82 protein-coding genes, 2 tRNA genes, 4 rRNA genes and 2 pseudogenes (1 of these 90 only partly in view) are annotated in these 115,343 nt (G+C 59.2%); 43 read left to right on the top strand and 47 right to left on the bottom strand.

Features of this window, described 5'->3' with window-relative positions:
• From N2A98_RS00725 to N2A98_RS00710, 4 genes are all read left to right on the top strand, one after another.
• Nucleotides 1-425, top strand: the 3' end of a protein-coding gene (locus N2A98_RS00725; RefSeq protein ID WP_275622882.1) for an outer membrane assembly lipoprotein YfiO. It extends 1,738 nt beyond the left edge of the window; the window shows 425 of its 2,163 coding nt (coding positions 1,739-2,163); its start codon lies beyond the left edge, outside the window; the stop codon is at nucleotides 423-425.
• Nucleotides 422-1,126: a DUF3142 domain-containing protein gene (locus N2A98_RS00720; RefSeq protein ID WP_047712284.1), complete on the top strand. Its 705-nt coding sequence runs from the start codon at nucleotides 422-424 to the stop codon at nucleotides 1,124-1,126. The genes N2A98_RS00725 and N2A98_RS00720 overlap by 4 nt, the downstream gene beginning before the upstream one ends.
• A gap of 207 nt (nucleotides 1,127-1,333) precedes the next feature.
• A complete protein-coding gene (locus N2A98_RS00715; RefSeq protein WP_044270372.1) occupies nucleotides 1,334-1,693 on the top strand; it encodes a helix-turn-helix transcriptional regulator in 360 nt (119 codons plus the stop codon).
• Complete coding sequence (locus N2A98_RS00710; protein ID WP_275622881.1) at nucleotides 1,671-2,891, top strand: type II toxin-antitoxin system HipA family toxin; 1,221 nt, start codon at nucleotides 1,671-1,673, stop codon at nucleotides 2,889-2,891. Before N2A98_RS00715 ends, N2A98_RS00710 begins: the two co-directional genes overlap by 23 nt.
• Nucleotides 2,892-2,953: 62 nt before the next feature.
• Here N2A98_RS00710 and N2A98_RS00705 read toward each other — a convergent pair whose 3' ends face one another.
• From N2A98_RS00705 to N2A98_RS00650, 12 genes are all read right to left on the bottom strand, one after another.
• Nucleotides 2,954-5,407 (bottom strand): TonB-dependent siderophore receptor, encoded by a 2,454-nt coding sequence (locus N2A98_RS00705; RefSeq protein ID WP_078802249.1) that lies wholly within the window; start codon nucleotides 5,405-5,407, stop codon nucleotides 2,954-2,956.
• A 92-nt stretch (nucleotides 5,408-5,499) separates the two neighbouring features.
• Complete coding sequence (locus N2A98_RS00700; RefSeq protein ID WP_275622880.1) at nucleotides 5,500-6,450, bottom strand: FecR domain-containing protein; 951 nt, start codon at nucleotides 6,448-6,450, stop codon at nucleotides 5,500-5,502.
• Nucleotides 6,447-6,956 carry a sigma-70 family RNA polymerase sigma factor gene (locus tag N2A98_RS00695; RefSeq protein ID WP_019819531.1) on the bottom strand — a complete coding sequence of 170 codons (510 nt, stop codon included), beginning with the start codon at nucleotides 6,954-6,956 and terminating at the stop codon, nucleotides 6,447-6,449. Before N2A98_RS00695 ends, N2A98_RS00700 begins: the two co-directional genes overlap by 4 nt.
• A gap of 74 nt (nucleotides 6,957-7,030) precedes the next feature.
• Nucleotides 7,031-8,476 carry an efflux transporter outer membrane subunit gene (locus N2A98_RS00690; RefSeq protein WP_047712280.1) on the bottom strand — a complete coding sequence of 482 codons (1,446 nt, stop codon included), beginning with the start codon at nucleotides 8,474-8,476 and terminating at the stop codon, nucleotides 7,031-7,033.
• Nucleotides 8,473-9,531: an HlyD family secretion protein gene (locus N2A98_RS00685; RefSeq protein WP_125969287.1), complete on the bottom strand. Its 1,059-nt coding sequence runs from the start codon at nucleotides 9,529-9,531 to the stop codon at nucleotides 8,473-8,475. The genes N2A98_RS00690 and N2A98_RS00685 overlap by 4 nt, the downstream gene beginning before the upstream one ends.
• A gap of 15 nt (nucleotides 9,532-9,546) precedes the next feature.
• The gene (locus N2A98_RS00680; protein WP_047712278.1) at nucleotides 9,547-11,082 is read right to left on the bottom strand and encodes an MFS transporter; all 1,536 of its coding nucleotides are present in this window, start codon (nucleotides 11,080-11,082) and stop codon (nucleotides 9,547-9,549) included.
• A 658-nt stretch (nucleotides 11,083-11,740) separates the two neighbouring features.
• On the bottom strand, nucleotides 11,741-12,661 hold the full coding sequence (locus N2A98_RS00675; protein ID WP_275622879.1) for a LysR family transcriptional regulator: 921 nt from the start codon (nucleotides 12,659-12,661) through the stop codon (nucleotides 11,741-11,743).
• Between the two features lie 81 nt (nucleotides 12,662-12,742).
• On the bottom strand, nucleotides 12,743-13,567 hold the full coding sequence (locus N2A98_RS00670; RefSeq protein WP_078467201.1) for a hypothetical protein: 825 nt from the start codon (nucleotides 13,565-13,567) through the stop codon (nucleotides 12,743-12,745).
• 77 nt (nucleotides 13,568-13,644) lie between these two features.
• Complete coding sequence (locus tag N2A98_RS00665; protein WP_078467202.1) at nucleotides 13,645-14,517, bottom strand: TauD/TfdA family dioxygenase; 873 nt, start codon at nucleotides 14,515-14,517, stop codon at nucleotides 13,645-13,647.
• A 215-nt stretch (nucleotides 14,518-14,732) separates the two neighbouring features.
• The gene (locus tag N2A98_RS00660; RefSeq protein WP_275622878.1) at nucleotides 14,733-16,097 is read right to left on the bottom strand and encodes an HlyD family type I secretion periplasmic adaptor subunit; all 1,365 of its coding nucleotides are present in this window, start codon (nucleotides 16,095-16,097) and stop codon (nucleotides 14,733-14,735) included.
• Complete coding sequence (locus N2A98_RS00655) at nucleotides 16,087-18,243, bottom strand: type I secretion system permease/ATPase (RefSeq protein ID WP_003187441.1); 2,157 nt, start codon at nucleotides 18,241-18,243, stop codon at nucleotides 16,087-16,089. The genes N2A98_RS00660 and N2A98_RS00655 overlap by 11 nt, the downstream gene beginning before the upstream one ends.
• A 40-nt stretch (nucleotides 18,244-18,283) precedes the next feature.
• Nucleotides 18,284-19,639, bottom strand: a complete 1,356-nt coding sequence (locus tag N2A98_RS00650; protein WP_032894249.1) for a TolC family outer membrane protein — start codon at nucleotides 19,637-19,639, stop codon at nucleotides 18,284-18,286.
• A 336-nt stretch (nucleotides 19,640-19,975) separates the two neighbouring features.
• On the opposite strand from N2A98_RS00650, the gene N2A98_RS00645 reads away from it, so the two are divergent.
• Both N2A98_RS00645 and N2A98_RS00640 read left to right on the top strand, forming a co-directional pair.
• Nucleotides 19,976-37,033 (top strand): retention module-containing protein, encoded by a 17,058-nt coding sequence (locus tag N2A98_RS00645; RefSeq protein ID WP_275622877.1) that lies wholly within the window; start codon nucleotides 19,976-19,978, stop codon nucleotides 37,031-37,033.
• 150 nt (nucleotides 37,034-37,183) lie between these two features.
• The gene (locus tag N2A98_RS00640; protein WP_032894252.1) at nucleotides 37,184-37,522 is read left to right on the top strand and encodes a hypothetical protein; all 339 of its coding nucleotides are present in this window, start codon (nucleotides 37,184-37,186) and stop codon (nucleotides 37,520-37,522) included.
• Nucleotides 37,523-37,540: 18 nt separating this feature from the next.
• Here the strand turns inward: N2A98_RS00640 and N2A98_RS00635 are convergent.
• The 3 genes and pseudogenes from N2A98_RS00635 to lapG all read right to left on the bottom strand — a co-directional run.
• Nucleotides 37,541-37,627: pseudogene (locus N2A98_RS00635) on the bottom strand (outer membrane lipoprotein carrier protein LolA); the annotation flags it as partial.
• 18 nt (nucleotides 37,628-37,645) lie between these two features.
• Complete coding sequence (gene lapD / locus N2A98_RS00630) at nucleotides 37,646-39,592, bottom strand: cyclic di-GMP receptor LapD (protein ID WP_044270349.1); 1,947 nt, start codon at nucleotides 39,590-39,592, stop codon at nucleotides 37,646-37,648.
• 14 nt (nucleotides 39,593-39,606) lie between these two features.
• Nucleotides 39,607-40,299, bottom strand: coding sequence for a cysteine protease LapG (gene lapG, locus N2A98_RS00625; protein WP_014716364.1), 693 nt, complete (start codon nucleotides 40,297-40,299; stop codon nucleotides 39,607-39,609).
• Between the two features lie 251 nt (nucleotides 40,300-40,550).
• On the opposite strand from lapG, the gene N2A98_RS00620 reads away from it, so the two are divergent.
• The 4 genes from N2A98_RS00620 to N2A98_RS00605 all read left to right on the top strand — a co-directional run bounded on the left by N2A98_RS00620 (nucleotide 40,551) and on the right by N2A98_RS00605 (nucleotide 46,716).
• Nucleotides 40,551-41,258: a GntR family transcriptional regulator gene (locus tag N2A98_RS00620; RefSeq protein WP_032894258.1), complete on the top strand. Its 708-nt coding sequence runs from the start codon at nucleotides 40,551-40,553 to the stop codon at nucleotides 41,256-41,258.
• 381 nt (nucleotides 41,259-41,639) lie between these two features.
• On the top strand, nucleotides 41,640-42,398 hold the full coding sequence (locus tag N2A98_RS00615) for a DUF3050 domain-containing protein (RefSeq protein WP_275622876.1): 759 nt from the start codon (nucleotides 41,640-41,642) through the stop codon (nucleotides 42,396-42,398).
• The gene (locus tag N2A98_RS00610) at nucleotides 42,395-43,342 is read left to right on the top strand and encodes a diiron oxygenase (protein ID WP_275622875.1); all 948 of its coding nucleotides are present in this window, start codon (nucleotides 42,395-42,397) and stop codon (nucleotides 43,340-43,342) included. The genes N2A98_RS00615 and N2A98_RS00610 overlap by 4 nt, the downstream gene beginning before the upstream one ends.
• Entirely contained in the window at nucleotides 43,339-46,716 is a 3,378-nt protein-coding gene (locus tag N2A98_RS00605; protein WP_275622874.1) for an amino acid adenylation domain-containing protein, read from the top strand. Before N2A98_RS00610 ends, N2A98_RS00605 begins: the two co-directional genes overlap by 4 nt.
• 63 nt (nucleotides 46,717-46,779) lie before the next feature.
• Here the strand turns inward: N2A98_RS00605 and N2A98_RS00600 are convergent, their stop codons facing one another.
• From N2A98_RS00600 to N2A98_RS00560, 9 genes are all read right to left on the bottom strand, one after another.
• Complete coding sequence (locus N2A98_RS00600; protein WP_078802241.1) at nucleotides 46,780-48,660, bottom strand: methyl-accepting chemotaxis protein; 1,881 nt, start codon at nucleotides 48,658-48,660, stop codon at nucleotides 46,780-46,782.
• A gap of 274 nt (nucleotides 48,661-48,934) precedes the next feature.
• Nucleotides 48,935-49,050, bottom strand: a 5S ribosomal RNA gene (rrf, locus tag N2A98_RS00595).
• A gap of 109 nt (nucleotides 49,051-49,159) precedes the next feature.
• Nucleotides 49,160-49,275, bottom strand: a 5S ribosomal RNA gene (gene rrf / locus N2A98_RS00590).
• A gap of 158 nt (nucleotides 49,276-49,433) precedes the next feature.
• Nucleotides 49,434-52,325: ribosomal RNA gene (locus N2A98_RS00585) — 23S ribosomal RNA — on the bottom strand.
• 247 nt (nucleotides 52,326-52,572) lie between these two features.
• Nucleotides 52,573-52,648 (bottom strand) — tRNA-Ala (locus N2A98_RS00580).
• Nucleotides 52,649-52,678: 30 nt separating this feature from the next.
• Nucleotides 52,679-52,755 (bottom strand) — tRNA-Ile (locus N2A98_RS00575).
• A gap of 81 nt (nucleotides 52,756-52,836) precedes the next feature.
• Nucleotides 52,837-54,373, bottom strand: a 16S ribosomal RNA gene (locus N2A98_RS00570).
• Together the 16S, 23S and 5S rRNA genes with 2 tRNA genes alongside form the textbook arrangement of a ribosomal RNA operon.
• A 567-nt stretch (nucleotides 54,374-54,940) precedes the next feature.
• A complete protein-coding gene (locus tag N2A98_RS00565) occupies nucleotides 54,941-56,161 on the bottom strand; it encodes a CaiB/BaiF CoA-transferase family protein (RefSeq protein WP_078804119.1) in 1,221 nt (406 codons plus the stop codon).
• 13 nt (nucleotides 56,162-56,174) lie between these two features.
• On the bottom strand, nucleotides 56,175-57,356 hold the full coding sequence (locus N2A98_RS00560) for an acyl-CoA dehydrogenase (protein ID WP_003187423.1): 1,182 nt from the start codon (nucleotides 57,354-57,356) through the stop codon (nucleotides 56,175-56,177).
• Nucleotides 57,357-57,513: 157 nt separating this feature from the next.
• Between N2A98_RS00560 and N2A98_RS00555 the strand changes: the two genes are divergently transcribed.
• The 19 genes from N2A98_RS00555 (at nucleotide 57,514) to lptE (ending at nucleotide 77,844) form a co-directional block, all read left to right on the top strand.
• The gene (locus N2A98_RS00555) at nucleotides 57,514-58,413 is read left to right on the top strand and encodes a LysR family transcriptional regulator (protein ID WP_003187421.1); all 900 of its coding nucleotides are present in this window, start codon (nucleotides 57,514-57,516) and stop codon (nucleotides 58,411-58,413) included.
• Nucleotides 58,414-58,865: 452 nt separating this feature from the next.
• Nucleotides 58,866-59,987, top strand: a complete 1,122-nt coding sequence (locus N2A98_RS00550; protein WP_044270327.1) for a Re/Si-specific NAD(P)(+) transhydrogenase subunit alpha — start codon at nucleotides 58,866-58,868, stop codon at nucleotides 59,985-59,987.
• 15 nt (nucleotides 59,988-60,002) lie between these two features.
• Entirely contained in the window at nucleotides 60,003-60,323 is a 321-nt protein-coding gene (locus N2A98_RS00545; RefSeq protein WP_003187417.1) for an NAD(P) transhydrogenase subunit alpha, read from the top strand.
• Entirely contained in the window at nucleotides 60,323-61,759 is a 1,437-nt protein-coding gene (locus N2A98_RS00540; protein ID WP_014716357.1) for an NAD(P)(+) transhydrogenase (Re/Si-specific) subunit beta, read from the top strand. The genes N2A98_RS00545 and N2A98_RS00540 overlap by 1 nt, the downstream gene beginning before the upstream one ends.
• 180 nt (nucleotides 61,760-61,939) lie before the next feature.
• Nucleotides 61,940-63,433, top strand: a complete 1,494-nt coding sequence (locus N2A98_RS00535; protein WP_003187414.1) for an acetyl-CoA hydrolase/transferase family protein — start codon at nucleotides 61,940-61,942, stop codon at nucleotides 63,431-63,433.
• Between the two features lie 318 nt (nucleotides 63,434-63,751).
• On the top strand, nucleotides 63,752-63,967 hold the full coding sequence (locus tag N2A98_RS00530; protein WP_003187413.1) for a DUF1127 domain-containing protein: 216 nt from the start codon (nucleotides 63,752-63,754) through the stop codon (nucleotides 63,965-63,967).
• A gap of 330 nt (nucleotides 63,968-64,297) precedes the next feature.
• Nucleotides 64,298-64,618 carry a DUF2388 domain-containing protein gene (locus N2A98_RS00525; protein WP_034136006.1) on the top strand — a complete coding sequence of 107 codons (321 nt, stop codon included), beginning with the start codon at nucleotides 64,298-64,300 and terminating at the stop codon, nucleotides 64,616-64,618.
• Between the two features lie 106 nt (nucleotides 64,619-64,724).
• On the top strand, nucleotides 64,725-65,033 hold the full coding sequence (locus tag N2A98_RS00520) for a DUF2388 domain-containing protein (protein WP_044270310.1): 309 nt from the start codon (nucleotides 64,725-64,727) through the stop codon (nucleotides 65,031-65,033).
• A 39-nt stretch (nucleotides 65,034-65,072) separates the two neighbouring features.
• Entirely contained in the window at nucleotides 65,073-65,393 is a 321-nt protein-coding gene (locus N2A98_RS00515) for a DUF2388 domain-containing protein (RefSeq protein WP_078804116.1), read from the top strand.
• Complete coding sequence (locus tag N2A98_RS00510) at nucleotides 65,390-67,351, top strand: DUF4105 domain-containing protein (protein WP_078466249.1); 1,962 nt, start codon at nucleotides 65,390-65,392, stop codon at nucleotides 67,349-67,351. Before N2A98_RS00515 ends, N2A98_RS00510 begins: the two co-directional genes overlap by 4 nt.
• 386 nt (nucleotides 67,352-67,737) lie before the next feature.
• Nucleotides 67,738-69,045 (top strand): CitMHS family transporter, encoded by a 1,308-nt coding sequence (locus N2A98_RS00505; protein WP_003187405.1) that lies wholly within the window; start codon nucleotides 67,738-67,740, stop codon nucleotides 69,043-69,045.
• Between the two features lie 67 nt (nucleotides 69,046-69,112).
• Nucleotides 69,113-69,880, top strand: a complete 768-nt coding sequence (locus tag N2A98_RS00500) for a TerC family protein (protein ID WP_003187403.1) — start codon at nucleotides 69,113-69,115, stop codon at nucleotides 69,878-69,880.
• 213 nt (nucleotides 69,881-70,093) lie between these two features.
• Nucleotides 70,094-71,752, top strand: coding sequence for a Na/Pi cotransporter family protein (locus N2A98_RS00495; RefSeq protein WP_003187402.1), 1,659 nt, complete (start codon nucleotides 70,094-70,096; stop codon nucleotides 71,750-71,752).
• A gap of 58 nt (nucleotides 71,753-71,810) precedes the next feature.
• Nucleotides 71,811-73,193, top strand: a complete 1,383-nt coding sequence (locus N2A98_RS00490; RefSeq protein WP_275622873.1) for a pitrilysin family protein — start codon at nucleotides 71,811-71,813, stop codon at nucleotides 73,191-73,193.
• 68 nt (nucleotides 73,194-73,261) lie between these two features.
• A complete protein-coding gene (locus N2A98_RS00485; protein WP_003187399.1) occupies nucleotides 73,262-74,293 on the top strand; it encodes a DUF5924 family protein in 1,032 nt (343 codons plus the stop codon).
• A gap of 54 nt (nucleotides 74,294-74,347) precedes the next feature.
• Nucleotides 74,348-75,496: an ABC transporter permease gene (locus tag N2A98_RS00480; protein WP_044270304.1), complete on the top strand. Its 1,149-nt coding sequence runs from the start codon at nucleotides 74,348-74,350 to the stop codon at nucleotides 75,494-75,496.
• Entirely contained in the window at nucleotides 75,493-76,296 is an 804-nt protein-coding gene (locus N2A98_RS00475) for an ATP-binding cassette domain-containing protein (protein ID WP_069558372.1), read from the top strand. The genes N2A98_RS00480 and N2A98_RS00475 overlap by 4 nt, the downstream gene beginning before the upstream one ends.
• 1 nt (nucleotide 76,297) lies before the next feature.
• Nucleotides 76,298-77,236, top strand: a complete 939-nt coding sequence (locus N2A98_RS00470; RefSeq protein WP_003187394.1) for an MlaD family protein — start codon at nucleotides 76,298-76,300, stop codon at nucleotides 77,234-77,236.
• Nucleotides 77,233-77,844 carry an LPS assembly lipoprotein LptE gene (gene lptE, locus N2A98_RS00465; protein ID WP_275622872.1) on the top strand — a complete coding sequence of 204 codons (612 nt, stop codon included), beginning with the start codon at nucleotides 77,233-77,235 and terminating at the stop codon, nucleotides 77,842-77,844. The genes N2A98_RS00470 and lptE overlap by 4 nt, the downstream gene beginning before the upstream one ends.
• A 92-nt stretch (nucleotides 77,845-77,936) precedes the next feature.
• On the opposite strand, the gene N2A98_RS00460 is transcribed toward lptE, so the two are convergent.
• The 5 genes from N2A98_RS00460 to N2A98_RS00440 form a co-directional block, all read right to left on the bottom strand.
• Complete coding sequence (locus N2A98_RS00460) at nucleotides 77,937-79,166, bottom strand: spore maturation protein (RefSeq protein ID WP_044270299.1); 1,230 nt, start codon at nucleotides 79,164-79,166, stop codon at nucleotides 77,937-77,939.
• A gap of 97 nt (nucleotides 79,167-79,263) precedes the next feature.
• Nucleotides 79,264-80,595 (bottom strand): glutamate/aspartate:proton symporter GltP, encoded by a 1,332-nt coding sequence (gltP, locus tag N2A98_RS00455; protein WP_003187390.1) that lies wholly within the window; start codon nucleotides 80,593-80,595, stop codon nucleotides 79,264-79,266.
• Between the two features lie 712 nt (nucleotides 80,596-81,307).
• Complete coding sequence (locus N2A98_RS00450) at nucleotides 81,308-81,775, bottom strand: inhibitor of vertebrate lysozyme family protein (RefSeq protein ID WP_032894297.1); 468 nt, start codon at nucleotides 81,773-81,775, stop codon at nucleotides 81,308-81,310.
• A gap of 2 nt (nucleotides 81,776-81,777) precedes the next feature.
• Entirely contained in the window at nucleotides 81,778-81,942 is a 165-nt protein-coding gene (locus N2A98_RS00445; protein ID WP_003187386.1) for a DUF1328 domain-containing protein, read from the bottom strand.
• 77 nt (nucleotides 81,943-82,019) lie between these two features.
• Complete coding sequence (locus N2A98_RS00440; RefSeq protein WP_275622871.1) at nucleotides 82,020-82,304, bottom strand: hypothetical protein; 285 nt, start codon at nucleotides 82,302-82,304, stop codon at nucleotides 82,020-82,022.
• Nucleotides 82,305-82,693: 389 nt separating this feature from the next.
• On the opposite strand from N2A98_RS00440, the gene algB reads away from it, so the two are divergent.
• Both algB and N2A98_RS00430 read left to right on the top strand, forming a co-directional pair.
• A complete protein-coding gene (gene algB, locus N2A98_RS00435) occupies nucleotides 82,694-84,040 on the top strand; it encodes a sigma-54-dependent response regulator transcription factor AlgB (protein ID WP_003187383.1) in 1,347 nt (448 codons plus the stop codon).
• A 10-nt stretch (nucleotides 84,041-84,050) separates the two neighbouring features.
• On the top strand, nucleotides 84,051-85,838 hold the full coding sequence (locus N2A98_RS00430) for an ATP-binding protein (RefSeq protein WP_044270296.1): 1,788 nt from the start codon (nucleotides 84,051-84,053) through the stop codon (nucleotides 85,836-85,838).
• 113 nt (nucleotides 85,839-85,951) lie between these two features.
• Here N2A98_RS00430 and N2A98_RS00425 read toward each other — a convergent pair whose 3' ends face one another.
• The 6 genes and pseudogenes from N2A98_RS00425 to N2A98_RS00400 form a co-directional block, all read right to left on the bottom strand.
• Complete coding sequence (locus tag N2A98_RS00425; protein WP_003187380.1) at nucleotides 85,952-86,728, bottom strand: N-acetylmuramoyl-L-alanine amidase; 777 nt, start codon at nucleotides 86,726-86,728, stop codon at nucleotides 85,952-85,954.
• Between the two features lie 89 nt (nucleotides 86,729-86,817).
• Complete coding sequence (locus tag N2A98_RS00420; protein WP_275622870.1) at nucleotides 86,818-88,866, bottom strand: diguanylate cyclase; 2,049 nt, start codon at nucleotides 88,864-88,866, stop codon at nucleotides 86,818-86,820.
• On the bottom strand, nucleotides 88,863-89,741 hold the full coding sequence (locus tag N2A98_RS00415) for an endonuclease/exonuclease/phosphatase family protein (protein WP_003187377.1): 879 nt from the start codon (nucleotides 89,739-89,741) through the stop codon (nucleotides 88,863-88,865). Before N2A98_RS00415 ends, N2A98_RS00420 begins: the two co-directional genes overlap by 4 nt.
• Before the next feature lie 10 nt (nucleotides 89,742-89,751).
• Entirely contained in the window at nucleotides 89,752-90,387 is a 636-nt protein-coding gene (dsbA, locus tag N2A98_RS00410) for a thiol:disulfide interchange protein DsbA (protein WP_032894305.1), read from the bottom strand.
• A gap of 167 nt (nucleotides 90,388-90,554) precedes the next feature.
• Entirely contained in the window at nucleotides 90,555-91,166 is a 612-nt protein-coding gene (locus tag N2A98_RS00405; RefSeq protein WP_032894308.1) for a c-type cytochrome, read from the bottom strand.
• A gap of 33 nt (nucleotides 91,167-91,199) precedes the next feature.
• A pseudogene (locus tag N2A98_RS00400) lies at nucleotides 91,200-91,407 on the bottom strand (cytochrome).
• Nucleotides 91,408-91,599: 192 nt separating this feature from the next.
• On the opposite strand from N2A98_RS00400, the gene yihA reads away from it, so the two are divergent.
• Nucleotides 91,600-92,241, top strand: a complete 642-nt coding sequence (yihA, locus tag N2A98_RS00395; protein WP_003187369.1) for a ribosome biogenesis GTP-binding protein YihA/YsxC — start codon at nucleotides 91,600-91,602, stop codon at nucleotides 92,239-92,241.
• 271 nt (nucleotides 92,242-92,512) lie between these two features.
• On the opposite strand, the gene polA is transcribed toward yihA, so the two are convergent.
• Nucleotides 92,513-95,308, bottom strand: coding sequence for a DNA polymerase I (gene polA, locus N2A98_RS00390; protein WP_275622869.1), 2,796 nt, complete (start codon nucleotides 95,306-95,308; stop codon nucleotides 92,513-92,515).
• A gap of 74 nt (nucleotides 95,309-95,382) precedes the next feature.
• On the opposite strand from polA, the gene N2A98_RS00385 reads away from it, so the two are divergent.
• The gene (locus tag N2A98_RS00385; RefSeq protein WP_003187366.1) at nucleotides 95,383-95,673 is read left to right on the top strand and encodes a DUF2782 domain-containing protein; all 291 of its coding nucleotides are present in this window, start codon (nucleotides 95,383-95,385) and stop codon (nucleotides 95,671-95,673) included.
• Between the two features lie 56 nt (nucleotides 95,674-95,729).
• Entirely contained in the window at nucleotides 95,730-96,683 is a 954-nt protein-coding gene (locus N2A98_RS00380) for a homoserine kinase (RefSeq protein WP_275622868.1), read from the top strand.
• Nucleotides 96,684-96,813: 130 nt separating this feature from the next.
• Here the strand turns inward: N2A98_RS00380 and N2A98_RS00375 are convergent, their stop codons facing one another.
• On the bottom strand, nucleotides 96,814-97,743 hold the full coding sequence (locus tag N2A98_RS00375; protein ID WP_275623634.1) for a zinc ABC transporter substrate-binding protein: 930 nt from the start codon (nucleotides 97,741-97,743) through the stop codon (nucleotides 96,814-96,816).
• A gap of 46 nt (nucleotides 97,744-97,789) precedes the next feature.
• Between N2A98_RS00375 and N2A98_RS00370 the strand changes: the two genes are divergently transcribed.
• Genes N2A98_RS00370 through N2A98_RS00355 form a run of 4 tightly spaced genes read left to right on the top strand, consistent with a single transcriptional unit; the run spans nucleotide 97,790 to nucleotide 100,592 of the window.
• Nucleotides 97,790-98,284 carry a Fur family transcriptional regulator gene (locus N2A98_RS00370; protein ID WP_169857065.1) on the top strand — a complete coding sequence of 165 codons (495 nt, stop codon included), beginning with the start codon at nucleotides 97,790-97,792 and terminating at the stop codon, nucleotides 98,282-98,284.
• Entirely contained in the window at nucleotides 98,284-99,054 is a 771-nt protein-coding gene (znuC, locus tag N2A98_RS00365) for a zinc ABC transporter ATP-binding protein ZnuC (RefSeq protein WP_003187361.1), read from the top strand. The genes N2A98_RS00370 and znuC overlap by 1 nt, the downstream gene beginning before the upstream one ends.
• On the top strand, nucleotides 99,047-99,835 hold the full coding sequence (gene znuB, locus N2A98_RS00360) for a zinc ABC transporter permease subunit ZnuB (protein ID WP_003187359.1): 789 nt from the start codon (nucleotides 99,047-99,049) through the stop codon (nucleotides 99,833-99,835). The genes znuC and znuB overlap by 8 nt, the downstream gene beginning before the upstream one ends.
• A gap of 37 nt (nucleotides 99,836-99,872) precedes the next feature.
• On the top strand, nucleotides 99,873-100,592 hold the full coding sequence (locus tag N2A98_RS00355) for a PA5502 family lipoprotein (protein WP_047712806.1): 720 nt from the start codon (nucleotides 99,873-99,875) through the stop codon (nucleotides 100,590-100,592).
• Between the two features lie 86 nt (nucleotides 100,593-100,678).
• On the opposite strand, the gene katE is transcribed toward N2A98_RS00355, so the two are convergent.
• Entirely contained in the window at nucleotides 100,679-102,820 is a 2,142-nt protein-coding gene (gene katE, locus N2A98_RS00350; protein WP_057710651.1) for a catalase HPII, read from the bottom strand.
• Nucleotides 102,821-103,085: 265 nt separating this feature from the next.
• On the opposite strand from katE, the gene N2A98_RS00345 reads away from it, so the two are divergent.
• From N2A98_RS00345 to N2A98_RS00335, 3 genes are read left to right on the top strand one after another with little or no spacing between them, the layout of a single operon-like run.
• The gene (locus N2A98_RS00345) at nucleotides 103,086-104,093 is read left to right on the top strand and encodes a methionine ABC transporter ATP-binding protein (protein WP_044270278.1); all 1,008 of its coding nucleotides are present in this window, start codon (nucleotides 103,086-103,088) and stop codon (nucleotides 104,091-104,093) included.
• Nucleotides 104,093-104,767, top strand: a complete 675-nt coding sequence (locus tag N2A98_RS00340; protein ID WP_003187354.1) for a methionine ABC transporter permease — start codon at nucleotides 104,093-104,095, stop codon at nucleotides 104,765-104,767. The genes N2A98_RS00345 and N2A98_RS00340 overlap by 1 nt, the downstream gene beginning before the upstream one ends.
• A gap of 51 nt (nucleotides 104,768-104,818) precedes the next feature.
• Complete coding sequence (locus N2A98_RS00335; RefSeq protein WP_047712804.1) at nucleotides 104,819-105,589, top strand: MetQ/NlpA family ABC transporter substrate-binding protein; 771 nt, start codon at nucleotides 104,819-104,821, stop codon at nucleotides 105,587-105,589.
• A gap of 132 nt (nucleotides 105,590-105,721) precedes the next feature.
• Here N2A98_RS00335 and N2A98_RS00330 read toward each other — a convergent pair whose 3' ends face one another.
• The 5 genes from N2A98_RS00330 to N2A98_RS00310 are packed head-to-tail and all read right to left on the bottom strand — an operon-like array spanning nucleotide 105,722 to nucleotide 109,645.
• Nucleotides 105,722-106,357 carry an SCO family protein gene (locus N2A98_RS00330; protein ID WP_275622867.1) on the bottom strand — a complete coding sequence of 212 codons (636 nt, stop codon included), beginning with the start codon at nucleotides 106,355-106,357 and terminating at the stop codon, nucleotides 105,722-105,724.
• Entirely contained in the window at nucleotides 106,354-107,253 is a 900-nt protein-coding gene (gene cyoE / locus N2A98_RS00325) for a heme o synthase (protein ID WP_044270274.1), read from the bottom strand. The genes N2A98_RS00330 and cyoE overlap by 4 nt, the downstream gene beginning before the upstream one ends.
• A complete protein-coding gene (locus tag N2A98_RS00320; RefSeq protein WP_044270271.1) occupies nucleotides 107,241-108,320 on the bottom strand; it encodes a COX15/CtaA family protein in 1,080 nt (359 codons plus the stop codon). The genes cyoE and N2A98_RS00320 overlap by 13 nt, the downstream gene beginning before the upstream one ends.
• A 10-nt stretch (nucleotides 108,321-108,330) precedes the next feature.
• On the bottom strand, nucleotides 108,331-108,915 hold the full coding sequence (locus N2A98_RS00315; protein WP_078466257.1) for a hypothetical protein: 585 nt from the start codon (nucleotides 108,913-108,915) through the stop codon (nucleotides 108,331-108,333).
• Nucleotides 108,881-109,645, bottom strand: a complete 765-nt coding sequence (locus tag N2A98_RS00310; protein ID WP_275622866.1) for an SURF1 family protein — start codon at nucleotides 109,643-109,645, stop codon at nucleotides 108,881-108,883. Before N2A98_RS00310 ends, N2A98_RS00315 begins: the two co-directional genes overlap by 35 nt.
• 32 nt (nucleotides 109,646-109,677) lie before the next feature.
• Between N2A98_RS00310 and N2A98_RS00305 the strand changes: the two genes are divergently transcribed.
• Nucleotides 109,678-109,881 (top strand): twin transmembrane helix small protein, encoded by a 204-nt coding sequence (locus N2A98_RS00305; RefSeq protein ID WP_003187345.1) that lies wholly within the window; start codon nucleotides 109,678-109,680, stop codon nucleotides 109,879-109,881.
• A gap of 6 nt (nucleotides 109,882-109,887) precedes the next feature.
• Here N2A98_RS00305 and N2A98_RS00300 read toward each other — a convergent pair whose 3' ends face one another.
• The 4 genes from N2A98_RS00300 to coxB all read right to left on the bottom strand — a co-directional run bounded on the left by N2A98_RS00300 (nucleotide 109,888) and on the right by coxB (nucleotide 114,279).
• Nucleotides 109,888-110,775 carry a cytochrome c oxidase subunit 3 gene (locus tag N2A98_RS00300; RefSeq protein ID WP_275622865.1) on the bottom strand — a complete coding sequence of 296 codons (888 nt, stop codon included), beginning with the start codon at nucleotides 110,773-110,775 and terminating at the stop codon, nucleotides 109,888-109,890.
• A gap of 35 nt (nucleotides 110,776-110,810) precedes the next feature.
• Entirely contained in the window at nucleotides 110,811-111,362 is a 552-nt protein-coding gene (locus tag N2A98_RS00295) for a cytochrome c oxidase assembly protein (protein WP_003187340.1), read from the bottom strand.
• 147 nt (nucleotides 111,363-111,509) lie between these two features.
• Nucleotides 111,510-113,093, bottom strand: coding sequence for a cytochrome c oxidase subunit I (gene ctaD, locus N2A98_RS00290; RefSeq protein ID WP_003187339.1), 1,584 nt, complete (start codon nucleotides 113,091-113,093; stop codon nucleotides 111,510-111,512).
• Nucleotides 113,094-113,151: 58 nt separating this feature from the next.
• Nucleotides 113,152-114,279: a cytochrome c oxidase subunit II gene (gene coxB / locus N2A98_RS00285; RefSeq protein WP_014716323.1), complete on the bottom strand. Its 1,128-nt coding sequence runs from the start codon at nucleotides 114,277-114,279 to the stop codon at nucleotides 113,152-113,154.
• A 369-nt stretch (nucleotides 114,280-114,648) separates the two neighbouring features.
• Here coxB and N2A98_RS00280 point away from each other — a divergent pair, with 369 nt between their 5' ends.
• Nucleotides 114,649-115,296, top strand: a complete 648-nt coding sequence (locus N2A98_RS00280; protein ID WP_044270258.1) for a hypothetical protein — start codon at nucleotides 114,649-114,651, stop codon at nucleotides 115,294-115,296.
• Nucleotides 115,297-115,343: the final 47 nt, after the last annotated feature.

Below are 115,343 nucleotides of genomic sequence, written 5' to 3'. Positions count from 1 at the left end.
GCGACAAGGCCGAATCCGGCTACGCCTGCCCAAGCATCGCGCAAACCGCCGCGACCTTGCAGGACGAGGCCAAAAACCCGCACGCCTTGAACTGCTTCGGCGAGTTCATCCTGCGCAATGGCCTGGACGGCATGCCCCTGGAACAACCCCGCGCCGCCGGCAGCCTGGGCAGCACCGCCTCGGACTTCAAGGGTGAAACCTTCTCGCGCCTGGACGGCTACAAACAGGTGATCGCCAACGCCAAGGCGCCGAAAACCGACAAGGCTTATGCGCTGTTCCGCGCCATCAATTGCTACGCGCCGGCCGGTTACAACAGCTGCGGCGGCGAAGACGTGGCGCCGGCGGTGCGCAAAGCCTGGTTCCGCCAACTCAAGAGCGGTTTTGCCGATACCCAGTGGGGCAAATCGCTGCAGTACTACTGGTGAAGCCGCTGTGGCTAGGCTTGCTGTTGCTGGCAAGCCCGGCCTTTGGCGCCGTTAACGCGGGCGACTACGACGCCTTCTGGCTGTGGAGCGGGGTCACGCCCCAGCCAGTGATCAAGCAGGCAAAAACCCTGTACATCCTGCAAGGCCAGATCAACGCCACCCGCCGTGCTCCCCAGCGCGGCGTACAACTGATCGCACAAGGCATGAGCGTGCCGCGCCTTACCCAAGGCCACGTCTGGGTGGTGTACCGCGCCCACACCCTGCGCTGGCCGGAACGGGTCTACACCCAGGTGCTGGGCCAGGTGCAACGCTGGCGAGACGCCGGCAACCCAGTGATCGGTATCCAGATCGACTTCGATGCTCGCACCCAATACCTGCACGAATATGCCGACTTCCTGCGCGACCTGCGCCAACGCCTGCCCGCCGACCTGCGCCTGAGCATCACCGGCCTGATGGACTGGAGCAGCAACGCCGACCCGGCCGCCATCGCCCAGCTCAAGGGCGTGGTGGATGAAGTGGTGGTGCAGACCTATCAAGGGCGTCACAGCATTCCCGATTACGCAGCATATTTGCCGCGGATGAATCGGCTGGGGGTGCCGTTCAAGATTGGTTTGATTCAGGGCGGAGAGTGGCAAGAGCCGGGGTATCTGCGGGGCAATGAGTGGTTTAGGGGGTATGTGGTGTTTTTGCAGAATCTTTGAAGTTTGCTAACACCTGTAGGAGCGAGCTTGCTCGCGAAAAACGTCAACGATATCGCGTGTTTCCTGATTGAACGCGGCGCCTGTGAGTTTTTCGCGAGCAAGCTCGCTCCTACAAAAAGCCATTAGGGATAAAGCCGGTTTTTTGAAGGTGGCCTTAGAAGTTTGGATGATATAAGTTACCTTTACCGCTTTAACGAGTGATATATCATGCAACAGACAGCCAAGCCCTACCCGCACAAAGGGTACATCTCAGAGAGAAGCGCTGAGCTGATGAGAGGTATCGGCAACGGTATCGAAATAGCCCGCATTCGTCGTCGGTTGAAAATCTCCACCCTATGCAGCCGGGCGGGCATTACACGGCAGACGTATCAGCGGCTGAGGAAGGGCGAGGCCGGCGTATCCCTCGGCGTGCTGATGAACGTGCTGAGCGCGATGGACTTGGAAGAAGGTATGGCGAGCATCGCGTCACCCGAGCTTGACCAGGTTGGGATTACCATGAGCCTCGCCCGTGAGCCTGAGCGAATTCGCACTGAAGGAGAACCCGATGTCCTGGAAGCCGATTGGTAATGCCTTTGTTTTTTCAGCTCACTTAGTCGGTGACCCGGTCCCTGTTGGCGAAGTGGCCATGCGTGGGAATGGATTCGTTTTTCGCTACGCCAACAGTTGGCTCGCACGGCCCGACGCATTTGCGATTGACCCGCTGAGTTTGCCACTGACCCCTAACCAGTATTCCTCGACACGCATGTTTGGTGTGCTCGACGATGCAACGCCCGACAATTGGGGCCGGCGTGTGCTGCTGGCGACCCACAAACAGCATCCACAAAACGAAGTTGAATGGCTGCTTGCCTCGCGGGGAGCAGGAGTGGGTTGCCTGCTGTTCAGTGCGTCAAGAAGTCAGCTGCCAACCCTGCACCAACCGCCGCGATTTGAAGACCTTGAGAAAATCATGGTGGGCCTTGATCGAGTGGAGAAGGGTGACGTCGACCTGCCTGCGGAAATCGCACGGTTATTCGAGTTTGGGAGTTCCATGGGCGGCGCCAGGCCGAAGGTCACCGTGACCCATGAAGGCAAGGAATGGATTGCTAAACTCGGCCGTAGCGACGATGTGTTCGACCAGCCACGGGCGGAATTGGCCAGCCTTCAAATGGCGGATGCTGCAGGTCTACCCGCAGCCGGGCACAAATTGGTAGAGGTGGCCGGCAAACCGGTGTTGATGGTCGAGCGTTTTGACCGACATGAAGGCGCTGGCCGCGAGCACTATGTCAGCTGCAACTCGTTGGTAAGCACTGAGAAGCCGAGAATGCGGGTTGATGCGGCTGACGGTGCCGTTTCATATTCCAGAATCGCCGACGTTTTGAAGAAGGTCAGCGATGATGCAACGTTGGATATGCGTGAGCTTTACAAGCGTATGGCTTTCAATGTGCTCATCGGCAATAGCGACGACCACCTGAAACAAACCGGGCTGCTGCTGACCAGCGCCTCGGGTTATTCCCTTGCGCCAGTATTTGACGTGTTGCCCCACCCTACCCAACTAGGCTTGCAGGCGCTCATCATCGGCAATGAAGGCCGGGTATCGTCTGTCAGTAATTTGCTGAGTACGCCTGAACGCTTTGGGTTGGGGGCGGATGAAGCAAGGTCCATCGTCACGGATATATATGCCGTTGTGCGAGAAGCCTCCGGCTTTTTCGAAGCGGCAGGCTGTAGCGGTGCCGAGGTACGCATGCTTTCCAATGTGTGTACACGATTTGCAGCGGACCTGGTGTAGGGCGGCAACAGAGCGCACCCTTGAAGGGTGCGCGCCGCAGCCAATATCACCTAAACGCTAAGTTACCAATCGTACGTCAGGCTCGACACCACCGTGCGTCCTTCCCCGTAGTAGCAATCCAAATCACTGGTGCACTGCGAGACGTAGGTCTTGTTGCTGAGGTTCTGCACGTTCATCGCCAGTTTCACGCCCTTGAGCTTGAGCGGCGAGGCGCCCAGGTCGTAGCTCAGGCTTGCATCGTAGACGCTGTAGGACGGCACATTAAAAGCGCCTTCGTAGTCGTCGCCCAGGCTTTGACGGGCATAACGCACGCCCAGGCCCGCGCCCAACCCTGCCAAGGGCGTGTCGCCGAGCACGGTGTAGTTGACCCACATCGAGGCGGTGAGTGGGGAGATGCCGGCCGGGTGGCGACCTTGGCGGCCATCGTTGTCCTTGGTGTATTTGACGTCATTGCGCGCAGCCGAGGCGACCACGTCCCAGGCATCGCTCAAGACGGCCTTGGCTTCCAGTTCAACACCTCGCGAGCGCAGGGCGCCGCTTTGGGTGCTGAAGGTGGTATCCACCGGGTTGGTGGTCAGCACGTTTTCCTGGTCCAGTTGGTACACAGAGGCCTGGATGAAGCTCTTCTGGCCCGGTGGCTGGAACTTCACGCCGACTTCGTACTGTTTGCCGGTGGACGGTTCGAAGGGTTTTCGGTTCGCATCGGTGCCGGCCAGCGGCAGGAAGGATTCCGAATAGCTGACGAAGGGCGACACGCCGTTATCGAACAGGTACACCAGGCCCGCACGGCCGGTGAACGCCTGGTCTTTGCTGGCAAAGCGGGTGTCCTGTATCGGCTCCTTGTTCACCACATTCGCCCAGTCGTAGCGGCCACCGAGTACCAGCACCCATTTATCCAGCTTGATCTGGTCCTGCAGATACAGGCCGGTCTGGGTAATGGTGCGGTCCCAGCGGTACGGTTGGCCGAAGTTCAAGGGCTGGCCGTACACCGGTTTGAACAGGTCGATGATCGGCGGGTTGCGGTCGTACAGGCCATGGAACTGCGAGTTGGAATGGTAGTAGTCCAGGCCAACGATGAAGGTGTGGGACAGTGCGCCCGTGTCGAATTCGGCCTGGGCGATGCTGTCCACGCCGAACACTTTGTTGGTCTGCGACCAGTCCACGCCGAAGCGCTGCAGGTAGCGCTGGTCCTGCACGCCGGTGTTGGGGTTGGCGACGAAGCGGTAGCCGTGCAATGGCGCGGTGTAGCGGTCGTCGACCTCGGCGTAACGGGCGTTTTGCTTGAGGGTCCAGATGTCGTTGAGGCGATGGGAAACTTCGTAGCCCAGCACGTATTGCTCGCGGTTGTACTGGTTGACGCCCGGCTCGCCGATAAACACATCGCGCTTGATCTTGCCGTTGGGGTTGTCCCACAGCGTGCCGGACGCCGGCAGGCCTTGGGCTTCGGGCACGCCTTTATCTTTCTGGTACTGGGCGAACAGGGTCAGGCTGGTGTCGTCGTTGGGGCGCCAGGTGAGGCTGGGGGCGATGAACTGGCGCTTGTTTTCGACGTAGTTGATTTCGTCTTGCGCGTCATTCGCCAGGCCGGTCAGGCGGTAGAGAAACTGCCCCTCCTCGTCCAGCGGGCCGCTCAGGTCGATGGCCGCGCTTTTGTGTTCGTAGGTGCCAGCTTCCAGTACCACTTGGTGTATCGGCGTTTCGCTGGGACGCTTGCTGACCATATTGACGATGCCGCCCGGCTGGTTCTGGCCGTAAAGCACGGACGCCGGGCCTTTGAGCACTTCGATGCGCTCCAGGGAATACGGTTCGATCTGCAACGCGCCCCCGGTGCTGCCACCGCCATAAGGCAGGTGCAGCCCGTCCAGGTACAGCGGCGTGGGCGAGAAGCCGCGTGACGTCGGCTCATCGAACAATTTGACTCGGTCGGCAAAGCCGCCGGCCGTCATGCCGGGGGTATAGAGCAGCGCCTGGGTGACACTCTGCGCTCCGCGCGCCTTGATCTCGGCGGCGGTGATCACGTTGATGGTCTGGGGGATTTCTACCAGCGCCGAGTCGGTCTTGCTGCCCGAGGCGCTGCGCTTGGCGACAATACCGTCCACCGGACCCCAGGCGCTTTCCTGCTCCTGCCGGCCACTGATCTGAGTCGCGCCCAACTGCAAGGCTGCGTCGCCGGAAAGGGCCTGCAACGACCAACCGCCCTGGGACTGCACCGCCGCCAAACCGCTGCCCGCCAGCAAGCGCTGCAACCCCGACCCTACGCCATAACGCCCTTTCAAGCCGGCGCTGCGCTTGCCGTCGGTGAGCGAAGCGTCAACCGACAGCAGGATGCCTGAGGCACTGGCGAAACGGTTCAACGCCTGGTCGAGGCTGCCCGCGGGAATGTCATAGCTGCGCAGCGCTTCGGTGCTTTCTTCGGCTTGAGCCATGCTCGGCAGTACAGGCGCCGTTGCCAGCAGGCCGGCAAACAGGCCACGACGCAGCGCGCGGGCCAAAGGTTGGATTGGGTGGTGCGACATGGCAGGACTCCCCGTGAGAACGCTTCTTGATTGGCTTTCAAGAGGTATCCCGAACGGGCCGCAGAAACCGACAAGCCCTGTACAAAGTATTTTCAGACCCGCGCCTTGATCGTTACCCAGTAACGGGTCACCGCCTGCACGTGCACGGGCAATGAACGCTCCAAGGCGGCGAGGATCGCGTCGGTGTCGTTCAGCGGGAACACGCCGGTCAACAGCAGGTTCGACACCGCCTGATCACAGCGCAACAGGCCCGGGCGGTAGCGACTCAGTTGCGCCACGAACTCACCCAACGGCTGGCGCTCGGCAACCAGACGGTGCTCGGTCCAACTGCTGGCATTGGCGCTCACCGTCGGCAACGCGGTGCTTTGGCGTGCGTTGAACCACAGGCTGTCCCCTGCCTGCATATGCACCGGCGTGCCCTGCAACGGCGTGACCCGCAGGCGACCTTCGTACAAATCCACACGGCTGCCGTCGGGCAATTCACGTACCGCAAAGCGCGTGCCCAACGCCTGTACATCACCGGCAGGCGTTTCTACGATCAACGGGCGCAAGGCGTCGTGGCCGCTGGTCAGCAAGACCTCGCCACGGATCAGCCGAATACGTCGTTCGGTAGCGCTGAAACGCAGGTCTACGGCGCTGTCACTGTTAAGGTCCAGTTGCGTGCCGTCGCTCAAGGTCATATGGCGAATTTCGCCCGTGGCGGTACGCAGCTCTGCAAAGGCCGCTTGCCAGGGCTCGCTGCGTTGCACCAGATAGCCGCTGCCACCGGCCACCAACAACAGGCCGAGCAGTTTGAGCGCGGCACGGCGTTGGGCGTCCGGGGTGTCGCGCAATACCGCGCGAGCGCTGTCGGCGGGTACGCCGCCCAGGGTGTGCTGCAGCTGCTGCAAGCGCTGCCAGGCGCGGCGGTGTTCCGGGTCAGCGGCCTGCCAGCGGGCAAACGCCTGGCGCTGCTCGCCCTTGAGCTCGCCGCCCCATTGCAGCATCAACCACTCGCTGGCTTGCTCGACAATCGCAGGGGCGATGGGCGCGTCGTGCTTCATTCTTCGTACACCACCTGGTAGCAGGCGACGATGGCCCGGGTCATGTACTTCTGCACGGAGCTGACGGTGACGCCCAGGCGTTCGGCGATTTGCGCATAGCTCAAGCCTTCGAACTGCGACAGCAAAAACGCACGGCGTACATTGTCGGGCATGCGGTCGAGCATGGCGTCGATCTGCATCAGGGTTTCGAGGATCAGCGCGCGGGTTTCCAGGGAAGGCGACTCGGGCTCGGGCAGGTGCGCGATGCTTTCCAGGTACGCACGCTCGATGCGCAGGCGGCGCCATTGGTCGATCACCAGGTTGCGGGCGATCTGCGCCAAGTAGCTGCGGCTTTCTTTGTCACCCGGGAAACGCCCGGCCACCAGCAGGCGCAGGAAGGTGTCCTGCGCCACATCGGCGGCCTGTTCGCGGTCGCCCAGGCGCTTGCGCAACCAGCCTTGCAGCCAGCCATGATGGTCGCGGTACAGGATGTGAAGCTGTTGCTGGCCGTCAGTCGCGATGCCCATGAAAAGCTCAGAAGTGTTATTGAGAGCAATTATCATTACATCTTATTTGGCGACTGACAAAAACTCTTTGTTGCTCAGCGCCCAGCGGTCTGCAACGGGTACACCGACTCCCACCCTCCTCCCAACGCTTTGTACAGCCCGACCATGGCCAATGACACGCCGGTGGAGCTCTCTACCCACTGCTCCTGGGTCGCCAGCAACGCGCTCTGCACGGTGAGTACGTTGACGAAATCCGCCACGCCTTCGACGTACTGGTGTTGGGCGGTGGTCAGCGCAATTTGGTTCTGGCGCACGGCTTCCGCGAGGCTGTCGCGGCGCAGTTGGCTGGCGTTGTAGCGGGTCAGTTGGTCGTCGATTTCATGCCAGGCACGCAGCACGATTTGCTGGTAGGCCAGGGCCGCTTCCTGTTGCTGGGCTTCACGTAAATCCAGCATGCCTTGCAGGCGTCCGCCGTTGAACAGCGGCAGGCTCAACTGTGGGCCGAAGGCAAAGGCGCGGGAACCCCAGGAGCCGAAATCCGAGAGTTGCATGGCTTGGGACCCCAGGCTGCCAGACAGGGTGATGCGCGGGTAGAAGTCACCCTTGGCCACGCCGATGCTGGCAGTGGCAGCGTGCAGGCGCGCTTCGGCCTGGCGGATGTCGGGGCGACGCTCAGCGAGTTCCGATGGCAGGCCGATCGCGACCTGGCGTTGGGTTTGCGGCACGGGTGCGTCTTTGGACAACTGCGCGTGCAAGGCCTGAGGCGGCTCGCCCATCAGCAGGCTCAGGGCGTTGATCAACTGGTCCTGGCGCTGCTGTAGATCCGGCAGGCGCGCTTCGATAGCCGCGACCTGGGCGGCGGCTTCGGCCACATCCAGGTCGGTGGCCACGCCGTCGGCCAACCGCAATTGCGAGAGCTTGAGGCTGTGGCGCGCTACGTCGAGGTTTTGCTCGGTGACAGCGCGGGTGTTTTGCACGCCGCGCAGTTGGATGTAGTCCTGGGCGGTCTCGGCCAGCACCGATAACAGCACGGCGCGACGGTCGTTTTCGGCGACTTCCAGCGTGGCGTCGGCGGCCTCGGTTTCACGCTTGACCCGGCCCCAGAAATCCAGCTCCCAAGAGGCCGAGAAGCCCATGTCCCATTGGTTGAAGGCCGAGCGGCCATTCTCGCCGGAAGGGTCGTTCAAGCCTTTGCCGCTGTTGCGCTTGCGCTGGTAGGCGCCGCCGGCATCGACGTTGGGGTAGCGCTCGGCCGTGGTCACCTGGCGGATGGCGCGGCTTTGTTGCAGGCGGCTGCTGGCCAGTTTCAGGTCGAGGTTATCGTTGAGGGCGCGGCGCGTAAGGGCCGAGAGCTGCTCATCGTGGAACACGTCCCACCAGCGTTCCTGCAAGGGGTCGCTGACGGCGCGGCTGGCGGCCTGGCGGCCCTGGGGTTCGCTCCACTGGCCGACGCGCGAGGCATCGGGCCGTTGGAAATCCGGGCCGACCGTGCAGGCGCTCAGGCTGATAAGGCTCAGGGTGAGCCAGGCGAGGTGTCTCATTGCTGGGCCACCTCACGCTGCTGCTCGACGGGCCGGGTATCGACGCTAGCTTCTACCGACATGCCCACGCGCAGGCGCTCGGTCAGTGGCTGGTTCGGCTCAAGCACGATCTTCACCGGAATACGCTGCACCACCTTGGTGAAGTTGCCGGTGGCGTTGTCGGGTTTGACCGAGGCGAAGGTCACACCCGTGGCTGGCGCAAGGCTTTCCAGATGGCCTTTGAGCAGTTCGCCGTCAAGGCTGTCGACGCTGACTTGCACCGCTTGCCCCGCGTGCATATGCGACAGTTGAGTCTCCTGGAAATTGGCCACCACATAGGCTTCAGAAAGCGGCACCACCGCAAGGATCTTGCTGCCCGGTGTCACGTAGGCGCCGACCCGTACCGCACGCTCACCGACCATGCCATCCACCGGTGCGACTATGCGCGTGTAAGACAGCTGATAACTGGCCATTTCCAGCGCGGCCTGGGCGCGTTTGAGCCCACCTTCGGCGGCATCACGTTGGGCGGTGAGGATCTCCACCTGCTTGCGTTCGGCGGCCAGCACGGCGGTGGATTTAGCCAGACGTGCAGTGGCCTGATCGATGCGTGTCTTGGCTTGCTGGGCGTTCTGCACGGTGCCCGCACCGACGCCGGCGAGGTGGTTGTAGCGGTTCAGTTCATGCTCGGCAAACGCCACTTCGGCGCGATCCGCTGCCACCGTAGCCTGGGCCTGGGCGATCACCGAGCTTTGGCGCTCCAGGGTCGCGCTGGCGTTTTTCAGCTGGGCCTGGGCGACCAGGGTGTCGGCATCGGCGGCCTGGGCGGCGGCGCGAAAATCGCGGTCGTCGATCAACGCCAGCAGTTGCCCGGCTTTGACACGCTGGTTGTCTTCTACCAGCACCTCCTTGATGAAGCCGGCAACGCGGGGAGCGACCAGGGTGAAATCAGCCGCGACGAAGGCGTCGTTGGTGGTCTGGTGCTTGCTGGCCAGTACGCCCGGCGCAACCAGGTAAACCAGCACGCCGACGGCAAATACAGCAATAACGGAGACGGCAATTTTGTCTTTGCGTTTCATGGAAAGTCCTTGTGGTCAGGCCGGAGCGCGAGGCGGATAGATCCGCGTGGGCATCCAGAAAATCAGCAGGATCAACGCCACCGCGACACCGGCCATGACGACGTAAAGATCCGAAGAGGTCAGCACCACGGTCTGCTCGTGCAAGCGGTGGGCGAGGCCCGGCGCGTCAGCGTCGGCAAGGGGCGAATTGCCCAGGCGGTCCACCAACATGGTTGAATGGAAATGCCCGCGCTGGGTGGTCAATGTATCCAGCACCGCAGTGGCGATCACAGCAGCCAGGCCCTTGACGGTGTTGAACCAGGCCGAGGCGAACGGCCCTTCGATGGGTTGAATACTGCCGGTGGACAGCATCAGCAGCGGCAACACGGCCATCGGCTGGCCGAAAATCTGCAGCAGGTACCAGCCATAAAAGTCGTCGCGAATCCACGCCGAGGTCAGGTGTGAACTGCCGAGGCAGCACAGCACCAACATACTCAGGCCAATGCCCAGCACCCAGCGGCAATCGACCCAGCGCAGGTTGCACAGCGCCGCCACCAGCGGCAGCGCGATCAACTGCGGCAACGCCATCAGCAGCATCACCGGTGCGGTCTGCAGCGGCCGGTAGCCCTGGACCTGGGCGAGGAAACTGGACGGGATGATGATCACCGAGGTCAGCACCATCAGCACGCCGGCCAGTACGATCAGGGCAAACGCCAGGTTGCGCAGGCCGAGCATCTGCAAGTTGAAGAAGGGCAGCGGCTGCGACCATTCGTTGAGCATGAACAGCACCAGCAACAGCGTGCCGCCACTCAGCAGGAAGGTAATCAGGCCCGACTCGAACCAGTCCAGGCGATTGCCTTGCAACAGGCCGATCACCAGCATGCAGATCGCCGGGAAGCCCAATAGCAACCCACGCCAGTTGAACTGCTTGAAACGTTCCAGGCGCAGCGGGTCTTGTGGCAAGCCGTAGGCCACGGCCGCCATGGCCAGCAGGCACGGCGCGACGATCTGCCAGAACGCCCACTGCCAGCCGACGTATTCGGTCCACAACGCCGCCAGCGGTGTGCCAAGGCTTGGACCGAAGGTGGCGGTGAGTGCGTAACCGGCCAACCCGTACAATTTGACGTTGGCTGGCAAGAAACGCAGCGCCACGGTCATCAACATCGGCGGCAGCGCGCCACCAGCCAAGCCTTGCACGGTGCGCAGCAGCAACAGGCTTTCGTAGTTGGGTGCGAACGGGCAGAGGATGCCCAGCACGGTGAACAAGCCGATGGCGCACAGGGTGAAACGACGCAGGGAAAACGTCACCGAGCACCACGGCGCGAAGGCCATGGCCGCCACGGAGGTGGCGGTGTAGGCGGCGACCAGCCAGGTGCCTTCGTCAAAGCCGATGTACAGCGCACCGCGGATATCGGCGAGGGCGACCTTGGTGACCATCTCGTTGAGACCCGAGACCAGTACCGCCAGCAATACGCCGAGCAGCCCGATGATGATGCGCGGGCCGAACACGGGTGGGCTCAGCGCCGTAGGTTTGGCTGCGGCCTGGACAGCGGGGGCAGCGAGGGACGTCATGAACAGGTAACTCGGAATGAGAAATACCCGAGCAGTTTAATCAGGCACTCTCATGACAAAAAGTTACTTGTTGGCAGGTTATAAGTGCGTCAGACGCAACTTTGAACATCAACACTGAACCCTGTGGGAGCTGGCTTGCCTGCGATAGCCATAAGTATTTACTCAACTTTCTGGACTGTAGCCGGTAGCAGCAGACGGTAACCACGATGCGAAGCGAGTCGCTCTTGATCTGCTTTTGATCTCAGGCGCCCCGTTAAACCACGCTGGCCGAACGCAGGCTTGAATTCGTGGGTAACCCGGCAGGACGCCGGGTTAGCCGCCCCGCGCCATGGATGGCGCGTGGCGGCGGCCCACGGATTCAAGCCTGTGTTCGGGCACACCGAGCCCAAGCGAGGTGCCGAGTGGTGGGGCAAGAGCGTTTTGCTTACTTTTGACTGGGCCGGCATTCCGGCTTTTCAAAAGTGAGCCGCCGTCAGGGCGGAACCCTAAGTGGCCGTTACCTAAATAAAGGATATGTACTCAAATCTCGGTCGGCGGTCAGGCCGCCTTCGCGAGCAAGCCCGCTCCCACATTGGGACTGAGGGGCATCAGGTAGATAGCCGCCGGTTGGCAGGCCGCCATCGCAGGCAAGCCAGCTCCCACATTGATTGCGTTCGCTTTATACCGGCTGGGCTTCTAGCCAGGTGGCATGACAGCTTTCGCGCATGGTTTCACGCAGCCATTTATGGGCCGGGTCTTTGTCGAAGCGTGGGTGCCAGGATTGCGCCAGGACCAGGGTTGGCAATGAAATCGGCAAGGCGAACGCGCGCAGTGGCAGGTTCAGACGTTTGGCGCTCAGGAGGGCTTCCTTGGGCACCGGCAGCAGCAGGTCGGAATCGGGCAGCATGAACATCGCACCGTGAAAGCCTGGGGCGATCATGGCCACACGGCGCTCCAGGCCTTGGGCATTCAACGCGGTATCGATGGGCCCACGGGCGATGCCGCGGCGCGAGATGCTGATGTGGGAGTAGCTGGCAAACCGCGCCGCCGTGATTTCTTCGTCGAACAGCGGGTGGTCTTGCCGTGCCAGGCCGACAAAGGTGGTGGAGAACAGGTTTTGCACCTTCACTTCCGGGCTGGCAGGCATGGTGTTGCTCACCCTCAAGTCCAAACGCCCTTCGCGCAGGGCTTCATCGTCGGTGTCGCCTTCGGGCACGAAGCGCAGCTCGCACAGCGGCGCCATGCGCTCCATGGTGTCGAACAGCCGCCCGCCATACACGCCGATGAAAAAGTCATTGGCGCGCACGCTGAAGCGGCGGCGCAAGGTGCTCAAATCGACTTGGTCCGCCGACCGGAACAGCAACGCAGCCTGCTCCACCACATTGCGCACCTGGCCTTGCAGCTCAAGCGCCTTGGGCGTCGGTACCAGGCCACGGCCGGCACGTACCAGGATCGGGTCACCGACCGCTTCGCGAATACGCGTGAGGGTACGGCTCATGGCGGCTGGGCTGAGGTTCATCCGCCGTGCGGCGCCCACCACACTGCCCTCATCGAGCAACGCGTCGAGGGCGACCAGCAGGTTCAAGTCCGGTAGTTGCATGCCAAGCACTCGTGGTCGATAGGGAGTGAACTGGGCGCAATCGTAGCAGCAATCAGACCGAACACGCAGGCACGTAAACGATTACTCGCGGGAATCGAAAGAGTACGGGGACGGCAAGGTGGCGGGTTTCGGGTTGTCGGGAAAACACTCGAGAATCGAAAAGTCTTCCGGCACCTCCGCACGTTTTAACACGTAAGCTTTCTTCTCCAACGAGAACTCCTGGAGCTTGGGAGCCAGCAGCACTCTACGCTGTTCAGGCCCCAGGAAAATTGCGCTGTACTGCCGGTCGTCGATACCTGCGCAACGAAACGTATCATTGAAGTCTGTCGTGTGAGCCGTACGGTACAAGATCTCGGCACGGCGCTCCGGCGACAAGTTGCTACTGATAAACAACGCACCAATACCGCAGGTAATCAGTGCAGTTATTGCTGGAACCACCACACCCCATTTTTCCTCGGCAGAGCTCGCGCTTTCGAAATAACTGCCCATACAGATCAGCACTAAAATACATGCAGTGATCAGCACGACACCGATACAAGGCCAAAACATCAGCTTGGCCATGTGAAGAGTTGTGCCAGCGATCATTGTCAAAGGAAAAGCGGATGCATCCACATGGAAAATTGCATTAACGTCGGCTACCGCCCGCAGCCGTCCTACGTAACCTAATGTGGCAAGCAAAAAGCCCCAGAAAATAACAGTGACTTTGAAGTCCTTGAAAAGCCGCTCGAGGACTTTTTCAATAAACGCCAGTACCACATAAAAACCTGTTGCCACCGAACAAGCCAGTAGTAAAAAAGCCGTGTCGGCTGACACGTAATTTTCCTTGATCAGCCCGGAAAAACCGAAAAGCATAAGTAGCGAAACGACGGAGATAATGGTCAACGTGTTCTTGTTTGATGCGTGCATAGCCCTGTTCCAACCACAAAGTTTTCTCGTTATCGCCATCGGCTGAAGTACTACAAGCTTTAGGGGCCGATGCCTGGCTAGAAAGGCGCATCCCCCTGAATTGTGGTACGGAACAATTTGCGCCGCAGGTGGCTTGGGCAACCGGCGGCCAGGTGGATCAGCGAGCGGTTGTCCCAGAACACCAGGTCGTGGGGCTGCCACTGATGACGGTAGATGTTTTCCGGCAGCACGCTGTGGGCATAGAGCTGGGCCAGCAGGTCACGGCTTTCGTCATCGGGCAGGCCGACGATACGGGTGGTGAAACCCTCGCTGACGAACAGCGCCTTGCGGCCGTTTTCCGGGTGGGTGCGCACAATGGGGTGCACCACTTCGACAACCTGGGCGAGCTGTTCCGGGGTAAGGGTTGGGCGCCAGTTGCCTTCGAATTTGGTTTCGCTGTAGCGCGCGGTGTAGGAGTGCGCGGCGCTGCGGCCTTCGACGGCATTGCGCAGGTGGCCGGGCAGTTGCTCCCAGGCTTTGTGCATGTCGGCGAACAGGGTGTCGCCGCCTTCAGAGGGCAATTCCTGGGCGTGCAGCATCGAGCCCAGGCTGGGCAGTTCTTTGTATGACAGGTCCGAATGCCAGAACTTGCCCGCATCCCCCAGGCCGATCGATTGGCCGTTCTCGATGATGTTGGAGACGATCAGGATTTCGGGGTGGTTGGCCAGCAGGAACTGTTTGAGCACATGGATCTGCAACACACCGAAACGGCGGCTGAAGGCGATCTGTTGTGCGGGGGTGATGCGTTGGTCGCGGAACACGATGACGTGGTGGTCCAGGTGCGCACGGTGGATGCGGGCGAAGTCCTGGTCGTTGACTGGGCGAGATAAGTCCAGGCCGATGATCTCGGCGCCGACACTGCCGGGGAAGGGGCGGATGTCGAAGGTTTGGGGGGCGGTGGTGGCAGACATTGGATTCATTCCCGGCGGACAGGGGAGTGAATTTATAGATATAAAGATGGAAGCTTAAATACCGTTAGCGCATATGGATATGGCGTTTGGTTTGAGCTGTAGGGCGATGCTGACGGCCTCATCGGGGGCAAGCCCCCTCCCACATTTTGATTTGTGAACACATTCAAATGTGGGAGCTGGCTTGCCTGCGATGAGGGCGGTACAGGCGCTGAAGATCAACGCTCGTGCAACGCCTCTGCCCGCGCCTTGATGATCGGTTTTAGCAGATAGCTGAGGATGCTTTTCTTGCCGGTGATGATATCCACCGAAGCGACCATGCCGGGGATGATCAGCAGCGGCTTTTCATCGGTGCCCAGATGGCTGCGGTCAGTGCGCAGGGTGATCATGTAGTAGGTGGTCTTCTTGTCTTCATCGGTGATGGTGTCGGCACCGATGCGTTCGAGCTTGGCTTTCAGCCCGCCGTAGATGGTGTAGTCATAGGCGGTGAACTTGACCACCGCTTCCTGCCCAGGGTGCAGGAAGGCGATGTCTTGCGGGCGGATCTTGGCTTCTACCAGCAAGGTGTCGTTCAGCGGCACGATTTCGACCATGTCGCTGCCAGGCTGGATCACACCGCCAACGGTGTTGACCAGCAACTGCTTGACGATCCCGCGCACTGGTGAGGTGACCAGGGTGCGGCTGACCCGGTCTTCCAACGCGCGCCCAGTGGACTCGGCCTTGTTCAGTTCAGTACGGGCTTCGTTGAGTTGGGTCAGGGCTTCGCTGCGGAACTTGCCGCGGGTTTCATCGATCTTGCGTTGCACTTCCTTGATCGCCGATTCCGCACGCGGGATCGCCAGGGTGGTGGCGTCCAACTGCCCACGGGTTTCCATTTCGGCGCGCTTGAGGCGCAGCACTTCTACCGGCGACACCGCGCCCTGGGCCACCAGCGGCTCGGACATGTTGATTTCCTGGCGTTGCAGGGACAACTGGCTGCGGTATTGGCCCTGCTTGGAGGTGAACTCGCGCAGTTCCTGTTGGCGCTGGACGAGTTGCTCCTGCAAGCCGCCGACTTCGTCTTTCAACTGCTGGCGGCGGCTTTCATACAAGGAGCGCTCGTTGGCGGCCTGGCTCGGCGCGGCCTTGAGCACGTCGTCGGGGATGTTCAGCGGGCGGTCATCCACCTGCGCGCTCAAACGCTCGACGCGCAGCTGCATGGCCAGGCGCAGGGCTTCGGTTTCGCCGGCGTTGGAGACAAACCGCGTGTCGTCGAGACGAATCAACGGCGCGCCGGCCTCTACGATCTGGCCTTCCTTGACGTACAGCTCGGCGACGATACCGCCTTCCAGGTTCTGGATTTTCTGCAATTTGGACGACGGAATCGCCTTGCCATCGCCACGGGTCACTTCGTCGATCTGGGAGAAACCGGCCCACACCACCAGGAATATAAAGAACGCGATAATCGCCCAGATGGTCAGGCGGATCACCCGCGGCGCATCTTCGATCAGCGCCTTGTTGACCTCGGGTAGCGGCTGGCCCTGCAGCGAATCGGAGCCTTTGAAGTAGTGGCCGACCGCACTCTTGATGGAGTTAAGCAACACTGATCTGCCCCTTCTTCAACGCTTCCATGACCACGGCTTTCGGGCCGTCCGCGAGAATCTGCCCACGGTCGACCACCAACAGGCGGTCCACCAGCGAGAGCAGTGAGGCTCGGTGCGTGACCAGCACCACGGTCTTGTTTTGCACCACGGCTTGCAGGCGTTGTTTCAAGCGTTCTTCACCGGTGTTGTCCATGGCGCTGGTGGGTTCGTCCAGCAACAGCATGGGCGGGTTGAGCAGCAGCGCACGGGCCAGGGCAACGTTCTGGCGCTGGCCGCCGGACAGGTTCTGCCCACGCTCGCCGACTTGCAGTTCGTAGCCTTGGGGATGCAGGCGGGCAAATTCGTGCACGCCAGCCAGTTCGGCAGCTTGCAGGACCATTTCATCCTCGACGTAGCGCGCACCGGATACCAGGTTGTCGCGCAGGGTGCCGGCCAGCAATTGAATGTCTTGGGCGACATAACCGATGTTGTGACGCAACTCGCTCACGTCGATCTGGCGCACGTCCACGCCGTCCACCAGCAAAGAGCCGGAGTCGGGCTGGTAAAGGCCGACGATCAGCTTGGCCAGGGAGCTTTTGCCTGAGCCGCTGCGGCCGATGATGCCGATTTTTTCCCCTGGCTTGATCACCAGGTTGATGTTTTTCAGCGCCGGGTTCTGCTGGTTCGGGTAAGTGAAGTTCAGGCCCCGGCACTCGATGGCGCCTTGCAGGGTGCGACGGCTCATGGGGCGCTCTTCGAAATTGCGCTCCTGGGGCAGCTCCATCATCTGGTCCACCGAGGTCATGGTGACCTTGGCTTGCTGGTAGCGCGTCAGCAGGCCCGACAACGAGGCCAGCGGGCTCAAGGCACGGCCACTGAGCATGTAGCAGGCAATCAGGCCGCCCATGCTGAGGTTGCCGTCGATGATCTGGTACACGCCGAACACGATCATGATTACGCCAGCCAGTTGCTGGATCAGCAGCGTCATGTTCATCGACAGGCCCGACAGCAACTTCACCCGCAGCTCAAGCCGGCTCAGGGTGCCGATGGTCTGTTCCCAGCCGTACTGACGCTCGCTCTCGGCGTTGTTGACCTTGACCGCATCGAGCCCGGCGAGGGTTTCGATCAGGCTCGACTGGCGCTCGGCGGCCAGCGCCATGGTGCGCTCCATGGTCGCGACCAGGGGCTTCTGCAAGGCGTAGCCAATGCCCAGGGCCAGCGGGAATGCCAACACCGGAATCCACACCAGGTGCCCGCCGAGGATGGCGATGACCAGGAAGATCAGCAGCGTAAACGGCAGGTCGATCAGGCTGGTGAGGGTCAAAGACGCGAGGAAGTCGCGCAGGCTTTGAAACTCGTGGATGTTCTGCGCGAAGCTGCCGACCCGCGCCGGGCGGTACTTCATGGACATGCCGACGATACGCTCGAACAACGTGGCCGAGATGATCAGGTCGGTTTTTTTACCGGCCAGGTCCAGGCACAGGCTGCGCAGGCTTTTGAGGATCAGGTCGAACAGGTAGGCACCGCAGATGCCCACGGCCAGCACCCACAGGGTGGCGGTGGCCTGGTTCGGCACGACGCGGTCGTACACGTTCATCACGAACAGCGGCGCGGCCATGGCGATGATGTTGATCAGGAAGCTGGCGGCGATGGCGTCGGTGTAGAGCCAGCGCGAACGCATGAGGGTGTCACGGAACCACGAGCGCGCCCGTGGAATCAGGCTGCCGTGGTTGACGTCGAATTTGTGTTGCGGCTGTGCAAAGAAGACTTTGCCGATGTAGTCGTCGGCCAATGCTTCGCGCTTGATCAGCACTTCACCGCCGTCGCTTTCACTGAGCAGGATCCGCGCTTGATCTTCGCCCTGCCAGCCGACCAGCACGGTACTGCGACCGTCCTTGAGCAACAGCAGCGCCGGCAATGCAATGGTCGGGATCTGATCCAGCTTGCGTTGCAGCAGCCGGCCTTGCAGCCCGGCCCGCGCAGCGGCACGCGACAGCAACTCGGCACTCAAACGTTGCGAAGGCAGCGGCAGGCCGGTGGTGAGCATGGCCGCACTGGCCGGTTTCTGATGCAGGGCGCAGAGCGCCAACAACCCGTCGAGTAACGGGTCATCGTGCAGTGCGCGTGGATCATGACTGAGATGAACTCGACTGACTTCAGGTTCCACGCGGCGCACTCTCGACTAACAGATGGGGCTATTGGGTGGCTCAATTCATCCCAGGCAGTTGGACTTTAGGTTTCACGTCGTTCTGCACGACGGAGGCCATTGGTGCAACCACTCCCTGGCTCTTGAGCAATTCGCCCATGGTCGCCTTGATTCGGTACTGAGTAAATAACTGAATGTTCTTGATTTCTTCCAGGCGGCGGGAAGCAGTGAACAATTCATTCTCGCTGTCGAGCAAATCCAACAGAGTACGTTGACCAAGGCTGAACTGTTGCTGGTAGGACGTGCGTACGCGGGTGCTGTGATCCACGTACTGCTGGGCGACCGGCAATTGCGCGTTAGCGTTGTTCAGGGCGTTCCAAGCCAAGCCTAGCTCTTCATTGAGTTGGCGCAAGGCGTTGTTGCGGATGTCGAGCGCCTGGTTGGCCTGGTAGGACTTCGATTGCAGGTCGGCCTTGTTGCTGCCACCGGCGAACAGGTTGAAGCGCATGCGCACCATGGCTTCCCAGCCATTGCTGTGGTTGGGATCACCGGAGACGTTGTTGTCGGCGTTGGTGCCCAGTTCAGCGTCAAAGCGCGGATAGAACGTGGATTTGGCAGCGTCGTACTGCTTCTCGGCGGCAGAGATATCCGACTCGGCCGAACGCAGCACCGGGCTGTTGTCGAGCATCTGACGGCGCGCTTCGTTCAGGTCGGCTGGCAGCATGGCCATGAACGGGGCCGGACGCTCGAGTTCGTCGGGCATCTGGCCGACGGCGCTGAGGTAGTTGACCTGCGCGTCGGCCAGGTTGGTCTGCTCGGTGATCAAGTTGTTGCGGGCCTGAGCCAGGCGCGCTTCGGCCTGGTCCTGGTCGGCACCGTTGCCGACGCCACGCTGGGTGCGCAACTTGATCTGATCGTAGATGCGCTCGTGGTTGCGCAGGTTGTCTTCGGCCAGGCGCACGAACTCACGGCGGGTCAATACTTCCAGGTAAACCTGGGCAACGGTCAGCGCAGTGCGCTCGGAAGTCCCCAGCAAGGAGTAAGCGCGGGAATTAACGTTGGCTTGTTGACGCCCGACTTCGCTGGAGGTAGCAAAACCGTCAAAAATCATTTGCTGCAGGCGCAGGCTGGATTCGCCGCGGTTAAGCGTGTCCCAGTGATTGCCGCCAGGGTTGTTGGCGCGGGTGGTGGCGTTGTCGGTTCCTTGGCGGCCGTAACCGGCGTTCAAGTCGACACGCGGCAGGTAGCCACCTTGTGCGGCGCGCAATTGGTAATCGGCGGCGATGCGGCTGTTAACACCCGCCTGAATTTCCGGGTGTACGTCCAATGCCTGTTGCATGGCTTGGGGCAGTGTCTGGGCTTGTACGAAACTGGCGGCGAGAGCGAACGGTATTGCCTTGAACAGGTGCAGACGCATTTAAAATTTCCCCAAGACTTCTTGTCTTAAATCACAGCGATTGGCACCGCTGCGTCGGATAATGGCTACCGTAATGACCGTACGTCGGAAAGTTCAAAAAGCGGAACTGCTTCACACATGTAGGACGGTTCGCCGCATAAATATCAATGTGACATTACTAGGGCGATTGTTTAGGATGGCGACCATAAGGTCAATAGTTTGGCACAAACTAGATAGCTAAAAAATCCAGCCAAATATTTGACGTCAATGCATTTATAGACTACGCCCCCAGATTGGCAGCGCTAATAGCGCGCTGCGAAATGGATTTGTCGAAACGGATCGCCGGAGAAAATTTTAATGAGCAGTGTTGTTGCCACCGTCAAAAGCATTGTTGGTCAAGTTTTCGTAATTTCTCCGGAAGGTGCTCGCCGCGTCCTCATTGAAGGTGATCGCTTGTTCGCGGGCGACCAGATCGACACCGGTATGTCGGGCGCCGTGAGCCTGGAGCTGGCCGACGGTCGCATCTTGGACCTGGGCCGTGACACCCAGTGGAGCGCCGATATGCCGGACTCCACCACCGACCTGGCGGCGGCCAGCGAGCAAGCCGCGCCATCGGTGGCCGAGTTGCAACAAGCCATCGCCGCCGGCGCTGACCCGACCACCGACCTGGAAGCCACCGCAGCTGGCGCAAACGCTGCCGGTAACGGTGCCGCCGGGGGTGGCCACAGCTTTGTGGTGCTGGATGCGACCGCCGGCCGTGTAGACCCGACCATCGGCTTCCCCACCGCCCCTATCGGCCAAGGCACTTCAGCACTCAACGCCCTGAGCGGAGCACCAGGCTCGGCGGACTCGGGCAACCAAGTGCTGCAGCCTTCGACCTTGACCCTGAGCGCGACGCCAACCATCACCGAAGCGGGCGGCGTGCTGACCTACACCGCCACCGTGACCCGGCCTTCCACCAGCGATCTGACCGTCACCTTGTCCAATGGCGCGGTGATCACCATCCCGTCCGGCCAACTGACCGGTACGGTCAACGTTCCCCTGGCCCCTAACGACACCCCCTACAACGACCCGAGCCAGATCAGCGTGGGCGTTACCGGCACCAGCGGCGGCGGCAACCTGGTATTGACCATCGACCCTAACCCGGCCGTGACGCAGATCACCGACACCATCGACACCACCACGGTCACCCTGACCGCTGGTTCGACCGTGACCGAAGGCGGCCAGATCACCTATACCGCCACCCTGACCAACCCAGCGCAGACACCGGTGAACATCACCTTGAGCAATGGCTCGGTGATCACCATCAAGGCCGGTGAGTCGACGGGTACCGTTGTCGTTGATACGCCAGCTAACGACGTCTACAACAATGGGTCGACGGTCAGCACCACCATCACCGGCGCAACGGGCGGCAACTTCGAGAACCTGGTACCGAATACCACGCCTGCGGTCACCACCATTACCGATTCGATCGACACCACCACGGTGACTCTGACCGCTGGTTCGACCGTCACCGAAGGTGGCCAGATCACCTACACCGCCACCTTGACCAACCCGGCGCAGACCCCGGTTAACGTCACCTTGAGCAACGGCTCGGTGATCACCATCAAGGCCGGTGAGTCGACAGGCAGCGTTGTGGTTGATACACCGGCTAACGATGTCTACAACAATGGCTCTACCGTCAGCACCACCATCACTGGTGCAACGGGTGGTAACTTCGAGAACCTGGTACCGAATACCACGCCTGCGGTTACTACCATTACCGATTCGATCGACACCACCACGGTCACCCTGACCGCTGGTTCGACCGTGACCGAAGGCGGCCAGATCACCTACACCGCCACGCTGACCAACCCGGCGCAGACCCCGGTGAACGTCACCTTGAGCAATGGCTCGGTGATCACCATCAAGGCCGGCGAATCGACAGGCAGTGTTGTCGTTGATACGCCGGCTAACGACGTCTACAACAACGGTTCGACGGTCAGCACCACCATCACTGGTGCAACGGGCGGTAACTTCGAGAACCTGGTGCCGAATACCACGCCTGCGGTCACCACCATTACCGATTCGATCGACACCACCACGGTCACTCTGACCGCTGGTTCGACCGTGACCGAAGGCGGTCAGATCACCTACACCGCCACCTTGACCAACCCGGCGCAGACCCCGGTGAACGTCACCTTGAGCAATGGCTCGGTGATCACCATCAAGGCCGGTGAGTCGACAGGCAGTGTTGTAGTTGATACGCCGGCTAATGACGTCTACGTCAACGGCAGCACCGTCAGTACGACGATTGCGAGCGCGACTGGCGGCAATTTCGAGAGCTTGGTGCCGAGCACCACGCCAGCGATTACCACCATTACCGATTCGATCGACACCACCACTGTGACGCTGACAGCGCCAACCGAGGCGAACGAAGGTGGGCAGGTTACGTATACCGCCACGCTTTCCAACAAAGCGGGCACTGATGTCACGCTGAAGTTGGATAACGGTTCCTCGATCACCATCAAGGCTGGCGAGACCGTTGGCACCGTAACTGTCCCTGCGCCTACCGATGACGTATTCATCGATAAGAGCACGCAGACCGTCCAGATCACTGAGACCTCTGGCGGCAACTTCGAGAAATTGGAAGTTGCAGGCAATGGCGCAACCACCACGATCAACGACACCCTCGACAAGGTTGATGTGGTGTTGACGGCGACCACTACCGTTGGTGAAGGCGGCAATATCGTCTACACCGCCAGCCTTGTGGATAAGAACGGCGCGCCGGTGACTAACATCACCAACCCGTTGACCGTGACTTTGGATAACGGTCAGACCATTACTATCGGTGTTAACCAATCTAGCGGCACCGTTACTACCGTGGCGCCAGACGATATTTATAAAGGCGATCAGACCGTCACTGCTGCTATCAAGGGTGTGACCGGTGGCGAGCATTTCGAGAACTTGGTTCCTGGTACTACCCCGGTTAATACCACCGTTACGGATACACCAGGCACTGACAACACCACTACGGTGACGCTGACCGCTCCGACCGAAGCGAGCGAAGGTGGTCAGATCACCTACACCGCGACCTTGAGCAACAAGGCCGGTACTGACGTCACCTTGAAGCTGGATAACGGCTCTTCGATCACTATCAAAGCTGGCGAAACCGTTGGCACCGTAACCGTGCCGGCGCCTACCGATGACGTGTTCATCGACAAGAGCACCCAGACCGTCCAGATCACCGAAACCATCGGCGGCAACTTCGAAAAACTGGAAGTTGCAGGTAATGGCGCAACCACGACGATCAACGACACCATCGACAAAGTCGATGTGGTTCTGACGGCCACCAACACTGTTGGCGAAGGCGGCAATATCGTTTACACCGCCAGCCTTGTGGATAAAAACGGCGCACCGGTGACCAACATCACCAACCCGTTGACCGTCACCTTGGATAACGGCCAGACCATCACCATTGGCGTAAACCAGACTAACGGTAGCGTTTCGGTTCTTGCTCCTGATGATGTCTATAAAGGCGATCAGACCGTCACTACTGCTATCAAAGGCGTGACCGGCGGCGAGCACTTTGAGAATCTGGTCCCAGGTACCGATAACGTCACCACAACTGTGACTGATACACCGAGTACCGATAACACCACTACCGTGACGCTGACGGCTCCAACCGAAGCGAGCGAAGGTGGTCAGATCACCTACACCGCGACCTTGAGCAACAAGGCCGGTACTGACGTCACCTTGAAGCTGGATAACGGCTCTTCGATCACTATCAAAGCTGGCGAAACCGTTGGCACCGTAACCGTGCCTGCGTCTACCGATGACGTGTTCATCGATAAGAGCACCCAGACTGTCCAAATCACCGAAACTATCGGCGGCAACTTCGAAAAACTCGAAGTTGCCGGCAGCGGCGCGACCACTACGATCAACGACACCATCGACAAGGTTGATGTAGTTCTGACCGCCACTACCACCGTTGGCGAAGGCGGCAATATCGTCTACACCGCCAGCCTTGTGGATAAAAACGGTGCGCCGGTGACTAACATCACCAATCCGTTGACCGTGACTTTGGATAACGGCAAGACCATCACCATCGGTGTGAATCAGTCGAGCGGCTCTATCACCACCATCGCGCCGGATGATGTGTACAAAGGCGATCAAACTGTCACCACCGCTATCAAAGGCGTGACCGGCGGCGAGCACTTTGAGAATCTGGTCCCAGGTACCGATAACGTCACCACAACTGTGACTGATACACCGGGTACCGATAACACCACTACTGTGACGCTGACGGCTCCAACCGAAGCGAGCGAAGGTGGTCAGATCACCTACACCGCGACCTTGAGCAACAAGGCCGGTACCGACGTCACCTTGAAGCTGGATAACGGCTCTTCGATCACTATCAAAGCTGGCGAGACCGTTGGCACTGTGACCGTGCCTGCGCCTACCGATGACGTGTTCATAGATAAGAGCACTCAGACCGTCAAGATCACCGACGCTTCGGGCGGTAACTTCGAAAAACTGGAAGTTGCAGGCAGCGGCGCAACGACTACGATCAACGACACCATCGACAAGGTGGATGTAGTTTTAACTGCTACCACCACCGTTGGTGAAGGCGGCAACATCGTCTACACCGCCAGCCTTGTGGATAAAAACGGTGCGCCGGTGACTAACATCACCAACCCGTTGACCGTCACCTTGGATAACGGCCAGACCATCACCATTGGCGTAAACCAGACTAGCGGTAGCGTTTCGGTTCTTGCTCCTGATGATGTGTACAAGGGCGACCAGACCGTCACCACCGCCATCAAAGGTGTCACAGGTGGCGAGCACTTCGAAAATCTGGTCCCTGGCACTACAGCGGTGAACACCACCGTTACCGATACATCGAGCACCGATAACACCACCACCGTTACGCTGACAGCGCCGACCGAGGCGAACGAAGGTGGGCAGATTACGTACACCGCCACGCTTTCCAACAAAGCGGGCACTGACGTAACACTGAAACTCGACAACGGTTCAAGCATCACCATCAAGGCCGGCGACACTGTTGGCACTGTGACCGTGCCCGCCCCTACCGATGACGTGTTCATCGATAAGAGCACTCAGACCGTCAAGATCACCGACGCTTCCGGCGGCAACTTCGAAAAACTCGAAGTGGCAGGCAACGGCGCAACCACCACCATCAACGACACGATCGACAAAGTTGATGTGGTCCTGACGGCCACCACCACCGTTGGTGAAGGCGGCAACATCGTCTACACCGCCAGCCTTGTGGATAAAAACGGTGCGCCGGTGACTAACATCACCAACCCGTTGACCGTCACCTTGGATAACGGCCAGACCATCACCATTGGCGTAAACCAGACTAGCGGTAGCGTTTCGGTTCTTGCTCCTGATGATGTCTATAAAGGCGATCAAACCGTCACCACCGCTATCAAGGGTGTTACCGGCGGCGAGCACTTCGAAAATCTGGTTCCAGGTACTACCCCGGTTAACACCACCGTTACCGATACACCGAGCACCGATAACACCACCACCGTTACGCTGACAGCGCCGACGGAGGCGAATGAGGGTGGCCAGATCACCTATACCGCGACCTTGAGCAATAAGGCCGGTACCGACGTCACGCTGAAGTTGGATAACGGCTCTTCGATCACCATCAAGGCTGGCGACACGGTTGGCACCGTAACCGTGCCCGCTCCTAGCGATGACGTGTTCATCGATAAGAGCACTCAGACCGTCAAGATCACCGACGCTTCCGGCGGCAACTTCGAAAAACTCGAAGTGGCAGGCTCCGGCGCAACGACCACGATCAACGACACCATCGACAAGGTGGATGTAGTTCTAACTGCTACCACCACCGTTGGCGAAGGCGGCAACATCGTCTACACCGCTAGCCTTGTGGATAAAAACGGTGCGCCGGTGACTAACATCACCAACCCGTTGACCGTCACCTTGGATAACGGCCAGACCATCACCATCGGCGTAAACCAGACTAGCGGTAGCGTTTCGGTTCTTGCTCCTGATGATGTGTACAAGGGCGACCAGACCGTCACCACCGCCATCAAAGGTGTCACAGGTGGCGAGCACTTCGAAAATCTGGTCCCTGGCACTACAGCGGTGAACACCACCGTTACCGATACACCGAGCACCGATAACACCACCACCGTTACGCTGACAGCGCCGACCGAGGCGAACGAAGGTGGGCAGATTACGTACACCGCCACGCTTTCCAACAAAGCGGGCACTGACGTAACACTGAAACTCGACAACGGTTCAAGCATCACCATCAAGGCCGGCGACACTGTTGGTACTGTGACCGTGCCTGCGCCTACCGATGACGTGTTTATCGATAAGAGCACGCAGACCGTTCAGATCACCGAGACCACTGGTGGCAACTTCGAAAAACTGGAAGTCGCAGGTAATGGCGCAACCACCACGATCAACGACACCATCGACAAGGTGGATGTAGTTCTAACTGCTACCACTACCGTCGGCGAAGGCGGCAATATCGTTTACACCGCCAGCCTTGTGGATAAAAACGGCGCGCCGGTGACCAACATCACCAATCCGCTGACCGTCACCTTGGATAACGGCCAGACCATCACCATTGGCGTAAACCAGTCGAGCGGTTCTATCACCACCATCGCGCCAGACGATGTCTACAAAGGCGACCAGACCGTCACTACCGCCATCAAAGGCGTGACCGGCGGCGAGCACTTTGAAAATCTGGTTCCAGGTACTACCTCGGTTAATACCACCGTTACGGATACACCAGGCACTGACAACACCACTACGGTGACGCTGACCGCTCCGGCCGAGGCAAACGAAGGTGGGCAGATCACGTACACCGCCACGCTTTCCAACAAAGCGGGCACTGACGTAACGCTGAAACTCGACAACGGTTCAAGCATCACCATCAAGGCTGGCGACACCGTTGGCACTGTGACCGTGCCTGCGCCTACCGATGACGTGTTTATCGATAAGAGCACGCAGACCGTTCAGATCACCGAGACCACTGGTGGCAACTTCGAAAAACTGGAAGTCGCAGGTAATGGCGCAACCACCACGATCAACGACACCATCGACAAGGTGGATGTAGTTCTAACTGCTACCACCACCGTTGGCGAAGGCGGCAATATCGTCTACACCGCCAGCCTTGTGGATAAAAACGGCGCACCGGTGACCAACATCACCAACCCGCTGACCGTGACATTGGATAACGGCCAGACCATCACTATTGGCGTAAACCAGTCGAGCGGTTCTATCACCACCATCGCGCCAGACGATGTCTACAAAGGCGACCAGACCGTCACTACCGCCATCAAAGGCGTGACCGGCGGCGAGCACTTTGAAAATCTGGTTCCAGGTACTACCCCGGTTAATACCACCGTTACGGATACACCAGGCACTGACAACACCACTACGGTGACGCTGACCGCTCCGGCCGAGGCAAACGAAGGTGGGCAGATCACGTACACCGCCACGCTTTCCAACAAAGCGGGCACTGACGTAACGCTGAAACTCGACAACGGTTCTTCGATCACCATCAAGGCTGGCGACACTGTTGGCACTGTGACTGTGCCCGCTCCAAGCGATGACGTGTTCATCGATAAGAGTACCCAGACCGTCAAGATTACTGACGCTTCCGGCGGCAACTTCGAAAAACTCGAAGTCGCAGGTAACGGCGCAACGACCACGATCAACGACACCATCGACAAGGTGGATGTAGTTCTAACTGCTACCACTACCGTCGGCGAAGGCGGCAACATCGTCTACACCGCCAGCCTTGTGGATAAGAACGGCGCACCGGTGACTAACATCACCAATCCGCTGACCGTCACCCTCGATAACGGCCAGACCATCACCATTGGCGTAAACCAATCGAGCGGTACCGTTTCGGTTCTTGCTCCTGATGATGTTTACAAAGGCGACCAGACCGTCACTACTGCTATCAAAGGCGTAACCGGCGGCGAGCATTTCGAGAACCTGGTGCCGGGCACTACCGCGGTGAACACCACCGTTACGGACACACCGGGTACCGATAACACCACCACCGTGACGCTGACAGCGCCAAGTGTCGTTAACGAAGGCGGCCAGATCACGTACACCGCGACCTTGAGCAATAAGGCCGGCACCGACGTCACGCTGAAACTCGACAATGGTTCAAGCATCACCATCAAGGCTGGAGACACTGTTGGCACCGTGACCGTGCCTGCGCCTACCGATGACGTGTTCATCGATAAGAGCACTCAGACCGTCAAGATCACCGACGCTTCGGGCGGCAACTTCGAAAAATTGGAAGTTGCAGGCAACGGCGCAACGACCACGATCAATGACACCATCGACAAGGTAGATGTGGTCCTGACCGCTACTACCACCGTCGGCGAAGGCGGCAATATCGTCTACACCGCCAGCCTTGTGGATAAAAACGGCGCAGCGGTGACTAACATCACCAATCCGTTGACCGTCACCTTGGATAATGGCCAGACCATCACCATTGGCGTAAACCAATCGAGCGATAGCGTTTCGGTTCTTGCTCCTGATGACGTGTACAAGGGCGACCAAACCGTCACCACCGCTATCAAGGGTGTGACCGGTGGCGAGCACTTTGAAAATCTAGTTCCGGGTACTACCGCGGTGAACACCACCGTTACGGACACCCCGGGTACCGACAACACCACGACTGTCACCTTGACTGCGCCAAGTGCCGTTAACGAAGGCAGCCAGATCACCTACACCGCGACCTTGAGCAACAAGGCCGGTACTGACGTCACCTTGAAGCTGGATAACGGCTCGTCGATCACCATCAAAGCTGGCGAGACCGTCGGCACTGTGACCGTGCCTGCGCCTACCGATGACGTGTTCATCGATAAGAGCACTCAGACCGTCAAGATCACCGACGCTTCGGGCGGCAACTTCGAAAAATTGGAAGTTGCAGGCAACGGCGCAACGACCACGATCAATGACACCATCGACAAGGTAGATGTGGTCCTGACCGCTACTACCACCGTCGGCGAAGGCGGCAATATCGTCTACACCGCCAGCCTTGTGGATAAAAACGGCGCAGCGGTGACTAACATCACCAATCCGTTGACCGTCACCTTGGATAATGGCCAGACCATCACCATTGGCGTAAACCAATCGAGCGGTAGCGTTTCGGTTCTTGCTCCTGATGACGTGTACAAGGGCGACCAAACCGTCACCACCGCTATCAAGGGTGTGACCGGTGGCGAGCACTTTGAAAATCTAGTTCCGGGTACTACCGCGGTGAACACCACCGTTACGGACACCCCGGGTACCGACAACACCACGACTGTCACCTTGACTGCGCCAAGTGCCGTTAACGAAGGCAGCCAGATCACCTACACCGCGACCTTGAGCAACAAGGCCGGTACTGACGTCACCTTGAAGCTGGATAACGGCTCGTCGATCACTATCAAAGCTGGCGAGACCGTCGGTACTGTGACCGTGCCTGCGCCTACCGATGACGTGTTCATCGATAAGAGCACTCAGACCGTCAAGATCACCGACGCTTCGGGCGGCAACTTCGAAAAACTGGAAGTTGCAGGCAGCGGCGCGACCACTACGATCAACGACACCATCGACAAAGTTGATGTGGTCCTGACCGCCACTACCACCGTCGGCGAAGGCGGTAACATCGTTTACACCGCCAGCCTTGTGGATAAGAACGGCGCACCGGTGACCAACATCACCAATCCGCTGACCGTGACATTGGATAACGGCCAGACCATCACTATTGGCGTAAACCAGTCGAGCGGTTCTATCACCACCATCGCGCCAGACGATGTCTACAAAGGCGACCAGACCGTCACTACCGCCATCAAAGGCGTGACCGGCGGCGAGCACTTTGAAAATCTGGTTCCAGGTACTACCCCGGTTAATACCACCGTTACGGATACACCAGGCACTGACAACACCACTACGGTGACGCTGACCGCTCCGGCCGAGGCAAACGAAGGTGGGCAGATCACGTACACCGCCACGCTTTCCAACAAAGCGGGCACTGACGTAACGCTGAAACTCGACAACGGTTCTTCGATCACCATCAAGGCTGGCGACACTGTTGGCACTGTGACTGTGCCCGCTCCAAGCGATGACGTGTTCATCGATAAGAGTACCCAGACCGTCAAGATTACTGACGCTTCCGGCGGCAACTTCGAAAAACTCGAAGTCGCAGGTAACGGCGCAACGACCACGATCAACGACACCATCGACAAGGTGGATGTAGTTCTAACTGCTACCACTACCGTCGGCGAAGGCGGCAACATCGTCTACACCGCCAGCCTTGTGGATAAGAACGGCGCACCGGTGACTAACATCACCAATCCGCTCACCGTGACTCTGGATAACGGCAAGACCATCACCATCGGCGTAAACCAATCGAGCGGTAGCGTTTCGGTTCTTGCTCCGGATGATGTCTATAAGGGCGATCAAACCGTTACCACCGCCATCAAAGGCGTGACCGGCGGCGAGCATTTCGAGAACCTGGTGCCTGGCACTACGGCAGTGAACACCACTGTCACCGATACTCCCGGTACCGACAACACCACCACTGTGACGCTGACAGCGCCAAGTGCCGTTAACGAAGGTGGCCAGATCACCTACACCGCGACCTTGAGCAACAAGGCCGGTACTGACGTCACCTTGAAGCTGGATAACGGCTCTTCGATCACTATCAAAGCTGGCGAGACCGTCGGCACTGTGACCGTGCCTGCGCCTACCGATGACGTGTTCATCGATAAGAGCACTCAGACGGTCAAGATCACCGAAACCACTGGCGGCAACTTCGAAAAACTGGAAGTGGCAGGCAACGGCGCAACGACCACGATCAACGACACCATCGACAAAGTCGATGTGGTCCTGACCGCGACCACCACCGTTGGCGAAGGCGGCAACATCGTCTACACCGCCAGCCTTGTGGATAAAAACGGCGCGCCGGTGACTAACATCACCAATCCGCTCACCGTGACTCTGGATAACGGCAAGACCATCACCATCGGCGTAAACCAATCGAGCGGTAGCGTTTCGGTTCTTGCTCCGGATGATGTCTATAAAGGCGATCAAACCGTCACCACCGCAATCAAAGGCGTAACCGGCGGCGAGCATTTCGAGAATCTGGTCCCTGGCACTACCGCGGTGAACACGACCGTTACGGACACACCGGGTACCGATAACACCACCACCGTTACGCTGACAGCGCCAAGTGCCGTTAACGAAGGTGGTCAGATCACCTACACCGCGACCTTGAGCAACAAGGCCGGTACTGACGTCACCTTGAAGCTGGATAACGGCTCTTCGATCACTATCAAAGCTGGCGAGACCGTCGGCACTGTGACCGTGCCTGCGCCTACCGATGACGTGTTCATCGATAAGAGCACTCAGACGGTCAAGATCACCGAAACCACTGGCGGCAACTTCGAAAAACTCGAAGTGGCAGGAAACGGCGCAACCACCACGATCAACGACACCATCGACAAAGTCGATGTGGTCCTGACCGCCACTACCACCGTCGGCGAAGGCGGCAACATCGTCTACACCGCCAGCCTTGTGGATAAGAACGGCGCACCGGTGACCAACATCACCAATCCGCTGACCGTGACTTTGGATAACGGCCAGACCATCACTATTGGCGTAAACCAGTCGAGCGGTTCTATCACCACCATCGCGCCAGACGATGTCTACAAAGGCGACCAGACCGTCACTACCGCCATCAAAGGCGTGACCGGCGGCGAGCACTTTGAAAATCTGGTTCCAGGTACTACCCCGGTTAACACCACCGTTACGGACACACCGGGCACCGATAACACCACCACGGTTACGCTGACTGCGCCAAGTGCCGTTAACGAAGGCGGCCAGATCACCTACACCGCGACCTTGAGCAACAAGGCCGGTACTGACGTCACCTTGAAGCTGGATAACGGCTCGTCGATCACTATCAAAGCTGGCGAGACCGTCGGTACTGTGACCGTGCCTGCGCCTACCGATGACGTGTTCATCGATAAGAGCACTCAGACCGTCAAGATCACCGACGCTTCGGGCGGCAACTTCGAAAAACTGGAAGTTGCAGGCAGCGGCGCGACCACTACGATCAACGACACTATCGACAAAGTCGATGTGGTCCTGACCGCCACTACCACCGTCGGCGAAGGCGGCAACATCGTCTACACCGCCAGCCTTGTGGATAAGAACGGCGCACCGGTGACCAACATCACCAATCCGCTGACCGTGACCCTGGATAACGGCAAGACCATCACCATCGGTGTGAATCAGTCGAGCGGTTCCATCACCACCGTAGCGCCAAACGACGTCTACAAAGGCGACCAAACCGTCACCACCGCTATCAAAGGCGTGACCGGCGGCGAGCACTTTGAAAATCTAGTGCCGGGTACTACGGCGGTGAATACCACCGTCACGGACACACCAGGTACCGACAACACCACTACTGTGACGCTGACAGCGCCTAACGCTGTTAACGAAGGTGGGCAGATTACGTACACCGCAACGCTTTCCAATAAAGCGGGCACTGATGTCACGCTGAAGTTAGATAACGGTTCGTCGATCACCATCAAGGCCGGCGAAACCGTCGGCACCGTGACTGTCCCTGCGCCTACCGATGACGTGTTTATCGATAAGAGCACCCAGACCGTCAAGATCACCGAAACCACTGGCGGCAACTTCGAAAAACTCGAAGTGGCAGGAAACGGCGCAACCACCACGATCAACGACACCATCGACAAAGTCGATGTGGTCCTGACCGCCACTACCACCGTCGGCGAAGGCGGCAATATCGTCTACACCGCCAGCCTTGTGGATAAGAACGGCGCACCGGTGACCAACATCACCAATCCGCTGACCGTGACCCTGGATAACGGCAAGACCATCACCATCGGTGTGAATCAGTCGAGCGGTTCCATCACCACCGTAGCGCCAAACGACGTCTACAAAGGCGACCAAACCGTCACCACCGCCATCAAAGGCGTGACCGGCGGCGAGCACTTCGAGAACCTGGTGCCGGGCACGACGGCGGTGAACACCACCGTCACCGACACACCAGGCTCCACCGACCTGACCACCGTCACCCTGACCGCCCCGACCGCGGTCAACGAAGGCGGCCAGATCACCTACACCGCCACCTTGAGCAACAAGGCCGGTAGCGACATGCTGGTCCAGCTCGACAACGGTTCGAGCATCACCATCAAGCAAGGTGAGACCGTGGGCACGGTGACCGTCCCGGCGCCTACCGATGACGTGTTCATCGACAAGAGCACCCAGACCGTCAAGATCACCGGCACCACCGGCGGCAATTTCGAGGGTGTGACCATCACTCCTGCAGGCGCCACGACCACCGTCAACGACACCATCGATGACGTGACCGTGGTGCTCAAGGCCACTGGCTCGGTCAGCGAGGGCGGGCAGATCGTCTACACCGCGTCCCTGGTCGACAAAAACGGCGCGGCCGTGAACAACGTGGGCTCCGACCTGGTGGTAAGGCTGGATAACGGCTCGACCATCACCATTGGCAGCGGCAAGTCCACCAGCTTCACGACGGCTACCGCACCGAACGATGCCTATGTCGGCGCCAATGATGTCAGCGCCAAGATCACCGGCGTGGTCAGCGGTGGCGACAAGTACGAGCATCTGATTGTTGATGGCAGCCCCGCGGTCACCAAGGTCACGGATGTAGTGACTGATACAAAAATCAGCATTACGGGCGACGGTTCGGTCACTGAAGGTGGCACCGCCCACTACACCCTGACCTTGACCAACCCGCCGCAAACGGATGTGACCGTGACGCTCAAATACAGCGGCACAGCCACTGACGGTTCGGACTTCACTGGCGTGTATACCGTGAAGATCCCGGCAGGCTCCAGCAGTGTGCCGTTTGATATCCGCACGCTCGACGACAAGATTACCGAGCCTACGGAACAGATCGTCATCACCATCGACAAGGTCACCGGAGGCAACTTCGAGAACCTGGTGATCGACAAAGGCACTGTCACCACCAACATCCTCGACAACGATGCTCCGCCGGTGATCGACCTGGATGCCAACAACTCCAGCGGCGCCACGGGTGCTGATTACAAGACGACGTTTACCGAGGGTACCGCCGGGCCGGGCGTGTCGATCGCCGACACGGATATCAAGATCACTGACCCAGACAGCACACTGCTGACGGGCGCGACGGTCACGCTGACCAACGCACAGGCCGGTGATGCCCTCAATCTGGGCAATAGCGTGAATGGCATCAGCGTCAGCACCAACAACCAGACGGGCACTATTACCCTGACGTTGTCCGGCAGCGCGACGCTGGCTGACTACATGCAGCGCATCCAGAACATCACGTTCACCAACAACAGCCACGACCCAAGCACCACGCCGCGCACCATCACCGTGACGGTGACCGATGGCGGCAACTACTCCAACGTGGCCACCACCACCGTCAACGTGGTGGCGGTCAACGATGCGCCAGTGGCCACTGGCGGTGCCGTGACCGGTACGGAAGACACCGCCCTGGCCCTGACCTGGGCCAACTTCGGCGTGAGCGATGTGGACTCGCCGCAAGCCAGCCTCGGGGTAAAAATCACCGAGCTGCCGGTGGCCGGCAAGCTGCAATACCTGGCGGCGGACGGCAGCACCTGGACCAACGTGACCAGCGGCCAGACCTTTACCAAGGCCCAGATCGACGGCGGCCAACTGCGCTTTACGCCGAATGCCAACGAGTCCGGCGCCGACGGTTATGGCGGCACTGGCGTGGGTAACAAGCAGGCGGATTACGCGCAGTTCAAGTTCCAGCCAACCGATGGCAAGGACCTGGGTACCAGCGCCACGGTGAAAGTCGATATCACGCCAGTGGCCGATGCACCGACCCTCAGCGTGGCCGACAACAACGTTGCCTCGACCGGGCTGGTCAAACAGGGCTGGAACAGCATCGCCGGCCTTGGAAACAACGGCAACGGCGCTGCGCCAGACGTGCTGAAAAAAGCCATCGATAACGCCGGCACGCCGAACAACACCTCGGTGGTGACCAACGTCGAGTCTGTCGACAACGTCGCCGCCGGCTCTGGCTCAAAAATCTCCGGCCTGATCTACATGGAAGCGGGCAAGAGCTACACCTTCAGCGGCATCGCCGATGACAGCGTGGTGGTCAACGTTGGCGGTAAAGACGTTGCCAGCGGTTTGTGGGGCACCAACAGCGGCAAGTTCAGCGGCTCGTTCACGCCAACGACCACCGGTTACTACAGCCTTGAGATCTACCAAGCCAACCAGGCGGGCCCAGGCAGCTTCGACGTCAACCTGTCGATCAACGGCGGGGCGGTGCAGAACCTGAGCACCAGCACCGTGCCCTTGTACACCGGCCTTACCGACCTGACCAACGCCGGCGTCACCGTATCCGACCTGCATGGCAGCAACGGTGACGGTTACTACGTGGGCTACAAGCTCAACGAAGGCCAGGAGAACGGGACGGTCAAACTGTCCAAGGTCACCACCGCGCTGACCGACACCGACGGCTCCGAAACCCTGAGCGTAAAGATCAGCGGCATTCCGGCAGGCTCGGTGCTTACCGACGCATCGGGGCACACCTTTACCGCGGGTAAAACCGTGGGCGAAGTGAATGTCACCGGCTGGGACCTGAACACCCTGACCATCAAGCCGCCGACCTACTACAGCGGCCAGTTCAACCTGACGGTCACCTCGACTTCCACCGAGAGCATCGGCGGTTCAGCGACCACCACCGCGCAATTGCCCGTCACGGTGCATCCAGCGACCTACAATTCGGTCACCGGCACCTCGGGCAGCGACACCATCAATGGCAGCGATGGCAACGACATTGTCGTGGCCGACGTCGCCGGCTTGAACGTGGTGCAGGGCAAGAACTACAACATCGCGTTCATGATCGATACATCGGGCAGTATGGGTGCGGACTCGATAGCAGCGGCAAAAACCTCGCTGACCACCACGTTCAACTCGCTGAAAAACAGTATCGGCGCCAGCACTTCTGGCACTGTGAATATCTTCCTGGCGGATTTCAGCGACCAGGTCAATCGCACGGTGACAGTCAACCTGAAAGACCCAGGTGCATTGGACTCGCTGCAGAAAGTCCTGGATTCCATGGTGTCTACCGGCGGGACCAACTACGAAGACGAGTTCAAGGCCGCGGCCAACTTCTTCAAGAGTGCCCAGGCGACTGGCAACACTGGCGCTATCAATACAACGTACTTCATCACCGATGGTCAGCCGACGTTTTACCAAGCGTCCGAGCAGACCAACCCATACTTGTACGGCAACGTCAGGCTCGATGATGTCGTCACCATGAACAACTACACCATAGGTACCGCCACCCGGATCAACATCGATTCGAATAACTACCTTGATATCAACTCTGCCGGCAAGGTAACCCTCTGGTCTTACGGCTGGGGGTACAACAAGGGAATCATCCACGCCCAAGGGGATGGCACCTATGAAATATCGGTGCAAGGCGGCCTCGGCTACGATACCGACTACTCCACCACCCTCAACTCCAACAGCGCGTTCGCACTGCTTAAAGGTCTGTCCACAGGTGGCGTAGAAGCCATCGGCCTCAACAGTGGGGTCAGCCTGAATCAGTTGGCACCGTACGACAGCGATGGCAAGCCACAGGCCAACATCGATCCGAAGGACCTGGCCAACGCGATCCTCGGCCACACCGAGGCGACGTTGCCGGGCGCAGACACCGTCATCGGGGGCGATGGCAACGACATCCTGTTCGGCGACCTGGTGAGCTTCAGCGGGATCAATGGCGAGGGTTACAACGCGCTGCAGGCCTTTGTCGCACAGAAGACCGGCGTGGCTGTCTCGGCAGTGACTGCCTCTAACGTTCACCAGTACGTCACCGAGCACTATGTGGACTTCGACGTCTCCGGCGCCAAAGATGCCGGCGACACACTGTTGGGCGGCGCTGGCGATGACATCTTGTTCGGCCAAGGCGGCAACGACACGCTCGATGGCGGCAAAGGCAATGACATCCTACTGGGTGGCACGGGTAACGACACGTTGATTGGCGGCCAGGGCAACGACATCCTGATCGGTGGCTCGGGTGCCGACACCTTTGTGTGGAAGTCTGGCGACATCGGCAACGATGTGATCAAGGACTTCAAAGCCTCGGAAGGCGACCGCATTGATCTGCGCGATTTGTTGAAAGGTGAAACCGACAGCACCATCGACAACTACCTCAAGATCACCACGGTAGACGGCGTGTCGACCCTGCAAGTGAGCAGTGAAGGCAAGCTCAACGCCGCCGGTGGCTTGGCCAATGCCGATGTGACGATCAAGCTGGAAGGCAACGACTGGTCCCACACCAGCATCAACTCGCTGATCAGTGGTGCCGACCCGACCATCAAGATCGACCACACTTAAGACACGATTAATCGGCCGCCCTTCCAGGCGGCCGATTTTTTGGCCTGCGAGTCGCTGGCCCTGGCGGACGGTGCATCGCATACTCACGCCCATACACACAGCGTTGACCTATGCTGTTGAACGCCTGTGGCGCATTTTCGAGGGGTTGTTATGTTTTACGTGCAACGTGATGCACAGGGCGCGCTGGTTCGCGTAGAGGCTATCGCCTTTGCCGACTCCACCGAAACCCTGCCGGCCGATCACCATGAGATCCAGGCCTGGTACGCCAACGAAGTGGTGGAAACCAGCCTGGCCCAGCTCAAGCAGAGCGACTTGGAGATGATCCGGGTGCTGGACGACTTGATCCAGGTACTGACCCGCAAAGGGGTGATCAGCGTGACCGACCTGCCGCCGGCAGCCCAGGCCAAGTTGATGGACCGTAACCAGGCGCGGGAGGCGTTGGGTGGGTTGAGCCAGTTGATCGATGATGACGAGAAGGGATTGATTTAATCCAACCGCTCCTACCGCTGTAGGAGCGAGCTTGCTCGCGAAAAAACTGAAATCGCCACGGGGGGTCAGGCTTTGCGCGTTATCGTTGACGATCTTCGCGAGCAAGCTCGCTCCTACAGGTAATTATTTCCAGGGTGCGGGTTCGCCAAACAGTTGGCCCTGCACACCGAAAATTCCCATCTCCCGAATCACCTTCAGTTCGCCCTCGGTCTCTACACGCTCGGCAATCAGCGGCAGGTCGATGCTATGGGCCGCTCGCTGAATGGCCTCGATAAACAGGCGCTTGTCACTTTCCTGGTCGATGGCGCGAATGTAGCTGCCGTCGATCTTCAGGTACGCCAGGCCCAGGCGCGCCAGGTTACCGATCATGCTGAACCGCCCACCGAAACGTTGCAGGCTGAGGGAGAAACCCAGCTCGCGCAGGCGCTGGGTCATCTGTTCCAGCACGTGCTGCTCAGGCAGTTGCTCTTCACCGATCTCCAGGGTGAGGCGCGGGCCCAGGTTGCTGTGCTGGCGTAGCAGGTCATAGATGCGGTTCAGAGCCTGGGGGTCCTGCAGGGTCGCGGCCGAGAGGTTCAGCGCAAGGTTCTCGGTGTGGCTGCTCATCTGCTTGAGCACCTGCTCCAGCATCAGGCGGTCCAGGCGGGCCGACCAACCGAAGCGCTCAAGCCACGGCAGGAAGCGCCCGGCCGGTATGGTGTGACCATCCTCGTCCTGCAAGCGCGACAGCACTTTGTAGTGCAAGACCAACTGCGGGTCCTGGCTGGCCACCACCGGCTGGAAATACAGCTGGAAGCGCTGCTGGGTCAGGGCCTGGTCCAACAAGGTGTGCCAGGCATGGTGATCGTCTCCCACGCTGGCGGCGGCGCTGCGGTCCAGGCACACCCAACTGGTGTCGCCCTGCGCTTGGGCCTGGGCCAGGGCCTGGTCGGCCAGGGTCAACAGGGCTTGGGGCGCGTCGCCATGGCTAAACGGCGCCAGGCCAATGTAGGCGACCGGCGTAACGTCGCTGGCACCGGTCGCTTGCAGGCTGAGCAAAGTGCTTTCGAGGTTTTGCGCCAGTTGCACCGCTTCTTCACGCATCAACCCTGGCGCCAGCACGGCGAACTCACCGCCACGAATACGGGTGACCAGGTTATGGGTTTCCGGGTACGGCGCGCACTGGCGCAGCAGTTGTTCGCCAACCGCTTGCAGCAACTGGTCGGTACGCTGGCCGCCCAGGCGCTGGTTGAGGCCAGCCAGGTCCTTGACGCGCAGCAACAGCAGGTAGCCAGAGTTGGTCTCTTCCGGGTTACTGACGCGGGCGTTGAGCTGCATCTCGAAATAACGACGGTTGGCGAGGCCGGTGAGGTTGTCCTGGTAGGATTCGGTGCGCAGTTTTTCGCTACGCTCAGCCTGCTCCTGGAAAAGCGCCTTGAGCTTTTCCACCATCTGGTTCATGGCCTGTACCACGCGACGCAGTTCTGGCGTGCGGGGCAAGTCAGGCAGGCTGAGGAACTCGCGGCGGGCAATGGCGTGGGATTGCTTGACCATATAGTCCAACGGCTTCAATTGCCGGCGCAGCAGCAGCCCACCGAGCACCACGCTGACCGCGCCGCACAGCAGCAACCACCCCAGGCTGCCCAGGGCGCTTTGCCAGAGCTTGGCCAGGGCGAACATCGGATGGCTGACCACTTCTACCCGTGCGGCCTGTTCCCAGCCACGGCTGACCAGCGCATCACCGCCGGCCGGCTCCAGGCCGATCAACTTGACGAACCAGTTGGGCACGCCGTTGTTGTCGGGAATACCGCTGCGCTCGACGATGGTTTTGTCGGTGGCCAGGTCCACGACGCGGATGCTGGCGTAGTAACCGCTGTCGAAGATCGAGCTGACCAGCAGCTCCACCATGGCAGGGTCGTCGATATTCGGGGTCAGCGACAACGCCAACGCCGTCGCGGCATCCTGGGCGTGGGAGCGCAGTTGGTTGACGTACTGGGTGCGCGAGCTTTCCAGGCTGACCATGAAGCTGCCGCTGAAGGCGACCACCAGGAACAGACAGATTGCGATCAATAGCTGTTTGAACAGAGACATCCGATCAGTTACTCCTAGTTGGCAGGCTCGGCTGGAAAGCCTTCCGCACGCATTTTTCTCAACACATCCTGCCAGCGCGACAGGCGTTTGGTATCACCGACTTTCTTGTTGCCCTTGGCGCCGGGCAAGTACAGCCCCTCGGCGTTGAATGAGTACACCGGGACCAGATCGGTGCGACGGGTGGCCGGCAGGATCTCATCCATCAGGCTGTCGAGCACCAGTGGTACCGCGTCGGGGGTCGAGTAATAGGTCAGGACCATGTGCGCTCGATTCTGCCGCAGGGCCTTGACGTACGTAATGCGCAGTTTGTCGCTGGACACCCCCAGATGACGCAAACTGAAATACTTTGCGATGGCGTAGTCTTCGCAGTCACCGGCACCTTTCCAGAGTGCTTCGACGGGTGTCTCCCAATAATCGACAACGTGCCAGAGATCGATGTCTTCCACGTAGGTCATTTGCTTGTTGAAGAACAAATTGACGACCTTGAGCTGGTCCTGCTCGCTGACCTGTTTTTCGCTCGCCAATAGCCGCTGCCAGGCGTCGATACGCTGCTGGCCTTGGCCCAACGGCCCGTAGACGGCGGTGGCCTTGCGGCTGATCTGCGAGAAATCCCAATCGGCACGCAGCCCGCCAAGCATCAGGCCAGCCAGTAAAATTGCTGATAAAAGCCAGCAAAGCAGTCGATAGGGAATAAAACTTACCGCCAAAGTGTTCAGTCCATGAAAGAGACGGAATTTCAAGGAATGGTGAAGCCTGGCCCTACAAAAAACAATGGCACAGTGCAATCATTCGCGGGAGCCGCGTTTTTATAACCGCCCCTTGTGAGAGACACAAAGTATGCTGTGTAAGCCCTTACAAACGGAAACTCTGGCTGTTTGACAAGCGCCTGGCCCATCTTTAGTGTTCTTTGGATCCAATTAGCCAAACTATTATTCAAGAAAAGGAGGATAGCGCAACCGTGACGCAGAAGCCGAACCCATTAAGCAGCATCAAAATCAGCGGACCTATTCCCGCCCATCTTGCGCGCTCGGTTATTGAAGAAACCTTGCGTAATGCCATCCTCGATGGGCGATTGCCCTGTGGCACCGCCATGCGCCAGCAAGAACTGGCCAGCCTGTTCGGCGTGAGCCGCATGCCCGTGCGCGAAGCCTTGCGCCAGCTGGAGGCGCAATCCTTGCTGCATGTGGTGACTCACAAGGGTGCCGTCGTTGCCCCCTTGATCGAGGACAATTCGGCTGAGACCTATGCCTTGCGCATGCTGCTGGAGTCCGAAGCCCTGCGCCTGTCGATTCCGTTGCTCACCGACGCGGACCTTGCTCAAGCCGAGGCCTGTATCAATGCACTGGAAAGCGAAAAAGACTACACCGAGATTGGTCGGCTCAATCGCCTGTTCCACATGGTGTTGTATGGCAAGGCGCCCAACCAGCGGCTACTCACTCTGGTCGAGCACGGGTTGAACGAGGAGGAGCGCTTCCTGCGCTTCAACCTTGAAGCGATGGGGCTGGGCGAGACTTCCCAGGAGGATCACCGCGAACTGCTGAGCCTGGTGGCACAGAAGAGGGTCGAGGAGAGCATCCTGACGCTGCGTAACCACTTGATGCGAGGCATGGAGGTAATCGCGACCTACCTCAGGGGCCTTGAGAGCGCCGACAAAAAAGCCGTGTAGTCGGTTTTTTCGCCTGAGCCCTTAATACTTATGTGACCGAGCAACTTCCCTATCAGGATTGTTGCTCCGTCAGAAATATTAAAAAAATCAACTAAAGGACAATTAACGCCGACTTAGTGCACGGAAAAATCTCACCTACATCCGGGCAACTTACCGTACATATAAATACCCGCAAAGTCCTTTAATACATTTGTATACCGGTTCAAACATTCAATCAGCTTACTATCTTCGCCTAGCAAGCTCCGCTTTCCCAAACCGCTGCGACCGCCTACTTAAAAGGCAGCGGCGTGCACGTGATCGTGGCCAAGTTACTCTTACATCCACAACTATAATATTCCAACACTGCTTTTACAGCACTCGCAACAACTATAGGCGTCAACCATGCATCAATATTTACTTGAGCTAAAAAAACAAAAACTTTTCGGCCACCCATTATTTATAGAAATAAACACCCTTGGCAAGTTACAACACTTTATGCAATACCATGTATTTGCCGTGTGGGACTTCATGAGCCTGACCAAACGCCTGCAACAGGACCTGACCTGCACGCAACTGCCCTGGCTCCCCTGCGCTGACCCGCGCGCTGCCCGCCTGATCAATGAAATCGTGCTGGCTGAAGAGTCGGACGAACACCCGACGCGAGGCTATTGCAGCCACTTCGAGTTGTACCTGGACGCCATGACGGAAGTGGGCGCCAGCACTGTCGCAATCAGCCGCTTTATCGAGCTGCAAAGCCAGGGAGTGGAGGTAAGCGTAGCCTTGCAAATGATCGGTGCGCCCCCAGGCGTGGCCCGCTTCGTCGACAGCACCTTGCAAATCGCCTTGAGCGCTCCGACCCACTGTGTGGCGGCGGCGTTCCTGCATGGCCGCGAGAGTGTAATTCCGTCTATGTTCCAGAGGCTTTTGCATAGCCATGCTTTCATAGGTCGGCAGGCCCCAACGTTATGTCACTACCTCAGCCGCCATATCGAAATGGACAGCGATGATCACGGGCCTGCGGCGCATCAGTTGCTACAGCGCCTGATCGAAGCAGACCCCAGCCGTCAGCGAGAGGCCGATAACACCGCCCTGGGCGCCCTGGAGAGTCGTATTACCCTCTGGGACGACGTACTGGCCTCGATGCAAGAGGTACGCCCGTGAACGCCGCCCACTACCAATCCTTTGCCGATGACTGGGAGCGTCGCGCAACCATCCGCACACGCCCCCGGCGGATGTTGGAAGACGACGACAAACTCATCTTCCCCCTGTGCCGCCAGCCTCTGGTGCTGAGTGCAACCTTTCTCAAGCACTGCCCACAATGGCGCGACTTCGTACTGGTGCAAAGCTTCTATAAATTCATCAATGACGTGGTGATTTTCGAAACCGAGATCGTCGACAAAACCGCGCGCAGCATCGCTAAAAATCGCTTCTCCCTGCCCTTTCCCCTCGCCTGCCGCTACGACGCGATGACGGTCGTTGTCGACGAGGATTACCACGCGCTGGTCGCGCTGGATTTCCTGCAGCAAGCCGTGGAGATGACCGGAATCCAACCGCTTGATCTACCCGGGCAAATTGAATTGGGCCGCGCGCTGCCGGCAGCCCAGGCGCAGGTACCGGTATATTTGCACGATGCCGTTGAGCTGATCGGCGTCGCCATCGCCGAGAACACCGTCACCCATGACGTCGCAGCGTTTTCCAAAGACGGCAGCGTCAAATCCTCTATCCGCGGCCTGATGGCCGATCATCTGTTTGATGAAGGGCGGCATGCGCGGTTCTGGACACAGTTGGTGCGTCTCTACTGGCAATCGGCAAGCTCGCAAGCTCGCGACCACATTGCTCAAGCCCTGCCCGTGTTCCTGACGCACTACCTGACCAACGACCTACAGAAAGACTTCGATCTGCAACTGATCGAACACTTGGTTATCAGTGCCGACGCTCGCCTGGCACTGCGCGATGAAATCCAGGCGCTGGACTTTCCCATCACCCATCAACATCCGCTGGTGGCCAATATCATGGGCTTTCTGCACCACAGCGGTGTACTGCAAACCCCTAGCGTGGCACGAGCCCTGAGCGACTACCTGCCCGTATCGAGGAGGTTGGCATGAGGCGCTTGCAGATCGAGTGGCGGGGCACCAGTAAAGCTCTGGAGGCGCTCAAGCAGGAGCTGGAGCAATATGGGCATGTGGCAGTAACGGAGTCTGTCGACCTGGTGATTGAAGACGGGAGTCAGCCGCTGTCGCCCTCGCCCACCAGTGCGCCTTGGCTAAGCTTGCGCGTGGGTATCGGCCCGCTCTGCGAACACGGGCTGCCCTTACTGCAGTTGCGCTGCTATGACCGCGAGCGACGCCTGCTAAATGTGCAAGACGTTGCCCAGGAGCCCAGCGGTAATGGGCAGCGGTTGCGCCAGCAGGCAACGGATGCATTGGTGGAGTGCGCTGCTTTGTTGGTCTGCGGTTTCTCAAGAGATCCCGCTTATTTCTCGGCAACGGCCACTGCTAATGCCTGGCCTGAACAGGGTCTGCAAGAGCTGGATGCCTTGGCTTTCAAGCACCGGTTCAACCGCACGGCAGACCCTGCCTTACTGCACGCGGCCCGGACGCCCATGATCGAACGGCTGCAGGCCAGCCTTCATACCTTCGCGCATCGAACCGCGCTGAACATCGCCGGTCATGCGCTGACTTATCGGCAGCTCGAGCAACAAGCCATGGCAATCCAACAACGCCTGCTTCCCCTGCTGGAGAGTGCCGAGTCACCCCGAGTAGTCGGCGTATGCTTGGAGAAATCCGCCGAGCTGTACGCCAGCATTCTTGCGGTACTGGGTTGCGGCGCCGTGTATTTGCCGCTGGTCCCGGACCACCCGAAGCAACGCCAGCACTGCATGCTGACCAGCCTCAAGGCGTGCGTGCTGCTGGAGAACGGCCAGCACCCGCTGCGAGAGCGTTTCGTTTCACTTGATGTGAGCCAGGTCGCCGCGCATAGAGCCGACATGACGCAACCGCTGATGCGCCATCGTCCCGGTGCCGACGAGCCCTGCGTGGCACTGTTCACCTCGGGTACGACGGGCCAGCCTAAGGGGGTACTGCTGAGCCAATATAACCTGGCGCATTTCACGGCCTGGCTCGTCAGGCGCGTGGCGTTGGATCAACACAGCCGCGTCCTGCAGTTTTCGTCGCTGGGCTTTGATTCGTCACTGATCGATATTTTCCCGGCCTTGATCGCCGGCGCCGAGTTGATTGTCCCCAGTGCAGACCAACGTCACGACCCTCAGCAACTGGTAGAGCTGATTCGCCAGCAACGCGTCACGCATGGGTTCGTGCCACCGGCGCTGCTCAGTATCCTGCCGCTGGATCAGCCGTTAGGCATGTCTCATCTGCTGACCGGAGGTGATTTCTGCGAGCCCTGCGTGATCGAACAACTGGCCGGTCAATGCCAACTGCATAACCTCTATGGGCCGACCGAGGCCACTGTGTTGGCAACCCATCGCGTGTTCCAAAAAGGTGACAGCCATCGCAATATCGGCCTCCCCATTGCCAACAGCCAGGTGCTGATTCTCGACGAGAACCTGCAGCCCGTGGATGAACAGGTGATGGGCGACTTGTACATTGTCGGCCCAGGCGTAAGCCTGGGTTATTCCAATGCACTGTCTCCGGTCGACAATCCGTTTGTGGCGCTGACACTGCCAAATGGGCATGTGCTACAGGCTTATCGTAGCGGCGACTTGGCGAAATGGACGCAAGAGGGCATCGAACTGGGTGGCCGCCGAGATGAACAAGTCAAGATTCGCGGTTTTCGAGTTCAGCCCCAGGATATTGAGCAGTGCTTGCGCGACAGTCGCTTGTTTCGCCAAGTGGCAGTGGTGATCGATGCGGCACACAGAGTCATCGGGTTTGCCGCCCGGCCAGAACCTGGCGCTACGCTGGCAAGCCTGAAGGAACACGCTCGGCAATGGTTGCCCGTGCACATGCAGCCAAGCGCCTGGAGCGAGCTGGCAGGCATGCCCCGTTCGGATAACGGCAAGATCGATCGCAAAGCCTTACTGGCCATGCCAATACCCACACCCGTCGAGGTGAGCCGCTGCCGCGTACAAGACCCTTTGCAGGCACAACTGGCTGACCTGTGGGGTGAACTGTTGGGATTACCCGCTGGCGACCTCTCGATCGATGAAAGTTTTTTCAACCTCGGTGGCCACTCCATCCTGTTGTCGACCCTGTTGCTACGCCTGCGCGAGCAGTTTGGCCGAAGCTTCTGCCTGAGCCCCTTTTTTGAGACACCGACCATTCGCACATTGGCCGCACTCATGGATGGCGGCACGCTGCCGGATACCCAGTCCAACCAGATTGAGCAAGACGCGACGCGAGCACTGGCGGTCGAAGTGCTGCCCGAGGCCCTTGCGGGAGATTCGCGCAAAGCCATCGTCACTGGCGCGAACAGCTTTGTCGGGGTGCATATCGTCCAGGCACTGCTGACTGGCGGAGCGCAGGACGTGGCGTGCCTGGTGCGTGAGTTGCCCGGCCATTCGGCGGCGGCAAGGTTCGCCCAGGCATTGCGTGAATACCGCTTGGAACATCTGGACCTGAGCCGAGTGCAGGTATACGCCGCTGATATTCGTAAACCCCGCCTGGGCTTGGCCGACGATGTGTACGAGCACCTCGCCCGTCATTACGGCGTGGTGGTGCATAACGCCGCGCAGGTCAATCATGTGATGGATTACGCCTCACTCGCCAAGGACAACGTCGAGCCTCTGCTGGAGTGCCTGCGTCTTTGCGAGACCCACTGCAAGAAGGTCCTCAATTTCATCTCGACGCTGTCAGCCTGCAGCAGCGTGGACGTCGATGGCTACGTACTTGAAGCGCCAGCCCAGCGCACACTGCCGCTCTACGTGAAAAACGGCTACAACCTCTCCAAGTGGGTCGCCGAGCGGCTATTAGGACGAGCAGTCGAGCAAGGGGCCTGGGTTAATATTCATCGCCCGGGGAATATCAGTTTCAACAGCCAGAACGGTGTTTGTCAGCCACAGAAAAACCGCTTGCTGTTGATGCTCAAGGGGTCTCTGCAATTGGGGTTGGTGCCGCGACTGGAGGCCAATTTCGATCTGATGCCGGTGGACTTCCTGGCGCGTTTCATCGCCTTCCACAGCGCTCATTTTGACCCTGGGCGAAACGTGTTCAACTTGCACAATCCGCAGCCCTTGAATTGGGATCAGTACCTCGATGCCTTCAGCGAGGCTGGGCACGTTTTTGACCGAGTCAGCGTTGAACACTGGCAACGGGCGTTGCGCAACGTAAGTCGCGATAACGCACTGTTCGGGGTGCTGGGCTTTTACCTGGACGGACTGGGCGAAGACATCGGTGATACATCGATGATCCGTTACGACAATGCCCGGTGGGGCTTGGAAAAAATGGGGATGTGCTATCCACCCAAGAGCCAGGCGCTGTTACGCAAAGGCTGCGACTACCTGAGCGCTATCAACTTCCTCTGAATAGCACCGTGGACGCAGGGCAAAACAGTCGGAGCGAGAGGCCTCGCTCCGATGCAGTCAGGATCAGATCTTGAAGCTATCGACCAATTGCTTCAGTCGGCTGGCCTGCTGGGACAGCGCATCGCAGTCCTTGAGCGTCTCGTTGAGATTGGCCACACCCTGCTGGTTCAAGAGGTTGATCTGGTTGATATCGACGTTGAGGGTTTCAACCACTGCGGTCTGCTCTTCAGTCGCGGCCGCGACGGATTGGTTCATGCCATCAATCTCAACGATACGTTGCGTCACGCTGACCAGGCGCTCACCTGCCTGGTTGGCGACTTCGACACTTTCTTCGCTGGAAGCCTGGCTGGCGTTCATGGTGGTCACAGCTTCCCGCGAGCCCACTTGCAGCGAAGTGATCATCTTATGGATTTCTTCTGCCGACTCCTGGGTACGGTGCGCCAAATTACGCACTTCATCCGCCACCACGGCAAAACCACGCCCGGCCTCGCCAGCACGGGCCGCTTCGATCGCAGCGTTGAGGGCGAGCAAGTTGGTTTGTTGGGAAATACCTTTGATCACATCCAGGATGTGCCCGATGTTGTCGGTGCTGGCATTAAGGGTCTCGATCTGAGTGCAGGACAGGCTGATCTTCTGCGACAACTCAGACATCGCCTGGATGGTTTGCTCCACCACTTTACGACCATCGTCAGCTTGTTCGCTGGCACCACTGGCGTGCTGGGACGCATCCGCGGCGTTACGCGCGATTTCCTGGGTGGCAGCGCCCAGTTCGTTGATGGCTGCGGCCACGCTGTTGGTACGCGCGCTCTGTTCGTCAGAACCGATAATCGACGCATTGGATGAAGCCATCACACGCTGGGACAAATCGTGCACCTGGCGCGTTGCCGAAGACACTTCGGAAATCGACGCGTGAATTCGCTCGACGAACTGGTTGAATGCGCTGCCGACCTCGCCGAACTCGTCTTTGCTGGTCACGTCCAGACGTCGGGTCAAATCACCTTCGCCTTGGGCAATGTCCTGCATGGCCACGCCCATGGTGGTCAGCGGGCGCAACAGCACTTGAATCAACAGGCTCAGGAGCACCGCAATGGCAACAACGGCAATCAACATTGCAATCAAGGCCGAAGTACGGAATTTGCCCAGCGGGGCGTAGGCTTTTTCTTTGTCGATCGACAGGCCAATGTACCAGTCAGCGCCAGGCAAGCCGCTGATAGGCGTGAAAGAGAGGATGCGATCCTGTCCTTTGAGTACGACGTCCTGGTTGAGCTTCTCAATGCGTACGTTGGTGCCAGGGTAGATGTCCTTGAGGTTCTTCATCACCTGGTCCTGGTCCGGACTGACGATGACCTGACCATCACCGCTGACCAGGAACGCATGGCCGATACCACCGAAGTCTACCGAGTTGATGATCTTCACCAGTGTCTGCAGGCTCAGGTCACCACCGACAACACCCAACAACTCGCCGTTCTTTTTCACCGGCATGGCAATTGTCACGATCTGACCGCCCACAGCCGCCATATAAGGCGGAGTAAGCATGGTTTTGTCCGCCACTACTGCTTGCTTGTACCAAGGGCGCTGACGAGGGTCGTAGTCGTCAGGCATCTTCGCGTCAGGGCGCTGGGTGAATACCCCGTTGGCTTGTCCCACATAGGTGAACTGGAAGTTGCTGGTAAACGCTGGTTGATCGACCAAACCAGGAAGATCGGCGGCGCGGCCCTGGTGGGCAACGTTCTGCGCCAGATTCTCGAGAACCAAGATGCGACCACTGAGCCAGTTCTGCACACTGCTGGCAGTGAGCTCGCCGGATTGCTGGATGGACGAAGTGAGGTTTTGCCTGATGGTGCTGCGCTGCAGGTAGTCGTTGTAGAGCGTGAATAACGCGAAGGCTAAAACCACGACGCCTGACGCGGCCAACAGAATTTTATGACTGAACTTGAGATTCATTTCATCGACTTCTTTTGCCAAAGGGGGGTGAGCGTGCCGAGTGGAACATTCCATGTAACGGGATAGGCGGACTCTGCGGTCGCTCTATTTCGGTGCACGCATGGCTCGTCAGGCTTTCGGCCAAACTTCGACAAATCTTAGGAATTTGTGAGAAGCATCTTCTTTTAGCGTAGGAAACCGACAGGCGGTAGGGGTAAGGCAGATTGGCTATGATGGGCTGCCCTAAACGACAAAACCCCTGTCTGCGTTAGCAGACAGGGGTTTCGGAATTCAATCTTGACGATGACCTACTCTCACATGGGGAAACCCCACACTACCATCGGCGATGCATCGTTTCACTGCTGAGTTCGGGATGGGATCAGGTGGTTCCAATGCTCTATGGTCGTCAAGAAATTCTGTGTACCAGACCGTTGTGTTGACAACGTGCCGGTGAAATTCATGAGCTTTTACATAAACAAAACCCCTGTCTGCGTTAGCAGACAGGGGTTTTGGAATTTAATCTTGACGATGACCTACTCTCACATGGGGAAACCCCACACTACCATCGGCGATGCATCGTTTCACTGCTGAGTTCGGGATGGGATCAGGTGGTTCCAATGCTCTATGGTCGTCAAGAAATTCGGGTACTGAGTCGCGACCAGCTGGTCTCGCTTCAGCAAATTGGGTATGTGACAGCTTTCGGTGCTTTGTGAGCGTCGAACTTTCGGTTCATCTTCGTCTTCACACACCGCAATCTGATGCTCGTTAGAGTAGTCAAATTGCTTGGGTGTTATATGGTCAAGCCTCACGGGCAATTAGTATTGGTTAGCTCAACGCCTCACAGCGCTTACACACCCAACCTATCAACGTCGTAGTCTTCGACGGCCCTTCAGGGAACTCAAGGTTCCAGTGAGATCTCATCTTGAGGCTAGTTTCCCGCTTAGATGCTTTCAGCGGTTATCTATTCCGAACATAGCTACCCGGCAATGCCACTGGCGTGACAACCGGAACACCAGAGGTTCGTCCACTCCGGTCCTCTCGTACTAGGAGCAGCCCCTCTCAAATCTCAAACGTCCACGGCAGATAGGGACCGAACTGTCTCACGACGTTCTAAACCCAGCTCGCGTACCACTTTAAATGGCGAACAGCCATACCCTTGGGACCGGCTTCAGCCCCAGGATGTGATGAGCCGACATCGAGGTGCCAAACACCGCCGTCGATATGAACTCTTGGGCGGTATCAGCCTGTTATCCCCGGAGTACCTTTTATCCGTTGAGCGATGGCCCTTCCATACAGAACCACCGGATCACTAAGACCTACTTTCGTACCTGCTCGACGTGTCTGTCTCGCAGTCAAGCGCGCTTTTGCCTTTATACTCTACGACCGATTTCCGACCGGTCTGAGCGCACCTTCGTACTCCTCCGTTACTCTTTAGGAGGAGACCGCCCCAGTCAAACTACCCACCATACACTGTCCTCGATCCGGATAACGGACCTGAGTTAGAACCTCAAAGTTGCCAGGGTGGTATTTCAAGGATGGCTCCACGCAGACTGGCGTCCACGCTTCAAAGCCTCCCACCTATCCTACACAAGCAAATTCAAAGTCCAGTGCAAAGCTATAGTAAAGGTTCACGGGGTCTTTCCGTCTAGCCGCGGATACACTGCATCTTCACAGCGATTTCAATTTCACTGAGTCTCGGGTGGAGACAGCGCCGCCATCGTTACGCCATTCGTGCAGGTCGGAACTTACCCGACAAGGAATTTCGCTACCTTAGGACCGTTATAGTTACGGCCGCCGTTTACCGGGGCTTCGATCAAGAGCTTCGCGTTAGCTAACCCCATCAATTAACCTTCCGGCACCGGGCAGGCGTCACACCCTATACGTCCACTTTCGTGTTTGCAGAGTGCTGTGTTTTTAATAAACAGTCGCAGCGGCCTGGTATCTTCGACCGGCATGAGCTTACGGAGCAAGTCCTTCACCCTCACCGGCGCACCTTCTCCCGAAGTTACGGTGCCATTTTGCCTAGTTCCTTCACCCGAGTTCTCTCAAGCGCCTTGGTATTCTCTACCCAACCACCTGTGTCGGTTTGGGGTACGGTTCCTGGTTACCTGAAGCTTAGAAGCTTTTCTTGGAAGCATGGCATCAACCACTTCGTTATCTAAAAGATAACTCGTCATCAGCTCTCGGCCTTAGAATCCCGGATTTACCTAAGATTCCAGCCTACCACCTTAAACTTGGACAACCAACGCCAAGCTGGCCTAGCCTTCTCCGTCCCTCCATCGCAATAACCAGAAGTACAGGAATATTAACCTGTTTTCCATCGACTACGCTTTTCAGCCTCGCCTTAGGGACCGACTAACCCTGCGTCGATTAACGTTGCGCAGGAAACCTTGGTCTTTCGGCGTGGGTGTTTTTCACACCCATTATCGTTACTCATGTCAGCATTCGCACTTCTGATACCTCCAGCAAGCTTCTCAACTCACCTTCACAGGCTTACAGAACGCTCCTCTACCGCATCACTTACGTGATACCCGTAGCTTCGGTGTATGGTTTGAGCCCCGTTACATCTTCCGCGCAGGCCGACTCGACTAGTGAGCTATTACGCTTTCTTTAAAGGGTGGCTGCTTCTAAGCCAACCTCCTAGCTGTCTAAGCCTTCCCACATCGTTTCCCACTTAACCATAACTTTGGGACCTTAGCTGACGGTCTGGGTTGTTTCCCTTTTCACGACGGACGTTAGCACCCGCCGTGTGTCTCCCATGCTCGGCACTTGTAGGTATTCGGAGTTTGCATCGGTTTGGTAAGTCGGGATGACCCCCTAGCCGAAACAGTGCTCTACCCCCTACAGTGATACATGAGGCGCTACCTAAATAGCTTTCGAGGAGAACCAGCTATCTCCGAGCTTGATTAGCCTTTCACTCCGATCCACAGGTCATCCGCTAACTTTTCAACGGTAGTCGGTTCGGTCCTCCAGTTAGTGTTACCCAACCTTCAACCTGCCCATGGATAGATCGCCCGGTTTCGGGTCTATTCCCAGCGACTAGACGCCCTATTAAGACTCGCTTTCGCTACGCCTCCCCTATTCGGTTAAGCTCGCCACTGAAAATAAGTCGCTGACCCATTATACAAAAGGTACGCAGTCACCCAACAAAGTGGGCTCCCACTGCTTGTACGCATACGGTTTCAGGATCTATTTCACTCCCCTCTCCGGGGTTCTTTTCGCCTTTCCCTCACGGTACTAGTTCACTATCGGTCAGTCAGTAGTATTTAGCCTTGGAGGATGGTCCCCCCATATTCAGACAAAGTTTCTCGTGCTCCGTCCTACTCGATTTCATGACTAAGAGATTTTCGCGTACAGGGCTATCACCCACTATGGCCGCACTTTCCAGAGCGTTCCGCTAATCTCAAAGCCACTTAAGGGCTAGTCCCCGTTCGCTCGCCACTACTAAGGGAATCTCGGTTGATTTCTTTTCCTCAGGGTACTTAGATGTTTCAGTTCCCCTGGTTCGCCTCTTGCACCTATGTATTCAGTACAAGATAACCATCTTATGATGGCTGGGTTCCCCCATTCAGACATCTCCGGATCAAAGTCTGTTTGCCGACTCCCCGAAGCTTTTCGCAGGCTACCACGTCTTTCATCGCCTCTGACTGCCAAGGCATCCACCGTATGCGCTTCTTCACTTGACCATATAACCCCAAGCAATCTGGTTATACTGTGAAGACGACATTCGCCGAAAATTCGAATTTCTCAGTTAAGAGAACTCACAAATTTTACCTTAGCCTGATCCGTTACCAGTGAAAGTAACGTTCAGTCTATCTTTCTATCACATACCCAAATTTTTAAAGAACGAACTAGTCAAAGACTAGAAATCAACATTCACCATCACCACGATGGAATGCTCATTTCTAAGCTTTATACAAACAGAAGCAGTAGTGGTGGAGCCAAACGGGATCGAACCGTTGACCTCCTGCGTGCAAGGCAGGCGCTCTCCCAGCTGAGCTATGGCCCCGTATTTCTACAGGCGTTTCCCACACAAAATTGGTGGGTCTGGGCAGATTCGAACTGCCGACCTCACCCTTATCAGGGGTGCGCTCTAACCAACTGAGCTACAGACCCAATTTCGGGCTGCTTCTTTCGTCTTCTTCAATGAATCAAGCAATTCGTGTGGGAACTTATGGAGCAGCTGATGTCGTCGATTAAGGAGGTGATCCAGCCGCAGGTTCCCCTACGGCTACCTTGTTACGACTTCACCCCAGTCATGAATCACACCGTGGTAACCGTCCTCCCGAAGGTTAGACTAGCTACTTCTGGTGCAACCCACTCCCATGGTGTGACGGGCGGTGTGTACAAGGCCCGGGAACGTATTCACCGCGACATTCTGATTCGCGATTACTAGCGATTCCGACTTCACGCAGTCGAGTTGCAGACTGCGATCCGGACTACGATCGGTTTTATGGGATTAGCTCCACCTCGCGGCTTGGCAACCCTCTGTACCGACCATTGTAGCACGTGTGTAGCCCAGGCCGTAAGGGCCATGATGACTTGACGTCATCCCCACCTTCCTCCGGTTTGTCACCGGCAGTCTCCTTAGAGTGCCCACCATGACGTGCTGGTAACTAAGGACAAGGGTTGCGCTCGTTACGGGACTTAACCCAACATCTCACGACACGAGCTGACGACAGCCATGCAGCACCTGTCTCAATGTTCCCGAAGGCACCAATCTATCTCTAGAAAGTTCATTGGATGTCAAGGCCTGGTAAGGTTCTTCGCGTTGCTTCGAATTAAACCACATGCTCCACCGCTTGTGCGGGCCCCCGTCAATTCATTTGAGTTTTAACCTTGCGGCCGTACTCCCCAGGCGGTCAACTTAATGCGTTAGCTGCGCCACTAAAAGCTCAAGGCTTCCAACGGCTAGTTGACATCGTTTACGGCGTGGACTACCAGGGTATCTAATCCTGTTTGCTCCCCACGCTTTCGCACCTCAGTGTCAGTATTAGTCCAGGTGGTCGCCTTCGCCACTGGTGTTCCTTCCTATATCTACGCATTTCACCGCTACACAGGAAATTCCACCACCCTCTACCATACTCTAGTCAGTCAGTTTTGAATGCAGTTCCCAGGTTGAGCCCGGGGATTTCACATCCAACTTAACAAACCACCTACGCGCGCTTTACGCCCAGTAATTCCGATTAACGCTTGCACCCTCTGTATTACCGCGGCTGCTGGCACAGAGTTAGCCGGTGCTTATTCTGTCGGTAACGTCAAAATTGCAGAGTATTAATCTACAACCCTTCCTCCCAACTTAAAGTGCTTTACAATCCGAAGACCTTCTTCACACACGCGGCATGGCTGGATCAGGCTTTCGCCCATTGTCCAATATTCCCCACTGCTGCCTCCCGTAGGAGTCTGGACCGTGTCTCAGTTCCAGTGTGACTGATCATCCTCTCAGACCAGTTACGGATCGTCGCCTTGGTGAGCCATTACCTCACCAACTAGCTAATCCGACCTAGGCTCATCTGATAGCGCAAGGCCCGAAGGTCCCCTGCTTTCTCCCGTAGGACGTATGCGGTATTAGCGTCCGTTTCCGAACGTTATCCCCCACTACCAGGCAGATTCCTAGGCATTACTCACCCGTCCGCCGCTCTCAAGAGAAGCAAGCTTCTCTCTACCGCTCGACTTGCATGTGTTAGGCCTGCCGCCAGCGTTCAATCTGAGCCATGATCAAACTCTTCAGTTCAAACATCTTTGGGTTTTTAAGAAACCCTAAACTTGGCTCAGCAATCGTTGGTTACATCTTTGATTTCTCGCGGAGTAACTTGTGATGCTGATAATCTTGTTGACTATCAGTCTGACTCCACAAGCACCCACACGAATTGCTTGATTCAGTTGTTAAAGAGCGGTTGGTTAAGATCTTTCGTCTCAACCGAGGCGCGCATTCTACAGCAGCCTCATTTGCTGTCAAGTGGTTATTTTCAGAAGTTTTCGAAGATTTCTTCAACAACTTCAACCACTTGCGCTTGCGATCTCTCGTAAGCGGGAGGCGAATTCTACAGCGTTACACGCTGCTGTCAACACCTCTTTTTCAACTTCCTTTTGGCTTCGATGAGCTGAAGCAACTTGCTGCCGAGAACTGCGTAACTCATTGTTTACCAAGGAGTTTTCCGTTTCGACTGCGCCGGAAGTGGGGCGAATTATAGACAGATATAATTCGCCGTCAACTCTTAATTTTGCTTTCCTATCAATAAGTTAGCTTCGGTTAAAAAACAACCAGCTCACCAGTGCGCTTCTATATAGAAGGGAACGCTCAAATAACACCCGCCTCCTTCAATGCGGCCACATGAGCAGCTCCCAGCCCCAGAACCCCCTGCAGCACCTCAAGCGTATGCTCCCCCAATAGAGGAGGCGCACTCCGGTACTCAACAGGCGTCTTGGATAAGCGTATCGGGCTCGCAACCTGGGGCACCGTCCCCGCCAATGCGTGAGGCAGCTCAATCGCCAAACCACGCGCCTGGACCTGCGGATCGGAAAACACCTGCGCCAGATCATTGATCGGCCCACATGGCACGCCCACTTGCTCCAGCTGCGACACCCACTCAGCGGTCGTCTTGAAGACCGTCGCTTGACGGATCAAAGGAATCAGCTCCGCGCGATTAGCCACCCGCGCGCGATTGGTGGCGAAACGCACGTCATCCGCCCATTGTGGCTGCCCGGCGACTTCGGCGAACTTACGGAACTGCCCGTCATTGCCTACGGTGAGGATGAAATCTCCATCGGCAGTGGGGAAATCCTGATAGGGCACAATATTAGGGTGAGCATTTCCCAAGCGCTTGGGCGGCACCCCAGTTGTCAGGTAATTCATTGCCTGATTCGCCAGGCAAGCCACCTGCACATCCAGCAACGCCATGTCGATATGTTGCCCACCACCATCGTGATCGCGATGAGCTAGCGCAGCCAGGATCGCCACGGTCGAATAAAGCCCGGTCAAGATATCAGTCAAGGCGACCCCAACCTTTACCGGCCCGGCACCTTCATCCCCTTCAGGCCGCCCCGTCAGGCTCATGAGCCCACCCAGACCCTGGATCATGAAATCGTAGCCGGCGCGCATCGCATAGGGGCCCGTCTGACCAAACCCCGTGATGGAACAGTAAATCAGCTCCGGGTTGACCTCTTTGAGGGATTCATAGTCCAGCCCATACGCCGCAAGACCACCCACCTTGAAGTTTTCGATCAGGATGTCCGACTTGGCAGCCAGGTCGCGCACCAGTTTCTGGCCTTCCGGTCGCGTAAAGTCGATGGTCACCGACTCTTTATTACGGTTGGCCGACAGGTAATACGCCGCCTCACTGGTGTTCTCACCATCCGCATCCTTCAGGAAGGGAGGCCCCCAAGCACGCGTGTCATCGCCACTGCCCGGCCTTTCGACCTTGATCACCTCAGCCCCAAGGTCTGCAAGAATCTGCCCGGACCAAGGGCCCGCGAGTACTCGCGACAAATCCAGCACTCGCAGATGCGAAAGCGCGCCCATGCCCATGCTCCTATTAATAGAACGCTTGAAGACCGGTTTGCGCGCGCCCCAGGATCAAGGCATGCACGTCATGGGTCCCTTCATAAGTGTTGACCACTTCCAGGTTGACCAAGTGGCGCGCCACTCCGAATTCGTCGGAGATACCGTTGCCGCCCAGCATGTCCCGGGCCATGCGCGCGATATCCAATGACTTGCCACACGAGTTACGCTTCATGATCGATGTGATCTCAACCGCCGCCGTCCCCTCATCCTTCATCCGCCCCAGGCGCAGGCAACCTTGCAGGGCCAAGGTAATCTCGGTCTGCATGTCGGCCAGCTTCTTCTGGATCAGTTGAGTGGCAGCCAACGGGCGACCAAACTGCTGGCGATCAAGTGTGTACTGGCGCGCGGTATGCCAGCAGAACTCAGCAGCCCCCAGCGCGCCCCAGGAAATCCCGTACCGCGCCGAGTTAAGGCAGGTAAAAGGGCCTTTCAAGCCACGGACATCCGGGAAGATATTTTCTTCCGGCACAAATACGTTATCCATGACGATTTCACCGGTGATGGAGGCCCGCAACCCCACCTTGCCGTGGATAGCGGGAGCGCTCAGGCCTTTCCAGCCTTTTTCCAGGACGAAGCCACGGATATCACCTGCATCGTCTTTGCCCCACACCACAAACACATCCGCAATCGGACTGTTGGTGATCCACATTTTGGCGCCGGTCAGGCTGTAGCCGCCATCCACTTTGCGTGCCCGGGTAATCATCGCACCCGGGTCGGAACCATGGTTGGGCTCGGTCAGCCCGAAGCAACCGATCCATTCACCAGAGGCCAGTTTGGGCAAGTACTTCTGTTTTTGCGCCTCGGTACCAAACTCATTGATCGGCACCATGACCAGGGAAGACTGCACACTCATCATCGAGCGATAGCCGGAGTCGACACGCTCGACCTCACGCGCAATCAAACCGTAGCTGACGTAGTTCAAACCACTGCCACCGTACTGCTCAGGGATCATCGCCCCCAGCAAACCGGTCTCGCCCATCTCACGAAAAATAGCGGGGTCTGTCTTTTCATGACGGAAGGCTTCGAGCACACGAGGAGCCAGCTTGTCCTGAGCAAATTGCTCGGCGCTGTCACGCACCATGCGTTCTTCTTCGGTGAGCTGTTGATCCAGCAGCAGTGGATCGATCCAGTTGAAGCTTGCCTTGCCAGCCATGAATAAGTCCTCGCGGAAAAAATCAGAAGTCGTGGAACCAGACTAGGCGCGGTCAGCGCAGAGGGCAAACGAGGTTTTTGCATAGGCTTGTGCTAATTTCTCACTTCGTAACACTAAAAAAGCCCAGAAATGCGCTTTATCTGTGAGGTCAACGTACATGCGCAGAAAAATCCCCAGTACCACCGCACTCATCAGCTTTGAGGCAGCAGCCCGCCACGAGAGCTTCACCAAGGCAGCATTGGAGCTTTCCATCACCCAAGGCGCGATTTGCCGACAGATCGCCAGCCTGGAGGAGTTTTTGAGTGTCGAGCTGTTTCGCCGCTCACGCCGTGGAGTGAAGCTGACGGAGGCGGGGCTGTCTTATAGCCGCAGGGTTGCAACGCAACTGGACGCCGTAGAGCGCGACACCTTGTCGGTGATGGGCCAGCAGGGCGCCAACGTAATCGAACTGGCGGTGGTACCTACCTTCGGCACGCAGTGGCTGATCCCGCGCCTGAAGGATTTTCAACATCAGCACCCGGAAGTCACCGTAAACCTGACAAACCGCACGCGTCCCTTCCTGTTCGCCGACACCGAGTTCGATGCCGCCATCTACTTCGGGGACGCCGACTGGTCGGGGACACAATCGCACAGGTTAATGGGCGAAAACCCGGTACCGGTATGCAGCCCACGCTTACTCGGCGACCGCACGCATTTCACCCCTCAACAGATCGCCGAGCTGCCCCTGCTGCAGCAGACCACACGCCCCTATGCCTGGCGCCAATGGTTCAACGCCCAACAACTGAACATCCCTCGCGACATGACAGGCCCTCGATACGAGCTATTCTCGATGCTGTCTCAAGCGGCCATGCATGACATGGGCATCGCGCTGATTCCTCCCTTCCTCATACAGCGGGAGCTGAAGGAGCAACAACTGGTAATCGCCAGCACCGAAGCACTGACCAGCGAAAAGGCTTATTACCTGATGATCCCTGACAAAAAGGTCGAATCCGCTTCTCTGCATGCATTCAGGGACTGGCTGCTCGACCAGTCAAGACGCTACAACCCATGTAAATGAAGGACACAACGCAATTGCTGACTTTGTAGTCAAATAAATTCAGAACCTACAGATGTACGTATATGTCGCATTTAAACAGACTGTACTTGTCAGCCAAAAATAAGGCTAAAAGCCATGTATCTCATGGCTCTTAGCGACTCTTACCGGCCAATGCACGACTATTCACACTGGCAATGGAAAAACGGACCGAAAACGCCTGAACACCTTTAAAGGCCTGTATTTAAAGAGGTTATTTCAGCTTGTTGCGACAATCAGTCACAGGGTGACTTGTAGTTAATTTTTCGTCACCCGTCATAATCCCTTGATGGCCGTAAAGTTCGCCTGCAAAATGCCGCGCCCCGCTGTCATTTCAGCGGGATCGTGCTGATCGGCCGCCCCAGCTGCGCCACTCGCGGTGCACTGGCCTTTTTACAAAAAGATCAAAAGCAAAAAGATCATGCAGGAGATTTGACGTGCACATTGGTGTTCCTCTCGAAACCCAGACCGGTGAAACGCGGGTGGCTGCCACCCCGGAAACCATCAAGAAGCTGATCGGCCAGGGCCATAAGGTCACTGTACAAAGCGGCGCAGGCATCAATGCCAGCATCGTCGACAGTGCCTATGAAACGGCAGGCGCCACCATTGGCAGTGCCAACGACGCGTTTGGCGCCGAGCTGATCCTTAAAGTGGTTGCCCCCAGCGACAGCGAACTGGCGCTGATCAAAAGTGGCACCGTGTTGGTGGGCATGCTCAACCCGTTCAGCAACGAAACCATCGCCAAGCTCGCCGAGCGCGGCATCACCGCTTTCGCCCTGGAAGCCGCGCCGCGCACTTCACGCGCTCAAAGCCTTGATGTGCTGTCTTCGCAAGCCAACATCGCCGGTTACAAGGCCGTGTTGCTGGCCGCTCATCACTACCCGCGCTTCATGCCAATGCTGATGACCGCTGCCGGCACTGTAAAAGCCGCGCGCGTACTGATCCTCGGCGCCGGTGTGGCAGGCCTGCAAGCCATCGCCACGGCCAAGCGCCTGGGCGCGGTGATCGAAGCGTCCGACGTACGCCCGGCGGTGAAAGAGCAGATCGAGTCCCTGGGCGCCAAATTTGTCGACGTCCCCTACGAAACCGATGAAGAGCGTGAATGCGCCGTCGGTGTCGGCGGCTACGCGCGCCCGATGCCCAGCAGTTGGATGCAGCGCCAGGCCCTGGCCGTGCACGAACGCGCCAAACAGGCCGATATCGTCATCACCACCGCTCTGATCCCGGGCCGCAAGGCGCCGACCCTGCTCAGCGCCGAGACCGTGGCGCAGATGAAACCCGGCTCGGTGGTCATCGACCTCGCCGCTGCCCAGGGTGGCAACTGCCCGTTGACCGTGGCCGACCAGGTCGTGGTGGAAAACGGCGTGATCATCTGCGGCCCGACCAACCTGGCGGGCGCTGTCGCCGCCGACGCATCGGCCTTGTATGCGCGCAACCTGCTGGACTTCCTGAAGCTGGTCTTCACCAAGGAAGGGCAGTTTGAAATCAACCTCGAAGACGACATCGTCGCCGCGTGCCTGATGTGCCGCGACGGCCAAGTCATCCGCAAAAACGCCTAAGCAGGGATTCAGACGATGGAAGAGCTTATCTCCCCCGGTATCTACAACCTGATCATCTTTGTGCTGGCGATTTATGTCGGTTATCACGTGGTCTGGAACGTAACACCCGCATTGCACACGCCGCTGATGGCCGTGACCAACGCCATTTCCGCGATTGTTATCGTCGGCGCCATGCTCGCCGCCGCTCTCACCGTGACGCCACTGGGCAAGACCATGGGCACGCTGGCCGTGGCCCTGGCGGCGGTAAATGTCTTCGGTGGCTTCCTGGTCACCCGCAGGATGCTTGAGATGTTCAAGAAGAAAGCCCCGAAAGTAAAAGAAGAGGCGCCCAAGTAATGAGCATGAATCTCGTGACGACGCTCTATCTGATCGCGTCGATTTGTTTCATCCAGGCCCTCAAAGGCCTCTCGCACCCGACCACTTCGCGGCGCGGCAACTTGTTCGGCATGCTCGGTATGGCGCTGGCGGTACTCACCACCGTCGGCCTCATCTATAAGCTGGGGGCTGAGCTGGCGACTGCGGGTATTGGCTACGTCATCGTTGGCCTACTGGTCGGCGGCACCGCCGGCTCGATCATGGCCAAGCGCGTCGAAATGACCAAGATGCCAGAGCTGGTCGCCTTCATGCACAGCATGATTGGCCTGGCAGCGGTGTTCATCGCCATTGCCGCCGTGGTCGAACCGCAGTCCCTGGGCATCGTCAAGCACTTGGGCGATTCGATACCGGCCGGTAACCGTCTGGAACTGTTCCTCGGTGCTGCCATCGGTGCTATCACCTTCTCCGGCTCGGTGATCGCGTTCGGCAAGCTGTCGGGCAAGTACAAGTTCCGCCTGTTCCAGGGCGCACCGGTACAGTTCGGCGGGCAACACAAACTGAACCTGGTGCTCGGTCTCGCAACCCTGGGCCTGGGCCTGGCGTTCATGTTCACCGGCAATCTCAGCGCATTTGCACTGATGCTGGCCCTGGCCTTCGTGCTGGGTGTGCTGATCATCATCCCGATTGGCGGCGCCGACATGCCCGTGGTGGTGTCGATGCTCAACAGCTACTCCGGCTGGGCAGCGGCGGGCATTGGCTTCTCGCTGAACAACTCGATGCTGATCATCGCCGGCTCCCTGGTGGGCTCCAGCGGCGCGATCCTGTCGTACATCATGTGCAAGGCGATGAATCGCTCCTTCTTTAATGTGTTGTTGGGCGGCTTCGGCAATGCGCCGGATGCTGGCGCTGCGGCGGGCTCCAAAGAAGCACGCCCGGTGAAGTCCGGCTCCGCTGATGACGCCACCTTCCTGCTGACCAACGCCGACACCGTGATTATCGTCCCAGGCTATGGCCTTGCAGTGGCGCGGGCACAACACGCGCTCAAGGAACTGACCGAGAAACTGACCCACCACGGCGTCACCGTGAAGTACGCGATCCATCCAGTGGCGGGTCGCATGCCTGGGCACATGAACGTATTGCTGGCCGAGGCCGAAGTGCCTTACGACCAGGTGTTTGAGATGGAAGACATCAACTCCGAGTTCGGCCAGGCCGACGTGGTGCTGGTGTTGGGCGCCAACGACGTGGTCAACCCGGCCGCCAAGAACGACCCGAACTCACCGATTGCCGGCATGCCGATCCTCGAGGCGTTCAAGGCCAAGACCATCATCGTCAACAAGCGCTCGATGGCCAGCGGCTATGCGGGCCTGGACAACGAGTTGTTCTATCTGGACAAGACCATGATGGTTTTCGGTGATGCCAAAAAGGTCATCGAAGACATGGTCAAGGCCGTCGAATAACACTGCGCCAGCGCAATACCCGAAACCCTGGCCTCCCGTAGGCTGGGGTTTTTTATTAGCGGATGAAACCCGACCAAAGGCTCTAAATCGCGACCTGGCATTCGACCATGGTAGCGGGCCGAAACTTTTTGAAATCACTACACTGCCCACCTTGCTTTCCGTAGCCAGAGATAACAATTCATGTACCGTGATCGTATCCGCTTGCCTTCGTTGTTGAACAAGGTCATGAGCGCGGCAGACGCCGCTGCACTGATCGAGGACGGCATGACCGTCGGCATGAGCGGCTTCACCCGTGCCGGTGAAGCCAAGGCCGTCCCCCACGCTCTGGCCGAACGCGCCAAGACTTCGCCGCTCAAAATTACGCTGATGACCGGCGCCAGCCTGGGCAATGACCTGGACAAGCAGTTGACCGAAGCCGGCGTACTGTCACGACGCATGCCCTTTCAAGTCGACAGCACCCTGCGCAAGGCTATCAATGCCGGCGAGGTGATGTTTATCGACCAGCACCTGTCGGAAACGGTCGAGCAACTGCGCAACAATCAGCTCAAATTGCCAGACATCGCCGTGATCGAAGCCGTCGCGATCACTGAGCAGGGCCATATCGTGCCCACTACCTCCGTAGGCAACTCGGCCAGCTTCGCGATCTTTGCCAAACAGGTGATCGTCGAGATCAACCTGGCGCACAACCCGAACCTGGAGGGGTTGCACGACATCTACATCCCGACCTACCGGCCAACGCGCACGCCGATTCCGCTGGTGAAAGTCGACGACCGTATTGGCAGCACCGCGATTCCGATCCCGCCCGAGAAAATCGTCGCCATCGTCATCACCAACCAGGCGGACTCCGCCTCCACGGTGACGCCGCCTGACAGCGATACCCAAGGCATCGCCAACCACCTGATCAACTTCCTCAAGCAAGAAGTCGATGCGGGGCGCATGACCAACAAGCTCGGGCCGCTGCAAGCCGGCATCGGCAATATTGCCAACGCGGTGATGTGCGGGTTGATCGAGTCGCCGTTCGAAGACCTGACCATGTACTCGGAAGTGTTGCAGGATTCGACATTCGACCTGATCGACGCTGGCAAGCTGAGCTTTGCCTCCGGCAGTTCGATTACCTTGTCGGAGCGGCGTAATGCCGATGTGTTCGGCAACCTGGAGCACTACAAGGACAAATTGGTGCTGCGCCCGCAGGAAATTTCCAACCACCCTGAAGTGGTACGGCGCCTGGGCATTATCGGTATCAATACCGCGCTGGAGTTCGATATCTACGGCAACGTCAACTCCACCCACGTCTGCGGCACGCGGATGATGAACGGCATCGGCGGCTCCGGGGATTTCGCCCGCAATGCGCACCTGGCGATCTTCGTCACCAAGTCCATTGCCAAGGGCGGCGCAATTTCCAGCGTGGTACCGATGGTCAGCCATGTGGACCACACCGAGCATGACGTAGACATTCTCGTCACCGAAGTAGGCCTTGCCGACCTGCGGGGCCTGGCGCCACGGGAGCGCGCTCGGGTCATCATCGATAACTGCGTGCACCCAGCCTACCGCGATGCCCTCAACACTTACTTCGATGCCGCCTGCGCCATCGGTGGGCATACCCCGCACATCCTGCGCGAAGCGCTGAGTTGGCACATCAACCTGGAAGAAACCGGGCATATGCTCAAGGCTTGATGAATACAGATCCGAGCTGATGCAAATACAGTTTCATCAGCTCGGTGAACTCACCCGCACTTATGGAAAAAACTGTACTGCTGTACTGGTCATTTCCTACCGAAATATCCCACACCTCAACTCAAAAACGCCGGTTTCGCACCTTTTAAGTGCGCACAGGTACAGTTGCCCCAATTTCGTACCGTACAGCCTCGTTAAACAGTTAACTGGCCTCTCACAATACAGGTGAACTGTATCTAGAGAGTCTTGTCTTGGAAGAGGATCATTGGCATCAGTTAAACCACTACCTAATCCCGCCACAAGCGGAAGGATGTCATCATGGAACGTACACTCAGTTCCGAACTGTTCTTCGAAGAAAAAGCTGTAAACACCCAGGCTTCCCTGCCTTTGCGCGTTCTCGCCAACCTGATGTTGTGGCAGCGCCGCATCTCCAGCCGCCACCAGTTGGCTCGCCTGGATTCGCGTCTGCTGGCTGACGCCGGTATCAGCGAAGCTCAACGTTACGAAGAGCTGAGCAAGCCGTTCTGGCGCTAAGTAGCGCCCGCTGGCCCTGACCTGACGGGTCCACTGCCAGCACCCTGATTTGTCAAAGCAAAGCCCGCCCCGGGTAACCGGAGGCGGGCTTTGTTGTATCTGCGATAGCGCATTGGATTGGCTCGACTCAAGCACACAGATACAGTTCTAAATTAATAAAATATGACAGGTACAGTTTAATTACAGGCTTCCGAATAGCCGGGCACACGCCTAATATCGGTTCACCACGTGGCGAACCCTGTAGAGCGTGCGTCTGATGCTCGACAGTCCCAGTCCGTTTCATTGTGGCCGTTTCGCGCCACCTTATTATTCGTCTACAGGAGTTACCCCATGTCCCGTCTTCGCCTGCTGTGCACTGCCGCTGTGCTGACCCTGGCTGCCAATGCCAACGCGAGCAGCCTGATCATGACGACCGACTCGATCGTCGGCGCTCTGAAGGCAACCTCCGATGCCACGTCTGATGCCACCTCATCCCTGCGCGACAACAAGGTCGTACAAGCGGCCCGTGACGACGCCGCCAGCTTTGTCGCCAGCGAAGGCGCCATCCGTGGCGTGAAACTGGAAAGCGCCCTGGCCCAGATCCGCCAACAAGCGCCACAGCTCAATACCGCAACCGATGCACAGCTGGCACAGGCCATCCTGGCTATCTGACCCACGGCAACCTGACGGGAGCGCCCGCCGCTCCCGTCTGGCTCGACGCTGGCTCTCGCCCGGCCGTTGCGCTAGCCTTGGCGCTCGCTTTCAGTTGTCGAGTCCCATGGCTTTTTCATACCGTTTATTGATTGTTCCTGTACTGTTTTGCGCCTGCTGGTCAACCATGGCTTCAGCGTTGGATGTGTCCACCCAGAGCACGGTTGTCAGCGTGTATGCCACCAGCAAAGTTACCTCTGCGCCGTTCGACAATAAGTTGGTCCTGGCCGCTCGGGATGATGCTGCCGCGTTCATTGCCACTGACGGCCAATGGCGGGGCGCACGCCTGGAGTCCGCGCTGGACTATCTGCGCCGCACCCAGCCAAAACTTCATGCAAGCGACCTTGAACTGGCGCAAGCAATTCTCGTCCAATAATCATCGTTGTATTTCTATCTTTGTCATTGGAGTCACCCCATGCGTAGCCCGCTGATCGTCGCCGCCCTCGGCCTGCTGTTTTTGGCCGACGTCACCCAGGCGCAAACCTTGAAGGCCACCAGCAACATCGTCGTGCGGGCTTCGGCACGCACCATTGATTTCACCTCGGACACCACCACCTCCATCCGCGACTCCAAAATCGTGCGCGAAGCCCACGATGACGCCGCCAGTTTCGTCGCCACCAATGGCGAGATCCGTGGCGCCCAGCTGGAAGCCGCGTTCGATACCCTTCGCACCCGCGTGCCAGAAGCCCGTGATGCCAGCGACCAGACCCTCGCAGAAGCTATCCTCGCTCTGTGAGGCGCCTCAAAACCTGGCTCCTGGCCGGGGCCGTGCTGCTGTGCGCAAGTACGGCCCAGGCCGGCCTGCAACTGCGGCTCAAGACCGAAGGCTTGAGCCCGGCCGAAGAGCAGGCCAGCCAGGCATTGCTCGATGAAGCGCTACGTTCATTGCCGCCGCGCTTTGTCGAGCAGCTGGATCGACGTATCGATGTCGGCTGGACCGACAAGATGCCTGAAAACGCCTACGGCCAGGCATCCCTGGTGTCCGAACTGGACCTCAACCAGAACCTGCTCGCCAGCCTGACTGACGGCAGCGCCGCCACCCAGAAAACCAATCGCCCCCACGGTACTGTGCGCCGGGAAATGCTCGCCACCGTGCTGCATGAACTGACCCACATCTATGACCGTGCGCGCCTTTGGCCCAAGGACGAGCGCATGCTGATCCAGCGCTGCAGCCGTCAGAACAACATCACCGGCTTGATAGGCTTGCCCGACCAGTGCCGTGGCCAGAACGACCGCCGCTTTACCCTCAGTGACGACCCGCGCCTGCTGGACCTTGCCGGCTGGCCACAATATGTGGGTCGGCGCGGCGAGCGTGAACAGCACAACCATCAGGTGGTACGCAGCCCGGACATCTACGAAACCACCAGCCCGCTGGAGTTCGTCGCGGTCAACATGGAGTACTTCCTCCTGGACCCCAGCTACGCCTGTCGCCGCCCAGCGCTGTTCCGTTATTACAAGGATCACTTCGGCTGGGCTCCACCCGAACAAGACACCTGCGCCAGCACCTATCCCTTCCTGAACGCAGGCAACGATTTCGCCAAGACACCCCTGGGCCAGATCGATCCGGAACGCGTGTATGAAATCGACTACCTGCTGGCCGAAGCCAACCAGAACCTGGTAAGCCGTTGGGGCCATAGCATGTTGCGCCTGGTGATTTGCGCCCCGGGCCGCCCACGTGGCCCGGATTGTCGGCTGGATCTGGACCGGCACCTGGTCTTGTCTTACCGCGCCTTCGTCGGTGACGTTCAGCTGTCGAGCTGGGATGGCCTGGTGGGCAAATACCCGTCGCGGCTCTTCGTCCTGCCGCTGGCCCAAGTCATTGATGAATACACCAAGACCGAACTGCGCGGCTTGGCGTCGGTGCCGCTGAAGCTCAGCCGCCAGGAAATCAACGACACCGTCGAACATGCGGCTCAGATGCACTGGAGCTATGACGGCAACTACTTCTTTATCTCCAACAACTGTGCGGTCGAAAGCCTGAAACTGTTGCGCAGTGGCAGCGCCAACCCGCAATTGACCGGCCTGGACAACATTACCCCCAACGGCTTGCTGGAAGTGCTCAGCGCCCGCGGCCTGGCCGACACCAGCGTATTGAACGACAAGCGCGAAGCCCTGCGCCTGGGGTATCACTTCGATTCGTTCCGCGAGCGCTACCAGGCCATGTTCGACGTGTTGCGCAAGCAACTGCCGATCAAGCAGACCCAGGTCGAAGACTGGTTGTCCCTGGATGCGCAAGCGCGTCGCCAATGGTTCAGCCAGGCCGACCTACGTACCAGCGCCGCATTGTTGCTGCTGGAACAGGCCAGCTATCGCAAGCAATTGATGCTCGCCCAGGACGAAGTCAAACAACGCTACCTCAATGCCCGCGAACTGAAAAACGGCGGCATGGAGAAAGCCAACAATACGCTGCAGCAAATTCTCGCCAACAGCGGCTTCCTCAGCCGCCCAGCCGAGTTGCTGGACAGTGGGGGTTATGGCCTGCCGCAACCTTCGGAAGCCAAGCGCCTGGAATCAGAAAGCGCCGAACGCCAGAAGCAGTTGCAGTCATTGACCGGCGAGTTGGATAAGGAGGTGAGGGCGCTGCTCGATCCGTCTCGCGCCGCCGAGATTGCCGCCTGTGAGGCCAACCTCAAACAGGTGGGTGAGCATTTGCGAGCCTTGCACAAAGCCGCCGGCGGCCTGGAACTACCCTGATATTCTGGCAGCGACGACTGGCTTGCCCTTGTAGGAGCGAGCTTGCTCGCGAAAAACTCACAGGCGCCGCGTTTATTCAGAACGCGCGCGTTATCGTTGACGTTTTTCGCGAGCAAGCTCGCTCCTACAAGAACAAGAACCTGAAGATTGGTGCCTGCCCTTCATCAGCTGTTTTCTCAGCGAAAGCTGGCTGAAAGCTTCCCCGTCTAGGATCGCCTCCACTGCCGGCAACAGACCGGCTGTTAACAACAACAATGGTGATTCCCGATGTCCGCTCGTACCCGCCTGTTCGCTCCAACTCCACCCGTACGCCTCGTGCCTTTCGTTCTGCGCTGACCGCCACTCGGTCCGCCATTCCCTAGCCGCGCTACGCCTGGAGTATTCCTATGCTGACTTTCCTTGGCTTTGCCATGGTCATCACGTTCATGTTCCTGATCATGACCAAGCGCCTGTCTGCGCTGATCGCCTTGATCATCGTGCCGATCCTGTTCGCGCTGTTCGGCGGTTTCGCACCGAAGATCGGCCCGATGATGCTCGAAGGCATCACCAAGCTTGCGCCGACCGGCGTGATGCTGATGTTCGCCATCCTCTATTTTGCCTTGATGATCGACTCCGGCCTGTTCGACCCGGCCGTGCGCAAGATCCTCAAGATGGTCAAGGGCGACCCGCTCAAGGTGTCGGTCGGCACCGCCGTGCTGGCCTTGGTGGTATCCCTGGATGGTGACGGTGCCACCACCTACATGATCTGCGTCGCGGCCATGCTGCCGCTGTACCAGCGCATCGGCATGAGCCCACGGATCATGGCCGGCCTGATCATTCTCGCCGGTGGCGTGATGAACATGACCCCCTGGGGCGGCCCGACCGCGCGCGCCGCCAGTGCGCTGCATGTAGACCCGTCGGACATCTTCGTACCGATGATCCCGGCCATGGCCGCCGGTGTCGTGGCGATCCTGGTGATTGCCTACATGTACGGCAAGCGCGAACGTGCGCGCCTGGGTGAACTGCACCTGCAGGGCGACGAGATCGACCACAGCGAAATCAGCGTGTCGCAATTCCCCGACGCTCGCCGCCCAAAACTGATCTGGTTCAACGGCGCCCTGACCCTGGCGTTGATGTGCACCTTGATTGCCGGCCTGTTGCCGCTGCCGGTGCTGTTCATGGTGGCGTTCAGTATCGCCATGATCGTCAACTACCCGTGCCTGCAGCAGCAGAAGGACCGCGTCGCGGCTCACGCCGGTAGCGTATTGGCGGTGGTGGGTTTGATCTTCGCCGCCGGTATCTTCACGGGCATCCTGTCGGGCACCGGCATGGTCGACGCCATGTCCAAGAGCCTGCTGGCAGTCATCCCCGAAGCCATGGGCCCTTACCTGGCGGTGATCACCGCGCTGGTGAGCATGCCGTTCACCTTCTTCATGTCCAACGATGCGTTCTACTACGGCGTACTGCCGGTACTGGCCGAAGCCGCCAGCCATTACGGCATCACCGCTGTGGAAATGGCGCGGGCGTCGATCGTCGGGCAACCCGTGCATTTGCTCAGCCCACTGGTACCCTCGACGTACTTGCTGGTTGCCCTGGCGGGCATCGAATTCGGCGATCACCAGCGCTTCACGCTCAAGTGGGCAGTGCTGGTGTGCCTGTGCATAATGTTCGCCGCATTGCTGATGGGGATTTTTCCGCTGTTCAGCACTCTATAATCGTACCGACTCACTCACCGCGCGGCGCTACAGCTTGCGCGGTTAACACTTGCTCAAAGGAATACACATGGAATGGCTGACCAATCCGGAAATCTGGATTGCCTTCTTCACCCTGACGGCCCTTGAGATCGTCCTGGGCATCGATAACATCATCATGATTTCGATCCTGGTCAGCCGCATGCCCAAGCATATGCAGGCACGCACTCGGATCTTCGGCCTGGCGTTGGCCATGGTCACGCGCATCCTGTTGCTGCTGTCGATCACCTGGGTCATGCAACTGACCGCCGACCTGTTCGTGGTGTTTGGCCAGGGCATATCCGGTCGCGACCTGATCCTGTTCTTCGGTGGCCTGTTCCTGCTGTGGAAAAGCTCCCAGGAGATGTACCACGCCCTGGAAGGTGAAGATGAAACCCAGGACGAGCCCAAAGGCGCCGGTGGCAAGTTCATCTACACCATTATCCAGATCGCCATCATCGACATCGTGTTCTCCCTGGACTCGGTGATTACCGCCGTCGGCATGGTTTCCCACGTGCCGGTGATGGTTGCCGCCATCGTCGTTGCGGTATTGGTGATGATGCTGGCTGCCGGCACTATCAGCGAATTCATCGACAAGCACCCGTCGCTGAAAATGCTCGCGCTGTCGTTCCTGCTGGTCGTGGGTACCGTGCTGATCGCTGAATCCTTCGACGTGCACGTGCCAAAAGGCTACGTCTACTTCGCCATGGCGTTCTCGCTGGCGGTGGAAGCGGTGAACATCAAGATGCGTACCGCCATCGCGAAAAAGAAGAAACAGCAGGACCCAGTGAAACTGCGCAAGGATATTCCGGGTCAGTAAATTTGACCCGCTGTGAAGAAGGGGGCTTTCGAGCCCCTTTTTTTCATCCGCAAAAAAATTGATTTCATGACAGTTTTGTTTCAATCCCAAGTTTAGCTATGCGATGCTGGCGCAGAGCCCATTCGCCAACTACAGCTTAGGTACAAGACGTAGAGCGGCACGCGGTAACTTTCCTTCGCTCCTTTTGGAGCGCACCCACACGGGGGGCCGAGCATGCTGACCTTGCTCAATCTGCTTTCCGCCGTGACCCTGCTTATCTGGGGCACGCATATCGTCCGAACCGGCATCCTGCGGGTCTACGGTTCCAACTTGCGCCAAGTCATCGGGCAGAACATGTCCAAGCGCTGGCTGGCATTTGTCGCCGGTATCCTGGTGACGGCCATGGTGCAAAGCAGTAACGCCACCGCGATGCTGGTGACTTCGTTCGTCGGCCAAGGGCTGATGAGCCTCACGCCGGCCTTGGCCACCATGCTTGGCGCCGACGTCGGTACGGCTTTGATGGCGCGGGTGCTGACGTTCGATTTGTCCTGGCTGTCGCCGCTGCTGATCTTCCTCGGGGTGATTTTCTTCCTGTCGCGCAAACAGACGCGGGCAGGGCAGTTGGGCCGGGTCGGGATCGGCCTGGGCCTGATCATCCTCGCGCTGCAATTGATCGTCGAAGCCGCCGGGCCCATTACCCATGCCCAGGGCGTCAAAGTCATCTTCGCTTCGCTGACCGGCGATATCTTGCTGGACGCCCTGGTCGGCGCGCTGTTCGCGATGATTTCCTACTCCAGCCTTGCCGCAGTATTGCTCACGGCCACCCTGGCCGGTGCCGGCGTGATCGGTTTGCACGTGGCCATCGGCCTGGTGATCGGCGCCAACATCGGCAGCGGCGTACTGGCTTTTCTCAGCACCAGCATGCAAAACACTGCCGGTCGCCAAGTGGCCCTGGGCAGCCTGTTGTACAAATTGATCGGTCTGTTGCTGATCATTCCGGTGCTTGACCCGCTCGTGGGCTGGATGGACGGCCTGGACTACAGCGTTCAGGGCATGGTCATCACCTTCCACCTGCTCTACAACGTCAGCCGTTGCCTGATCCTGTTGCCCACCATCGGGCCCATGGCACGCCTGTGCGAATGGCTGCTGCCGGAACGCCCCGAAACCAATGGCAAAGCCAAGCCACGCCATCTGGACCTGGCCTCATTGAATACCCCAAGCCTGGCCCTGGCGAACGCTGCCCGCGAAACCCTGCGCCTGGGTGACTTGATCGACAATATGCTTACCTCGATGCAGGAAGTGCTGCGCGGCAACCAAACCGCCGTTACCCAAGAAATGCGCAGCCTGAGCGATGACGTCGAAGCGCTCTACAGCGCGATCAAACTCTACCTGGCGCAAATGCCTCGGGAAGACCTGAGTGAACAAGACAACCGCCGCTGGGCCGAGATCATCGAGCTGTCGATCAACTTGAAATTGGCGGGTGACCTGATCGAACGCATGCTGCGCAAGGTCCAGCAACAGAAGACCTCGCAGCGCCGGCAATTTTCCGAAGTGGGCCTGGAAGAACTCAGCGGCCTGCACAGCCAGTTGATCGCCAACCTGCGCCTGGGCCTGTCGGTGTTTCTCAGCGGCGACCCGGAAAGCGCCCGCCAATTACTGCGAGAAAAGCGCCGCTTCCGCGCCCAGGAACGCCGCCTGGCCCACGCCCATGTCAGCCGCTTGCAGCGCAAGATCGTGCAGAGCCTGGAAACCAGTTCCCTGCATCTGGAGCTGATTGCCGACATGAAACGCTTGAACTCGTTGTTTTGCAGCAGTGCTTATGTAGTGTTGGAAACGTCCGACACCGGCGCGCTCTCTGCCGAAAGTATTGCCGACATCACCCATTCGCCCTGAACGTACGCCCGCGAGCGAAGTCAGTTAACAATGGACCTCATTCGCCAGGAAGCTTGTTATGCGTCGCCTGTTACTCGCCTGCCTGCTCTTGGGCTCGGCCCACACCTTTGCCTTTGACCGCCTGCAAGTCGAGGGCTACACCTTGCCCAACGGCCTGCAACTGCTGCTCAAACCGGGCACCGAGCGTGGGCACGTGGCTATTCGCCTGGTGGTTGGGGTGGGCCTGGACGACTTCGGTTGCGACGAAAAAGAACTGCCGCACTTGTTCGAGCACTTGCTGTTCAGCGGTATCGACGGCGGCGGCGAAGGCGACCTCGAAGACCGTATGCAAGCCCTCGGCGGCGAGTGGAACGCCTACACCAGCAACGCCGACACCACCTTCGTGATCGAGGCGCCCGCGCAGAACCAACGCAAGGTGCTGGACCTGCTGCTGGCAATCCTCACGCGCACGCAACTGACCGACGCCCATATCAATGCCGCCAAGCAAGTGGTGGAGCGCGAAGACGGCGGCCATTACTCACACTTGCAACGCCTGCTGGATCGCCAGGACCTCGGTCACAGCGCCAGCAACCAATTGGCCGTGGAGTTGGGCCTCAAGTGCGCCGAACGCGCCGAGGTCAACCACCTCACCCGCGACCAGTTAGAGAAGCTGCGCAACGAATGGTACGCGCCGAACAACATGACCCTGATCGTCGTCGGCGATCTCGACAAACTGCTGCCTGCCTACCTGGAACGCACCTATGGGCAACTCGAACCCGTGGAGCCGAGCGAACATCGCCCCCTCCCCGAAATCCAGCATACCGCCGCCAGCCATCGCGACCTGATCCGCGGCTGGGTGGGCGATGGCGCCAAGCTGCACTGGCTGTTCCCCGAGCCTGTGCTGGACGACCAGCATGATGAAACCTACAACCTGCTCAAGGATTACCTCGACTGGGCACTGTACCGGCAACTGCGCCTCAAGCACGGTTTGTCCTACGGCCCCTGGGTAGAACGCGAAGTGCTCGGCGGCGTTGGATTCCTCAGCCTGAATGCCGACCTTGAGCGGGAAAACCTCCCTGAAGCCGAGCAGGTCTTGCAAGACCTCAAGGCCCAACTGCTCAAGGACGGCCTCGACCCAACAGTATTCACGCGCCTGCAACAGGCCGCCATTGCCCGCCAAGCCTGGGCGGTGCAGGGCAACAGTGCTCTGGCCGACTATTACTGGAGTGCGGCCGGCGACTACTCCAATGGGCGTTTCAGCGACCCGGTCAAACGCATCAAGGCCGTAAGCCTGGCGCAAACCAACCAGGCCATGCGCGAAGCGTTCCAGCAGCCGGGCTACTGGCGCATCGAAAAACCGCTGTTGAGTTATGACGCGTTGACCTGGATCGGTGCGGGCGTGCTGGGCCTGATAATCCTTGGTTTGATCGGCTTGAGGCTTTATCGCAAACCTGTTGAGTAATGACGCACAGAATATCGGGCTAAGGCGTTATTCTGTCTGAGATTTTTCCCACAACCAGTGAACCGCCCATGCCGAACTTGCCGCCCCTCATCCAGCGCGTTATAGAACTGATCAAGCGCTACCCAGGGGTGATTGCACTCGGCGGTTTTATCTCGGGGGTCGGCAGCTTCATTCTGGTAGACCGCCAGCAGGGCATGGCCAGTTGGATCGCGGTGATCATGCTGGTGAGCTGGTTGTGGCTGATGCTGGAGAACAGTTTTACGCAGTTGTTCACCAAGGTCTTCAATCGCGAGATCCCTGAACCGCTGCTGCGCTACGCCACCCAGATGATCCACCAGGAAAGTCTGTTTTTCGTCCTGCCCTTCTTTTTCGTCACCACCGCCTGGAACAGCGGCCAATCCCTGTTCACTGGCCTGCTGGGCGCGGCGGCGCTGGTATCGATTATCGACCCGCTGTATTACAAATGGCTGGCGCCCAAACGCTCGCTGTTCCTGGCCCTGCACACCCTGACCCTGTTCGCCGCGCTGCTGACCGCGCTGCCGATCATCATGCACCTGACCACCGCCCAGAGTTACAAACTGGCGTTGGGTGTAGCCATGGTCTTGTCGATTCCAAGCCTGGCCGTCAGCCTGCCGCTGCGCAGCCTCAAGGGCTGGGCGATGCTGCTGGGGGTAACGGCCGCCATCGGCTGCGCCGGCTGGTTCCTGCGCAGCTGGGTACCGCCCGCGACCCTGTGGATGACCGAAGTCGCCATCAGCACCCAACTGCAAGACCGCACGCCGGGCGACGACCTCAAGCAAGTCACCGCCGCCCAACTGCGCAGCGGTGGGCTGTATGCGTACACCGCCATCAACGCACCACGCGGGCTGGATGAGCGGATCTACCATGTGTGGAAATTCAACGGCCAGGAAGTCGACCGCATTGCCCTGGACATCCATGGTGGGCGCAAGGAAGGCTATCGTGCCTGGACCCATAAGCAGAATTTCCCGGGTGACGCCGTGGGGCGCTGGCAGGTGCAGGTGCTCACCGAAGACGGGCAAGTCATCGGCGTTCTGCGCTTCAAGGTGATAGACACAGCACAAGCGGACAACCCAAAGTAAGCCGGATCGTGCTATTACGTAGCAATTGTGGATAGCCAAACAAGCTCGGAGCTTATGACCACTCGCACGACGGCCGGCGCGGCCCATCTTGATACGTCCAGCACCCCGCCTTCGCTACGGATTACCGGCGACTGGACGCTGGCCCACTACGCCCACCTGAAGAAGCTGTCGGCCACGCTCGACGGCCAATACGACGCCGGTGCCCGCATTGACCTCAACGGCCTCGGTGCGCTGGATACCGCCGGCGCCTCGTTGCTGGTGGAGTTGCTGGGCCCTGCGCGTATCGAACACTCTGCCGAACAGACCGATTGCACCCTGGCAGCCGCCGACCGGGCACTGCTCAAGACCGTCTACCGCTCCCTGAATGACTTTTGCGTACCGCTCAAAGAGCCGGAAGAGGCCGCCGGCATTCAAGTCTTGGCCCGCATCGGCCGCGCAGTAGACACGGTCTGGCAAGACGCAATGAAGCTGTTGGGCTTTATCGGCCTGATCCTCGAAACCTTCGCCCGCGGCATTTGGCGGCCCAAGCGCTGGCGCCTGACGCCCATGGTCGCCCACATCGAACAGACAGGCCTGGATGCGGCGCCTATTGTCGCGCTGCTGACCTTTCTGGTGGGCGCCGTCGTGGCCTTCCTCGGCGCCACCGTGCTCAAGAGCTTCGGCGCGACGATCTTTACCGTCGACCTGGTGGCTTTCTCCTTCCTGCGCGAATTCGGCGTGTTGCTCACCGCAATCCTCATCGCCGGGCGCACCGCCAGTGCATTCACCGCGCAAATCGGTTCAATGAAGGCCAACGAAGAAATCGACGCCATCCGCACCCTGGGCCTGGACCCTATGGAACTGTTGGTATTGCCCCGCGTGCTGGCGCTGCTGGTGGCGTTGCCGATGCTGACCTTCCTGGCGATGCTCTCGGGAATCGTCGGCGGTGGTGTGGTGTGTGCCGTGGCTCTGGATATTTCGCCGGCGATGTTTCTTTCGCTGCTGCAATCGGACATTGGCGTGCAGCACTTTCTGGTGGGCATGGTGAAGGCGCCGATCTTTGCCTTTTTGATCGCGGCCATTGGCTGCCTGGAAGGTTTCAAAGTCAGCGGCAGTGCCGAATCAGTCGGCGCGCATACCACGTCGAGCGTGGTGCAATCGATCTTTGTGGTGATCGTGCTGGATGCGGTCGCGGCGATGTTTTTCATGGAGATGGGCTGGTGAGTCGTCTACGCCGTGCGCCCACTGAGGCGGTGATTGAAGTGCGTGGCCTGTGCAATCGCTTTGGCAGCCAAAGCGTGCACGAGAACCTCGACCTGGACTTGTACAAAGGCGAGATCCTGGCGGTGGTGGGTGGCTCTGGCAGCGGTAAATCCGTGTTGTTGCGCAGCATCGTTGGCCTGCGTCGCCCCAGTGAAGGCGAAGTTCGGGTGTTCGGCAAAAACCTGCCGAGCCTGCCTGAACATGAACGCTCACTGGTAGAGCGCCGCTTTGGCGTGCTGTTCCAGAAGGGCGCGCTGTTTTCCTCGCTGACGGTGACCGAAAACGTGGCCCTGCCCTTGATCGAGCACGCCGGCCTCAGCCGCGCCGATGCCGAGCACTTGGCGGCGGTCAAGCTGGCCCTGGCGGGGTTGCCGCTGTCGGCGGCCGACAAATACCCGGCCTCGTTATCCGGCGGCATGATCAAGCGCGCGGCCCTGGCCCGCGCACTGGCCCTGGACCCGGACATCCTGTTCTTGGACGAACCCACCGCCGGCCTCGACCCGATTGGCGCGGCGCAATTCGACCAACTGATCCTCACCCTGCGCGATGCGTTGGGCTTGAGTGTGTTTTTGGTCACCCACGACCTCGACACGCTGTACACCATCACCGACCGTGTGGCGGTGCTGGCGCAGAAGAAAGTGCTGGTGGCCGACGCCATCGATGTCGTGTCGGAAACGGACGACGCCTGGATTCACGAATATTTCCACGGCCCCCGGGGCCGCGCGGCATTGGATGCCGCTCAATCGCTCAACGAGGTATGACATGGAAACCCGAGCCCATCATGTGATGATCGGACTGTTCAGCGTAATTGTGGTGGTCGGCGCGATGCTGTTCGGCCTGTGGCTGGCCAAGTCCAGCGTGGATACCGCCTTCCAGGATTACGAAGTGATCTTCAACGAGGCGGTCAGCGGCCTGTCCCAGGGCAGTGCGGTGCAGTACAGCGGCATCAAGGTGGGCGACGTGATCAGCCTGCGCCTGGACCCCAAAGACCCGCGCCGCGTCCTGGCTCGCATCCGCCTGGCCGGGCAAACGCCGATCAAGGAAGACACCCAGGCCAAACTGGCCCTGACCGGCATCACCGGCACCTCGATCATCCAGCTCAGTGGCGGCACCCCGCAGAGCCCGGAGCTCAAGGGCAAGGACGGCAACCTGCCGGAAATCATCGCATCGCCATCGCCCATCGCGCGCCTGCTCAATAACAGCAACGACCTGATGACCAGCGTCAACCTGCTGCTGCACAACGCCAACCACCTGTTCTCGCGGGAAAACGTCGAACGCCTGAGCAACACCCTGGACAACCTGCAACAAACTACCGGCGCCATTGCCGAGCAACGCGGCGACATCAAGGTGGTGATGCAGCAATTGATGCAGGTGAGCAAACAGGCGGGCGCGGCGCTGGAGCAAACCACTGTGCTGATGCGAAGCGCCAATGGCTTGCTCAGCGAACAAGGCAAGCAAGCCTTCGGCAGCGCCGAGCAGGCGATGAAATCCCTGGAGCAAAGCACCGCCACCATCAATACCTTGCTGACCAATAACCAGGACTCGGTAAACAGCGGCATGCAGGGCCTTAACGAACTGGCGCCAGCCGTGCGCGAGTTGCGTGAAACCCTCGGCTCGCTGCGCGCCATCTCTCGCCGCCTGGAAGCCAACCCCAGTGGTTACCTGCTGGGCAGCGATAAGAACAAGGAGTTCACGCCATGAAGCGTGCTTACCACATGATCGTCCCTATGGCCCTGGCACTGGTCAGCGCCTGCTCGATCCTGCCCAAGCCGGACCCTTCGGACGTGTACCGGCTGGCGTCCGCCCAACCGGCCAGCCAAGGCACGCCGGTGAGTTGGTCGCTGCGCGTGACCAAGCCACAGACCAGCGAGTTTCTAGACAGCCCGCGCATCGCCGTGGTGCCAGATGGCAACTTGATCAGCAACTACGCGAACTCGCGCTGGAGCGACCCGGCGCCGGTGCTGCTGCGTAATCGCCTGCTGGATGGCTTTCAGCGCGATGGGCGCGTGACATTACTGAGTACCGACGAGACCAACCTGCAAGCCGACTATGAGCTGGGCGGGCAGTTGCAGGCGTTTCAGAGCGAGTATCGGGGCAAGGCGGTGGAGGTGGTGATTCGTCTCGACGCGCGATTGGTGCGTGGACGTGATCAAAGAATTATCGCCAGCCGTCGGTTTGATGTGAGGCAGCCGGTGAGTGACACCAAGGTGCCAGCGGTGGTGGCTGCTTTTGGCCAGGCCGGGGATCAGTTGAATAAGCAGGTGGTGGATTGGGTAGTGAGTCAGGGCAATACAGCACTGAAACCTTGAGGACCTCATCGCAGGCAAGCCAGCTCCCACAGTTTGATTTGTGAACACAGTCAAATGTGGGAGCTGGCTTGCCTGCGATAGCGATTGTGGCCTTAACCAAAAAACCAGTAGCACACCGAAATAGCCGCCACTACACCAGCAAACTCCGCGAACAACGCACACCCCACCGCATGCCGCGCCCGCTGGATGCCTACCGAGCCAAAGTACACCGCCAACACATAAAACGTGGTTTCCGTACTGCCCTGAATCGTCGCCGCCACCAACGCCGGGAAGCTGTCAACACCCTGGGTCTGCATGGTCTCGATCAGCATCGCCCGCGCCGCGCTGCCGGAGAACGGCTTGACCATCGCGGTCGGCAGCGCGTCGACAAAGCGCGTATCCAGGCCCGTCCAGGCCACCACATGGCGAATCCCTTCAAGGCCGAACTCCAAGGCCCCCGAGGCACGCAACACGCCAACCGCGCACAGCATCGCCACCAGATAGGGCAACAGGTTCTTGGCTACGTCGAAGCCTTCCTTGGCGCCTTCGACAAAGGCCTCGTACACCTTGACCTTGCGCAACGCGCCGATCACTAGGAACAGCATGATCAAGCCAAACAGTGTGAGGTTGCCCAGGATCGACGACAAACCGGCCAGCGCCGTGGCAGACAGGGTCGCCAGCAGCGCCATGAAGCCGCCCAGCAGCAACGCGCCGGGGACCAGATAGGCCAGCACCACCGGGTCCCACAGCCGCAGGCGCTGCATGACTGCCACCGACAGCAGGCCCACCAGCGTCGACGCACTGGTGGCCAGCAGGATCGGCAGGAACACCAGCGTCGGGTCCGCAGCGCCTTGCTGGGCGCGGTACATGAAGATAGTCACCGGCAACAGCGTCAGCGAGGAGGCATTGAGCACCAGGAACAGGATCTGAGCGTTGGTCGCCGTATTGGGGATGGGGTTGAGCTCTTGCAGCGCCTTCATGGCTTTAAGGCCGATGGGCGTGGCGGCGTTGTCCAGGCCCAGGCCGTTGGCGGCAAAGTTGAGGGTGATCAAACCGATCGCGGGGTGCCCGGCGGGTACTTCCGGCATCAAGCGGCGAAACAGCGGGCCGAGGGCCTTGGCCAGCCAATCGACGATCCCGGCTTTTTCGGCGATCCGCAGAAAGCCCAGCCATAACGTCAGGGTACCGAACAGCAGCACCATGACTTCCACCGACAATTTGGCCATGGCGAAAATGCTTTCGACCATCGCCGCGAAGATCAAGGCGTTACCACCCACCAGCCATTGCGCCAGTGCTGACACCATTGCCACGACAAAGAAGCCAAGCCACAGGCCATTGAGCATCAGATAAGTCCCCCGAAAGATGGGGCGAATGATAACGGGGCTGGCAGAAACGACAAACCCCGGAATTCTCCGGGGTTTGTTTTCGATCAATCTGCAATCAGCTACGGGTGGCTTGTGCCGTAGGCAGGGCTTCCTTGCTGCGCCAGTGCGGCAAGGAATTCCAGTAGCGCTCGCCCTTGGCATCGTCGTACATGCCTTCCCAACGGGAGATAACCAGTACGGCCAAGGCGTTGCCGATCACGTTCAGGGCGGTACGCGCCATGTCCATCACACGGTCGACACCGGCGATAAACGCCAAGCCTTCCAGCGGGATGCCCACGCTGCCCAGCGTCGCCAGCAATACCACGAAGGACACGCCCGGCACGCCGGCGATACCTTTGGAGGTCACCATCAGGGTCAGTACCAGCATCAGTTGCTGGCCGATCGACAGGTCGATGCCATACAGCTGGGCAATGAAGATTGCTGCGATGCTCTGGTACAGGGTCGAACCGTCGAGGTTGAACGAATAACCGGTCGGCACCACGAAGCTGCAGATCGCTTTCGGCGCGCCGTAGGCTTCCATCTTTTCGATCACACGCGGCAGCACGGTTTCGGAGCTGGCGGTGGAGTAAGCCAATACCAACTCATCCTTGAAGATGCGGATCAGCTTGAGAATCGAGAAGCCAAACAGGCGTGCGATCAAACCCAGTACCGCGAAGGCGAAGAACAGGATCGCGACGTAAACCAGGATCACCAGCTTGGCCAGCGGCAGCAGCGAGGCGAAGCCGAAGTTGGCGACCGTCACCGCGATCAGCGCGAATACACCGATAGGCGCGTACTTCATGATCATGTGGGTGACTTTGAACATGCTCTCGGACACGCCCTGGAACATGGTCACCAGCGGCTCGCGCAGCTCAGGCTTGAGGCTCGACAGCCCCAGGCCGAACAGCACCGAGAAGAAGATGATCGGCAGCATCTCGCCACGGGCAACAGCGGCGAAGATGTTCGAAGGGATCAGGTTGAGGATGGTCTCGATGAACGCATGTTCATGCTGCACTTCGGCAGCAGTCGCCTGGTACTTGGAGATATCGACGGTACCCAGAGTACTCATGTCGATGCCTGCGCCTGGGTGGAACAGGTTGGCGAGCAACAGGCCTACCACGATGGCGATGGTGGTGACGATTTCGAAGTAAAGAATGGTTTTGACGCCGATACGACCGAGCTTTTTCGCGTCGCCGACACCGGCAATACCGACGATCAGCGAAGAAATCACAATCGGGATCACGATCATCTTGATCAAGCGGATAAAGATATCGCCCGCCGGCTGCAACACATTGCTGATCCACCAGGCCTTTTCAGCACTGAAATGGTTGAGTACTGCACCGATTGCAATGCCCAGTACCAAACCGATGAGGATCTGCCAGGCGAGGCTTAGCTTTGCCTTCTTCATGTCATTACCCTTGCTTCAAGTGGACTTACGGCAAATGCGCCAGCTGCAACGCTCGAAAGCGAAAAAGTGTGTGCATCTGCCTCCATGGAAGGTCACCGCAGCGTGGCCGAAATGGCTTACTGGCAGGCGAAAAAAGGCGCAACTATTCCCATGCAAGGGAGCGACGTCTAATGCCGTAAACGCCTACCCTATGCCGAATCGGCATGGCTTTTTTTGAAAATATTTGTCCAAACGGTCAGTTCGTATCCGCCATTCAGGCGGGTGAATATGCCGTTGAGCAGCCAAATCAGGCTCGCGCAGAGATACTGGACGTCTCGGATTGGTTGGCAGAAATGTCTGAGAAATCCATCACCTAGCGCCAGAAAGATCCTATAGCGCGGATGAAAAATTCTCGATAGATGGTCACGCCGACATACCCAGTAATGGTTAGCCAGAGGCAAAAAGCAAAACTGCGGCTATGGGCGGCATGAAGTGCGGGCATGAGAGTCATAAGCCCGCCGCAAGTTCAGCAAGCTTGAGGTCTTGTGAACTTGCGTCGCAGCTTTTCGCCTGACCCGGCCCTTGCGCAGGTACTCCCTGTACCCGTAGGTCACGCCGATCCTGATCGATCAGAGCAACCCGGCCCCTTGGTCATGCATCGCTCAAGGAGCGATGCAAACAGAAAGAAGCACAAAGGCTTCTTTCTATGGACGCCGGCTCCGTCAGACGGAACCTAGTACCAATTCGGATCTTTCTTGAGCTGCTCCATCAGCAGCTTTTGCATACCCTCGTCCGGCTTACCGATAAAACGGTAATCGGCGTGCCGCGTCGGGGACTTGTCCGCCGGCAAACCGGCCGGTACTTCCACCAACATGGCGTAGGCATCTTCCTTGTCGAGGCTGAAGGCAACGATCAGGCGCTTGTTCAGGCAGGTGTCTGCGGTTTCGCAGAGCGGCCCGACCAAGTACTTGTCGCCATCTTCCTCAACGGCATTCATTTGCTCGGCCGTGCCCGACAGGTTCATCACCCACTCGGGCAGGCGCTCTTCTTTCTTCACCACGTCTTGCCAGGTTTCACGGTACTGCGGATCCGCGCTGAGCAATTCGTTAGCCCGGGATTGGCCGTCATTGGCGGCCAAGGCCAAGCCGCTACCGCCCAACAGCAGGGCGGCAGCAAGGGCTTTAAAAGGCAGGTTGGCCATATTCAACCTCGGCCTTTGCGACCAAAGAAGAACGAAGCGATGAACATCACCAGGAAGACCACAAACAGGATCTTGGCGATGCCGGTAGCGGTGCCAGCGATACCACCGAAGCCCAGGACTGCAGCCACAATGGCGATGATCAGAAATGTGATTGCCCAACTCAACATGGTGATTCTCCTTATGCTTCTATAGGGGTAACAGCGGTGATGCCGTGCAGCCGCTCAATACAAGCGACGTTTTTTGCCTAGAACACCCAACGGTCATGGGCCGGCAGTTCATCCAGGGTGGAACCCTGCTCTACCAGGCTCAATTGCGGGGCAGTCACATCGGCGCTGGCGCTGCCAATGGAACGAAAATGGGTCTGGGTCATGGCAGGACGTTCAAATTGCGGGGCTGGCTGCGCGCGCTCTTGCCAATGCTGCAACTGCTGGCCGGCGATCAACGTGACCATCAAGGCCAGGCTGGCAAACAGGCCCTGCTGCAAGCGCAGCGGCGATACACGCAATTGGCTGAGGCTTAGGCGAGTCATACTGCATTGCTCCCGCATTCTGATTATTCGTTCATGACGCTCTTGGGGGAGATATTGCAGAGTGCATGCCAGCTTTATTGCAAAATAAAACTCAATAAAATCAAGTAGTTATACTTGATCAATAGATTCGCCGCCTAGCATCCTGCACGATGCCTCCTTGCAGGCCGTGCGAAATGCACGATGGCAAGTGGTCGGAACCAGCCACCCAGCGCACGCATCGAAGGATCGAAGGGCGAACGGAAGGGAAAATGCGCTCAGACGACGTCTGTAGGAAGGCGCGCAGATAGCTGCACGAAGAAGCCTTTTATGAATCAGAATAAACCATGCAACTTGCCCGATTATTCCGGGACTAAACACCATCACATTTATAGTTAAGGAGTGCGGGACAGATGGAATCAGCCAAGGAACTTCAAGGCCGCATTCTTTTAGTGGATGACGAATCTGCGATCCTGCGCACCTTCCGCTATTGCCTGGAAGATGAAGGCTATACCGTCGCCACCGCGAACAGTGCCGCCCAGGCCGATGCCCTGATGCAGCGTCAGGTGTTCGACCTGTGCTTCCTCGACCTGCGCCTGGGCGAGGACAATGGCCTGGACGTGCTGGCCCAGATGCGGGTGCAGGCACCGTGGATGCGCGTGGTGATTGTGACCGCCCATTCGGCCGTGGATACCGCCGTGGACGCCATCCAGGCTGGCGCCGCCGACTACCTGGTCAAACCGTGCAGCCCAGACCAACTGCGCCTGGCCACCGCCAAGCAACTGGAGGTGCGTCAGCTCTCGGCGCGGCTGGAAGCGCTGGAAGGCGAAGTGCGCCAGCCTAAAGACGGCCTGGACTCCCATAGCCCGGCAATGATGGTGGTGTTGGAAACCGCGCGGCAGGTGGCCGGGACAGACGCCAACATTTTGATCCTCGGCGAGTCCGGTACTGGTAAAGGTGAGTTGGCCCGGGCGATACACGGCTGGAGCAAGCGCTCGAAGAAGTCCTGCGTGACCATCAACTGCCCGTCTCTGACCGCAGAGCTGATGGAAAGCGAACTGTTCGGCCACAGCCGCGGCGCGTTCACCGGCGCCAGCGAAAGCACCTTGGGCCGAGTGAACCAGGCGGACGGCGGTACGCTGTTTCTCGACGAGATCGGCGATTTCCCCCTCACGTTGCAACCCAAGTTGCTACGGTTTATTCAAGATAAAGAGTATGAGCGTGTGGGCGACCCGGTCACCCGCCGCGCCGATGTGCGCATCCTCGCAGCCACCAACCTGAACCTGGAAGACATGGTGCGCGATGGCCGCTTCCGTGAAGACTTGCTCTACCGCTTGAATGTCATCACCTTGCACTTGCCGCCGCTGCGCGAACGCAGTGAAGACATCCTGACCCTGGCTGACCGCTTCCTTGCCCGCTTCGTCAAGGAATACGCACGCCCGGCGCGCGGCTTCAGTGATAATGCCCGCGAAGCGCTACTCAACTATCGCTGGCCCGGCAATATCCGCGAACTGCGTAACGTGGTGGAACGCGCCAGCATCATCTGCCCTCAGGAGAAGGTGGAGATCAGCCACCTGGGGATGGCCGAGCAACCGGCCAACAATGCACCGCGTATCGGCGCGGCTTTGAGCCTGGATGAGCTGGAGAAAGCCCATATCGGCGCCGTACTTGCGACCAGCGACACACTGGACCAAGCGGCCCGCACACTCGGCATCGATGCGTCGACGCTGTACCGCAAACGCAAGCAGTACAACCTTTGAACAGGACCTTATGAAGCTCGCGATGAAACTGCGCACCCGGTTATTCCTGAGCATCTCAGCGCTGATCACCGTGGCATTGCTGGGGTTGATCCTGGGCTTGGTCAGTGTCATGCAAATGGCCAAGACCCAGGAATCGCTGATCCGCAGTAACTTCATCACCCTGGACCTGGGGCTCAAGTTGCGTCAGAGCCTGGGCGACCAGTTGATCATGATGCTGGAGAAGCGCCCCGACCCGGACGCGCTGCAAGCCTCCAAGCAACATTATTTCGACCTGTTGGACCAAGGTATCGCCCATGAGCAGATAGACGGCAAAAATCATGGTTTCAGCCAGGCACGCTCCGATTACCAGAAGCTACTGGAAGCGTTTGACCAATCCCAACAGGCATCACCGCCCGCAGGCAGCAAAGAAAAGCTGACTGAAACCTTCAACATATTGCGCAACGGCCTGATCGCCGATCACAAGCGGGCGCTGGAAAATATCAGTACCAGCGAGCATAAATCCCGCGAGCGCGCGTTGTTGATTGCCGGCCTGCTCGGGCTGGTAGGGCTCGCGGTGCTGATCATCGGTTTCGTCACGGCCCATGGCATCGCCCGGCGCTTCGGTGGCCCCATCGAGGCGCTGGCCAAGGCCGCCGACAAGATCGGGCAGGGCGATTTCGAAGTCACCCTGCCGATCTCCTCCGCAGCGGAAATGAACCTGCTGACCCGCCGTTTCGGCATCATGGCCGAAGCGTTGCGCCAACATCAGGCCACTAACATCGATGAGCTGCTGGCCGGCCAACAGCGCCTGCAAGCGGTGCTCGACAGTATCGATGACGGCCTGTTGATGATTGATCGCCAAGGCTGCCTGGAGCACCTCAACCCTGTGGCGCAGCGCCAATTGGGCTGGGATGAGGAGCGGCTCGGCCAAGGCCTTGGCGAAGCCATGGGTCGCGCAGAAATGGATGAACAGCTGCAACTGGTGCTGCGCGGCGGCAACCTGGAGCGGGCCCCGGATGATCTGGAGGTGGAAGTCGAGGGTGAATTGCGCCTGCTGACCTACAGCCTGACCCCGGTCAGCCATACCCAGGGGCACATTCTCGGAGCCGTGATGGTGCTGCATGACGTGACTGAACAGCGCGCGTTCGAGCGGGTGCGCAGCGAGTTCGTGTTGCGCGCCTCCCATGAGCTGCGCACGCCGGTTACCGGCATGCACATGGCCTTCGGCTTGTTCCGTGAGCGGGCCAAGTTCCCACCGGACTCCCGCGAGGCGGACCTGCTAGATACGGTCAATGAAGAGATGCAGCGCCTGATGCAGTTGATCAACGACCTGCTCAACTTCTCGCGCTACCAGAACGGCCTGCAGAAACTCACCCTGGGCACGTGCGACGTCACCGACTTGCTGGAGCACGCACGGGCTCGGTTTACTGAGCCTGCGAACGCCCAGCACATTGAGTTGCTGGTGGAAGCCCAACCTGAGTTGCCACGGCTATATGCCGACCAAGTGCAACTGGAGCGGGTGCTCGACAACCTGCTGGGCAATGCCCTGCGCCACACCGCCGAAGGCGGGCAGATCCGCCTGCAAGCACGACGCCATGGCGAGCGGGTGATTATCAGCGTCGAGGATAACGGCGAAGGTATCGCCTACGGCCAGCAAGGGCGGATCTTCGAACCCTTTGTGCAGGTGGGCCGCAAGAAAGGCGGTGCGGGCCTGGGCTTGGCACTGTGCAAGGAGATCGTGCAATTGCACGGCGGCCGCATGGGTGTGTACTCACGGCCGGGGCAGGGTACGCAGTTCTATATGGCATTACCCCTGTAGGAGCGAGCTTGCTCGCGAAAAACGTCAACGATAACGCTGTGCTGTCAGGCAGCCCGCGTCGTCTATGCGTTCTTCGCGAGCAAGCTCGCTCCTACATTATTATTTTTACACCATCAGCGGTGATTCAAGGCGCGCAGGATTGCGGCGCTTTCAGCATCCGGGGTGCCGTCAAACAATGACGGGCGGAAACGCATCTGGAATGCGGCGATGACATGCCGCGTGGCCACATCCAACTCGCCGGTCTGCGGCGTCTGGTAGCCCAGGCGCGCCAGTTCTTCCTGGAACCAGGTAATGCTCGGCAACTGCGCGGCGTACTGCACCTGAAACCGGGCCACTGCCTGGGCATCCGGCCACACGGCCAGACCTTCTGCCGCTAAGCGCTTCCAAGGGAACAACGGGCCTGGGTCCAGCTTGCGCAGTGGGGCGATGTCGCTGTGCCCGATGATGTTCTTGGGGTCGATGCCGTTGCGCTTGCTGATGTCCTTGAGCAGCACGATCAGCGACTGCACCTGCGCTTCGGAATACGGGTACCACACACGCCCCGTCGGCGTATCGCTGAACCCTGGGTTGACGATCTCGATACCGATGGAACTGGAATTGAGCCAGGTGCGCCCCATCCACTCGCTTTCCCCTGCGTGCCAGGCGCGCTGGCTTTCATCCACCAGCTTGTAGATGGTGCCGGAGGCGTCGTCGCCGATCAGGTAATGGCTGCTGACCTGGCCATGGGTCAACAGCGCCAGGGAACGTTCAAGGTTGGTCGAGGTGTAATGCACCACAACGAACTGCACGCGATTGTCGTGGTTGACCGAAGGATGGCTGGTGTTCAGGCGCGGGCCATTGGCGCAGCCGGCGAGCAGAAGAAACGCTAAAGCGATATACAAGGATTTCATGGCGAGAGGCAGTACACTGAAAGACGATAATGCAACAGTGTAACGTACGACTCACGGCCAGGCGGTCAAATTACAAAATGGAACATCTTTTATGCCGCCTGCACCTGATTACGCCCCGCGGCCTTTGCCCTGTAGAGCGCTTCATCGGCACGCTTGAGCGCCAGGTCACTGCGCTCGCCGGGTTGAAACTGCGCCACGCCCATGGACACCGTGATCGTTACCGGCTCACCCTTGAAGTGGAACGGGCACGCGGCAATGGCCTCACGCAATACTTCACCTACGGCCAAGGCATCCGCCAAGGTCGAGTCGGGCATGAGCAGCACAAACTCTTCACCCCCAAAACGCGCGATGAAGTCCGTCGGCCGCAGGCGCTTGCTCAGCACATTGGCGATGATCTTCAAGACTTTGTCCCCAGCCAAGTGACCGTAACCGTCGTTGATGCGCTTGAAGTGGTCCAGGTCGAGCATGGCCAGCGACAGGCTGTCACCGCGCTGATGCCAGGCGTTGACTTCGTAATCGAGGCGTTCGCTCCACGCCGCACGGTTGGGCAAGCCGGTGAGCGGATCGATCAAGGCCTTCTGGCGCTGCACTTCCAGGTGCTCGCGGTAGCCCTGGGCCTCCTGCTCCATATGGGCCACGCGTTCAGCCAGGCCTTTTAGACGTGCGGCCACTTCCTGTTCGCGCAGGTCACGCTGCTGCTGGTGTTCGTCCATGGTGCCGAGCAAGCCTTCAAGGTGGCTTTCGAGCACCTGCTTGAGGCTGTCCAGGTCGGCGGCGTCCTGCACGCTGCTTTGCAGGCCGTCGACCTGCTCACGAATCTGCGTGTCCAACTCCCGCGCGGCCAGGCTGCTGTCGGCGTGGCCCTCGCTGGCGACCTGCAGATGGCCCTGGAATGCCTCGAGACGCTCGTTGAGCTGCTTGAGATAAGCCTCGAACTCATGCTGGCCACTGTCGGTGATCGCCAGCATCAGCACCGCCAGGTCATCGAGGATCGGCAGCAGTTCGTACCAGTTCAAGCCGTGGGCGAGACGCTCACGCATCGCCTCGGCCTGGGGCTGGTGACGTTCGGGCAGGGAAAGATCTTCCAGCAGGCCGAGCAAAGTGCCTTCAATGTGCTTGGCCACCGAGCTGTAAGACGGTTCAGGCGAATCGGGCAGGGCGTAGGTGCCGTCCGGTTGCAGTTCGTCAGGCTCGGGGCTTTCCAGCACGGGGGGTAATGACAAGCTGCCGATGGTGGTCTCATCCGGCGTTTCAACTGGAATCGGCGGCGGCTCGATAAAGGCGGCGAGTGCGCTTTCGTGAGCAGGCTCCGCAACTGGCGGCGCCTGCACGTCGGGTTCAGGTAATTGCGCAGGCGCCGCAATCGACGGCAGCTCTGGAGCGCCGAATACCGGCGTTTCGCTGGCGACCTCTTGCACTTCGGCCGCTGCCACAGGCGCAGGCTTCAAGGGTGGCAAAGGCGCAAAGGCACGCAAGGCTTGGGTCAACTCTTCCGATTGCGCAGGTTCTTCCGGTTCGGGCGCGGGTTTAGGCGCTGCAGGCGTTGGCGGTGCCAATTGCGCTACCGGCATCGGCTCAGCGTCAACCGGGGGCGCTTCACTGGCGGCCTCTTTACTACCGAACAGGCGTTGCAACAGGCCCGGCCCGGGGCGTGTGGTTTCGCCATCCGGCTCCAGATTATTCAGCGCCTGCCCCTGCAGGCTGCTCAGCTCACTGAGTAGCAGGGGTATCTCCCGCGCTTGCGCCACGCGACCATCGAGTTGCTTGGCGAAGGTTTTCAGCGGACGAGCCACCTCGCGGGGCAGCGGCAGCTTTTGCAACTGGGTGACCAAGGCGGTGAGCGCGGTGCTCATCTGGTCGACGCGGGTTTCACGGCGCTGCTCCGAATCCAGCACAGCCTTTTCCAGACGCGGCAGTAAAGCGGCGAGGGCAGCATCCATGTCGTCCGTGCGCACGACATCGCGCATTTCCTTCATGCATTGATCGACGGCGCGGTCGGTGCCTTCAGCGGCCAGCGTGCTGCGCACCAGCCCGCGGCGCAGCAAATCGAGGCGGGCAGCCCAGCGGCGTTCGAGTTTGTCTTGTTGCTCGATGCTCTGAAGGTACTTCTCTTTCCAGCGCTGGGCGTCGTCGCTCATGCAAGGGGTCCGCGAGGGCCTGGGCTCAACGCGGGTAATGCATCAGCCGTGAGCGAGCCCGGCAGACGAATCTCTACCGCGACCGGCAGGTGATCGGAAATGGGCTGCGCCAGCACCTGCACACTTTCCAGTGTGAGGCTTGGGCTGAGCAGGATATGGTCCAGACAGCGTTGCGGGCGCCAGCTGGGAAACGTGGCTTCGACTTGCGGGGCCAGTAACCCCAGGTCGCGCAGCGGAGAATTCTGCAGCAGGTCGTTGGCATGGGTGTTCATGTCACCCATGAGCACCTGGTGCTTGTAGTTACCAATCAATTCACGCACGTAGGCCAGTTGCAGGTTGCGCGTACGCCCCCCGAGGGCCAGGTGCATCATCACCACCACCAAGGCTTCCGGGCCTTCGCCAAAACGCACAAGGATTGCCCCGCGGCCTTTGGGGCCTGGCAAGGGGTGATCTTCAATGGCAGTGGGTTTGAGACGGCTGAGCACGCCGTTGCTGTGCTGTGCCAGGCGCCCCAGGTTGCGGTTGAGTTGCTGATACCAGTACGGAAAAGCACCCAACTGAGCCAGGTGTTCCACCTGGTTGATATAGCCGGAGCGCAGGCTGCCGCCGTCGGCTTCCTGCAGGGCGACCAAGTCGAAGTCACTGAGCAGGTCGCCGATTTTCTGCAAGTTACCGGTACGCCCCTTGTGTGGCAGCAGATGTTGCCAGCCACGCGTGAGGTAGTGCCGATACTTCTCGGTACTGTTGCCCACCTGGATATTGAAGCTGAGCAGGCGCAAGCGGCTATCTGCCGGCAGGCCTGTGGACTCCAGGTGATGCTCATTGACCTGCGGTTCATGCAGGCCAACGACACGCTCGGTACCCCAGCGGCGCATGGCGAGCCCCTTACTTGGCAGCGCGTTCTTTGGCAATCAGTTGGTCAGCAACGTTCAGGGTCGCTTCAGGACCACCGGTGCTGCCCAGGTCGAAACGGTATTTGCCGTTGACGATCAGGGTTGGAACGCCTTGCACGCCGTACTTCTGCGCGAGCTCCTTGGCCTGTTTGATCTGGCCCTGGATAGCGAAGGAGTTGAAGGTCGCCAGGAACTTGTCCTTGTCGACACCCTGAGTGGCAACGAAGTCAGCCATTTCGTCCGGCTTGGTCAGGCGCTTGCCTTGTTTCTGGATCGCTTCGAAGACGGCGTTGTGGACCTTGTGCTCAACACCCATGGCTTCCAGGGTCAGGAACAGCTGGCCGTGGGCGTCCCATGGGCCGCCGAACATGGCAGGAATGCGACGGAAGTTAACGTCCTTGGGCAGCTTTTCAGCCCATGGGTTGATAGTCGGCTCGAAGGCGTAGCAATGCGGGCAGCCGTACCAGAACAGCTCCACCACTTCAATCTTGCCCGGTACTGCAACGGGAACCGGGTTAGTCAGCTCAGCATAGGTTTTACCGGCTTCAAGCGGCACATCGGCAGCTTGTGCGGTCATGCCGAAGAGGCTGGCAGTGACGAGAGCGGCGCTGAGGATCAGATTACGCATGCTTTACTCCTGGACAAATAAAGTCGCCTCACGCGACCTTTGTTGTGACAGGTCTACGCGGACATGAGTTCGTTAGTGTAACGGCAGCGGCCACAAAAAAGGGCGGCCTGAGCCACCCTTTTTATGCTTGCATCGCGGGATTAATCGAGCGTTAACGCCCAGCCCGGTCAGTGCAGGCCCTGGATATAACTGGAGAGGGCTGCGATGTCTTCGTCGCTCAGCTTGCGAGCGATGGTGCGCATGGTCATCGCGTCGCCATCGTTGGCCCGGCCGGCTTCTTCTTTGCGAAAGTCGGTCAACTGCTTGGCGATGTAGGTGGCGTGCTGGCCGCTCAGGCGCGGGAAGCTGGCAGCAGCGTTGCCTGCGCCATTGGGCGAGTGGCAACCGGTGCAGGCAGGCAGGCCTTTTTCCAGGTTCCCGCCACGGAACAACTGCTCTCCACGGGCGACCAATTTAGGATCGGCAGCTCCCACACTGCCCTTCTGGCTGGCAAAATAGGCCGCGAGGTCCGCCAGGTCCTGATCGCTGAGATTGGTCAGCAGGCCAGTCATTTCCAGCACCGTGCGCTTGCCGCTCTTGATATCCTGCATCTGCTTGGTCAGGTAACGCTCACCCTGGCCGGCCAGCTTGGGGAAATTCGGCGCCGGGCTGTTACCATCCGGTCCGTGGCAAGCACCACACACGGCGGCTTTCGCCTGGCCCGCTGTAGCGTCGCCTGCAGCATGGGCAACACTGGTGATGCCCAAGGTCAACAGCAGACTCACGATCAGTTTGTTCATCAGCTAATCCAACTACGGCTAAGGGTTTAAGAGTTATCTACCGGGTTTACTCACCATCACATCAGTGACGGCCTGGTAATCCTCAGTACTGCAGTCCATGCACAAACCACGCGGCGGCATTGCCTTGAAACCCTGGGTCACGTGCTGCGTCAGCCTGACCATGCAAACTCGGTTGATCCTGTGTAGCCTGAGCGCCGTAAAGCGGAATCAGGGCAGCAGAAGCGAGCAACCGTCGGTCCATACATCGACCTTTTCAGGGCTTGAGAGCGTTTTGCGTTCTAATGCGCAATAAAGGTCTTTCGCTCCCGTGAACTTCATCCTTCGCTGGGACAAAGCACACACAAAATCTGCGGCATTATATACTGGCGCTACTGAAACGGAAACGACACCGCTTGCCGCACCCTTTCTCGGCACCGCCCACATCGGAAATCTCATGCAACTCAAGAACCCCATCCTCGGCCTGTGCCAACAGTCCACCTTCATGCTCAGCGCCGCCAAAGTGGACCAATGCCCCGATGACGAGGGCTTTGAAGTCGCCTTTGCCGGCCGCTCCAACGCCGGTAAATCCAGCGCACTGAACACCCTGACCCACGCCAGCCTGGCGCGCACCTCGAAAACCCCGGGCCGCACGCAACTACTCAATTTCTTCAAGCTAGACGATGATCGGCGTCTGGTCGACCTGCCGGGCTACGGTTATGCAAAAGTACCTATCCCGCTGAAGCTGCACTGGCAGCGTCACCTCGAGGCTTACCTGGGCGGTCGCGAGAGTTTGAAGGGTTTGATTCTGATGATGGATATCCGTCATCCAATGACCGACTTCGACTTGCTGATGCTCGATTGGGCGGTCGCCAGCGGCATGCCGATGCACATTTTGCTGACCAAGGCCGACAAGCTCACCTACGGTGCAGCCAAGAACACCCTGCTCAAAGTGCAATCCGAAATCCGTAAGGGTTGGGGCGACACCATCACCATTCAGCTGTTCTCCGCCCCCAAGCGCATGGGTTTGGAAGAGGCTTACACCGTACTGGCCGGCTGGATGGAATTGGCGGACAAGGGCGCAGAAATCGCCGAATAACTTTTCTGCGGGCAAAAAAAACCCCGGACTTCTTTTGGGGAGGGGAAGTTCGGGGTTCAAGTTCCGGACCGCTAGGGCGGGGTCCGGAATTATCTGCCAACACTTAACACAACATAGGAGCATTGAAGGGCTTCACCACCCATTCAGTAACTCTGAGTGGCAGTTCACAGGTTAAGTTCCGACAGCCTCAAAAAACTATTGGAAATAACTGACCGCGGTTTGCGCTCTAAACCGCCTCGCCACCTCGCAAGGTGATGGCGAAGCCGCAGAATCAGTGCGCCTCGTCCCAGTTGTCGCCTACGCCTACGTCCACCACCAAAGGCACGTCCAACTGCGCCGCCGCGCTCATATGCTCGCGAATCTTCTCGCTGACCTGCGCGACCAGGTCTTCGCGCACCTCCAGCACCAATTCGTCGTGCACCTGAAGGATGACCTTGGCGTCCAGGCCCGACTCGGTCAGCCAGTTATCCACCTGCACCATGGCTTTCTTGATGATGTCCGCCGCCGTGCCCTGCATCGGCGCGTTGATCGCTGTGCGCTCGGCCGCCGCGCGCTCCTGGGGCTTGTTGGAGTTGATATCCGGCAAGTACAGGCGTCGCCCGAAGAAGGTTTCGACATAACCCTGATCCGCCGCCTGGGCGCGGGTGCGCTCCATGTATTCGCGAACCCCTGGGTAGCGGGCGAAGTACACATCGATGTAGGCCTTGGCGGTCTTGGTGTCGACGCCGATGTCCTTGCCCAGCTTCTGGGCACCCATGCCGTAAATCAGGCCGAAGTTGATCGCCTTGGCGCTGCGGCGCTGGTTGGAGGTGACCTCATTCAACTCAACCTTGAACACTTCGGCCGCCGTGGCGGTGTGCACGTCCAGGTCATTGCGGAAGGCGTTCATCAAGCCTTCGTCCTTGGATAAATGCGCCATGATCCGCAGCTCGATCTGCGAATAGTCCGCCGCCAGCAGCTTATAGCCCTTGGGCGCAACAAACGCCTGGCGAATGCGACGCCCCTCGGCGGTGCGCACCGGGATGTTCTGCAGGTTCGGGTCGCTGGAGGACAAGCGCCCGGTCGCCGCGACGGCCTGATGGTAAGACGTATGAATACGCCCGGTACGCGGGTTGATCTGTTCCGGCAGGCGGTCGGTATAGGTACTTTTAAGCTTGCTCATGCTGCGGTACTGCATGAGTACCTTGGGCAGCGGGAAATCATCCTCGGCCAGTTTGGCCAGCACTTCTTCAGCCGTGGAGGCCTGGCCCTTGCCGGTTTTTTTCAGCACCGGCATGCCGAGCTTTTCGTAGAGAATCGCCCCAAGCTGCTTGGGCGAACCCAGGTTGAATTCTTCACCGGCGATCTCGTAGGCCTGGCGCTCCAGCTCAACCATCTTGTTACCCAGCTCGATGCTCTGGATGCCGAGCAGGTCCTTGTCTACCAGTGCGCCCTGGCGCTCGATGCGGGCCAGCACCGGCACCAGCGGGATCTCGATGTCCGTCAGCACACTGGCCAGGCTCGGGATCGCTGCCAGTTGCGCGTACAGGTACTGATGCAGGCGCAAGGTCACATCAGCATCTTCGGCCGCGTAAGGGCCGGCTTGCTCAAGGGCGATCTGGTCGAACGTGAGTTGCTTGGCGCCTTTGCCGGCGATGTCCTGGAAGCTGACCGTGTCGTGGTCCAGGTACTTCTTCGCCAGGCTGTCCATATCGTGCCGCGTCGCGGTGGAGTTGAGCACGTAGGATTCGAGCATGGTGTCGAAGGCGATGCCGCGCACGGTAATGCCCTGGGCAGGGTCGCCACCAATGGCGCAGTTGGCCAGGATATTCATGTCGAACTTGGCATGCTGGCCCACCTTGAGTTTGGTCGGGTCTTCCAGCAACGGTTTCAAGGCCAGCAGCACGGTGTCGCGGTCCAGTTGTTCCGGTGCACCGATGTAAGCGTGCGTCAGCGGAATGTAGGCAGCCTCATGGGGCTGCACCGCGAACGAAACCCCAACCAATTGCGCCTGCTGGGCATCGACCCCGGTGGTTTCGGTATCGAAGGCAAACAGCTTGGCGTCGTTGAGCTTATGCAGCCACAGATCGAACGTGGCCTGGTCAAGAATGGTGGTGTAAACCGTCTCTACTGGCACCGATACCACCGCCTCCACTGCGACATCCGCGACGGGCGCAACTTCATTGGCCGCCTTCAGCTCGACACGCTTGGTATCGCGCTGGATCTCGTCGTACCAGCTCTTGAACTCCAGCAATGTGTACAGCTCAAGCAGCTTTTCGCGGTCCGGTTCGATCAGGTGTAAATCATCCAACCCAACATCCAGCGGCACATCGATCTTGATCGTCGCCAACTGATAGGACAGGAATGCCATCTCTTTATGCTCTTCCAGCTTGGCCGGCAGGGTCTTGGCCCCACGGATAGGCAGGGTCGGCACAATATCCAACTGCTCATAAAGCTCTTTGAGGCCGCCATTGACCCCCACCAGCAAGCCGGAGGCGGTCTTGGGGCCAATGCCCGGAACGCCGGGAATGTTGTCGGACGAATCTCCCATCAACGCCAGATAGTCGATGATCTGCTCCGGAGCGACGCCGAATTTCTCCTTAACGCCCTCGATGTCCATGGAGCTACCGGTCATGGTATTGACCAAGGTAATGTGGCCGTCCACCAGTTGCGCCATGTCTTTGTCACCGGTCGAGATCACCACCGGGCGGCTGGCGGCCGCGCTGCTGCGGGCCAGGGTGCCGATCACGTCATCGGCCTCGACGCCCTCGACGCACAGCAACGGGAAGCCAAGAGCGATCACGCTTTGATGCAGCGGCTCGATCTGCAGGCGCATGTCATCGGGCATGCTCGGGCGGTTGGCCTTGTATTCGGCGTACATCTCATCGCGAAACGTCCCACCCTTGGCGTCGAAGACCACCGCGAACGGGCTGTCCGGGTACTGCTTGCGCAGGCTTTTGAGCATGTTCAACACGCCCTTGACCGCACCGGTGGGCAGGCCTTTGGAGGTGGTCAGCGGTGGCAGCGCGTGGAAGGCGCGGTACAGATAAGAAGAACCGTCCACCAGGACGAGGGGCGCTTGGCTCATGAGCAGGATCAACCTTTTCGGCGGGTCAGGCGCTAGAATAGCCGGACCAATGAAAACAAAGGGACAAGGTTATCATGCGTACATTCAATCGCCTGCTGTTGACCGGTTTGATTGCACTCGCTCCGATGGCTGCCATGGCGGCAGACGATGCCCCTTCGGCAGACCCGGAAGTTACCATTCGCACGGAAGGCGACAAAACCATCCAGGAATACCGCCAAAACGGCTTCCTGTACGCAATCAAAGTCACCCCGAAGGGCGCACCACCGTACTTTCTGGTACGTGCGGACGGCACCGACGCGAACTTCATCCGCTCTGACCAGCCGGATATGCTGATCCCGTCATGGAAGATCTTCGAATGGAAATGATTTCTTAATTTCAACCGGCGCTGCCCACCGCAGCGCCCGTAACGGCAGTTTTAACCATGTCTGTGTTCACCCCCCTGGCTCGGCCCGAGCTGGAAACCTTTCTCGCCCCTTACGGGCTCGGCCGCCTGCTTGATTTCCAGGGGATTGCCGCCGGCAGCGAAAACACCAATTTCTTTATCAGCCTGGAGCAGGGCGAGTTCGTCCTGACCCTGGTTGAACGTGGCCCTGTGGCAGAAATGCCGTTCTTCATCGAGCTGCTCGACGTGCTCCACGACGCCGACCTGCCGGTGCCGTACGCCCTGCGCACTACCGACGGCATCGCTTTGCGCGAACTCAAGGGCAAACCGGCCTTGCTGCAACCACGTCTGGCGGGCAAGCACATCAAGGAGGCCAATGCGCAGCATTGTGCCCAGGTTGGCGAACTGCTCGGCCACCTGCACCTGGCCACCCAAGGCGAAAAGGTACTTGAACGCAAGACCGACCGCGGCCTGGAGTGGATGCTCAGCGAGGGCGCGCAGCTTATTTCGCACCTCAACGAGGCCCAGCAATGCCTGTTGCGCGATGCGCTGGCCGAGATCGAAGCCCACAAGGCCGACATCCTCGGCCTGCCACGGGCGAATGTGCACGCCGATCTGTTTCGCGATAACGCGATGTTTGAAGGCACGCACCTGACGGGCCTGATCGACTTCTACAACGCCTGTTCGGGGCCGATGCTCTACGACGTGGCTATCGCCTTGAATGACTGGTGCTCGGATGCCGAGGGCGTGATTGACGGTCACCGTGCCCGGGCCCTGCTGGGCGCTTACGCGGGGCTACGGGCGTTTACCGCGAAGGAAGCCGAGCTATGGCCGATCATGCTGAGGGTGGCGTGCGTGCGGTTCTGGCTGTCCCGGCTGATCGCAGCCGAGTCGTTTGCCGGGCAGGATGTGTTGATTCATGACCCGGCTGAGTTCGAGCATCGCTTGGCGCAGCGTCAGCAGGTCACGGTCCAGCTGCCGTTCGCACTCTAAAAAGCCCCACTCGGTCAAAAAAATGTGGGAGCGGACTTGCTCGCGAATGGGGCCTGTCAGTTAGTACATCATTGACTGATCCAACGCATTCGCGAGCAAGCCCGCTCCCACAGGGGTTTTGTGTTACCTGTTAGAGCGACTCCAGGCAACCGGCGAGGTCATTGCCAAGTTTTTCCAGCACCTGCTCATAACCCTGGGCCGTCGCCGGGGTATAGCCACCCAACGCATCCAATTCCGCCAGCTTCACCGGCAACCCGGCCACCAGGGTTTCGGCCAAGCGAGGTCGCAATGGCGGCTCGCTGAACACGCAAGTCTTGCCCACTTCCTGCAAACGCGCGCGCATCGCCGCTACGTGTTGGGCGCCCGGCTGTACTTCGGCGGCTACGCTGAACACGCCCGCATGCTTCAAGCCGTACGCCTCTTCGAAGTAATCAAAGGCTTCGTGGAACACGAAGTAAGGTTTGCCATCAACGCCCGCCAAACGCTGCTTCAGGCGCGCATCCAGCGCGTTCAGGCGTTCTTCGAACGCTTTGGCATTGCTCTGATAACGCTCGGCATTGGCCGGGTCGACGGCGCTGAGGTCGGCCGCCATCCGTGCGGCGATCACGCGCGCATTGACGGTCGACAGCCACAGGTGCGCATCCACGCTGCCTGGGCGGTGATCGTGGTCATGTTCGTCGGCTTCATCGGCATGAGAGTGGCTATCTTCGCCGAAAATGCGCAGTTTCATGCCCGGCAGGTCCTGCACCGCCACCGTTGCCGCCGTGCGGCCTTTGAGCACACGCGGCAAAAACGCTTCCATGTCTGGCCCAATCCAGTACAGCAGGTCGACCGACTGCACACGCCGTACGTCGGATGGGCGCAAAGCAAAGTTATGCGGCGACGCCCCCGGGGGCAGCAATACCTCTGGAACAGCCACCCCGTCCTGCACGGCAGCGGCAATCAGTTGCAACGGCTTGATGCTCGTCAGCACCTTGACCTCGGCCTGAGCGGCACCCGCAACGAGCAAACTGGTGACAAATACGACAAAAACGGGAAAAAGTCGGGACACGATGACCACTCGATGGCGTAGGAACGGGTAACATAATAACGTCTCTATCAAATATCTGTCGCCGCTCATGCCTAAAACACCGCTTGCCAGCCGTCCCCACGACCACTCTCACTGCGTGCACACCGCATTGTCAGAGGCCGACACCCTGTGCGCGAAGAAAGGCTTGCGCCTGACCGCCTTGCGTCGCCGGGTGCTGGAGCTGGTGTGGCAGAGCCACAAGCCTTTGGGTGCGTACGACATTCTTGGCGTACTCAGTGAGCAGGACGGCCGCCGCGCCGCGCCGCCTACCGTTTACCGTGCGCTGGATTTCCTGCTGGAAAACGGCCTGGTGCACCGTATCGCCTCGCTCAACGCCTTTGTCGGTTGCAACCACCCGGAGCACGCGCACCAAGGTCAGTTCCTGATCTGTCGCGAGTGCCACGCCGCCATTGAGCTTGAACAAAAAAGCATCAGCGACGCCATTGTCAAAAGCGCTGCCGACGTTGGCTTCAAGGTCGAGGGGCAAACGGTCGAAGTGGTCGGCCTGTGCGCAGGCTGCCAGGGGGTTTGATGAGCAATGCGTTAATCCGCCTGGAGCAGGTCGGGGTCACGTTCGCCGGGCAAAACGTGCTGGAAAACATCGCACTGAGCGTGGAACCCGGGCAAATCGTCACCCTGATAGGCCCCAACGGCGCCGGCAAGACCACCCTGGTGCGCGCCGTACTCGGGCTGCTCAAGCCCCACAGCGGCACGGTTTGGCGCAAGCCCAAGCTGCGCGTGGGTTATATGCCGCAAAAGCTGCATGTAGACCCAACGTTGCCGCTCTCCGTATTGCGCTTCCTGCGCCTGGTTCCCGGCGTAGACCGCGCCCGCGCCCAGGCTGCGCTTAAGGAAGTCGGCGCCGAACACGTCATCGACAACCCGGTGCAAAGCATCTCCGGCGGCGAAATGCAGCGCGTGCTGCTGGCCCGCGCCTTGCTGCGCGAGCCCGAGCTGCTGGTACTTGATGAGCCCGTGCAAGGTGTCGATGTCGCCGGCCAGGCCGAGCTGTACAGCCTGATCACCCGCCTGCGCGACCGCCATGGTTGCGGCGTGCTGATGGTCTCCCACGACTTGCACCTGGTGATGAGCACCACCGACCAGGTGGTCTGCCTCAACCGCCACGTGTGCTGCTCCGGCCACCCGGAACAAGTCAGTGGCGACCCGGCGTTCGTGGAGTTGTTCGGCAAGAACGCCCAGAGCCTAGCGATCTACCATCACCACCATGACCACGCCCATGACCTGCATGGCGCCGTCGTCGATACCCCCCACGTTCATGGAGATAGCTGCAAGCATGGCTGATTTTCTGCTCTACGCCCTGCTGGCAGGCTTGGCTTTGGCTTTGGTGGCGGGCCCACTGGGCTCGTTTGTGGTCTGGCGGCGCATGGCCTATTTCGGCGACACCTTGTCCCATGCCGCCTTGCTGGGCGTGGCCATGGGCTTTCTGCTGGATGTAAGCCCGGCCATCGCCGTGACCGTCGGCTGCCTGCTGCTGGCGGTGCTGCTGGTGACCCTGCAGCAACGCCAGCCACTGGCTTCCGACACACTGCTGGGCATCCTTGCGCCCAGTACCTTGTCCCTGGGCCTGGTGGTGCTGAGCTTCATGCATGAAGTGCGCATCGACCTGATGGCCTACCTGTTCGGCGACCTGCTGGCGATCAGCCCGACCGACCTGGCCTGGATACTCGGCGGCAGCGCTGCGGTGCTGGTGTTGCTGGTGACCCTGTGGCGTCCGTTGCTGGCGATCACCGTGCATGAAGAACTGGCCAAGGTAGAGGGCTTGCCCGTCGCAGGCCTGCGTATGGCGCTGATGTTGCTCATCGCCGTGGTGATTGCTGTCGCGATGAAGATTGTCGGCGTATTGTTGATCACGTCGCTGCTGATCATTCCAGCCGCCGCCGCCCAACGTCACGCTCGCTCTCCGGAGCAGATGGCGATTGGCGCCAGCCTCCTGGGGATGCTTGCAGTGTGTGGTGGCCTGGCGCTGTCCTGGTTCAAGGACACACCGGCCGGGCCGTCGATTGTGGTTACGGCGGCCGCCCTGTTTCTGCTGAGTTTTGTCCTGCCCCGTCGAGGGGTGTAGACTTGCTCGCTTTTTGCGCAAATAGAGAGTCGCAGGAATGAAGCCGTTCACCTCCCGTTATCTGCTCCTTGCCGCATTTTCACTGCTGCTGGGCGCCTGCCAAAGTACGCCGCCCGCCGCCCTCCAGGCTCCGGATCCGCGGGCTGCGGCCATCGCGCAGCTGGAACAAAACCTGGCCAGCAGCGAATTGGCCACCGCCGAAGACCAGTTGGCCGCACTGCAGGCCCAATCGCCCAATGACCCGGCACTTGAGGCCTACCAGCGTCAATTGGCCGAAGCCTACTTGCAGCGCAGCCAGATCGTGTTGCAAAAGGGCGATGTCAACGCGGCCGCCACGGCCCTGAGCCGTGCCCGCGCCTTGATGCCCAAGGCCCCTGCGCTGACGGGTGGCGTCAACAGCGCCATCAGCCATGCGCGCAAAGCCGAATTGGACCAGGCAGAAGCCGCGTTGAAAGCCGCTGAAGCCAAGCCCGCCGCCAAGGTTATCGACCCGGCAGCGCCGAGCACCACCGTGGCGCTGAACCTGGCGGATGTCGAAGATATGCGCCATCAGCTGGATGCAATCGCCACCGATGTGGTGAATTACCAGTGCGACGTCAGCATCCAGGTGCCACGCACCCAGGATTACCCGTGGCTGGCCACGTTACTGACCAAGCGGGTCAAGCGGATTGATTCGGGGTATGACCTGAAGATTCACCGGCAAATCCTGAAACATATTCCGGCGCAGGTTGTGCTGATTCCGCGCAAGGCGGACTAAAAGCATCGCAGGCAAGCCAGCGCCCACCTTTGAACGGTGTGGGAGCTGGCTTGCCTGCGATGACGACCTAACAAACAACCGATAAGTTAAGCCGGAATCGCCTTGGATTTCGGCTCACGCTCCCACACCCGATGTTGGGCAATCGCCGCAAAAAACGCTTTGAACGCCTTGGCATCCGCGCCCACGATCAACCCCGCATCCGCTTCCAGTTTCAGCAGGTCCAGCAACGGCTTCACATCGCTGGCTACCGCAATCGCCTTCAGGTGTTTGTAGGCTTCCAGTACGTAATGCAACGCCACGCCATCACCGCTCAGCGCCTTCACGGACTCTTTGCCACCCGGGATAAACACTGCGTCGAAGGCAATGGACGGCATGCCTTCCATCGAGGCGTCGACCGGCAGCGTCTTGCCCTGCGCGGTGGTCACAGGCGCCGAAGTAGGCCCCAGCAACTTGGCATGGGCGCCTTCAGCTTCCAGCGCGGCTTTCAGCGCGTCAATGGCCGCACCATCAACGCCGTTGGCTGCCAGAATCGCCACTTTGCGCGTTTTGATATCGCCCGATAGCAAGTTCACCTGGCTCAAGGCTGGCGATTCTTTCAGCGACGTTTCACGGGCAGGCACCGTGCCCTTGGTCGGCGCTGGCAAGCCCAGGTTCTGCGCAACGCGCTTGGCCAGCTCCAGGTCGATATTGGCCAGAATCTCGTTGACCTGGCGCGCACGGATGAACTCGCGCTCCACCTTGCCCAGCTCAAAGCTGTAGGCCGCGATAATGTGCTCTTTCTCGTGGTGGCTCATGCTGTTGTAGAACAGCGTCGCCTGGGAGAAATGGTCACCGAAGGATTCGCTGCGCTCACGCACTTTGTTGGCATCGACGCGCTCGTAGTAGGACTCAAAGCCACCATCGGTAGGACCGGCAGGGGTTTCCTTCGGCCAACCCCCATCAATGGAGTTTGGTTCGTAGGACGCACGGCCCTTATCAATCACAGTGCGATGCTGAGCGTCGCGCTGGCCGTTATGGAAAGGCACGACAGGCCGGTTGATTGGAATCTCATGAAAGTTCGGCCCGCCCAGTCGGCTGATCTGGGTATCGGTGTAGGAAAACAGACGCCCTTGCAGCAACGGGTCGTTGGTGAAGTCGATGCCCGGCACGATGTGGCCTGGGCAGAACGCAACCTGCTCGACTTCAGCGAAGAAGTTGTCCGGGTTACGGTTGAGCACCATTTTGCCCAGCGGCGTGATCGGTACCAGCTCTTCGGGAATGATCTTGGTCGGGTCGAGCAAGTCGAAATCGAACTTATGCTCGTCTTCTTCGGCCACGATCTGCACGCCCAACTCCCACTCGGGGTAATCGCCGCTTTCAATCGCTTCCCACAGGTCACGGCGGTGGTAGTCAGTATCTTTACCGGCCAGCTTTTGCGCCTCATCCCATACCAGGGAGCAGGTGCCGACTTTCGGACGCCAGTGGAATTTCACGAAGCTGGACTTACCTTCGGTATTGATCAACCGGAAGGTGTGCACACCAAAACCCTGCATGGCGCGCAGGCTTTTTGGAATGGCGCGGTCGGACATGGCCCAGATCACCATGTGCGCGGATTCCGGTTGCAGCGAAACAAAATCCCAGAAGGTATCGTGGGCCGAACCGCCGGTAGGAATTTCGTTATGAGGCTCGGGTTTCACCGCGTGGACGAAGTCAGGAAATTTGATCGCGTCCTGGATGAAGAACACCGGCATGTTGTTGCCCACCAGGTCGAAGTTGCCTTCGTCGGTGAAGAACTTCACGGCAAAACCGCGCACGTCACGCACGGTGTCGCCGGAACCACGCGGGCCCTGCACCGTGGAAAAACGCGCGAATACTGGGGTTTTATGCTCAGGCGTGCGCAGGAAACCTGCCTTGGTCAGCGTCGAATGGTCGCCGTAACTCTGGAAATAGCCATGGGCGCCCGTACCACGGGCATGCACGATGCGCTCCGGGATGCGCTCATGGTCGAAGTGCGTGATCTTTTCACGCATGATGAAGTCTTCGAGCAGCGACGGGCCGCGCGCGCCGACTTTCAAGCTGTTCTGGTTGTCGGAAATCTTCACGCCTTGGTTGGTGCGCAGGGCCTGGCCAGTCGCGTCAGAGCGGAATTCTTCCAGGGCCTGCAACTTGGCGTTGGTGTTGCCACGGTCCAGGGTATCGGTACCCGCAAGTTCACTCTTGGGCGGGGTGGCTGGCTTCTTGGTACTCATCAGTCAAAACTCCTTATTCAAAGTGGCCAGAGCGGTCCCCGGCTCGTTTGAGCAAAACCCCAGGCACGGCACCTGGGAAATCGAGTTGCTTAAGTAGTGACTGACGCGGTTTTGCACCGTTCCTTTTTTGTGACCTTTGATCGCGTTATTGCCAAATGACTGGATGAATACGAAATAAATGCTAAGAAACGCTATACGGACAGGCTAAAATGCGCGCCCGGCTAACCGCTGATCCCTTTTCAATGCGCCCCACAAGGTTCGCTACGTGATCGAGTTTCAAAACGTCCATAAAACCTACCGCGTCGCCGGTAAGGATATTCCCGCCCTGCACCCCACCAGCCTGCGCGTCGAGAACGGCCAGGTGTTTGGCCTGATTGGCCACTCGGGTGCCGGTAAAAGCACCCTGCTGCGCCTGATCAACCGCCTGGAAGAGCCCAGTGGCGGCCAGATCAAGGTGGATGGCGAAGAAGTCACTGCGCTGGACGCCAACGGCCTGCGGCGCTTCCGCCAGCAGGTCGGCATGATCTTCCAGCACTTCAACTTGCTGGCGTCCAAGACCGTGGCCGACAACGTCGCGCTGCCGCTGACGCTCGCCGGCGAACTGTCGCGCAGGGAAATCGACCAACGTGTGGCTGAGCTGCTCGCCCGCGTTGGCCTGTCGGACCATGCCAAAAAGTACCCAGCGCAGTTGTCCGGCGGCCAGAAACAGCGCGTCGGCATCGCCCGCGCCCTGGCGACCAAGCCAAAAATCCTGCTGTGCGACGAAGCCACCAGCGCCCTCGACCCGCAAACCACGGCGTCGGTCCTGCAACTGCTGGCCGAGATCAACCGTGAGTTGAACCTGACCATCGTGTTGATCACCCATGAAATGGACGTGATCCGCCGCGTATGCGACCAGGTCGCCGTGATGGACGCCGGGGTGATCGTCGAGCAAGGCTCGGTGGCCGACGTGTTCCTGCACCCCAAGCACCCGACCACCAAACGCTTCGTACAAGAAGCCGAACAGGTGGACGAAGGCGAGCAGCGCGACGACTTTGCCCATGTGCCAGGCCGTATCGTGCGCCTGACGTTCCAAGGGGACGCGACCTACGCGCCACTGCTGGGTACCGTCGCCCGGGAAACCGGGGTGGACTACAGCATCCTTGCCGGTCGTATCGATCGCATCAAAGACATTCCTTACGGGCAACTGACCCTCGCCGTCACCGGCGGTGACATGGACGCCGCGTTTGCGCGCTTCACCGCCGCCGACGTTCACATGGAGGTCCTGCGCTGATGGACGTTTTCCTGAGTTTCTTCGCCAATATCGACTGGTCTGAAATCTGGCTCGCCACCGGCGATACCATGACCATGCTGTTCGGTTCGCTGTTCTTCACCGTGCTGCTGGGCCTGCCCCTGGGCGTGCTGTTGTTCCTGACCAGCCCGCGCCAGCTGTTCGAACAAAAAGGCCTGTACGCGCTGCTGTCGCTGATCGTGAATATCTTGCGCTCGCTGCCGTTCATCATCCTGCTGATCGTGATGATTCCGTTCACGGTACTGATCACCGGCACGTCGCTGGGTGTCGCCGGTGCGATCCCACCGCTGGTCGTCGGCGCCACGCCATTCTTTGCGCGCCTTGTGGAAACCGCTCTGCGCGAAGTGGACCGTGGCATCATCGAAGCCACCCAGGCCATGGGGGCTACCACCCGCCAGATCATCACCAACGCCCTGTTGCCCGAAGCCCGCCCTGGCATCTTCGCAGCGATTACGGTGACGGCGATTACACTGGTTTCCTACACCGCAATGGCTGGTGTGGTCGGTGCTGGCGGCCTGGGCGACCTGGCCATCCGTTTTGGCTACCAGCGCTTCCAGACCGATGTGATGGTGGTCACTGTGGTGATGCTGTTGATTCTGGTGCAAATTCTGCAAACCGTCGGCGACCGGCTGGTGGTGCACTTTTCTCGTAAATAACGGCCATTGCCGGCACACAGCCGGCAGATGCCCGAACAAGGAGCTTGCTGGATGAAAAAACTACTGGTTGCTTTCGCCGCCGTGGCTGCGTTTTCCGCCCACGCCGAGACCATTACGGTCGCTGCTTCGCCGGTGCCTCACGCCGAAATCCTCGAATTCGTGAAACCTGCCCTGGCCAAAGAAGGCGTGGACCTGAAGGTCAAAGTCTTCACCGACTACGTGCAGCCGAACGTACAGGTGGCTGAGAAACGCCTGGACGCCAACTTCTTCCAGCACCAGCCGTACCTGGATGAATTCAACAAGGCCAAAGGCACTCACCTGGTGAGCGTCGGCGCTGTGCACCTGGAGCCTCTGGGCGCTTACTCCAGCAAGTACAAAAAATTGGCCGACCTGCCTGACGGCGCCAACGTGGTGATCCCGAACGACGCCACCAACGGCGGCCGTGCGCTGTTACTGCTGGCCAAGAACGGCCTGATCACCCTGAAGGACCCGACCAACATCCTGTCGACCATCAAGGACATCACCGGCAACGATAAAAAGCTGAAATTCCGCGAACTGGAAGCCGCCACCCTGCCGCGCGTGCTGACCCAGGTCGACCTGGCGCTGATCAACACCAACTACGCCCTGGAAGCCAAGCTGGACCCATCCAAGGATGCCCTGGTGATCGAAGGCAGCGATTCGCCTTACGTGAACATCCTGGTAACCCGCGAAGACAACAAAGATGCAGACGCGGTGAAGAAGCTGGTTGCAGCCCTGCACACGCCTGAAGTGAAGAAATTCATCGAAGAGAAGTACAAAGGCGCGATCAAGCCGGCGTTCTGATCCAACCCGATCTGTAGGAGCGAGCTTGCTCGCGAAAAACGTCAACGATAATGCGCGCTGCCTGAATAAACGCGGCGCCTGTGAGTTCTTCGCGAGCAAGCTCGCTCCTACAAAATCGGCTTTATATGGCTGCTATTTGCGCTGCAGCAACCCCGGCAACTGCGCCACCAGCTTCTGGTTGTTCAACGGCGCACGAATAAACCCACGCTGGGTACCGTCCGGGCCGATCAGTGCCAGGTTACCGCTGTGGTCGACGGTGTAGTTCGGCTTGCTGGTATCTGCCGGAATGAAGGGAATGCTCACCGCATTCGAGACCTTCTGCACATCCTCCACATTCGCGCCAGTCAGGCCTTGGAACTGTGGGTCGAAGTAGCTCAGGTACTGCTTGAGCTGCGCCGGGGTATCGCGGTGCGGATCGACGCTGACCAGAATCACCTGCAACTTATCCACAGCCTCTTTAGGCAGCTCGCTCTTGATCTGGCGAAGCTGGGCGAGGGTGGTCGGGCAGATATCCGGGCAGAAGGTGTAACCGAAAAACAGCAGGCTCCACTTGCCCTTCAACTCGTTGACCACCACCGGCTGGCCTTCCTGATTGGTCATGGTCACCGCTGGCAACTGACGGCTTTGCGGCAGCAGAATGATGCCCGCGTCGATCAGCGCGGTGGGATCGCCCTGGCCTTTGCCCGAGAGCACTTTGTTGACGGTCAGGCCCATGATCAACGCCACCAGGGCCACGAGGATGAAGACGGTTTTTTGAGTTCGAGTCATAGGTTCAACAATAAGTAGTGGTCTACGAGCAGGGCGATAAACAGCAACAGCAAGTACCAGATAGAGTACTTGAACGTGTTGATCGCCGCGTGCGGCTGGCTGCCACGGTACAACACCCAGGCCCATTGCAGAAAGCGCGCCCCCAATACCAGCGCACAGCCCAGGTAGAGCAGCCCGCTCATGTGGATAACGTAGGGCATCAGGCTCACCGCCAGCAGGGCGAAGGTGTACAGCAGGATATGCACCTTGGTGTAGTGCTCGCCATGGGTGACCGGCAGCATCGGGATGTCGGCCTTGGCGTATTCCTCTTTGCGGTGAATGGCCAGGGCCCAGAAGTGTGGCGGGGTCCAGGCGAAGATGATCAGCACCAGCAGCAAGGGTTCGGCACTCACATGCCCAGTGACAGCCACCCAACCCAGCAGCGGCGGCGCCGCACCGGCCAGACCGCCGATGACGATATTCTGCGGCGTCGCTCGCTTGAGAAAGCCGGTGTAGATCACCGCATAACCCAGCAGCGAAGCCAAGGTCAGCCAGGCCGCCAGCGGGTTGGTGAACGCCAGCAGCAGGGCCAATCCTGCAATCGCCAGGAACAACGCAAACGCTAACGCCGCCATCGGCGAGACGCGCCCCTCAGCCATCGGCCGCTTGTGAGTGCGCGCCATCACGGCATCAATCCGTCGATCCACCACATGATTGACCGCCGCCGCGCCGCCGGCACACAGGGCAATGCCGAGGTTGCCGAACACCAGCACGGTCCAGGGCACCCCGGCGCGGGTGGCGAGGAACATGCCCACCAGCGAGGTGATCAGCATCAGCACCACCACTTTGGGCTTGGTCAGCTCCAGATAGTCACGCCAGATCGCCCGGTCGCGACGTGCGCCGATCACGGTCGCCATGGCAGTTCTCCTTTAAGGGTGATCAGGCCCGACACCTGTTTGCGCGGGATAAAACGCCAACCGAACAGACGCGGGTGACGCACCCGAACCAGGCTGGTGCGCGCGTGGTAATTGACCAGCACCAGCGTCAACAACAACGTTGCCCCGCCAGCGTTGTGCGCGACTGCCACCGGTAACGGCAGGCCGAACGCCACATTGCTCAGCCCCAGGCAGATCTGCGCGGCCAGGGCGATCAACAGCAGACCGGCCAGGCGCGTCATCCCCACTGCCCGCAGTTGCCAGGCCAAACCGAGCAGCACCAGCGTGACCAGCACGGCGCCGACGCGATGCGTCAGGTGGATAGCAGTGCGCGCCTCGCTGTCGAGCTGCCCGCCCAGGTAATTGGGGCCGATGTGCTGGGTCAGGTGAAAGCCATTGGCAAAGTCCGCTGCCGGCCACCATTGGCCATGGCAGGTGGGCAAATCGACACAGGCCACCGCCGCGTAGTTGGAACTGACCCAGCCGCCCAGGGCGATCTGCCCGATCACCAGCACCAGCCCCGCCGTTGCCCAATATTGCAGGCGCTTGGGCACGACCAACGCTGGCAGTACGCCGGACAGCCGCAGGGTCAGCAGAAACAGCAGGCTCAAGGTCGCAAAGCCGCCCAAAAGATGCCCGGTGACCACTTGCGGCCAGAGCTTCAAGGTCACGGTCCACATGCCAAACGCCGCCTGGGCCAACACCACCGCCAGTATGAACAGCGGTAGCTTCACTGGCTGGCCCGGATCACGCCGATGACGCCACGAACGCGCCGCCAGCAGCGCGATCATCAGGCCCAGGCTGCCAGCGAAGTAGCGATGGGTCATCTCGGCCCAGCCTTTGTCGGCCTCCACCGGCGTGTCGGGAAAGTGCAACTCGGCATGGGCCAGTTGGGCTTCGCTGTGCGGCACGCTGATAAAGCCATAGCAGCCCGGCCAGTCCGGGCAGCCGAGGCCGGCGTGGGTCAGGCGGGTATAGGCGCCGAGCAGCACGACAAACAATGCCAGTAACGTGGCAAACAGCGCGAGGCGAAATCCAGGCTTGGCCATGACGGTGCCCTTATCCGATGTTCGACAGTTTCAACAGCAGGCGCAGGTCGTTGAGCAAGTCCTTGCCCTTGACCTTGGCGTCGTAGCGCAGCACCAGATTGCCGTGGGGGTCGACAATCCACAGTTGCGCATCGCCGGGCGCGGCAGCATTCCTGGCAAAGGTCGACACATCCAGCGGGTAGCGCTGCAGCTGTGGATATTCGGCCTTGAGCTTGGCCTCGTATTCGCGGCTCAAAGGTTGCGCGCCGGCCAGGGCATGGCTGGCACGGGACGCATCACGGCCAAGGCTGATCTGCAGCTGACGCGCCAGGTACACCAGTTGCTGGCAATCGGCAGCGCACGCGGTGGGGGCGGTGACCAACAGTTGCCAGCGCTGTTCATCGGCCTGCACGCCGATGTCGGCGCGGGTCTGGCCGTTGCCGATCAGTTCGCCGTGGTAGCTGCGGCTGTCCGGCACCCAGAACTGCAATTTGTACATAAAGGTGGCCAGCGCCATCGGGCCGATCACCATCATCAGGATCAAAATCAGCTGCCAGCGACCCTTACGCCGATCAAGCGTGTCAGATGTGCTGGGTGGATTCATGGCCGCTCCCATGGGGCTTCTCCTTTTTGTTATGCCATCCGAGGTAGAGGTAAAGCGCCAGCAACGCCAAGGCCATGGCGAACCATTGCACGGCGTAGGCCAGGTGTTTTTCCGGGCCCATGGCGACGATGGGCCAGTGGGTTTCGTAGGTACCGGGGCCCGCTTCGGCACGCAGCTCATAGGCAAAACCGCTGCGCCCCAGTTCGTCCCACAGTGCGGCAGGGTGCAGCGCGGTGAGCAGGCGCGGCCATTGCGTGCTGGCCGGGTCGGCATGCAGTTGGAAGGTCTCGCCAGGGGCGACGTACACCCAGGCGTCGAAGTTCAGCGTCTGTTCAGGGGTAGTAAAGGCAGGCGCGATACGCCGGTCCGGCCAGGGCAGCCAGCCACGGTTGAGCAACAGCCACAGGCCGCTGGCCTGGTCATGGAAGGGTTGCAGCAACTCGACACCGGCCTTGCCGTCACGCATGCGGTTATCCAGCAATACGCTGTGTTCGCCATCCAGTTGCCCGCGAAGATGAACGCGGCGGAAGGCCGGATCAGCCATGTCATTGAGCTGCGCACTGCTGACCGGCTCAGCCGCGCGGCGCTCGGCATAACGGTCTACCAGCAGTTGCTTTTCGTGCCCACGGGCCAGTTGCCAGAACCCCAGGCCCACCATCAATGGCAGCAACATCAGCACCACCAGCGTCGGCGCGATGCCCGGACGAAAGCGTTGCAGGGCACTGGCTATACTCGATCTCATCGCCCCTCCTTCAATAAGCCCGGAGCCAGACCATGCTCAAAGCCGCCATTGCCCTGATGCTGATCGCGACCGTCGTGAGCCTGTTCAGTGGCTTGTTCTTCCTGGTCAAGGACGAGGGCAACTCCAACCGCCTCGTCACCGCCTTGACCGTGCGTGTCACGCTGGCCGTGATCACCGTGGGCTTGATCGCCTGGGGCTTTTTCAGCGGCCAACTGGTCTCTCATGCGCCGTGGTAAGCGGCGTCACAGCACATACACGAAGAAAAACAGCCCGATCCACACCGCGTCCACAAAGTGCCAATACCAACTGGCCGCCTCGAAACCGAACTGGTGCTCGGCATTGAAATGCCCGCGCAGGATGCGCATCAGCATCACAAACAAAATAAGGGTGCCGATGGTCACGTGGGCGCCGTGAAAGCCCGTGAGCATGAAGAACGTCGCGCCGTACACGCCTGAACCCAGGGTAAGGCCCAACTCTTTGTAGGCGTGGATGTATTCCTCAGCCTGGAACCCAAGAAACGCCAGGCCCAGCAGCACGGTGATCGCCAGCCACAGTTTCAGTGCACCACGATGGCCTTTGCGCAGGGCATGGTGGGCAATGGTGATGGTCACGCTGGAACTCACCAGCAGGATGGTGTTGACCAACGGCAGGCCCCAGGGGCTGATGGTGCCTTTGGGCGCTGGGTACAGCTTGGGGTCGGGGTTGTTCAGCAGGGGCCAGGCAAACTCAAAGTTCGGCCACAGCATATGCGCAATGCCCTTGGGCCCTTCGCCCGCCAACCAAGGCCCAGCCCAGACGCGCACGTAGAACAGCGCACCAAAAAAGGCGATGAAGAACATCACCTCCGAAAAAATGAACCACGTCATGCCCCAGCGGAACGAGCGGTCCATCTGCGCGCTGTACAGCCCGGCACGACTTTCCTTGATCACCGCGCCAAACCAGCCAAACAGCATGTAGGCCAGCAGCAAACCGCCCACGAAAAAGATCCACGGCCCGTGGGATTCGGGGCGCGCGGCCTTCAAGTCGTTGAACCACACGGCCAGGCCATACACGGTGACCAGCAGGCCAATCGTGGCAATTATTGGCCATTTGCTTTGCGCTGGTACGTAGTACGTATCATGAGTCGACATGTATTCGCTCTCCTGATTGAGGGGGCAAACAGTAGCTAGCCCCCGGTCCTGACGGCCACGGGCGGCTGGCGCGCAGTGATATCGAACAGCGTGTACGCCAGGGTCAAATGCTTCACATCCTTGGGCATCGCGCGGTCGACGATGAAACGTACGGGCATCTCAATGCGCTCACCGGGCTGCAACACTTGCTGGGTGAAGCAAAAGCATTCGGTTTTGTGGAAGTACATCGCGGCTTCGGCCGGGGAAATACTGGGTATCGCCTGGGCGGTCATCGGCTTATCGGTGGGGTTGTAGGCCACGAACAGCATCTCGTTGACAGCCCCGGGGTTGACCACAATCTCGTCGGCCTTGGAATGAAATTCCCAGACCATGTCGATGGCGTTGGTGGACAGGAACTGCACCCGCACCTGGCGCGAGGGATCGACCATTTGCTCACCTTCGTACTGCCCAGCGGTCTTGCCGTTGATGCCGAATGCCTTGCACATCACGTCATAGATCGGCACCAGGGCGAAGCCGAAGGCGAACATCGCCAACACCAAAATCAGCAGGCGGGTGACCAGGCGCTTGAGCGGTACGGAGTCAGCCATGGCGCCCACCCGAGCCGAACTCGGTCAATGTGGGAGCGGGCTTGCTCGCGAAAGCGGTTTCATAGCTAACGAAAACGTTGACTGACACACCGTCTTCGCGAGCAAGCCCGCTCCCACACTGACCCGGTTCGCAACGCAACCGCCTGTTCATTTGACCTCCGGCGGCGTTGTAAACGTGTGATACGGCGCCGGCGAGGGCACGCTCCATTCCAGGCCCTCGGCGCCATCCCACGGCTTGGCCGGCGCAGGCGGGCCGCCACGGATGCACTTGATGACAATGAACAGGAAGAAGATCTGCGTGGCGCCGAACATGAAGGCACCGATGGACGAGACCATGTTGAAGTCAGCGAACTGCAGGTTGTAGTCCGGCACCCGACGCGGCATACCGGCCAGCCCTACGAAGTGCATGGGGAAGAACGCCATGTTCATGCCCACGAAAGACAACCAGAAGTGCAGCTTGCCCAAGGTTTCGTCGTACATGTGGCCGGTCCATTTCGGCAGCCAGTAGTAGGCCGAGGCGAAGATCCCGAAGATCGCACCGGGCACCAGTACGTAATGGAAATGCGCCACCACAAAGTAGGTGTCGTGGTACTGGAAGTCCGCCGGGGCAATCGCCAGCATCAGCCCGGAGAAGCCGCCAATGGTAAACAGGATCACAAAGGCCACCGCAAACAACATCGGCGTCTCGAACGTCAGTGAGCCTTGCCACATGGTGCTGACCCAGTTGAACACCTTCACCCCGGTGGGCACGGCGATCAGCAGGGTGGCGTACATGAAGAACAGCTCACCCACCAGCGGAATGCCCACCACGAACATGTGGTGCGCCCACACGATGAACGACAGGAACGCGATGCTCGCAGTGGCGTAGACCATCGAGGTGTAACCGAACAGTGGCTTGCGCGAGAAGGTCGGGATGATCGAGCTGACCGCGCCAAAGGCCGGCAGGATCATGATGTACACCTCGGGGTGGCCGAAGAACCAGAACACATGCTGGAACAGCACCGGATCGCCACCACCGGCCGCACTGAAGAAGCTGGTGCCAAAGTGAATGTCCATCAGCATCATGGTCACACAGCCCGCCAGTACCGGCATCACCGCGATCAGCAGGAACGCGGTGATCAGCCAGGTCCACACGAACAGCGGCATTTTCATCAGGGTCATGCCTGGCGCGCGCAGGTTGAGGATGGTCGCGACCACGTTGATCGCGCCCATGATCGAACTGATGCCCATCAGGTGGATGGCAAAGATAAAGAACGTCACGCTTTCCGGCGCATAGGTGGTGGAGAGCGGAGCGTAGAAGGTCCAGCCGAAGTTCGGCCCGCCGCCGGGCGTGAACAAGGTAGACACCAGCAGCAGGAACGCCGCCGGCAGCAGCCAGAAACTGAAGTTGTTCATGCGCGGCAGGGCCATGTCCGGCGCGCCGATCATCAGTGGGATCATCCAGTTGGCCAGGCCGACAAACGCCGGCATCACCGCGCCGAACACCATGATCAGGCCGTGCATGGTGGTCATCTGGTTGAAGAACGCCGGTTGCACGATCTGCAGGCCTGGCTGAAACAGCTCGGCGCGGATCACCATGGCAAACGAGCCACCGAGCAGGAACATGGTGAAGGCAAACCACAGGTACATGGTGCCGATGTCTTTGTGGTTGGTGGTCAGCACCCAGCGCATCAAGCCTTTGGCGGGCCCATGGGCGTGGTCGGCATGACCGTGGTCGATCACAGTGCTCATGGCCGTTCTCCTGCAAGCGAGTGAGCGGGGCGATTCAGGGCATTGGCAATGAAAGTCGTCATTTGCTTTGGGCCTGTTTCAGAGCCAGCACGTCTTTGGGCGTGACCATGTCGCCTTTGTTATTGCCCCAGGCGTTACGCTCATAGGTCACCACGGCGGCGATATCCACTTCAGAGAGTTGCTTGCCAAAGGCGGCCATCGCGGTGCCGGGCTTGCCGTGATACACGATGCTCAGATGGTCTTTGGCCGGCCCCGTGGCGATTTTCGAGCCCTTGAGCGCCGGGAACATCGGTGGCAAGCCTTGGCCCTCAGCCTGGTGACAGGCCACGCAAGTGGTGTGATAGACCTTGTCGCCACGGGCCACCAGTTCGTCCAGCGTCCACTCCTTGGAGGTCAGCTCCTTGAGCTTGGCGGCCTCTTCCTTGCGCTCGCCCAGCCAGGTGTCGTAGTCGGCCTTCGACTTGACCTCCACCACGATGGGCATGAAGCCATGGTCCTTGCCACACAGTTCGGCGCACTGGCCACGGTAGATGCCGGGCTTCTCGACGCGAGTCCAGGCTTCGTTGACGAAGCCAGGGATAGCATCGCGCTTGACCGCAAAGGCCGGCACCCACCAGGAGTGGATCACATCGGCAGCGGTCACCAGAAAGCGCACCTTGGCGCCCACCGGCAATACCAGCGGCTGGTCGACTTCCAACAGGTAGTGCTCACCCTTGGTGGCCTGGTTATGGATCTGCTCGGCGGGGGTGGCCAGGTTGCTGAAGAACTCCACATCCTGACCCAGGTATTTGTAGTGCCACTTCCACTGATACCCGGTGACCTGGATATCGATATCCGACTCACTGCTGTCGTAGATGTTGATCAGGGTCTTGGTGGCCGGAATGGCCATGGCCACCAGAATCAGCAAGGGCACCACGGTCCAGAGGATTTCCACGGTGGTGCTTTCGTGGAACTTGGCCGCTACCTGGCCCGTGGATCGGCGGTGCAGGATCATCGACCAGAACATCGCGCCAAACACGACGATGCCGATCACCACACAGATCCAGAAAATGGTCATGTGCAGGTCAAACACAGCGTGGCTGACTTCAGTAGCCCCTGGCGCCATATTCGTAGTCCAGGCGGCGTGCGCCTGGCCGAATACCGACCACAACAGGAGGCCCATCCAAACGTGTGGATGTCGCGTCATTGCGGGTTCCCCTTTATGTTTCTTGTTATCCCGCCGGTTTGCACCTGCGGCGAAGGGAGCGGCTTCCATACTGCTTACAACCGCCAAGCCTTGCCTGCGTCATGCAGTTGGGCGTCATCAGCTAATTGCGTACAAAATCGAGTATAGACAGCCGTAGCAACCCCGCAATGTGTGGGGGCAAATGAATAGAAACAGACAGACGGAGCCCGTAAAATGGGCGGCGGAATCGTTTATCCGACGAACGATGGCATTTCGATATAACCCCTGCCTATAACCATGAAATAATTATGACAAATGCGTCTTAGGCGCTCGTATAAACGAACTACCTTGTCTTTTCCCTTTTCCTACGCCTGCTTCACTGGAGCCCTCATGAACACCGCCGCATTGCGCGAGCAGATTTCCCGTGCCCATCAACACGAAGCCACCACCGGCCAACTTGCCATTCAGCTGGAACAACAATTGCCGCACCTGCACTCGGCCATTTCTCTGGCAGACGGTGATCGCAACATCGTCATGACGCGCTTTGTGACTGCCTACATCGACCTGGTTCCTGATTTGCTCGACGCCGCCAATGACGTGGCCCGTGAGGCCGGGATTGAAAGCCAGATCAAGCCAGTACTGAAAATCGCTGAACATTTCTTCCTGCAGCCGCCCGCGATCCTGGCCGGCCACGACGGCCTTGATGGCCTGCTGGATGAGGCCTACCTGGCGCATCGCCTGGTCGAAGAAGTGAACGATCTGTACATCAAGCATTTCGGCCAGCCGTTGATCCCAGCGGATACCACCGTGGCTAACGTGATCGCCCATCGACTGATCGGTGAAGACTTCGCCAACCAATTGGATGAAGCCGTGCACCTGGCGGTGGATGAGATGCTTAACGAGGACAGCTTTGCGCTGGAGTCGGTCGAGGCCTATCGCGAACAGCTCAAGAGCCCGCAGACCGAAGCGTCCTGGAAGCGCTGGCCGTGCCTGTCGCGCCAGCTTGGGGTTGAGCTGTCGCTGGATCAGCCTGCGTAGACTTCAGATCCGATAGAGATTCAATGTGGGAGCCGGGCTTGCCCGCG

The sequence above is a fragment of the Pseudomonas sp. FJ2-5-13 genome (assembly GCF_029201605.1).
Classification (GTDB): Bacteria; Pseudomonadota; Gammaproteobacteria; order Pseudomonadales; family Pseudomonadaceae; genus Aquipseudomonas; species Aquipseudomonas lactis.
This window is presented reverse-complemented; position numbering and strand designations above follow the sequence as displayed.

Coding starts and splice junctions, on each gene's coding strand:
- N2A98_RS00420 (WP_275622870.1), bottom strand. CDS start 88,866: ATGAGCGACGACGCCCAGCGCTGGAAAGAGAAGTACCTTCAGAGCATC.
- N2A98_RS00670 (WP_078467201.1), bottom strand. CDS start 13,567: ATGCACGCATCAAACAAGAACACGTTGACCATTATCTCCGTCGTTTCG.
- N2A98_RS00280 (WP_044270258.1), top strand. CDS start 114,649: ATGAACACCGCCGCATTGCGCGAGCAGATTTCCCGTGCCCATCAACAC.
- N2A98_RS00305 (WP_003187345.1), top strand. CDS start 109,678: ATGCTCAAAGCCGCCATTGCCCTGATGCTGATCGCGACCGTCGTGAGC.
- N2A98_RS00335 (WP_047712804.1), top strand. CDS start 104,819: ATGAAAAAACTACTGGTTGCTTTCGCCGCCGTGGCTGCGTTTTCCGCC.
- N2A98_RS00385 (WP_003187366.1), top strand. CDS start 95,383: ATGCGTACATTCAATCGCCTGCTGTTGACCGGTTTGATTGCACTCGCT.
- polA (WP_275622869.1), bottom strand. CDS start 95,308: ATGAGCCAAGCGCCCCTCGTCCTGGTGGACGGTTCTTCTTATCTGTAC.
- N2A98_RS00310 (WP_275622866.1), bottom strand. CDS start 109,645: ATGAGATCGAGTATAGCCAGTGCCCTGCAACGCTTTCGTCCGGGCATC.
- N2A98_RS00355 (WP_047712806.1), top strand. CDS start 99,873: ATGAAGCCGTTCACCTCCCGTTATCTGCTCCTTGCCGCATTTTCACTG.
- N2A98_RS00605 (WP_275622874.1), top strand. CDS start 43,339: ATGAGGCGCTTGCAGATCGAGTGGCGGGGCACCAGTAAAGCTCTGGAG.
- dsbA (WP_032894305.1), bottom strand. CDS start 90,387: ATGCGTAATCTGATCCTCAGCGCCGCTCTCGTCACTGCCAGCCTCTTC.
- N2A98_RS00380 (WP_275622868.1), top strand. CDS start 95,730: ATGTCTGTGTTCACCCCCCTGGCTCGGCCCGAGCTGGAAACCTTTCTC.
- N2A98_RS00460 (WP_044270299.1), bottom strand. CDS start 79,166: ATGCTCAATGGCCTGTGGCTTGGCTTCTTTGTCGTGGCAATGGTGTCA.
- katE (WP_057710651.1), bottom strand. CDS start 102,820: ATGAGTACCAAGAAGCCAGCCACCCCGCCCAAGAGTGAACTTGCGGGT.
- coxB (WP_014716323.1), bottom strand. CDS start 114,279: ATGACGCGACATCCACACGTTTGGATGGGCCTCCTGTTGTGGTCGGTA.
- N2A98_RS00450 (WP_032894297.1), bottom strand. CDS start 81,775: ATGGCCAACCTGCCTTTTAAAGCCCTTGCTGCCGCCCTGCTGTTGGGC.
- lptE (WP_275622872.1), top strand. CDS start 77,233: ATGAAGCGTGCTTACCACATGATCGTCCCTATGGCCCTGGCACTGGTC.
- N2A98_RS00640 (WP_032894252.1), top strand. CDS start 37,184: ATGTTTTACGTGCAACGTGATGCACAGGGCGCGCTGGTTCGCGTAGAG.
- N2A98_RS00650 (WP_032894249.1), bottom strand. CDS start 19,639: ATGCGTCTGCACCTGTTCAAGGCAATACCGTTCGCTCTCGCCGCCAGT.
- N2A98_RS00700 (WP_275622880.1), bottom strand. CDS start 6,450: ATGAAGCACGACGCGCCCATCGCCCCTGCGATTGTCGAGCAAGCCAGC.
- N2A98_RS00425 (WP_003187380.1), bottom strand. CDS start 86,728: ATGAAATCCTTGTATATCGCTTTAGCGTTTCTTCTGCTCGCCGGCTGC.
- N2A98_RS00470 (WP_003187394.1), top strand. CDS start 76,298: ATGGAAACCCGAGCCCATCATGTGATGATCGGACTGTTCAGCGTAATT.
- N2A98_RS00320 (WP_044270271.1), bottom strand. CDS start 108,320: ATGGCCAAGCCTGGATTTCGCCTCGCGCTGTTTGCCACGTTACTGGCA.
- N2A98_RS00645 (WP_275622877.1), top strand. CDS start 19,976: ATGAGCAGTGTTGTTGCCACCGTCAAAAGCATTGTTGGTCAAGTTTTC.
- N2A98_RS00565 (WP_078804119.1), bottom strand. CDS start 56,161: ATGGGCGCGCTTTCGCATCTGCGAGTGCTGGATTTGTCGCGAGTACTC.
- N2A98_RS00560 (WP_003187423.1), bottom strand. CDS start 57,356: ATGGCTGGCAAGGCAAGCTTCAACTGGATCGATCCACTGCTGCTGGAT.
- N2A98_RS00490 (WP_275622873.1), top strand. CDS start 71,811: ATGCGTCGCCTGTTACTCGCCTGCCTGCTCTTGGGCTCGGCCCACACC.
- N2A98_RS00690 (WP_047712280.1), bottom strand. CDS start 8,476: ATGAGACACCTCGCCTGGCTCACCCTGAGCCTTATCAGCCTGAGCGCC.
- N2A98_RS00600 (WP_078802241.1), bottom strand. CDS start 48,660: ATGAATCTCAAGTTCAGTCATAAAATTCTGTTGGCCGCGTCAGGCGTC.
- N2A98_RS00480 (WP_044270304.1), top strand. CDS start 74,348: ATGACCACTCGCACGACGGCCGGCGCGGCCCATCTTGATACGTCCAGC.
- N2A98_RS00710 (WP_275622881.1), top strand. CDS start 1,671: ATGTCCTGGAAGCCGATTGGTAATGCCTTTGTTTTTTCAGCTCACTTA.
- N2A98_RS00715 (WP_044270372.1), top strand. CDS start 1,334: ATGCAACAGACAGCCAAGCCCTACCCGCACAAAGGGTACATCTCAGAG.
- N2A98_RS00705 (WP_078802249.1), bottom strand. CDS start 5,407: ATGTCGCACCACCCAATCCAACCTTTGGCCCGCGCGCTGCGTCGTGGC.
- cyoE (WP_044270274.1), bottom strand. CDS start 107,253: ATGGCGACCGTGATCGGCGCACGTCGCGACCGGGCGATCTGGCGTGAC.
- N2A98_RS00530 (WP_003187413.1), top strand. CDS start 63,752: ATGGAACGTACACTCAGTTCCGAACTGTTCTTCGAAGAAAAAGCTGTA.
- N2A98_RS00500 (WP_003187403.1), top strand. CDS start 69,113: ATGGAATGGCTGACCAATCCGGAAATCTGGATTGCCTTCTTCACCCTG.
- N2A98_RS00405 (WP_032894308.1), bottom strand. CDS start 91,166: ATGAACAAACTGATCGTGAGTCTGCTGTTGACCTTGGGCATCACCAGT.
- N2A98_RS00525 (WP_034136006.1), top strand. CDS start 64,298: ATGTCCCGTCTTCGCCTGCTGTGCACTGCCGCTGTGCTGACCCTGGCT.
- N2A98_RS00505 (WP_003187405.1), top strand. CDS start 67,738: ATGCTGACTTTCCTTGGCTTTGCCATGGTCATCACGTTCATGTTCCTG.
- N2A98_RS00545 (WP_003187417.1), top strand. CDS start 60,003: ATGGAAGAGCTTATCTCCCCCGGTATCTACAACCTGATCATCTTTGTG.
- lapD (WP_044270349.1), bottom strand. CDS start 39,592: ATGTCTCTGTTCAAACAGCTATTGATCGCAATCTGTCTGTTCCTGGTG.
- N2A98_RS00515 (WP_078804116.1), top strand. CDS start 65,073: ATGCGTAGCCCGCTGATCGTCGCCGCCCTCGGCCTGCTGTTTTTGGCC.
- N2A98_RS00415 (WP_003187377.1), bottom strand. CDS start 89,741: ATGCGCCGCTGGGGTACCGAGCGTGTCGTTGGCCTGCATGAACCGCAG.
- N2A98_RS00440 (WP_275622871.1), bottom strand. CDS start 82,304: ATGACTCGCCTAAGCCTCAGCCAATTGCGTGTATCGCCGCTGCGCTTG.
- znuC (WP_003187361.1), top strand. CDS start 98,284: ATGAGCAATGCGTTAATCCGCCTGGAGCAGGTCGGGGTCACGTTCGCC.
- N2A98_RS00340 (WP_003187354.1), top strand. CDS start 104,093: ATGGACGTTTTCCTGAGTTTCTTCGCCAATATCGACTGGTCTGAAATC.
- N2A98_RS00295 (WP_003187340.1), bottom strand. CDS start 111,362: ATGGCTGACTCCGTACCGCTCAAGCGCCTGGTCACCCGCCTGCTGATT.
- algB (WP_003187383.1), top strand. CDS start 82,694: ATGGAATCAGCCAAGGAACTTCAAGGCCGCATTCTTTTAGTGGATGAC.
- N2A98_RS00315 (WP_078466257.1), bottom strand. CDS start 108,915: ATGGGAGCGGCCATGAATCCACCCAGCACATCTGACACGCTTGATCGG.
- znuB (WP_003187359.1), top strand. CDS start 99,047: ATGGCTGATTTTCTGCTCTACGCCCTGCTGGCAGGCTTGGCTTTGGCT.
- N2A98_RS00540 (WP_014716357.1), top strand. CDS start 60,323: ATGAGCATGAATCTCGTGACGACGCTCTATCTGATCGCGTCGATTTGT.
- N2A98_RS00555 (WP_003187421.1), top strand. CDS start 57,514: ATGCGCAGAAAAATCCCCAGTACCACCGCACTCATCAGCTTTGAGGCA.
- N2A98_RS00665 (WP_078467202.1), bottom strand. CDS start 14,517: ATGTCTGCCACCACCGCCCCCCAAACCTTCGACATCCGCCCCTTCCCC.
- ctaD (WP_003187339.1), bottom strand. CDS start 113,093: ATGAGCACTGTGATCGACCACGGTCATGCCGACCACGCCCATGGGCCC.
- N2A98_RS00615 (WP_275622876.1), top strand. CDS start 41,640: ATGCATCAATATTTACTTGAGCTAAAAAAACAAAAACTTTTCGGCCAC.
- yihA (WP_003187369.1), top strand. CDS start 91,600: ATGCAACTCAAGAACCCCATCCTCGGCCTGTGCCAACAGTCCACCTTC.
- N2A98_RS00430 (WP_044270296.1), top strand. CDS start 84,051: ATGAAGCTCGCGATGAAACTGCGCACCCGGTTATTCCTGAGCATCTCA.
- N2A98_RS00495 (WP_003187402.1), top strand. CDS start 70,094: ATGCTGACCTTGCTCAATCTGCTTTCCGCCGTGACCCTGCTTATCTGG.
- N2A98_RS00685 (WP_125969287.1), bottom strand. CDS start 9,531: ATGAAACGCAAAGACAAAATTGCCGTCTCCGTTATTGCTGTATTTGCC.
- N2A98_RS00680 (WP_047712278.1), bottom strand. CDS start 11,082: ATGACGTCCCTCGCTGCCCCCGCTGTCCAGGCCGCAGCCAAACCTACG.
- N2A98_RS00695 (WP_019819531.1), bottom strand. CDS start 6,956: ATGGGCATCGCGACTGACGGCCAGCAACAGCTTCACATCCTGTACCGC.
- N2A98_RS00535 (WP_003187414.1), top strand. CDS start 61,940: ATGTACCGTGATCGTATCCGCTTGCCTTCGTTGTTGAACAAGGTCATG.
- N2A98_RS00445 (WP_003187386.1), bottom strand. CDS start 81,942: ATGTTGAGTTGGGCAATCACATTTCTGATCATCGCCATTGTGGCTGCA.
- N2A98_RS00675 (WP_275622879.1), bottom strand. CDS start 12,661: ATGCAACTACCGGACTTGAACCTGCTGGTCGCCCTCGACGCGTTGCTC.
- N2A98_RS00520 (WP_044270310.1), top strand. CDS start 64,725: ATGGCTTTTTCATACCGTTTATTGATTGTTCCTGTACTGTTTTGCGCC.
- N2A98_RS00330 (WP_275622867.1), bottom strand. CDS start 106,357: ATGACTCGAACTCAAAAAACCGTCTTCATCCTCGTGGCCCTGGTGGCG.
- gltP (WP_003187390.1), bottom strand. CDS start 80,595: ATGAAGAAGGCAAAGCTAAGCCTCGCCTGGCAGATCCTCATCGGTTTG.
- N2A98_RS00485 (WP_003187399.1), top strand. CDS start 73,262: ATGCCGAACTTGCCGCCCCTCATCCAGCGCGTTATAGAACTGATCAAG.
- N2A98_RS00300 (WP_275622865.1), bottom strand. CDS start 110,775: ATGTCGACTCATGATACGTACTACGTACCAGCGCAAAGCAAATGGCCA.